General features: G+C 57.8%; 102 protein-coding genes, 1 tRNA gene, 1 other RNA gene and 4 pseudogenes (2 of these 108 only partly in view). 50 read left to right on the top strand and 58 right to left on the bottom strand.

Annotation, left to right across the window (positions count from 1 at the left end; genetic code table 11):
* The 5 genes from malF to WG78_RS14605 all read right to left on the bottom strand — a co-directional run.
* On the bottom strand, positions 1-687 hold the 5' portion of the coding sequence (gene malF / locus WG78_RS14625) for a maltose ABC transporter permease MalF (RefSeq protein WP_053938560.1). Its footprint begins 858 nt before the window's first position; only the first 687 of its 1545 coding nucleotides appear in the window; its start codon is at positions 685-687; its stop codon lies off the left edge, out of view.
* A 249-nt stretch (positions 688-936) separates the two neighbouring features.
* The gene (malE, locus tag WG78_RS14620) at positions 937-2142 is read right to left on the bottom strand and encodes a maltose/maltodextrin ABC transporter substrate-binding protein MalE (protein ID WP_053938559.1); all 1206 of its coding nucleotides are present in this window, start codon (positions 2140-2142) and stop codon (positions 937-939) included.
* A gap of 193 nt (positions 2143-2335) precedes the next feature.
* Positions 2336-3439, bottom strand: coding sequence for an ABC transporter ATP-binding protein (locus WG78_RS14615; RefSeq protein ID WP_053938558.1), 1104 nt, complete (start codon positions 3437-3439; stop codon positions 2336-2338).
* 83 nt (positions 3440-3522) lie between these two features.
* The gene (locus WG78_RS14610) at positions 3523-5148 is read right to left on the bottom strand and encodes an alpha-glucosidase family protein (RefSeq protein WP_053938557.1); all 1626 of its coding nucleotides are present in this window, start codon (positions 5146-5148) and stop codon (positions 3523-3525) included.
* Positions 5149-5535: 387 nt separating this feature from the next.
* Positions 5536-6168: a CNP1-like family protein gene (locus WG78_RS14605; protein ID WP_053938556.1), complete on the bottom strand. Its 633-nt coding sequence runs from the start codon at positions 6166-6168 to the stop codon at positions 5536-5538.
* Positions 6169-6327: 159 nt separating this feature from the next.
* Here WG78_RS14605 and WG78_RS14600 point away from each other — a divergent pair, with 159 nt between their 5' ends.
* The 4 genes from WG78_RS14600 to rnpB all read left to right on the top strand — a co-directional run bounded on the left by WG78_RS14600 (position 6328) and on the right by rnpB (position 8498).
* Complete coding sequence (locus WG78_RS14600) at positions 6328-6555, top strand: sulfurtransferase TusA family protein (protein WP_053938555.1); 228 nt, start codon at positions 6328-6330, stop codon at positions 6553-6555.
* Positions 6555-7643: a dihydroorotase gene (gene pyrC, locus WG78_RS14595; protein WP_169788468.1), complete on the top strand. Its 1089-nt coding sequence runs from the start codon at positions 6555-6557 to the stop codon at positions 7641-7643. The genes WG78_RS14600 and pyrC overlap by 1 nt, the downstream gene beginning before the upstream one ends.
* Positions 7640-8113, top strand: a complete 474-nt coding sequence (locus WG78_RS14590; RefSeq protein ID WP_053938553.1) for a hypothetical protein — start codon at positions 7640-7642, stop codon at positions 8111-8113. Before pyrC ends, WG78_RS14590 begins: the two co-directional genes overlap by 4 nt.
* 9 nt (positions 8114-8122) lie before the next feature.
* Positions 8123-8498, top strand: an RNA gene (rnpB, locus tag WG78_RS14635) — RNase P RNA component class A.
* A gap of 320 nt (positions 8499-8818) precedes the next feature.
* Here rnpB and WG78_RS14585 read toward each other — a convergent pair.
* Positions 8819-9544, bottom strand: a complete 726-nt coding sequence (locus WG78_RS14585; RefSeq protein WP_236692043.1) for a pseudouridine synthase — start codon at positions 9542-9544, stop codon at positions 8819-8821.
* An 81-nt stretch (positions 9545-9625) separates the two neighbouring features.
* On the opposite strand from WG78_RS14585, the gene rlmH reads away from it, so the two are divergent.
* Both rlmH and WG78_RS14575 read left to right on the top strand, forming a co-directional pair.
* The gene (gene rlmH / locus WG78_RS14580) at positions 9626-10096 is read left to right on the top strand and encodes a 23S rRNA (pseudouridine(1915)-N(3))-methyltransferase RlmH (RefSeq protein ID WP_053938552.1); all 471 of its coding nucleotides are present in this window, start codon (positions 9626-9628) and stop codon (positions 10094-10096) included.
* 8 nt (positions 10097-10104) lie between these two features.
* On the top strand, positions 10105-10704 hold the full coding sequence (locus WG78_RS14575) for a Maf family protein (protein WP_053938551.1): 600 nt from the start codon (positions 10105-10107) through the stop codon (positions 10702-10704).
* Positions 10705-10897: 193 nt separating this feature from the next.
* Here WG78_RS14575 and WG78_RS14570 read toward each other — a convergent pair whose 3' ends face one another.
* Both WG78_RS14570 and WG78_RS14565 read right to left on the bottom strand, forming a co-directional pair.
* On the bottom strand, positions 10898-12829 hold the full coding sequence (locus WG78_RS14570) for a methyl-accepting chemotaxis protein (RefSeq protein ID WP_053938550.1): 1932 nt from the start codon (positions 12827-12829) through the stop codon (positions 10898-10900).
* 323 nt (positions 12830-13152) lie between these two features.
* A complete protein-coding gene (locus tag WG78_RS14565; RefSeq protein ID WP_083459143.1) occupies positions 13153-14055 on the bottom strand; it encodes a pseudouridine synthase in 903 nt (300 codons plus the stop codon).
* 94 nt (positions 14056-14149) lie between these two features.
* On the opposite strand from WG78_RS14565, the gene nudC reads away from it, so the two are divergent.
* From nudC to WG78_RS23325, 3 genes are all read left to right on the top strand, one after another.
* A complete protein-coding gene (nudC, locus tag WG78_RS14560; RefSeq protein ID WP_083459141.1) occupies positions 14150-15004 on the top strand; it encodes an NAD(+) diphosphatase in 855 nt (284 codons plus the stop codon).
* A 58-nt stretch (positions 15005-15062) separates the two neighbouring features.
* A complete protein-coding gene (locus tag WG78_RS14555; RefSeq protein WP_053938549.1) occupies positions 15063-16205 on the top strand; it encodes a MalY/PatB family protein in 1143 nt (380 codons plus the stop codon).
* A 107-nt stretch (positions 16206-16312) separates the two neighbouring features.
* Positions 16313-16906: a DapH/DapD/GlmU-related protein gene (locus WG78_RS23325; protein ID WP_053938548.1), complete on the top strand. Its 594-nt coding sequence runs from the start codon at positions 16313-16315 to the stop codon at positions 16904-16906.
* A gap of 225 nt (positions 16907-17131) precedes the next feature.
* Here WG78_RS23325 and WG78_RS22950 read toward each other — a convergent pair whose 3' ends face one another.
* Complete coding sequence (locus WG78_RS22950) at positions 17132-18481, bottom strand: DUF4886 domain-containing protein (protein ID WP_201782448.1); 1350 nt, start codon at positions 18479-18481, stop codon at positions 17132-17134.
* A 166-nt stretch (positions 18482-18647) separates the two neighbouring features.
* A complete protein-coding gene (locus WG78_RS14540; protein ID WP_152969217.1) occupies positions 18648-19625 on the bottom strand; it encodes an NmrA family NAD(P)-binding protein in 978 nt (325 codons plus the stop codon).
* Between the two features lie 30 nt (positions 19626-19655).
* Here WG78_RS14540 and WG78_RS14535 point away from each other — a divergent pair, with 30 nt between their 5' ends.
* On the top strand, positions 19656-20567 hold the full coding sequence (locus tag WG78_RS14535; protein ID WP_053938546.1) for a LysR family transcriptional regulator: 912 nt from the start codon (positions 19656-19658) through the stop codon (positions 20565-20567).
* Positions 20568-20711: 144 nt separating this feature from the next.
* Here WG78_RS14535 and WG78_RS14530 read toward each other — a convergent pair whose 3' ends face one another.
* Complete coding sequence (locus WG78_RS14530; protein ID WP_152969216.1) at positions 20712-21242, bottom strand: hypothetical protein; 531 nt, start codon at positions 21240-21242, stop codon at positions 20712-20714.
* Positions 21243-22365: 1123 nt separating this feature from the next.
* Here WG78_RS14530 and WG78_RS14525 point away from each other — a divergent pair.
* The 9 genes and pseudogenes from WG78_RS14525 (at position 22366) to WG78_RS14490 (ending at position 27886) form a co-directional block, all read left to right on the top strand.
* The gene (locus WG78_RS14525; RefSeq protein WP_053938544.1) at positions 22366-23253 is read left to right on the top strand and encodes a manganese catalase family protein; all 888 of its coding nucleotides are present in this window, start codon (positions 22366-22368) and stop codon (positions 23251-23253) included.
* Positions 23254-23341: 88 nt separating this feature from the next.
* Positions 23342-23827 (top strand): annotated as a pseudogene (locus tag WG78_RS14520) (ferritin-like domain-containing protein); the annotation flags it as partial.
* Between the two features lie 47 nt (positions 23828-23874).
* On the top strand, positions 23875-24360 hold the full coding sequence (locus tag WG78_RS14515; protein ID WP_053938542.1) for a YciE/YciF ferroxidase family protein: 486 nt from the start codon (positions 23875-23877) through the stop codon (positions 24358-24360).
* A gap of 149 nt (positions 24361-24509) precedes the next feature.
* On the top strand, positions 24510-25025 hold the full coding sequence (locus tag WG78_RS14510) for a DUF421 domain-containing protein (RefSeq protein ID WP_053938541.1): 516 nt from the start codon (positions 24510-24512) through the stop codon (positions 25023-25025).
* A 29-nt stretch (positions 25026-25054) separates the two neighbouring features.
* Positions 25055-25531, top strand: a complete 477-nt coding sequence (locus tag WG78_RS14505) for a DUF421 domain-containing protein (RefSeq protein ID WP_053938540.1) — start codon at positions 25055-25057, stop codon at positions 25529-25531.
* Between the two features lie 123 nt (positions 25532-25654).
* On the top strand, positions 25655-25831 hold the full coding sequence (locus WG78_RS22735) for a hypothetical protein (protein ID WP_161805128.1): 177 nt from the start codon (positions 25655-25657) through the stop codon (positions 25829-25831).
* Positions 25832-26109: 278 nt separating this feature from the next.
* Positions 26110-26412 (top strand): STAS domain-containing protein, encoded by a 303-nt coding sequence (locus WG78_RS14500; protein ID WP_053938539.1) that lies wholly within the window; start codon positions 26110-26112, stop codon positions 26410-26412.
* A gap of 60 nt (positions 26413-26472) precedes the next feature.
* A complete protein-coding gene (locus WG78_RS22195; RefSeq protein WP_083459134.1) occupies positions 26473-27126 on the top strand; it encodes a cysteine hydrolase family protein in 654 nt (217 codons plus the stop codon).
* Positions 27127-27562: 436 nt separating this feature from the next.
* Positions 27563-27886, top strand: a complete 324-nt coding sequence (locus tag WG78_RS14490) for a hypothetical protein (RefSeq protein ID WP_053938537.1) — start codon at positions 27563-27565, stop codon at positions 27884-27886.
* A 561-nt stretch (positions 27887-28447) separates the two neighbouring features.
* On the opposite strand, the gene WG78_RS14485 is transcribed toward WG78_RS14490, so the two are convergent.
* Positions 28448-30712 (bottom strand): putative bifunctional diguanylate cyclase/phosphodiesterase, encoded by a 2265-nt coding sequence (locus tag WG78_RS14485; protein WP_053938536.1) that lies wholly within the window; start codon positions 30710-30712, stop codon positions 28448-28450.
* 412 nt (positions 30713-31124) lie between these two features.
* Here WG78_RS14485 and WG78_RS14480 point away from each other — a divergent pair, with 412 nt between their 5' ends.
* On the top strand, positions 31125-32438 hold the full coding sequence (locus WG78_RS14480; RefSeq protein ID WP_053938535.1) for a methyl-accepting chemotaxis protein: 1314 nt from the start codon (positions 31125-31127) through the stop codon (positions 32436-32438).
* A gap of 74 nt (positions 32439-32512) precedes the next feature.
* Here WG78_RS14480 and WG78_RS14475 read toward each other — a convergent pair whose 3' ends face one another.
* The 6 genes and pseudogenes from WG78_RS14475 to WG78_RS22940 form a co-directional block, all read right to left on the bottom strand.
* Positions 32513-36058 carry a PAS domain-containing hybrid sensor histidine kinase/response regulator gene (locus WG78_RS14475; protein ID WP_373278988.1) on the bottom strand — a complete coding sequence of 1182 codons (3546 nt, stop codon included), beginning with the start codon at positions 36056-36058 and terminating at the stop codon, positions 32513-32515.
* 267 nt (positions 36059-36325) lie between these two features.
* Positions 36326-37024 (bottom strand): annotated as a pseudogene (locus tag WG78_RS23415) (CHASE domain-containing protein); the annotation flags it as partial.
* A 1357-nt stretch (positions 37025-38381) separates the two neighbouring features.
* Positions 38382-38615, bottom strand: a complete 234-nt coding sequence (locus tag WG78_RS22505) for a hypothetical protein (protein WP_152969215.1) — start codon at positions 38613-38615, stop codon at positions 38382-38384.
* 403 nt (positions 38616-39018) lie between these two features.
* Positions 39019-39393 (bottom strand): annotated as a pseudogene (locus tag WG78_RS23410) (replication initiation protein); the annotation flags it as partial.
* Between the two features lie 911 nt (positions 39394-40304).
* Positions 40305-40496 (bottom strand): CBS domain-containing protein, encoded by a 192-nt coding sequence (locus WG78_RS23405; RefSeq protein ID WP_373278987.1) that lies wholly within the window; start codon positions 40494-40496, stop codon positions 40305-40307.
* Between the two features lie 132 nt (positions 40497-40628).
* Positions 40629-41255, bottom strand: coding sequence for a chloride channel protein (locus WG78_RS22940; protein WP_201782447.1), 627 nt, complete (start codon positions 41253-41255; stop codon positions 40629-40631).
* 19 nt (positions 41256-41274) lie between these two features.
* On the opposite strand from WG78_RS22940, the gene WG78_RS22935 reads away from it, so the two are divergent.
* The 3 genes from WG78_RS22935 to WG78_RS23270 are packed head-to-tail and all read left to right on the top strand — an operon-like array spanning position 41275 to position 42282.
* A complete protein-coding gene (locus WG78_RS22935) occupies positions 41275-41520 on the top strand; it encodes a (2Fe-2S)-binding protein (protein WP_236692050.1) in 246 nt (81 codons plus the stop codon).
* Positions 41521-41539: 19 nt separating this feature from the next.
* The gene (locus WG78_RS23275) at positions 41540-41881 is read left to right on the top strand and encodes a uroporphyrinogen-III C-methyltransferase (RefSeq protein WP_269082672.1); all 342 of its coding nucleotides are present in this window, start codon (positions 41540-41542) and stop codon (positions 41879-41881) included.
* Between the two features lie 41 nt (positions 41882-41922).
* On the top strand, positions 41923-42282 hold the full coding sequence (locus WG78_RS23270) for a uroporphyrinogen-III C-methyltransferase (RefSeq protein ID WP_269082671.1): 360 nt from the start codon (positions 41923-41925) through the stop codon (positions 42280-42282).
* 200 nt (positions 42283-42482) lie between these two features.
* Here the strand turns inward: WG78_RS23270 and WG78_RS14435 are convergent, their stop codons facing one another.
* Entirely contained in the window at positions 42483-42809 is a 327-nt protein-coding gene (locus WG78_RS14435) for a hypothetical protein (protein WP_053938527.1), read from the bottom strand.
* A 140-nt stretch (positions 42810-42949) separates the two neighbouring features.
* Positions 42950-43276 (bottom strand): hypothetical protein, encoded by a 327-nt coding sequence (locus tag WG78_RS14430; protein ID WP_152969214.1) that lies wholly within the window; start codon positions 43274-43276, stop codon positions 42950-42952.
* An 808-nt stretch (positions 43277-44084) separates the two neighbouring features.
* On the opposite strand from WG78_RS14430, the gene WG78_RS14420 reads away from it, so the two are divergent.
* A complete protein-coding gene (locus WG78_RS14420) occupies positions 44085-44417 on the top strand; it encodes a hypothetical protein (RefSeq protein WP_152969212.1) in 333 nt (110 codons plus the stop codon).
* A 348-nt stretch (positions 44418-44765) separates the two neighbouring features.
* Here WG78_RS14420 and WG78_RS22180 read toward each other — a convergent pair whose 3' ends face one another.
* The 5 genes from WG78_RS22180 to WG78_RS14395 form a co-directional block, all read right to left on the bottom strand.
* A complete protein-coding gene (locus WG78_RS22180) occupies positions 44766-46064 on the bottom strand; it encodes a TniQ family protein (RefSeq protein ID WP_083459129.1) in 1299 nt (432 codons plus the stop codon).
* The gene (locus WG78_RS22175; protein ID WP_083459128.1) at positions 46061-46984 is read right to left on the bottom strand and encodes a TniB family NTP-binding protein; all 924 of its coding nucleotides are present in this window, start codon (positions 46982-46984) and stop codon (positions 46061-46063) included. Before WG78_RS22175 ends, WG78_RS22180 begins: the two co-directional genes overlap by 4 nt.
* Before the next feature lie 15 nt (positions 46985-46999).
* Positions 47000-48910, bottom strand: coding sequence for a TnsB C-terminal domain-containing protein (locus tag WG78_RS14405; RefSeq protein ID WP_161805125.1), 1911 nt, complete (start codon positions 48908-48910; stop codon positions 47000-47002).
* A complete protein-coding gene (locus WG78_RS22495) occupies positions 48907-49545 on the bottom strand; it encodes a TnsA endonuclease N-terminal domain-containing protein (protein WP_161805124.1) in 639 nt (212 codons plus the stop codon). The genes WG78_RS14405 and WG78_RS22495 overlap by 4 nt, the downstream gene beginning before the upstream one ends.
* A gap of 343 nt (positions 49546-49888) precedes the next feature.
* Positions 49889-50245 carry a helix-turn-helix transcriptional regulator gene (locus WG78_RS14395; RefSeq protein WP_053938519.1) on the bottom strand — a complete coding sequence of 119 codons (357 nt, stop codon included), beginning with the start codon at positions 50243-50245 and terminating at the stop codon, positions 49889-49891.
* A 337-nt stretch (positions 50246-50582) separates the two neighbouring features.
* On the opposite strand from WG78_RS14395, the gene WG78_RS14390 reads away from it, so the two are divergent.
* Entirely contained in the window at positions 50583-52628 is a 2046-nt protein-coding gene (locus tag WG78_RS14390; protein ID WP_053938518.1) for a hypothetical protein, read from the top strand.
* Positions 52629-52839: 211 nt separating this feature from the next.
* Here the strand turns inward: WG78_RS14390 and WG78_RS14385 are convergent, their stop codons facing one another.
* Positions 52840-53157, bottom strand: a complete 318-nt coding sequence (locus WG78_RS14385) for a hypothetical protein (protein WP_053938517.1) — start codon at positions 53155-53157, stop codon at positions 52840-52842.
* Positions 53158-53515: 358 nt separating this feature from the next.
* Between WG78_RS14385 and WG78_RS14380 the strand changes: the two genes are divergently transcribed.
* From WG78_RS14380 to WG78_RS14355, 6 genes and pseudogenes are all read left to right on the top strand, one after another.
* The gene (locus WG78_RS14380; protein WP_053938516.1) at positions 53516-54022 is read left to right on the top strand and encodes a 3'-5' exoribonuclease; all 507 of its coding nucleotides are present in this window, start codon (positions 53516-53518) and stop codon (positions 54020-54022) included.
* Positions 54023-54292: 270 nt separating this feature from the next.
* The gene (folD, locus tag WG78_RS14375) at positions 54293-55138 is read left to right on the top strand and encodes a bifunctional methylenetetrahydrofolate dehydrogenase/methenyltetrahydrofolate cyclohydrolase FolD (protein WP_053938515.1); all 846 of its coding nucleotides are present in this window, start codon (positions 54293-54295) and stop codon (positions 55136-55138) included.
* Positions 55139-56366: 1228 nt separating this feature from the next.
* Entirely contained in the window at positions 56367-56801 is a 435-nt protein-coding gene (locus tag WG78_RS14370) for a GNAT family N-acetyltransferase (protein WP_201782445.1), read from the top strand.
* A gap of 911 nt (positions 56802-57712) precedes the next feature.
* Positions 57713-59668 (top strand): annotated as a pseudogene (locus WG78_RS14365) (ribonucleoside triphosphate reductase).
* Positions 59669-59678: 10 nt separating this feature from the next.
* Positions 59679-60392 carry an anaerobic ribonucleoside-triphosphate reductase activating protein gene (locus WG78_RS14360; RefSeq protein ID WP_053938514.1) on the top strand — a complete coding sequence of 238 codons (714 nt, stop codon included), beginning with the start codon at positions 59679-59681 and terminating at the stop codon, positions 60390-60392.
* A 114-nt stretch (positions 60393-60506) separates the two neighbouring features.
* The gene (locus WG78_RS14355) at positions 60507-61667 is read left to right on the top strand and encodes an NAD(P)H-dependent flavin oxidoreductase (protein ID WP_201782452.1); all 1161 of its coding nucleotides are present in this window, start codon (positions 60507-60509) and stop codon (positions 61665-61667) included.
* Between the two features lie 277 nt (positions 61668-61944).
* Here WG78_RS14355 and WG78_RS14350 read toward each other — a convergent pair.
* Positions 61945-62020 (bottom strand) — tRNA-Thr (locus tag WG78_RS14350).
* 144 nt (positions 62021-62164) lie between these two features.
* Here WG78_RS14350 and WG78_RS14345 point away from each other — a divergent pair.
* The 10 genes from WG78_RS14345 (at position 62165) to WG78_RS14300 (ending at position 72764) form a co-directional block, all read left to right on the top strand.
* A complete protein-coding gene (locus WG78_RS14345; protein WP_053938512.1) occupies positions 62165-62659 on the top strand; it encodes a pilin in 495 nt (164 codons plus the stop codon).
* A 136-nt stretch (positions 62660-62795) separates the two neighbouring features.
* Positions 62796-64742, top strand: coding sequence for a hypothetical protein (locus tag WG78_RS14340; RefSeq protein ID WP_152969211.1), 1947 nt, complete (start codon positions 62796-62798; stop codon positions 64740-64742).
* Positions 64739-65197, top strand: coding sequence for a GtrA family protein (locus WG78_RS14335; RefSeq protein WP_053938510.1), 459 nt, complete (start codon positions 64739-64741; stop codon positions 65195-65197). Before WG78_RS14340 ends, WG78_RS14335 begins: the two co-directional genes overlap by 4 nt.
* Positions 65194-66774 (top strand): NAD(P)/FAD-dependent oxidoreductase, encoded by a 1581-nt coding sequence (locus WG78_RS14330; protein WP_053938509.1) that lies wholly within the window; start codon positions 65194-65196, stop codon positions 66772-66774. Before WG78_RS14335 ends, WG78_RS14330 begins: the two co-directional genes overlap by 4 nt.
* A complete protein-coding gene (locus WG78_RS14325; protein ID WP_053938508.1) occupies positions 66771-68276 on the top strand; it encodes a hypothetical protein in 1506 nt (501 codons plus the stop codon). Before WG78_RS14330 ends, WG78_RS14325 begins: the two co-directional genes overlap by 4 nt.
* Positions 68273-69040 (top strand): glucose-1-phosphate cytidylyltransferase, encoded by a 768-nt coding sequence (rfbF, locus tag WG78_RS14320; RefSeq protein WP_053938507.1) that lies wholly within the window; start codon positions 68273-68275, stop codon positions 69038-69040. The genes WG78_RS14325 and rfbF overlap by 4 nt, the downstream gene beginning before the upstream one ends.
* Positions 69041-69084: 44 nt before the next feature.
* Positions 69085-70428, top strand: coding sequence for a lipopolysaccharide biosynthesis protein RfbH (rfbH, locus tag WG78_RS14315; RefSeq protein ID WP_053938588.1), 1344 nt, complete (start codon positions 69085-69087; stop codon positions 70426-70428).
* A gap of 2 nt (positions 70429-70430) precedes the next feature.
* Positions 70431-71408 (top strand): NAD-dependent epimerase/dehydratase family protein, encoded by a 978-nt coding sequence (locus tag WG78_RS14310; RefSeq protein ID WP_053938506.1) that lies wholly within the window; start codon positions 70431-70433, stop codon positions 71406-71408.
* Positions 71401-71805, top strand: a complete 405-nt coding sequence (locus WG78_RS14305) for a GtrA family protein (protein WP_053938505.1) — start codon at positions 71401-71403, stop codon at positions 71803-71805. The genes WG78_RS14310 and WG78_RS14305 overlap by 8 nt, the downstream gene beginning before the upstream one ends.
* Positions 71806-71819: 14 nt before the next feature.
* Complete coding sequence (locus WG78_RS14300; RefSeq protein ID WP_053938504.1) at positions 71820-72764, top strand: glycosyltransferase family 2 protein; 945 nt, start codon at positions 71820-71822, stop codon at positions 72762-72764.
* A 23-nt stretch (positions 72765-72787) separates the two neighbouring features.
* Here WG78_RS14300 and WG78_RS14295 read toward each other — a convergent pair whose 3' ends face one another.
* The 13 genes from WG78_RS14295 to WG78_RS14235 form a co-directional block, all read right to left on the bottom strand.
* Positions 72788-73918, bottom strand: a complete 1131-nt coding sequence (locus WG78_RS14295) for an FkbM family methyltransferase (RefSeq protein ID WP_152969210.1) — start codon at positions 73916-73918, stop codon at positions 72788-72790.
* A gap of 12 nt (positions 73919-73930) precedes the next feature.
* Entirely contained in the window at positions 73931-75739 is a 1809-nt protein-coding gene (locus tag WG78_RS14290; RefSeq protein ID WP_053938502.1) for a thiamine pyrophosphate-binding protein, read from the bottom strand.
* Positions 75739-76848, bottom strand: a complete 1110-nt coding sequence (locus WG78_RS14285; protein ID WP_053938501.1) for an N-acetylneuraminate synthase family protein — start codon at positions 76846-76848, stop codon at positions 75739-75741. The genes WG78_RS14290 and WG78_RS14285 overlap by 1 nt, the downstream gene beginning before the upstream one ends.
* Before the next feature lie 238 nt (positions 76849-77086).
* Entirely contained in the window at positions 77087-78538 is a 1452-nt protein-coding gene (gene cysN / locus WG78_RS14280; protein WP_053938500.1) for a sulfate adenylyltransferase subunit CysN, read from the bottom strand.
* A gap of 68 nt (positions 78539-78606) precedes the next feature.
* A complete protein-coding gene (cysD, locus tag WG78_RS14275) occupies positions 78607-79533 on the bottom strand; it encodes a sulfate adenylyltransferase subunit CysD (protein ID WP_053938499.1) in 927 nt (308 codons plus the stop codon).
* 206 nt (positions 79534-79739) lie between these two features.
* Positions 79740-80111 carry a ribosome silencing factor gene (gene rsfS, locus WG78_RS14270; protein ID WP_053938498.1) on the bottom strand — a complete coding sequence of 124 codons (372 nt, stop codon included), beginning with the start codon at positions 80109-80111 and terminating at the stop codon, positions 79740-79742.
* Positions 80112-80184: 73 nt separating this feature from the next.
* Positions 80185-80829, bottom strand: coding sequence for a nicotinate-nucleotide adenylyltransferase (nadD, locus tag WG78_RS14265; protein WP_053938497.1), 645 nt, complete (start codon positions 80827-80829; stop codon positions 80185-80187).
* Positions 80826-82082: a glutamate-5-semialdehyde dehydrogenase gene (locus WG78_RS14260; RefSeq protein WP_053938496.1), complete on the bottom strand. Its 1257-nt coding sequence runs from the start codon at positions 82080-82082 to the stop codon at positions 80826-80828. The genes nadD and WG78_RS14260 overlap by 4 nt, the downstream gene beginning before the upstream one ends.
* A 63-nt stretch (positions 82083-82145) precedes the next feature.
* Positions 82146-82940, bottom strand: a complete 795-nt coding sequence (locus tag WG78_RS14255) for a trypsin-like serine peptidase (RefSeq protein ID WP_053938495.1) — start codon at positions 82938-82940, stop codon at positions 82146-82148.
* Between the two features lie 145 nt (positions 82941-83085).
* Entirely contained in the window at positions 83086-84021 is a 936-nt protein-coding gene (locus WG78_RS14250; protein WP_053938494.1) for a hypothetical protein, read from the bottom strand.
* A 219-nt stretch (positions 84022-84240) separates the two neighbouring features.
* Positions 84241-85542 (bottom strand): ATP-binding protein, encoded by a 1302-nt coding sequence (locus WG78_RS14245; protein WP_053938493.1) that lies wholly within the window; start codon positions 85540-85542, stop codon positions 84241-84243.
* 113 nt (positions 85543-85655) lie between these two features.
* Complete coding sequence (gene rstA / locus WG78_RS14240; protein WP_053938492.1) at positions 85656-86378, bottom strand: two-component system response regulator RstA; 723 nt, start codon at positions 86376-86378, stop codon at positions 85656-85658.
* Positions 86379-86438: 60 nt separating this feature from the next.
* The gene (locus WG78_RS14235; RefSeq protein WP_053938491.1) at positions 86439-87092 is read right to left on the bottom strand and encodes a HugZ family pyridoxamine 5'-phosphate oxidase; all 654 of its coding nucleotides are present in this window, start codon (positions 87090-87092) and stop codon (positions 86439-86441) included.
* A gap of 181 nt (positions 87093-87273) precedes the next feature.
* Here WG78_RS14235 and def point away from each other — a divergent pair, with 181 nt between their 5' ends.
* Positions 87274-87807 carry a peptide deformylase gene (def, locus tag WG78_RS14230; RefSeq protein ID WP_053938490.1) on the top strand — a complete coding sequence of 178 codons (534 nt, stop codon included), beginning with the start codon at positions 87274-87276 and terminating at the stop codon, positions 87805-87807.
* Positions 87808-87909: 102 nt separating this feature from the next.
* Here the strand turns inward: def and WG78_RS14225 are convergent, their stop codons facing one another.
* On the bottom strand, positions 87910-88113 hold the full coding sequence (locus tag WG78_RS14225; RefSeq protein WP_152969209.1) for a hypothetical protein: 204 nt from the start codon (positions 88111-88113) through the stop codon (positions 87910-87912).
* A 352-nt stretch (positions 88114-88465) separates the two neighbouring features.
* A complete protein-coding gene (cspE, locus tag WG78_RS14220) occupies positions 88466-88675 on the bottom strand; it encodes a transcription antiterminator/RNA stability regulator CspE (RefSeq protein WP_053938488.1) in 210 nt (69 codons plus the stop codon).
* Between the two features lie 440 nt (positions 88676-89115).
* Between cspE and WG78_RS14215 the strand changes: the two genes are divergently transcribed.
* The 5 genes from WG78_RS14215 to WG78_RS14195 all read left to right on the top strand — a co-directional run bounded on the left by WG78_RS14215 (position 89116) and on the right by WG78_RS14195 (position 93971).
* Positions 89116-90423, top strand: a complete 1308-nt coding sequence (locus WG78_RS14215; RefSeq protein WP_083459116.1) for an NAD(P)/FAD-dependent oxidoreductase — start codon at positions 89116-89118, stop codon at positions 90421-90423.
* A 683-nt stretch (positions 90424-91106) separates the two neighbouring features.
* Positions 91107-91592 (top strand): 5-(carboxyamino)imidazole ribonucleotide mutase, encoded by a 486-nt coding sequence (purE, locus tag WG78_RS14210; protein WP_053938486.1) that lies wholly within the window; start codon positions 91107-91109, stop codon positions 91590-91592.
* Positions 91589-91855, top strand: a complete 267-nt coding sequence (locus WG78_RS14205; RefSeq protein ID WP_053938485.1) for a hypothetical protein — start codon at positions 91589-91591, stop codon at positions 91853-91855. Before purE ends, WG78_RS14205 begins: the two co-directional genes overlap by 4 nt.
* 5 nt (positions 91856-91860) lie before the next feature.
* A complete protein-coding gene (locus WG78_RS14200) occupies positions 91861-93000 on the top strand; it encodes a 5-(carboxyamino)imidazole ribonucleotide synthase (RefSeq protein WP_053938484.1) in 1140 nt (379 codons plus the stop codon).
* An 89-nt stretch (positions 93001-93089) separates the two neighbouring features.
* Positions 93090-93971, top strand: coding sequence for a phosphoribosylaminoimidazolesuccinocarboxamide synthase (locus WG78_RS14195; protein ID WP_152969208.1), 882 nt, complete (start codon positions 93090-93092; stop codon positions 93969-93971).
* A 581-nt stretch (positions 93972-94552) separates the two neighbouring features.
* Here WG78_RS14195 and WG78_RS14190 read toward each other — a convergent pair.
* Both WG78_RS14190 and glnK read right to left on the bottom strand, forming a co-directional pair.
* Positions 94553-96007 carry an ammonium transporter gene (locus WG78_RS14190; RefSeq protein ID WP_053938483.1) on the bottom strand — a complete coding sequence of 485 codons (1455 nt, stop codon included), beginning with the start codon at positions 96005-96007 and terminating at the stop codon, positions 94553-94555.
* A 27-nt stretch (positions 96008-96034) separates the two neighbouring features.
* Positions 96035-96373, bottom strand: a complete 339-nt coding sequence (gene glnK / locus WG78_RS14185) for a P-II family nitrogen regulator (RefSeq protein WP_053938482.1) — start codon at positions 96371-96373, stop codon at positions 96035-96037.
* Between the two features lie 270 nt (positions 96374-96643).
* Here glnK and WG78_RS14180 point away from each other — a divergent pair, with 270 nt between their 5' ends.
* Complete coding sequence (locus tag WG78_RS14180; protein ID WP_053938481.1) at positions 96644-96904, top strand: accessory factor UbiK family protein; 261 nt, start codon at positions 96644-96646, stop codon at positions 96902-96904.
* A gap of 491 nt (positions 96905-97395) precedes the next feature.
* On the opposite strand, the gene hslU is transcribed toward WG78_RS14180, so the two are convergent.
* Entirely contained in the window at positions 97396-98724 is a 1329-nt protein-coding gene (gene hslU / locus WG78_RS14175) for an ATP-dependent protease ATPase subunit HslU (protein WP_053938480.1), read from the bottom strand.
* A 148-nt stretch (positions 98725-98872) separates the two neighbouring features.
* Between hslU and yedA the strand changes: the two genes are divergently transcribed.
* Complete coding sequence (gene yedA, locus WG78_RS14170) at positions 98873-99763, top strand: drug/metabolite exporter YedA (protein ID WP_201782443.1); 891 nt, start codon at positions 98873-98875, stop codon at positions 99761-99763.
* A gap of 73 nt (positions 99764-99836) precedes the next feature.
* Positions 99837-101399, top strand: a complete 1563-nt coding sequence (locus WG78_RS14165) for a response regulator (protein WP_053938479.1) — start codon at positions 99837-99839, stop codon at positions 101397-101399.
* A gap of 175 nt (positions 101400-101574) precedes the next feature.
* On the opposite strand, the gene WG78_RS14160 is transcribed toward WG78_RS14165, so the two are convergent.
* From WG78_RS14160 to WG78_RS14100, 13 genes are all read right to left on the bottom strand, one after another.
* A complete protein-coding gene (locus tag WG78_RS14160) occupies positions 101575-101763 on the bottom strand; it encodes a hypothetical protein (RefSeq protein ID WP_053938478.1) in 189 nt (62 codons plus the stop codon).
* Positions 101764-101769: 6 nt separating this feature from the next.
* Positions 101770-102684: a UDP-3-O-acyl-N-acetylglucosamine deacetylase gene (gene lpxC / locus WG78_RS14155; RefSeq protein WP_053938477.1), complete on the bottom strand. Its 915-nt coding sequence runs from the start codon at positions 102682-102684 to the stop codon at positions 101770-101772.
* Between the two features lie 246 nt (positions 102685-102930).
* Entirely contained in the window at positions 102931-104115 is a 1185-nt protein-coding gene (gene ftsZ / locus WG78_RS14150) for a cell division protein FtsZ (protein ID WP_053938476.1), read from the bottom strand.
* 156 nt (positions 104116-104271) lie between these two features.
* Positions 104272-105504 (bottom strand): cell division protein FtsA, encoded by a 1233-nt coding sequence (ftsA, locus tag WG78_RS14145; RefSeq protein ID WP_201782442.1) that lies wholly within the window; start codon positions 105502-105504, stop codon positions 104272-104274.
* Positions 105505-105590: 86 nt separating this feature from the next.
* Positions 105591-106337, bottom strand: coding sequence for a cell division protein FtsQ/DivIB (locus WG78_RS14140; RefSeq protein WP_053938474.1), 747 nt, complete (start codon positions 106335-106337; stop codon positions 105591-105593).
* A 2-nt stretch (positions 106338-106339) separates the two neighbouring features.
* Positions 106340-107257 carry a D-alanine--D-alanine ligase gene (locus WG78_RS14135; RefSeq protein ID WP_053938473.1) on the bottom strand — a complete coding sequence of 306 codons (918 nt, stop codon included), beginning with the start codon at positions 107255-107257 and terminating at the stop codon, positions 106340-106342.
* 10 nt (positions 107258-107267) lie between these two features.
* Positions 107268-108674, bottom strand: coding sequence for a UDP-N-acetylmuramate--L-alanine ligase (murC, locus tag WG78_RS14130; RefSeq protein WP_053938472.1), 1407 nt, complete (start codon positions 108672-108674; stop codon positions 107268-107270).
* On the bottom strand, positions 108671-109744 hold the full coding sequence (gene murG, locus WG78_RS14125) for an undecaprenyldiphospho-muramoylpentapeptide beta-N-acetylglucosaminyltransferase (protein WP_201782441.1): 1074 nt from the start codon (positions 109742-109744) through the stop codon (positions 108671-108673). The genes murC and murG overlap by 4 nt, the downstream gene beginning before the upstream one ends.
* Positions 109737-110927, bottom strand: coding sequence for a putative lipid II flippase FtsW (gene ftsW / locus WG78_RS14120; protein ID WP_236692042.1), 1191 nt, complete (start codon positions 110925-110927; stop codon positions 109737-109739). Before ftsW ends, murG begins: the two co-directional genes overlap by 8 nt.
* On the bottom strand, positions 110924-112348 hold the full coding sequence (murD, locus tag WG78_RS14115; RefSeq protein ID WP_053938469.1) for a UDP-N-acetylmuramoyl-L-alanine--D-glutamate ligase: 1425 nt from the start codon (positions 112346-112348) through the stop codon (positions 110924-110926). Before murD ends, ftsW begins: the two co-directional genes overlap by 4 nt.
* Positions 112349-112361: 13 nt before the next feature.
* Positions 112362-113435 carry a phospho-N-acetylmuramoyl-pentapeptide-transferase gene (gene mraY / locus WG78_RS14110; RefSeq protein WP_444541704.1) on the bottom strand — a complete coding sequence of 358 codons (1074 nt, stop codon included), beginning with the start codon at positions 113433-113435 and terminating at the stop codon, positions 112362-112364.
* 14 nt (positions 113436-113449) lie between these two features.
* Positions 113450-114856 carry a UDP-N-acetylmuramoyl-tripeptide--D-alanyl-D-alanine ligase gene (locus WG78_RS14105; protein ID WP_152969207.1) on the bottom strand — a complete coding sequence of 469 codons (1407 nt, stop codon included), beginning with the start codon at positions 114854-114856 and terminating at the stop codon, positions 113450-113452.
* Positions 114853-115343: the final stretch of a UDP-N-acetylmuramoyl-L-alanyl-D-glutamate--2,6-diaminopimelate ligase gene (locus WG78_RS14100; RefSeq protein ID WP_053938467.1), read on the bottom strand. It continues 991 nt past the right edge of the window; only the last 491 of its 1482 coding nucleotides appear in the window; its start codon lies beyond the right edge, outside the window; it ends in the stop codon at positions 114853-114855. Before WG78_RS14100 ends, WG78_RS14105 begins: the two co-directional genes overlap by 4 nt.

The raw sequence follows: 115343 nt of genomic DNA, 5'->3' as shown, positions 1-115343 counted from the left end.
TTCGCCAGATTGCAGATTCTTCAGCGTGCCTTTATCCAGCTGCTGGAATAACGGGGCGGCCGGCGCGGCCCGCGAAAAGCCCGCCATCTGATATACGCCCGCATGCTCGGGCACTTTCATATGCAGTTCTTTTAGCGCGCCTTGCATCGCGATCAAATCGCGGATTTGTGCTTTGGCGCCCGCTGGCGCTTGTGCTGTGGCTTTGAGTTCCACATCGCGCGCTTTGCCGGTGGGCTTGTCGATATCCAGCGCATCGGATTGCCAGCCGTGGCCCGCGTCATCGCTTAAATAAACGCGCTTTTTGCCGCCATCGGGATACACGCCCATCGCCAGCGAATCACCGCCGCTATCGCCCGCGCCAGAATAAGTCTGGTCGAGAAAATATTTAGTTGCCCGTTCAAACGTCAGCAGGTTGGTGGAGCTGTAATTGGTAAAACCAATGCTCACCGTATACGCCGCCGGAAATACTACGAATAACAAGGCGGCAAACACGCCCGGATATAAATAGCGCCACGGGTACAGTTTGGGATGGCTTAACAGCCAAGTGGACGCGCCCAGTATCACCAGGAACAGCACCGCGATCAGCGGATGGCCGGCGGTATAGACGGCGAAGATCAGCCAGAGTGCGGCCAGTATCAGCAGCAGGCCAAGTGCGGGGCCAGCCCAGCGAGCCAGTTTGCGTTGCATGCCAGGTTTTCCTTAGCCGGATACGCGTCAACTGCGCCCGGAACATCCAATCTATATGTTTTAAGTGAGATGCCACAACCCGAGCGGACGGCGGCGGTGTTGCCAATCAAGTAATTGCATAGGGCCAGATGCCGGAACATCTGGACTGGATACCGGCAAGTGGCAGCTTGCCGATATCCACAAGATCATCCAGCGCTCACGTCATCGCGCGGACAACGCGAGCGCCTTGCAACTTCAGACCATCAAGGCTTATTTGGCCTTGATCTTGGCCGCAGCCGCGTCCAGACCTTCCTTCACGCTTTGACGACCTTGCGTGATGTTCTGCAGGGCCGGTTGCATGGTCGACCAGAACTTGCCCATTTCGGGGTTGTTCGGCATCGGGTGACCGGCTTGCGCGCTCTTCATGGTGGCGGCGATGTTCGGGTCAGACTTCAGCTGGTTGTAGAACGCCTTGTTGGCAGGCACGCCCAGCGGCACGTCGTCGTTCATCGACTTCAGGCCTTCTTCTTTCAGCAGATAGTTCTCAAGGAACTCCACCGCCAGATCTTTGTTGGGGCTGGCTTGCGTCACCATCGCGCCCAGCACGCCCACAAACGGCGCGGACGGTTTGCCGTCCACGGTCGGGATCGGCGCGACGCCAAAGTTGATCTTGCTCTTGCGCAGGTTTTCCCAGGCCCACGGGCCGGTAATCATCATGGCAACCTTGCCCTGGTTAACCCCGGCTTCCATTTCGGCGTACGACGACGACTTCGGCATCGCGCCCGAGCTGATCAGCTTCATCAGGGTTTCAGCACCCTTCACCGCGCCGGCGTTGTTTACGCCCACGTCGTTGGCATCATAGGTGCCATCGGCCTTGGCCTTGAACGGGTAACCGCCATTGGCAGCCAGCAGCGGCCAGGTAAAGTAGGTGTTGGTGTAATCCCACAGAATGGCTTTCTTGCCTTGGCCAGACAGTTTTTTGTCCAGCGCGATCACGTCGTCAAACGACTTGGGCGGCGTCGGCACCAGGTCTTTGTTGTAGACCAGGCCTACCGCTTCGATGGCGATCGGGTAGCCCCAGACCTTGCCACCGGCCGTCCAGGCTCTCCAGCCCAGCGGATCGATTTCGTTCTTGACCTTGGCGCTCGGGTTAACCGGCGACAGCAGGCCGGCGGTGGCCCATTCGCCCATGCGGTCATGCGGCCAGATCCAGATGTCCGGGCCCTTGCCTGCGGCAGCGGCTTGCTGGAACTTGTTGGCGGCGTCTTCCGGACGCTCCACCACCACTTGCACGCCGGTGGCCTTGGTGAAGGCTTCACCGACCTTGATCAGGCCTTTGTACGATTTGTCGCCGTTAATCCAGATCAACAGCTTGCCCGGTTCGGCCGCGTACGAAGACGCAGCACCCAAGCCCATGACGGCCACTGTGACCGACGACAGCACGAGACGACCCAAACGACTACGCGAGATATCCATTCTGACTCTCCATCTAGTGTTTTCATGTTTTGAAACGTGCCTGCAAAAGGCCGCTTCTGTATGTTCCCTAACCGGTTTGACCGCAGGAAAAACCTAAGCACCATATGCCTGGCGGCACACTCGGGGTATACGGTCCAATACGTACTTTACGGGCCATTCCGCCGAGCGGTAGTGCGCAGATTTTGACTACAGATTATTCAGCGAGGGGGTCCAGCCGGCGGAAGGCTTTGCCGTCCGCGTTAAACAGATAACCGTGCGCGGGCTTGAAGCCCAGCGGCACGCGTTGGCCGATATCCACATGGCGCAACGCGGGCATGCGCACCGACATCGGCACCTTGGCGGCGGCGTTGTCGAGATACAGCACCGACGAATCACCCAGGCGTTCCAGCACCACTGCATTGCCGGTGAGGACATTGCTGGTCAGATCGACATGCAGATGCTCCGGGCGCACGCCCACGGTAACGGCATCGCCCACCTTGGCGCCCGCCGCATCCACCAGCACGGTCACATTCTGGTTGCCGGTTAGCGCTACTTGCACGCCGTCCGCGCCGATGCTGCTAATGGTGCCGCTAAGGAAGTTCATGCCCGGCGAACCCAGAAAGCCCGCCACAAACAGGTTGATCGGCTCGTGGTACAGCTCGGTCGGCGTGCCAACCTGTTCCAGCTGACCCGCACGGAACACCACGATGCGGTCGGCCAGCGTCATGGCCTCTACCTGATCGTGCGTCACATAAATCATGGTCGCGCCCAGCTCGCGGTGCAGGCGCGCAATTTCGATGCGCATCTGCACGCGCAACGACGCATCCAGGTTGGAGAGCGGCTCATCAAACAAGAACACTTCAGGCTTCTGCACGATGGCGCGGCCGATGGCCACACGCTGACGCTGGCCCCCCGACAATTCTTTGGGCTTGCGCTCCAGCAGATGGTCCAACTGCAGCACCTTGGCCACTTGCTGCACGATCGGCGTGTAATCCTTTTTGCTCATGCCCGCCAGGCGCAAACCAAACGCCATGTTTTCGAACACGCTCATATGCGGATACAAGGCGTAGCTCTGGAACACCATGGCGATGCCGCGCTTGACCGGCGGCAGTTCGTTCATGCGTACGCCGCCAATCTGCAGCTCGCCTTCGCTGATGTCTTCCAGGCCCGAGATCGTGCGCAGCAGCGTGGTCTTGCCGCAGCCCGACGGGCCGACAAACACGACAAACTCGCCGTCGTTGATCTCCAGATCGATGCCGTGCAGCGTGGTGACATCGCCAAAGCGTTTCTTGATGTTCTTGAGGCTAACCGTGGCCATTGCGTCTCTGAGTCCTGAGCGGTAACCGCCCGCAGCGTAGCGGGCGGCGGATGTCGGTGGTCCGACCTGTTTTGCAAACCGGTTTATTGCGCGGTGCCGTACCAGCCCGCCCACGCATCCAGCTGCAGGGTAACGCCGGTGCGGGTGGCGCCTTCCAGGCCATGGCCGGCCAGATCATCCACGGCAAACGGCAGCGTAAAGGTCTGCGGCTGTTCGCTGAGGTTGAACACCGCCACCAGCGTCTGGCCCGCGTGTTTACGCGTAAACGCCAGCACCGGTTCGTCGGCCTGCAAGAAGGAGATATCGCCCAACAGCAAGGTCGGCTGGGTTTTGCGCCAGTGCAGAATGCGGCGGTAGGCGGCCAGCGTCGAAGTGTCTTTGCCTTCTTGCGCATCCACCGCCAGCGGCACGTGCGTGCTGGCCACCGGCAACCACGGCTCGGTCGGGCTAAAGCCGGCATTCAGCTGGTCTTTGTGCCACGGCATCGGCGTGCGGCAGCCGTCGCGGCCTTTAAATTCGGGCCACATCGCAATGCCGTACGGATCTTGCAGTTGTTCAAAGGTCAGTTGCGCTTCGGGCAGGCCCAGTTCTTCGCCCTGATACAGGCAGCTGGAACCGCGCAACGACACCAGCATCGCCAGGATGGTGGGCGCAAAACGCGGATGTTGCGTGTCTTTGCCCCAGCGGCTGACCACGCGCACCGAATCATGGTTGCCGGTGGTCCAGCAGCCCCAGCCGTCGTTAAGCTGGCTTTCCAGATCTTCGACTTGCTTGCGGATATGCGCAGCGGAGAAATCGGCGGTCAGCAGGTTAAAGCTGTAGGCCATATTCAGCTTGTCGTTGCCGCCGGTGTATTGCGCCATCAGGCTGATACTTTCGTCGTCGCCCACTTCGCCGACGCTCATCGCCGCGCCGTACTGGTCGAGCAACTTGCGGATGCGCTGCAGAAACGCCAGGTTTTCCGGCTGCGATTTATCGTATTTGTGTTGCTGATAACCGTAGGGGTTTTCCGCGCTCACCGACGCTGTGTCGCGCTTGGTGGCGGGCGGATTGTTGCGCAGTTGGCGATCGTGGAAATGGTAATTGCAGGCGTCAAAGCGAAAGCCATCCACGCCGCGCTTTAGCCAGAATTCGATTTCGCCCAGCACCGCATCTTGTACTTCCGGGTTGTGGAAGTTGACGTCAGGCTGGTTGTACAAAAAGTTATGCAGATAGTACTGGCAGCGACGGGTGTCCCAGCGCCAGGACGGGCCGCCAAACACGCTCAGCCAGTTGTTGGGCGCGGAGCCATCGGCTTGCGGATCAGCCCACACATACCAGTCGGCCTTGGGATTGGTCTTGCTTTGACGGCTTTCCTTGAACCAGGCGTGCTGGTCGGACGTGTGCGACAACACCTGGTCAATGATCACCTTGAGGCCCAGCGCATGCGCCTTGGCCAACATACGGTCAAAGTCGTCCAGATTGCCAAACAGCGGATCGACATCGCGGTAATCCGAGACATCGTAGCCAAAGTCTTTCATCGGCGATTTGAAGAACGGGCTCACCCAGATGGCGTCCACGCCCAAGCTGGCCACGTAATCCAGATGGGCCGAGATGCCGTTCAGATCGCCCACGCCATCGGCGTTGCTATCGGCAAAGCTGCGCGGGTAGATCTGATAAATGACGGCGCCACGCCACCATTGCACATTCGGGTTTGCTGCCTGTTCCATGCTGTCTTCTTCTGGTTTCGTTGATCACGGGCCGGATACGGCCGAACCTATCTGTTATAGGCGATGCCGGCTTGCGCATCTATCGAGTCAAACCGGTTTGAATTGCGTTTGAACGCATCATAACGCCTGTAGTCGGCGAGATGAAACTACGGTGTTTTACTTACGAAACCGCAGAAAGCCGCGCGAACACACGGCCCGAAGAACATCCAAAGGCGACGAACGGCATAGGGTGGGTCTCGACCCACCACTCAAAGCCATCGCCAGGCACCCGCGCGCCACGCATACCACCCCGGATCGCTCAGTTGCCCAGCCATACCCAAAGCCATCACCAGGCACTGCTGCCTTGGCATGCCACTTGGGTTGGTGGGTCATGACCCACCCTATGGGTTATTGGTTGCCGCCGCCATTGCTATGGCAGCCGGGGCAGGACGGAAACGCGATCTTGCTACCCAGCGCATCTTTCATATCCTTGATCGGCAGCGGATCACGCGCGCTGCACAGCATTTCGTACAGCGGCGCTTGCAGGGCGTTGTAGCCTTCCACCTTGATCTTGTCCCACGGCCGGTTCATCTCGGACCACTTGCCGTCCGCACCGGCAAACGCATAGGTGCGGAACTGCCCGGTATCGCAATCGATGCCTTCATACACGTGGTTAAACGTCTTGCCATCGCGCAGCGGAATGGCCGCGGCATAACGCACGATGGCGTCCTTGCCCACGCTCAGGCTGTCCTCGGACACCAGAAACTTTTCGTTGCCCCAGGCCTTGTTGTTACGAAACTGCACCCAGTTGCCCAGCGTGGACAATTCGGGCTTGGTAAACGGCTGTTCTTGCGGCGTGGGCAGGGTGTTTTTCAGCAGATTGCTAAAGCTGAAATCGCGATCTTTATCTCCATCCGTGCTGGCGCCACGGTTATTGCCATTGCGCGGATTATCAGGGCTCTGGCCGACGTTATCGGCATATACGAAGACGCTGCTCAGCAGGCAGACAGTGGCCAGCGTCAGCGGGATCAGGCGTTTCAAGGTCTCTACTCCAGTGTTGCGGCGGCGAAAAACCCGCTGATGATACGCCTGGCGCATGCCTTGCGTCTTGCCGCGACGGTAACCTGGCGTAGCGGCGCGGGCAGGACCGGCGCGGCCGCGTTAAAATGCGCTTCTTTTGCCCGATACCGAGCCCGCTGCATGAACGCCGACCTCGCCATAGACCTGACGGGCCTTAATTGCCCTCTGCCCATCCTGCGTACCAAAAAGGCCTTGGCTGGCCTGCAAAGCGGTCAGGCCGTGCACGTTACGTGCACGGATCCCGCCACCGTCAAAGACTTTGCCGACTTCTGCAAACTGACGCAGAACCCCTTGCTAAGCAGCGAGACGGTCGACGGCAAATTTGTGTTCGTGATCCAGAAACGCTGATCGCGCCGCACCCTCGATATCCGAACCCCGATTTCTTACAAGATACCCGCGCCATGACCCAAACCCTGACGATTACCCGCCCTGATGATTGGCATCTGCATCTGCGCGACAACGAGCTGATGGCCGCCGTGCTGCCCCACACCGCGCGTGAATTTGCCCGCGCGATTGTCATGCCCAACCTGAAGCCTCCGGTGACCACCGTGGCGCTGGCCGATGCCTATCGCCAACGTATTCTGGCGGCGCTGCCTGCGGGCATGACGTTTGAACCGCTGATGACGCTGTACCTCACCGACCGCACCTCGCCCGACGACATCGTCGCGGCGCGCGCCAGCGGCTTTGTGCATGGCGTCAAACTGTATCCGGCCGGGGCCACTACCAATTCGGATAGCGGCGTGACGTCGCTGGATAAGGTAATGCCGGCGCTGGAAAAAATGGCTGAAGTCGGTTTGCCGTTGCTGGTGCATGGCGAAGTGACCGACCACAGCGTGGATGTGTTTGATCGCGAAGCGGTGTTTATCGATACGCTGCTGGCCCCGCTGATGCAAAAGCTGCCGACGCTGCGCGTGGTGCTGGAACACATCACCACCAGCCACGCCGCCGATTTCGTCAGCACCGGCCCAGCCAACCTGGCCGCCACGGTGACGGCACACCACTTGCTGATGAACCGCAACGCCATGTTTACCGGCGGCATCCGCCCGCATCACTATTGCCTGCCGGTGCTGAAGCGGGAAACCCATCGCCAGGCGCTGGTGCGTGCGGTAACCGGCTCCTCCAATCGCTTTTTCCTCGGCACCGACAGCGCGCCGCATGCGCGCCATACCAAAGAAACCTCGTGTGGCTGTGCCGGCATGTACACCGCGCACGCGGCCTTGCCGCTGTATGCCGAAGTGTTTGAGCAGGCCAACGCGCTGGACAAGCTCGAAGCGTTTGCCAGCTTTAACGGCCCCGATTTTTACCAGCTGCCACGTAATAGCGGCACCGTCACGCTGACCAAACAAGCGTGGCAAGTGCCGGATGAATATCCGTTTGGCGCGAATACCGTGGTGCCTTTGCGCGCCGGTGAAAGCATCGCCTGGACGCTGGCGTGATCGTCCACCGCAATGCCGGGCGCGTGGTGTGGTGGCTGGTGGGCGTGGTGTTGGTGATCGCGGCCATATGGGGTTGGCCGCTGATCACCACGCCGACGCTGGAACATCATTTCTACGGCCTGTTCTGGTACACCATGCTGGGCCTGGGCGCGGCGTTCTGGATGTTTCCGGCCGAGCAAACACTGGCCGGCCGCCACTTGCGCCGTCGCACCATGCTGCTGGGTTTGCTGCCGGTGTATACGCGCGAAATCGATCTGGCCGCGTTTGACCGGGTGACGCTGGAACAGGATCGCAGCACCATCGGCGCCGATAGCCTGTGGGTGCTGTTTGCGGGCCCCGACGACCAGCGTTTTGTGTTTGCGCACTACCGCGCCACGCGCCGTGGCCAAGCCGCCGCCACCGCACTGGCGGGCCGGTTGGCGCAGCAATCGGGATTAGCGTTTGCCCAATTGGCCCCGGACAACGGATAATGGCGCCGCGAAGCGGGTCGGGTAACCGCCGCTCACCGTAAGGTGGGGGGAGGAAAGTCCGGGCTCCACAGGGCAGGATGCTGGCTAACGGCCAGGCGCCGTGAGGCGACGGAAAGTGCAACAGAGAGTAGACCGCCGATGGCCGCAGGGTGTGCAAACGCTCTGCGGATCAGGTAAGGGTGAAACGGTGCGGTAAGAGCGCACCAGCGTTCCGGGCAACCGGGCGGCTCGGTAAACCCCATCCGGAGCAAGACCAAGCAGCAGGCGTTGAGACGGCCCGTCGAGCCTGCGGGTAGGTTGCTTGAGCGTGTCAGTAATGGCTCGCCTAGAGGAATGGTTACCGCCAGAAATGGAACAGAACCCGGCTTAAAGACCCACTTCGCACTTACAACTGTTGGCTACTGCGCGGACGCATCTTGCGTCCCGGCGGTGCTCGGAATGCTCATGGCCCAACTGGCCACTCCGCTTCCTCCGCTCCGGCGGTACGCAACCTGCGACCGCGGCGACGACCAAAGGGAGTCCCTGTGGGACGCCCGATACATTGCGGCTGACACCGCGAGGCGCTTCGCTGTCGCGGGGCCACACCCACTGCGGTGGCCAATGCCGCGATGCTTCATAGGGTGGGTCTAGACCCACCAGCCAAAGCCGCCACCACGAGCCACTCCAGTAGGGTGCGTTACCCCATTGGGGCAACGCACATTTCGGTTATGCCCCCGGCGCAGTTCCGGGCCACTTGATATCCCACGGCGCCAGCAAATCCGCTCGCATCAGCTCGGGCCACTCTGCGGGCCAATGCTCACCCGCCTGCGGCAAACAGATATACCGATGCATTTGGCCGTCCCACTCAAACTCCAACGCATACGCATGCAAATAGCCGCGATCGGCCGGTGCGCCGCCGTATCGTTCATCGCCCAGAATCGGCACGCCCAAGCTCTTTAGCGCCACGCGCAACTGGTGGGTGCGGCCGGTGCGGGGTCTGAGCAAATACGCGCGCAAGCCGCTGCCCAAGCCGTAGCTAAAGAACTGCGTGACGGCGTGGTTTTGCGTATCGCGTGTCAGTTTCCAGTTGCCGCCCCGGCCCGCCTGCATGCCGCCCGCGATCGTGCCTTGTTTCTTGCCCGGTTTGCCGTGGGCCAGCGCCAGGTAGAATTTATTCATGTCGCGGCCGCTAAACAACTCGCCAAAGCGGCGCGCGGCGCTGCTGGAGCGCGCAAACAGAATCAGCCCGCTGGTGATGCGATCCAGCCGGTGCACCGCGTGCAGGTCGCCGGCGATCTGTTCGCGCAAGGCGCTGATCACGCCGCTTTCCTCGCCCTCGGCATGGAAGTTCATGCCCGGTGGTTTGTACACCAGGACGAAATCGGCTTCAGTAGCCAGCACCGTCAGCGCGGTGGGGTCGGCGACGGTCAGCGGCTGGATGGGGTGGTCCAATTCGGGTACTCGGATAACAGTGTTAAAGTGCGGTGCGGCCCGGGTCGGGCTGCGTTTCGATGTCTTATACCTGATCACTCCATGAAACTCATCATCATTGCGCTGGGCCACAAGATGCCGGCGTGGATCGAGCAAGGCTTTACCGAATACGTAAAGCGCATGCCGCGCGAATTTGCGATTCAGCTGGTGGAATTAAAGCCGGACAAGCGTTCAGGCGGGCGCACGCCGCAGCAAGTGATGGCGGAAGAAGCCGAGCGCATCATGGCCGCCATTCCCAATGGCGCACGCGTGTTGGCGCTGGACGAGCGCGGCGCCAACTGGACCACCATGAAACTGGCCGAGCAAATGAAAAGCTGGCATGTCGACGGCCGCGATGTGGTGTTTATCATCGGCGGCACCGACGGGCTGGACCCCAGCGTCAAGCAGCGCGCCGATCAGCTATTACAACTGTCCGCCCTGACCATGCCGCATGGCATGGTGCGCGTGCTGCTGGCTGAGCAGCTATATCGCGCCTGGTCGATCCTGCATAACCATCCGTACCACCGCGAATAAGCGAACCCATGAATTCTGATCTCGATCTCTACCTGGCCTCGGGCAGCCCGCGCCGGCGCGAACTGCTGGCGCAAATTGGCGTGCGCTTTATGCGCATCGATGCGCCCGTTGACGAAACCCCGTTGCCCAACGAACCAGCGCGCGACTATGTGCTGCGCCTGGCGCACGCCAAGGCGGCCAGCGGTTGGGCGGCGATGCAGACACAAGGCTTGCCGACCCGGCCGGTGCTGGCGGCCGATACTACCGTGGCGCTGGATGGGCTGATTCTGGGCAAGCCGGAAGACGCCGCCGACGCCGCGCGCATGTTGCGGACGCTGTCAGGCTCCACGCACCAGGTGTTGACCAGCCTGGGGCTGCACACCACGAGCGGGATTGAAGTCGTGCTATCGACCAGCAATGTACGCTTTGCCGAACTGAGCGATGCGCAAATCGCCGCTTATGTGGCCAGCGGCGAACCGATGGATAAGGCGGGCGCGTATGGCATCCAGGGTCTGGGCGGATTGTTTGTGGCGCATCTGGAAGGCAGCTACACCGGCGTGATGGGCCTGCCGCTGCACGACACCGCCGCGCTGCTGGCCCGCCACGGCCTCGGGGCGCTGGCGAAATGACATAGGGTGGGTCAAGACCCACCATTCAAAGCCGTCGAAGTGAAACGCATACGCTTGCGTTCTCGCTAATGCCTTTGAATGGTGGGTCTCGACCCACTATTCAAAGCCGTCGAAGTGAAACGCATACTCTTGCGTTCTCGCTGATGCCTTTGAGTGGTGGGTCAGACGGGGACGCCGAGTCCCACCCTATGCCTCACAACTTGAACCGCCCCAGGATGCTGTTCAGATGCCCCGCCACCGCGTTCATCTCGTCGGCCTGGTGGGCAGTCTGGCGTGATGCCGCTTCGTTCTGCGCAATCGCGCTGGCCACGCGGTTTACGCTATCCGAAATCCTCGCGCTGGCCGTGTCTTGTTGATGCAGCAGCGTGTTGATCTCCGCCGTGGTCTGCAGCACCTGGTTGGCCATTTCTTCGATGCGGCCAATCGCCGTGCCGGCTTTTTCGGCCAGTTGCACGCCGGTGGTCACTTTCTGCTGCGTTAACGTCATCGCCTCGTTGGAATCACGCGCGCCGTTCTGGATGGCGGCGACGATTTCGTTGATTTCCTGCGTGGATTGCTTGGTGCGCTCGGCCAGTTTGCGTACTTCGTCAGCCACCACAGCAAAACCGCGCCCATGTTCACCAGCGCGCGCCGCTTCAATCGCGGCATTCAGCGCCAGCAGATTGGTCTGCTCGGCCAGTTCCTTGATCACGCCCATCACCACCGACACATCGCGGCTCTTGTCAGTCAGCGTGGCGATATCAGTGGACGAGCGCGCCACGTGGTCGGCCACGGTGCGAATTTCATTGGCCGCGTCGGCAATCACCGCCTCACCCTCGCGCGATGCGGTGGCGCTGTCTTGCGTAAGCGTTACCGCGCTGTCAGCGTGCAACGACACCTGGCGTATGCCGCCAATCAAGCCATCCAGCGCATTGACCATGCTGGTGGTGGCTTCGCCCTGATGCGCCGCGCTCTGATGCAATTGCTGCGCGGTATTGCCAAACTGGCGCGCCACGTCTTGCACGTGGCTGGCCTCGTTACGGATTTCGCCGAGCATGTCGCGCAATGCGGTTTGCATTGCCGCCATCGCCACCATCAGGCTGTCCGGCGCCGCACCGCGGGTATGGATGGGATGCGACAAATCGCCGCTGGCCACCGCGCGCGCCACGGCCACGGCAGCAGCGGGTTCACCGCCCAGCGGGCGCAAGACCTGGCTGCCGATCAGCACATAGATCAGCGCCAGCAGCACGATGATCAGCAGGGCGGCCACGCCGATGATGGTCAGCGCATCGCTGCGCACCATGTCGCTAACGTCGCTGCGCGGGTAAGCCGCAATCACGCGGAACGACCAGGCGGGCCAGGCTTTTTCCACCTTCACCCATTGGTCATCGGGGCTGGCCAGCGCTTTGGTGATCGCGTCATCGTCGTAATTGCTGGAGTGAAACCGCACTTTGCCTTTGGCGTCGACGATGGCGACAAAACCATGATCCAGCACGCGCGCATGGCTGACCGAATCCTGCAGCGATTGCAGATTGACCTTGTAGCCCACGTACCAGACGCCCACCGGCTGATGCGCGCTGTCAAAAATCGGCTCGTAACCGGTGACGTACGGCGCGCCCAGGATATCGACTTCGCCATAAAACGGCTGGCCTTGTTTGAGCGCGGCATAGGCTTTGCCATTGGGGTCGAGCGGCGTGCCGATGGCGCGCGCGCCGTCTTTCATCACATTGGTGGAGACGCGCACAAAGCTGTCGCCCGCGCGGGTAAACAGCGTGGCGGTGCCGCCCAGGGTGTCGGTAACACCATCCACCAACGCAAACTGGTTGGCCTGCGCATTGCCGCCCAACAGCAAATCGGGCACGGACTGGCTTTTAACGCTGACTTGCGGGCCCGCCGTGGGCGCACCCAGCGCCTGGCCGCGCTGCTGCAGCAACTTCATCGCGCCTTGCACGCGCTCGGTGAGCGCGCTATCGGCCACGCTAAGCGTATCGACCACGCCGCCCAGCAGCGCGTCGATTTGTTGATTGACTTGTTGTTGCGTGCGGCTGGCTTGCGCGCTGGCAAACAGCCACACGCCGATGACGACGGTAACCACCAGCACAGCGGCCACCGCGCCCAGAAGGCGTGCCTTGAGCGTATTAAACATGAGCTTCCCTGCCTCGCCTGTTTGGGGGCGATTGTTCTACGAGTGATTGATTTGTTTTTTAGTATGGAACTGCGTGTTATGCCGGTGGAATATACAGGGGAACCCTTACAGCGGGAATTGAGGTTATCCCCTGGGGTTTTGTGCGGCAACACGATGATTAAGCGAGACTATTTAGCCGGATGGCCAAGCGGGCAGGGTGGGGCGATGCGGGCGGCGCACAAGAAAAAAGGCACCTGTTTACACAGGTGCCCGGAAGGCTCGTGCCCATAAGGCAACGGAGCGTTGTCAACCGCACACGGGTCACTCGCGCAACCCGCACCGTCTTAACGTCTGGATTTTTGCGGCGGTTGACACGCCGTTGCAGAAATTTTTTCGACTTCTTGCGCCGTCAAATGCCGCCACTGACCTTTGGCCAGATCACCCAACTGCACACCGCCGATGGCCACGCGCAATAAACGCAGCGTATCGATGCCCTGCGCGGCCAGCAGACGACGAATATGCCGGTTGCGGCCTTCGTCCAGCGTAATCGCCAGCCAGCTGTTTTTTTCGCCATGGCGTAACAGCGTGACCGCTTTGGCGCGCAGCGGCTCGCCCTCATCCACCACGCCTTCGCGCAACCGCGCCAGCAAGGCGTCGTCGGCCAGTGCATCGATCTGCACGTGGTAGCACTTGTCCACGTGCGTGGCGGGGTCGGTCAGGCGCGCGGCCCAGGTGGTGTCGTTGGTTAACAGCAGCAAGCCTTCGCTGGCTTTATCCAGCCGGCCCACCGGCCCCAGCCACGGCAAGCCCGCATCGGCGATGCAATCGTAGATGGTGGCGCGGCCTTTTTCGTCATCCGCCGTGGTGACCAGGCCGCGCGGCTTGTTCAGCATCAAATAGACTTTGGCCACCGCTCTAACCGCCACGCCCGCGACCGTCAGTGGGTCGGCGTTCAGATCAACCCGCCGCGCCAGATCACGCACCACACGCCCGCCCACGCTCACCTGGCCTGCCAGCACCAGCGCCTCGGCCTGGCTGCGCGAGCAATAACCCAGGCGCGACAACGCGCGCGCAATGCTGAGGATTTCCGCGGGTTTGCCTGCCGCAACCCTGGGCTGGGCGCGCCCGGATTGGCGCCCCTCGGCCGCAGGCTTGCCGTTGCGGCTACCCGCGCCAGCTGCGGCCGCGCGCGGCGTGCCGCTGGCCTTGGGCGAAGTACGACGGGCAGAAGCAGGCGGGCGCGACATAGGCAGGCGATGACCAGAGAACAGGAACGAAGCGCGCCAGTTTACCGTGTCCGCTGACGCCACGCAGCGGCCATCCCGCGCTATGATGTCAGCCATGCTGCCGACCGACTTCTCCCCCCGCTTTGCCGCCACCTGCACCGATGCCGCCGCCCGCTGTTATGCGTGGATAGGCGAAAATATCCTGCTTCCCGCATTGCCGGAGCATGCCGCATCGCCGCAGCCCGCCACCCCCTCGTTCAGCCTGCCGCAGGCCGATGCGTTGATCAGTGCCTTGGGCCAACCCGAGGCCGATTATCTGATCGGCGATCGCGCGGGCCAGGCGTGCCGCCTGCTGTTCTGGCCGCAAGGCGATGCGCCCGATGGCTATGCGTTGCATAACTTGCGCGCCGTGCATGGTTCGCTGGATGAAGGCGATTTCTGGATTGCCGCCCGCGCGCGCCAGTTGGTGAGCTGGGATCGCGAACACCGCTTTTGCGGCTATTGCGGCACCGCCACCTTCCCGGCGCCAAATGAAGTGGCCCGCGTCTGCCCCAATTGCCATCAACGCCATTACGCGCGCGTGTCGCCCGCCATCATGGTGCTGATCAAACGCGGTCGCCAGCTGTTGCTGGCGCGCTCGCCGCACTTTAAAGCCGGCATGTACAGCGCGCTGGCGGGTTTTGTCGAACCCGGCGAAGCCTGCGAAGGCACCGTGCACCGCGAGGTGATGGAAGAGGTCAATCTGCGCGTTAAAAACCTGCGCTGGTTTGATAGCCAGAGTTGGCCGTTTCCGCATTCGTTGATGCTGGCGTTTATTGCCGATTACGACGGCGGCGATATCGTCTGCCAGCCCGAAGAAATTGAGGACGCGCAGTGGTTTGATATCGACGCCTTGCCCGACCTGCCCACGCGCGCCAGCATTGCGCGGCGTTTGATTGAACATGTAGTTAGTGAAATGCGCGCCGCCTGATCCCGGCCCGTAACGCTGACTTCGCCCTCATCCACCTTATAGATCCGGTACACCCGCCATGTTTGATTTTGATACCCCCATCGATCGCAGCCAGAGCGACAGCAGCAAATGGCAGCTTTATGCCGGCCAGGATGTGTTGCCGATGTGGGTGGCGGATATGGACTTTGCCGCGCCCCCTGCCGTGACGGCGGCGGTGGTGGAACGCGCCACCCATGGCGTTTTTGGTTATGGCGACGCCACGCCCGGCGCGATCAAAGCGGTGGTGGATGCGCTGCAGCGCGATTACGGCTGGCCGATTGCGCCGGAATGGCTGGTTTGGCTGCCCGGCCTGGTGGTCGGGCTGAACGTGGCGTGTCGGGCCACGGGCGGCGAGCAAGACCCGGTGCTGACGGCCACGCCGATCTATCCGCCATTCATGAGCGCGCCACAACTGTCCAATCGGCCGCTTAACAAGATGCCGCTGCGACATGACCATGGCGAATGGCATTGGGACTTTGATGCGCTGCAAGCCGCGCTGGAAGCGGGCAGCAAGACCTTGATGCTGTGCAATCCGCATAACCCGGTGGGCCGCGTGTGGCGACGCGATGAGCTGGAACGGCTGGCGCATTTTGCCGAAGCGCACGATATCACCGTCATCAGCGATGAAATCCATTGCGATCTGATCCTGGATGACGACACCCCCTTTATCCCGTTTGCCAGCCTGCCCGGCATGGCCGCGCGCACCATCACGCTGATGGCGCCGTCCAAAACCTATAACGTGCCGGGCCTGGGCGCGGCCTTTGCCGTGATCCCGGACGCCGCTTTGCGCCAGCGCTTTGAGCGCGTTAAAGCGGGCATCGTGCCGCATATCAACCTGTTTGGTTATGTCGCCTGCGAAGCGGCCTATCGCGATGGCGCACCGTGGCGCGCCGAGTTGCTGCAGGTGCTGCGACGCAACCGCGATCTGGTGGTGAAGGCGCTGGATGGCGTGGATGGCGTGCGCGTGACGCACCCGCAAGCCACTTACCTGGCATGGATCGATTGCCGCGCCGCTGGTATCGAAAACCCCAAAGCATTCTTTGAAGCGGCTGGGGTGGGTTTGTCGGATGGCGCGGCGTTTGGCGCACCGGGCTTTGTGCGGCTTAACTTTGGTTGCCCGCTGCCTACGCTGCAAGAAGCGCTGCGCCGTATGCGCGATGCGCTGGTGGCGCGCGCCGGATAACGCCACATCATCAGCCCATCGTTCGTTAGCCCGGCTTGTCGCATCGCGACGGTGCGGCCGGGCGCTGCGGTATGCTGGCGGTTCCGCCCGTAGACCGAGTTTGTGCCATGTCGGATGACCTGATCCGCTATCGCTTTGAAGACATCAAACCCAGCCCCGAACGCGCCCGCGCCTGGGCTGCGGTGCAACGTTTTAACGACAACGCCACCCCGCCCGAAGAACGCCGCGCGCTGATCCAGCAATTGTTTGTCTGCGCCGACGACAGCGCCAACGTGACCGCGCCCCTTAATTACGGCGGCGGCCATCCGGTGAAACTGGGGCGCAAAGTGTTTATCAACGCCGGCCTGACACTGGGCGCAGCAGCGCCAGTGGAAATTGGCGACTACACGCTGATCGGCCCGCACGTGCAAATCTACACCGCTACCCACCCGGTCGACCCGATGGAACGCCAGCGCTGGGCCTTCTGGGGCCAACCGGTGCGCATCGGGCAGAACGTGTGGATCGGCGCGGGCGCCATCATCTGCCCGGGCGTTAGCATCGGTGACCACAGCGTGGTGGCGGCGGGCAGCGTGGTGGTGGCCGATGTGCCCGCTTGCACGCTGGTGGGCGGCAATCCGGCGCGGTTTATCCGGCAACTGGATGCGCCGGATATGGATACGCTGTATGCGTTGCGGGAAGATCCGCCTCAGGGCAGCGCATAAGCAAGGCCCCGGGCGCCGTGGTGCGCGGCTGCCGTCGCAGCAATTCCGGCATCGGATTCAGGGGGCGTCGGCCGCGCCGTTGCCATCGACAAACCAGCTGGCGCGTATTTATTAAGGGCTAAAGACGGCCCGCTTTGGCAAACATCGCCCGCGTCCGCAAAAACACGGTTGGCATGGACCAGCCACAGGCCGCTGTGGCTGGCATCCATCGATTGCAAGTCGCGCTCAACCGCCGACTGCAAGCGTATCGAAGGCAATCTGTTGCAAGGCGCTGGCCTGATCTGGCGCAATGCCCAGCTCGGCGGCGCTGCCTTCCCCCGAACCTAAAGTGCGTGGATCCTGGCCGGTAATCTGACCGAACAGCACCAGCGCGGCCAGGTAATAGCCGTAACTGCTGCCGTGGTAGTAATCCCAGCCCCACAGGCTGACCTGGTTGAAACTGATGCCGTCATACGGGTTGGTATCCGCCAGCGTATTAAAAGCACGGTTCCAGGCTTGGCCTACCGGAATCACCGCCGCAACCGAAGGCGTGGCGGCTTTGGCCTGGTCATAGCCGGCACGCAAATCCAGCGCCATCTGCGTGATCGGCTTGCCGTACCAGTGGCCACCTTGCTGATAGGTTTCGTCGGCGCGAGACCAGGTCGATTCCAGATAAATCGTCACCTTGGGATTCTGCGCGGTGAGCGCGCTGGCCAGTTTGCCGGTGTAGGTGATCAGGCTGGCCGGGTTGCCGGGATCATTGCCGTCCAGCAGCGAATGGCTTTGCAGCACCACAACATCCCACGGTTTGGCGATCAGGCTGAGCTTGTTGTTGTAGTGGTAATCCAGCCCCTGGCCCGCTGCGGTCTCCATGCTGACGGCGTAGTTCAAACCGGCCTCACGGGTGAAGTTCTTGAAAATACCTGGCACGCCGCCGTCGCCGCCGTTGTTCAGGTCAGTCACCGTGCTGGCGCGGTAATGAAAGGTAGAAGATTTATCGCCGAAGGTGAAGCTGTTACCCACGAACAGGATGGTTCTGGCGCCAGCCGCTGGAGCGGGCGTTGGTGTCGGACTTGGTGTCGGACTTGGTGTCGGCGTTGGCGCCGGAGTGGGGATCGGGGTCGGAGCGGGCGTGGGCGTGGGCGTGGGCGTGGGCGTGGGCGCGGGCGTGGGGGTTGGGGCGGGCGTGGGCGTGGTGGCTCCCGCGCCGCTATACACCACGCTAGCGGTCGCGGTATCCCGCGCGGACCCATTGGCTGCACCGATGGTGAACGAGTAGCTCACGGTCGCCCCGGCGGGGATTTTGCTCACGGTGAACGTGTTGTTATTGCTGGTTGCGTCGTGCTTCATTGATACATTCATGGGCCCACCGTTGCCCACGGTGAAATGCAGATTGGCCCAAGCGGCGTCGTTCACATAAAACTGGATCTGGCCACCGGCCAGCTGGATGAAGCCCGGCGTGCCCGTCGCTGCCTGCACGGAGGCGGCCAGCGCGAAAGTGGCAACGCCCGCAGCGGGAATCGCGGCGGCGGCCAGCGCGCGCAATAGCGCGGCGGCCAACACATTGCGGGATGAGGCAGGGGTTAGTTTCAACATTGCTTATCTCTCCGGAAGTGCTTGTGGTAAGTAAAACCAGCCGCGAACGCGTTACTGGCAGGGGCTACTTTGATGACGCAAGTTGCGCATGCGCATCCCGGCCGACGCCACACACGACAAAACGCCACGAGCTCAAGCCTGTGGCGTTCTGACGGGTTTGCTGGGTCTAGCCTTGGGCCGCTAGCCTGCGGGCAAGGAAGTCAGGGAATTTTGTAAGCTGAATATCCGGGTAGCGGTTGTTTTGCAGGTGGGTCAGCGCGGTCTGGCCGTTCAACATATACAGCTGATAAGCCAGCATGATGGCTTGCATCGGGTCTGTATTTGCCGCCTTGGCCATAGCGGCGCGCAAGTCTGCTTCTGAGCCCAGCCAGCGTCGCTCAAAGCTGCGGCCTGTTTTGGCCGCGGCGAGCTCTGCCGCCTCCAGGAAAGAAACGTAATCGCCTGCGAAAGCAAACTTCCCTGAAGGTACGGTGCGGTCCAGGGCGACGCGGGCGGTCATGCGCGCGGTGTCTTCCACGCTAGTGATTTCGACAGGCTGAGTGCCGTCGCCCCAGAACTGCACCACGCCCTTGTCGTAATCCAGCAAGGGCGAGCCCGGCCCGAACAAATCCATAAAGCCGCCCTGAAGAATATGAATATGTTCCATGCCCAGCTGAGCAATCACGTCGTCAGCGCGGGCGCGCCAGTTAAATGCGGCGTGTTCACCTTGCGTGGCTTTGAACAGGTCCAGCCCGAAATCGGAAGGAAGAATGCGGCGCACGCCATTGCGTTTGCCCGCTTCTGCCAGCGCGAGCTGGCCATCAATAATGACGTCCGGGCCGCCTTGTACGGCAGAAACAATCATATCAATACCCTGCGTCGCGCGGTCCAGCGCCACGGTGTCGCCTAGATCGCCTTCGATCAACTCTGCGCCAGCGTTCAGTAGCGGTGCCAATGCGGCCTGCTTTTTACTGCTGCCGCCGCCGCGCACTAACAGGCGAACCTTGGCGTCTGGCTGCGCAAGCAGGTGATGTGCGATGCGGCCGCCGAGCATGCCGGTGGCGCCTGCAAGAAGAACTGTTTGTGTCATGAGGTGGGGCTCCATTGCGTTAAGGCCCCCAATATACGCGTTCCAGAAAATATGATTAGCTAGCAGATATTGCACACGGCGTTCCCGATCTGGAACGATAAACTCATGCTTGATTTCTTTAATCTGACCGCGTTTTCGCGCATTGCCGACCTAGGCAGTATCTCGGCAGCCGCGCGCGCGTTGCAGCTGCCCAAATCCTCGGTAAGCCGCGCGCTGATGCGGTTGGAAGAATCCGTCGGCGCGGTGTTGGTCGAGCGTTCCACGCGCCACTTGCGGCTAACCGACGCGGGCTTGCTGTTACAGCGGCACGCCCGCCGGATTCTGGATGATGTTGGTGAAGCCGAAAATGCGATTAATGGCCTGGTGGGCAAACCCAGTGGCGACTTGCGCATCAACGCGCCGTTTACGTTCGCGGCAGGCCCGCTTGCTGCCATGCTGCCGGGCTTTCTGGCTCAATATCCCGACGTGCGCGTGGTGCTGTCGGTCGATAACACCATGGTGGACCTGCTGATTGAAAAGGTGGATATCGCCATCCGCATCGGGCCGCTGCGTGATTCCGGCCTGATTGCGCGCCGCCTTACCACGCTCAGATTATGGCCGTGCGCCAGTCCGGCTTATCTGGCGCAGCACCCGCCGATTAATAGCCCGGCGGACTTGCTTCAGCACAAGCTGATCGCCCATACCGATCGACGCGAAACCTGGCAGTTTCGTGCCGCCACGGGCGTGACCGAAGAAATCGAGCTACCGCCCACCACCGTCATCCCCGAGCCCGACGTCGTTAAAACCATGCTGATCGCGGGTGCCGGCGTGGGCGTTTTGCCAGACTTCCATGCGAGCGATGCGCTCGCTGCTGGCCGCCTGGTGCGCGTGCTACCTGACTACGCGGGCCCGAGCGTTGATGCGCATGCGCTTTACCCCAGCCATCGCAGCTTGTCCGCCAAGGTGAGAGTGTTCATCGCCGCGCTGGTCGCGCATTTACAGCACGACGACCTGGCCGCGCCAGGTACAGATGGGTGACGGCGGGGTGTTTTACGCTGGTGCGCTGGCGGCGTTCAGCAAGGCGTCTTTTCTATAGCGCCCGTGCGCGGGTTACCAAAACCGATAAGGCGATGCGCCTACGACAAGTCGGCATGACCGCGGCGCGGTCAGGAGGTCAGGAGGTCAGGAGGTCAGGAAAAAGCTCACCATAAAGCCCACCCCCGCGCTGCCCCAGATCAACGCAGCCAGGATCTCGAAGGTATTTCTCAATTCGGGATGTCGGATGGCCAGAACGGGCAGGAGCGCGGCACGTACACCGCATATGGCCGACATCAACAGCAAACCGGTGCGTTGTAATGGCGGGCGCCGAACCACGCCAAGCGCTGACGCAGCGTAGTACGCACAGGTACCCATCAATCCGGCAATCACGAGGCAGCTTGCTGGCGCCAGCCAGGTCCCCGCTTCGTAAGATGACAGCACGCTTTGCGGCGCATTGAAAAACCGGAGCCACGACAATCCCGCGAAAATTGCACCGATATGGATGACCACGCCACACAAAGAAATTAAAACGGCGAGGGCGATCAAGAGTCTGCCCGCTTTTCTGGTATCCAAATGAAACTCCATCAGTAAGCACAACTTTGTTTTGACGCTCGCGCAGGACGTTTCTGCCGCTTCCGGCTCGTGATCGGCGTTGCCATCGATATGCGATGGCACTGGACGCCCGCAGCACCGATGACTGCGGTCATCTTAGCCTGGCCGGCACGCGACGTGCAGCGCGGGGCGTGGTGCCTTTATGTGGGTTTTAAAAGCGCTGCATTCTTCTTGATGTCAACCGTTGGCGCTCCGATTTCGATCTCTGGTCGTGGGAATTCAACCCTTAGTTTGACGAACATCAAGTGTGCGCTAACTCAAAGGATGAAATCGTGTAGCCATTAAAATAAAACGCACTGGGCTGATGTTGGTTGAAAAGATTGAAATCCATTGCACCCAAAGAGTGAAATCGAGGAAATTGTAAGCCTATGATTGAAATCAGGGTCAATAGCACTTCTCAACTTTTGGTCGACTCGGCTTACGCAGATGCCCGGCCAAGCGCTCATCGTTGCAGCGGAGAAGAAGCGAAAAAGTAGTGGTGGCGCCATGTATCCGGTACGCCAATGGCTCGGGCGAGGCGGGTGTCCGGTTCCCGGCGCGTCAACCATCTCGATACTCCGTGCCGGGTCGACGAATTCGCAGCGGTGCAGCCGTTCCCACTAATTCCTTGTCAGGCTCAGCAGCAAAGCGGTCAGAGCCGTTCAGGTCGCGGTTGATCAGTAAACACGACCTCCTTGCTGTGCATTCGCCCCTGCGGGTAGCCAACGGCGCTGGTCGCATCCACCGCCAATATAAAGGCCGCTTTCAAGATCGCGCTGCCAGATACGATTGCGTGGCAGGACCACACGAAGTCTAGGGCCGGATGCAACTCAATCGTCTAGCTCTCACTTACGGAGGTGTGCCTAGGGATCCGCTGCTAGCGCAGCACGGTGCATGAGCTCGACGGACTTGGGTTAATCGATCACCAAGAAGCTCGCTACGTGCCCGCGCCGCGCTTCGCCGAACGGTAGCCCTTACCAGCACAAGGAGCGAGCCCTGTAGGCATTTTCCCTCAGAACGAGGTTGCGACAATTTCGACTAATCTGACAGCCAGAGGCCCCCAAAATCGAGATGCATGCTGACAAGATATTGCGGCTGCTCCGGCATAAAGGGAACCTACGCACCGGCATTCATTTTGGCAGCACTCAAGAAGTATGAGGCACGGTAACAAATCATCCCTGTCACACTCCATCCACAAGGAGCTGCCATGTTCATCCACAATAAACGCCTGCAATACACTGTCCGTGTCGCCGCGCCCAACCCTGGTCTTGCAAACCTCCTGCTAGAGCAATTTGGCGGGCCACAGGGTGAGTTGGCTGCGGCCATGCGCTATTTCACCCAAGCGGTTAGCGAGGATGATCCAGGCCGCAAAGACATGCTTCTGGATATTGCGACCGAGGAGCTGAGCCACCTTGAAATCATCGGTTCCATTATCGCGATGTTGAACAAGGGAGCAAAAGGCGACCTTGCAGAGGCGACTCAAACCCAGGCGGATCTGTATCGCGCGATCAATGGTGCCGGCAATGACAGCCACGTCACACAGGTGCTGTACGGAGGCGGACCCGCCTTGGTCAACTCCGCGGGCGTGCCATGGACCGCTGCCTATGTCGACTCAATCGGCGAGCCTACCGCAGATCTTCGTTCCAATATCGCGGCAGAAGCCCGGGCCAAAATTGTGTACGAACGCCTGATCAACGTGACTGAGGACCCCGGCATCCGTGACGCCCTTGGCTTTCTCATGACCCGCGAAGTGGCCCACCAGAAGTCGTTTGAAAAAGCACTGTATTCGATTCAGCCCAATTTCCCGCCGGGCAAAGCTCCGGTGGTTCCGCCTTATCAAGATCTGTATTTCAAGATGTCTCAAGGTGCCGAGCCCGAGCTGGGGCCTTGGAATCAGGGCAAGGGCCTCGAACTCGTGCTTGACCCTCAACCTGCGGTTGACGGCGGGGATGGCAATGCGGCAGTGCAATTGGGCGCAGAGCAGATCGCCAACCTGAAGACGTTGGCGCGTCGTACTCAGTCTGATCCTTCGGTCGACCCCGTAACTGGCGCCGAATTGGGCCAAGGGGTCTCCACCGATGAGCCCGACCTGTAAATGAACCGACAGAGAGGCTCAGCACTGGTAGCCCCTCTCATTCAATCCGGAGGCACGACTTATGACGACCTAGCGCAAAGAGAATCTCCTCGACTGGCTGCGCGACGCCCATGCCATGGAACAGCAGGCGGAAGCCATGTTGAAGGCCCAAGCATCGCGTCTGGAACATTATCCAGATCTCAAAGCGAGGATAGAACAGCATCTTCAGGAAACGCTGGGACAACAACAATTGCTGGAGCGATGCATTGAACGTCTGGGGGGCTCCCCCTCCGTCATGAAGGATTTCGGCGGGAAGCTGATGGCTTTCGGTCAGGCCGTGGGCGGCATGACGATGAGCGATGAAGTGGTGAAGGGCTCTATCAGTGGCTACGTATTTGAGAACATTGAAATCGCCACCTATACAGTGCTGATCGAAGCCGCGCGGGCCACTGGCGACGTTGAAACCCAGAAGGCTTGCGAGGAAATCCTGCCGCAGGAAATCGCAATGGCGCAATGGATACTGGAACACCTGCCAGCGACGACCTATGAATTTCTGGTACGCGCCGAAACGCCGGGCCTGACCGCCAAACGCTGATCAACCCATTACTGGCGTACGTGCTGTATGCCATCAGGAGAATTGTTATGGCACGCAAGACAATGGAAGACCTTTTCGTCCACGCCCTGTCGGACATTTACAGCGCCGAGAAGCAGCTTACCAAAGCACTGCCCAAACTGGCGCGTGCGTCGACCAACACCGCACTGGCCGCGGCATTCACGACCCACCTTGAAGAGACGCAAGGGCAGATTGAGCGCATCGACCAGATTGTCGAGATCACCGGTCTGAAGCTCAAACGCATGAAATGTGTGGCCATGGAAGGCCTGGTCGAGGAAGGAAACGAAGTCATTGAGGAAATCGAGAAAGGCCCCGTGCTCGACGCCGCCCTAATTGGCGCAGCGCAAAAGGTGGAGCATTACGAAATTGCGAGCTATGGAACGCTTGCCGCAATGGCCACGAAGCTCGGCATGACTGAAGCGGCCCAGCTTCTGGTGGAAACACTGGAAGAAGAGAAGTCGACAGATCAGAAGCTGACGCTCCTCGCTGAAGAACATAGCGCTGGCCAAGCGTAAGTCCACAGGTTGGGGGGCAGGGGGTCTGCAAAGCAGCCCCCTGATTGTCTGGACCCATAAGACAGGCGAACGAGTCCGAGGCTTGGTATCAAACAACGTGACGCGTCGCTAAGCACGTTTCGCGATGTAGGGAAGGGAGGCAGGTCTGCGTGCCGCAAATCAGTGAACTGATCGATTTCGTATTTGGTAGCGGCCATGAAATCAACGCTGGCCAGATGGCTGCCCGTGCGGTCGGATTCTTTTTCATTACGCTTGTGCTGATCCGTATCGCCGGCCGCCGCTCGTTTGGCCAGCGCTCGGCATTTGATGCCGGTCTTTCCATTCTGCTGGGGGCCATTCTGAGCCGTGCCGTCGTGGCGGCTACGCCGGTGGTCCCCACCATCTGCGCATGTGCTGCGCTGGCGCTGACGCATCGCGCGATGGCCTGGTTGTCAGTGCGCTATCCATGGGTGGGCGGCGTAATGGACGGCGACACGCGGCGGTTGGTCAATGACGGTGAGCTGGACAAGCAAGAGATGCGCCGCGGCTTGCTGTCTCAGGAAGATCTGGCTGAGGCAATGCGCCAGCAAGGTGATCCCCTTGGGGGACCTCTGAAAGAGGCCTGGCTCGAACGTAGCGGAAAGATCAGCATCCGCCAGAGTTCCACGCGCGATGCCCGGGAATGAGTTTTCGAAGCGCAGCCTGGGGGGCCCTGATGCTTGATGACCTGTTTGCTCTGAACCAGCCAGTGCTGGGAAGCATCATTCGCGCCACGGCCATTTTCTGGGCCATGTTTTTTATCTTCCGCTTCGCCCTCCGGCGCGACCCCGGCTCGTTAAGCGTCACCGACATCCTGTTCGTGGTCATCATTTCCGAAGCCATACAGAACCCGATGGCAGGTAAGGCGGAATCACTTAGCGATGGGTTGGTGCTGGTTGGGACTCTTGTTTTCTGGAACATGGCTACGGATGCGGTCGCCTTTTACTGGCCCCCAAGCCGACGCTTTCTTGAAGCGCCCGCGCGTGTCCTTGTGCGCCATGGAAGGATTAACGTCCGCGCGTTACGGGCCGAATGGCTGACTCGTGGTGAATTGATGGCCAAGCTCAGGGAACAGGGCGTCGAGCATCTGGAGGAGGTCAAACTGGCCATGCTGGAGGCGGACGGTTCCGTTAGCGTCGTCCGGAGCGAGTAACGCCAGGACGTAGGCACTTTCCGCCCGAGTGGACGCTCAAGACCGACCGCAACAAGCGCTACGGAACGATACAGCGCAGCGTAATTCCGGCTCAGACTATTATCGGTCCCAAAGGAAACGTCTATGCCCATTCAACTAAGCCCAGAACACATCCGCCTGTTGGTGCGCGCACTTGACGAAGCCTCGTCGATTGCCTTGCCAAACGAGGTATTTGATTCCAAGGACCGCGAGGCGCTTTCAAGGCTCGCCGTCCTATTCCGCGACCTGATTCCGGACTATTACATGCTGGATTCTGAGTAAGCACGAAAATCCCTGCGCTCTACCTATTGCTGTTGGATAAGGGCGATCCTCCGCGGGTAGTCGATCTAGCTCTGGCAAGCGCTCCTTACGGCTGTGCGAGTCGCGGCCCATACTTGCATCAGGTCTAATTCATGCGCGACGCGCCTCCCTAACCTTGAACTTTGAGCTCCCGGCGAGCTTCGACAACCGCGCCAAGATGGGGAGAATCCCCACGGAAGGCGTAGACGTTTATAGGATTCAGACTCCAACGTCAGCCCGCTTCTACGAAGGAGGTACTTATGAATGTCATCGCGAGAAATGCGGCCAACGGTGCCACCGTCTTCATGATCAAAGGGCCGTTTACCCAAGATGCTTATCGCGAGTTCAGGACCCAGACCTCGTCCTTTCTGGCGGACCATAGCCCCTCCCGGATCGTTGTTGACTTTAGCGAAGCTGACTACGTCGACTCGGCAGGTTTAGGAATGCTGTTGTCATTACGCGATCGCGCTGCGGGTGTTCCTATTACGTTACAGGCCGCGAACCCCGCCATCAGCAAGGTCTTCGAGATCGCCAACCTCAAAAAGCTGTTCCATATAAATTAGCCGCATACATTGAAGAATGTCGGATTTAATTGCCTGCCCGATTCTTATGCGTCGGGGAATATGAAGCATGTGTTGCGAGAGCAAGCATCGGCAGAAAGAGGAGCATCGCTCATGGCCCACCCGCCATTGGATCGTATCGGTCCTCACACCGCGCATTTATGCATAGACATGCAGAACATGTACCTTCCGGGTTCGCCATGGCACGCCCCCTGGATAGAACGCGTATTACCTAATGTGTTGCGACTCGCACAGCACCACCCCAGCTGCAATGTATTCACCCGATTCATACCGCCCCACCGCTCGACGGAGCGCTCCGGCCGCTGGAAAAAGTATTTCGATCAGTGGCATGCGCTGACGCAGGCGGAAGCGCCGCCGCACTACATTGAGCTGATAGATCCATTGCGGGCTTTAGCATCCACCGGTAGCGTGGTCGACAAACCAGCCTACTGCCCATTTTATGGTACCGGGCTAGCTGCGCTATTGCAGGAGCGTCATATCGATACTGTCATCCTGAGCGGCACCGAAACCGATGTGTGTGTTGCCTCAGCGGTGTTTGCGTGTATCGACCACGGCTGGCGAACTATCGTTGCCGCTGATGCGGTATGCAGCTCAGCCGATGAAACGCACGACAAGCAACTGCGTCTGTATCGTTCGCGCTTCAGCCTGCAGCTGGAAGTGGCAGGGATCGACGACATTTTCCAAGCTTGGCGTTAATTTTAATCTTAGCGGGTCACCGCCACCAAGTTGGTGGGACCCTGCAGCTAAGGAGCGCCTTGTTCCGAAGTGATACCAATCAATCGGAGGAAGAAATCCGCTCCTGCACACACGGTTAGACACGGGTCGATCGAAATTGGAGCAACCCGTGCGTATCGCGCTGCCAGTGCCGCCGAATACACTTCTTAGGCACAGTCTGTATCAGCGACCGCGCCCAGAATATTCTGCAGCTTCGGGTCTAGTAGCAAGACGGTGACAAACAAAGCGGAGATCTTTGCCGCCCGTCGTCTGGCCCAGGATGATCGTGGGTGAGCGCACAGCGTTGTGAACGCTCGACGAGGAATTCGCCAAAGCTTCACTGTCATCGCGGGAACCCTTTTTCATAGCAATCCGCTCATGTACGCGCCGACCAGACGGCATTGCTCGGATGAATCGAATGGCAAAAGATAAATCGCTCACAATCGAACCACAGCGTTTGACGATAACAGACGCGCAACATACGGATCTGGAACGCCCTACCACCAATGCCGAACGAGTACGGCGCTATAAGCGGGCGAAGGCGGCCCGGGCCGCCAGCGATCCCTCATACACACCGGCAATGATCCAGATGAATGTTTGGGTACGCCCCGCAAGTCGCCAAAAGCTCCGCGCTATTGCCCGGCAGCGCGGCATATCCGTGGGCAAATTAATAGACGCTTTGGCGGACTCACTTTATAAAGAGCTGGCCAGCGCAGAGATCGAAGCCGAAGATGGCAAATGAGACGTTAGATTGCGTTTGTAACAGACCTGCAAAAGCAGGAATGCTTCATATAGTAAAATCATCATACGGAGTTTAGCCGTTTACGCCCCCAAAAGAATGAGCTCCGCTGGCGGCTTTATTTCAAGTGATAATGGCCGGATCTTGCCCCGAGACTAATGCGCCGCTTTGCTTATCAGCAGCTGCAACCGTTGGAGCGCTAGCGTCTGCCAAGCAGTAATTGGAGGAGAAAAGATGCAAGTCGTTCCGATCACTGCGCCTTTAATAGACGGCCCAAATACGGGGCATTGAGATTCGCCGTAATAGCGGTTGGACGCCCACACAATCCCGACACCTCGGCTTTTGCATTCCAAGATCACCTGACGTGCAGATTTGAAGACATCGCATGTGTGCTGAGAAACCTAAGTCTATTTCCACGTATAGCAATAACCGTGCTGCGCTTATCGCGATATCAGGACCGTTTACTCAAGAAATCCATGGCGAGTTCCGCCAGAGAGCCTACCCCTATCGGTGCCGAAACTCATCGGCAAAGCCAGACAAGTCGGCCAGCATGCTGGCCGCCATTCAGGCAGCGTGACGTCCTTGAGCACGAGCGGTCAATCGCAGTGACTTGCGCACTTCGGAGGGTGCAAGTGGCTTAGCGAAGAAATAGCCTTGGTAATCCGTGCACTCCAGCTCCGAAAGATGGGCCAGTTGTCCACTCGTCTCCACACCTTCTGCGGTTACCTCAATATTCAGACTTTGCGCCAGCGCGACGATTGCGGAAGCTATCGCGGCATCTTCGCGATTGATATCAATGTCGCGCACGAAGCTTTTGTCTATTTTGATGCGGGAAGCTGGAAAGCTTTTGAGATAGCTCAAGCTTGAATAACCGGTACCAAAGTCATCAATCGCCAGTCCGATACCAAGTTGGCGGAGATCCTTCATTACGGTAACGGCCGTATCTGGATTGCTGGCTAACATACTTTCAGTAAGTTCCAGTTCTAGCTCCGAAGCCTTCATTCCCGTTTCAACCAGAATAGCCTGGATTCGCTGGACCAGATCTGCTTGGCGAAATTGGACACCTGAGATGTTGACCGCCATGATCCCAGGATCCATGCCCTCTGCTCGCCAGCTGCCGTGCTGCATGCAGGCTTGGCGAAGGACCCACTCACCAATCTCGACAATCTGGCCGGTATGCTCTGCCGCTGGAATGAACTCGGAGGGCGGAACAAGGCCGAGCTCGGGATGGTTCCATCGAAGCAATGCCTCCATGCCTGTGGGCAGACCATCAGTAGCAGATATCCGCATCTGATAAACCACACTGAATTCGTGGCGATCAATTGCGTGGTGCAGGCCGCGTTCAATCTCTAGCCGGCTTTGTGCGGCCTTTGCCGTATGCTGAGAGTGCAGCGCAAAGCGGCCTCGGCCCGCGGATTTTGCTTCATACATGGCGAGATCAGCATGCTTCATCAGGGATGCGGCATCCTCGCTGTCTTTAGGATAAAAGGCGACACCTATACTACTCGACAAGAAAAGCTCTTTGCCTTCGACTTGGAAAGGCGCAGCAAATGCCTCTACGATATTCGCGGCAACATCCTTCGCCGCCTGCTCGTCGACGACGTCTTCAAGAATGACTGTGAATTCGTCGCCGCCGATACGTGAAACCACGTCGGATCCACGCAGCGTCCCGCTGAGGCGCTGAGCGGACTGTTTCAGAATCTGATCACCCACGCCGTGACCAAGCGAGTCGTTGATAGACTTAAAGCGATCCAGATCTATGAACATGAGCACCGTCTGGGAGTTGTTACGCAAGGCACGTTTGGTCGCGACTTCCAAGCAGGTCTGAAACATAGCTCTGTTAGGAAGGCCGGTTAGCGAATCAAAGCGCGCAAGCTGTTCAAGCTGCTGAGACATCGCCTGTCCGTTAGCTAATTCGATTTCCAGCTGCCTGTTAACTGTCTGTAACGTCTCCGTGCGCTCGGCTACCCGCTCTTCGAGGTGAAGGTTAGCCGCTTCGAGTGCAGTTTGCGCGTAACTACGCGCAAGTACTTCACCCTCAAGCGCTTCGATAGTGGTAGCGAGCTTTGCTGCCATACTGTTAAACGCTTCAGAGAGTGCTCCAAGCTCGTCGTCGGAGCGAAGGTTAACGGGCCGGACAGGTTTTCCCGAAGCTAGCGCACGCGTAGCACCATAAAGCGTTGCTATAGCGGCAAGGATCGGCCGGATCGACAACATGGCGAGCAACCCGATTGCCAGAAAACCGATCAAACCGAATCCGACTAATAGCCAGAGGGTCCGGCGAGCTTTACTGCCCAACTGGTCAGCAATATGCGTGTAATCCATTACGATTCCGCCGACGCAGACACCGGCGCGATTCTTGAGAGGCACCATGGATTGCAAACGCGAATATCCTGTCTCGGCGGCTTCAACAAAAAATTGCGCTTGGCCGCTTCGGAGCATCTGTGCGGCTAAAAGTGCCTGATACGCGGGGAGCGCATGGCCGACGTCCGCCTTATCTGTGTCTGCGATCATCATCAAACGAGTGTTGAATACAGAAACATCGCGGCCTCGATCTTTACGCATATAGTCCAGAGTTCGCTGGATGTTGTAGCGTTCGAAGGGTGGCAACGGCTCAAGATCATCGTGCTCACCCATTTGCGATGCAACCTGGATTCCTACGCTTTCGACAGCTTGTGTGGCAAGAACGCGTGACGCGTTCTGAGCGTCGCGATATACCATCCAACAGGCGAGGGCCGCGAGAAAGACGGAATAGCCTATAGACACGGCCACTAGCGCAAACAACTTAGAACCGACGGTGCGGGGAACGAACATATCGATGTGCAGCATGTGAGCCCGGTCTTAATGATTCTTGAGTATCATCCGCGCGAAGCACACAAGTTCACAGTACGGACTGCTACTAGGCCAGGACACTCGGTTCGACGTTTTGAGCTATAAAATGGCCATCGCAGCACGCAGGCAAGGCAGATATTCCGCAGCCGGCTAGACGGAGAGCGAAGTCATGCCCGAATGCGACTCGTTTTTGTCTACGGCATGCCCCGTCTGAAATTCGGGCCTTCGATCGAAATGCGCCATCTTGAGAAGAGTTTCCATCACCGCGCTAGCTTTCGTAGTGATCGCAGCTTAACCAGGAGTTGCCCCGGTATCCCTCTTTGAACTCCAGTAGCTACCATACCGATCCGGTGAAAGATGTATCCCAGACCGGGCATTACGCTGCTCACGCCTCACCTATGGAGTTCCCATGTTTTGCAAAACTTTCAAGAACGAGCTTGACACCGTTAAAGATCAGCTTCGGACCGCTCTTGCCAAACTGGAAGCGGTAGACGCCAATCTTGCCCGAGTCGAATTTGATCTCGACGGCCGTATTCTGGGCTACAACGATATCTTTGCTCGCTCAATGGGAATTCAGGGTTCGCCCGAGCTCGTGCATGCCCAGCTATGCAGTGTCGAACTCGTGAACAGCGCGCAGTATCGTGAGTTTTGGGCCAAGCTGCGGAGCGGCACTCCTTTCTCAGGCGTAGTCGAGCGCCGATCCTTGGATGGACGAATCGTCTGGCTGGAAGCCTCTTACAGCCCTATTCTTGATGCGGGCAAAAAAGTCACCGGCGTTATCAAACTCGCTACGGATGTCACCCAGCGCATCAATGAAGCAGCTCGCAATCAATCGCTAATTGAGGCTATCAATCGGGTGATGGCGGTGATTGAATTTACTCCAGAAGGCAAAATAAAAGATGTCAACCGCAATTTTCTTACAACCATGATGTACGAGGAAGGCGCACTAAAGGGAAAACATCATCAGATTTTTTGCGAGCCAGAGCTCGTTCGAAGTCCGGCATACAGGACGCTGTGGGACGACTTGCGTGCAGGTAAGGCGTTCGCATCGGAAATCAAGCGAGTAGCTGCCGACGGCAGTATCAGGTGGTTGCAGGCCAGCTACAATCCTATCTTCGACCAAAGCGGTCGGGTGGCCAGCGTGATCAAATTCGCGACCGATATAACCGAAAGGTACGAGTCGAATCTGATGGAGCGGGAAGGTACTTTGCTTGCCATGACGGCAAGCCAGCAAACTGTTGCGTGGGCAGAAGAAGGTTTGCAGAATGTCACGAGCGGAGTTCGTCTTATTGAAGAGATGTCTGTGGCGATCGGCGCGGCAGCGACGGAAGTAACAATGCTTGGCCAGGAGTCTGACCGGATTGGCGGTATTGTCAAAAGTATTAAGGCGATTGCGGACCAAACCAATTTGCTTGCGCTGAATGCCGCAATCGAAGCTGCACGCGCAGGCGAAACGGGACGGGGCTTTGCAGTCGTTGCGGACGAGGTAAGGAAACTGGCAGAACGGACGGCAGCTTCCACTGAAGAAATTACAGGGATGGTAGATCAGATACAAACGTCTACTGCGGTAGCCGTTGCAGGTATGGCCGGGGTTCGCGAACAGGCTGCAGAAGGCGTAAGAATGACTCAGGGGCTGGGCTCAAGTATCAGCCAGATTCACGATAGCGCGGAATCGGTCCTTTCCGCGGTAGGTCGTTTATCCAGTCTCATGGAAATAAACTAGCGCGGTCATGTTGTGTAGCTCCGAGGGTGAGCAGTGTTCCGCGAGCAAGACGCAACAGTGAGCAGGCCCATTACTTAAAGCTCGGCGGCATATCTTAATAAATGGTCTGCTGTCTCAGCAGCGAGTGCGCGCAACCCTGCAACGTCGGTTGCATCGAGACCGGTGCGGCGCACTTGCCCCTCAAACCGCTTCGCCACAGCCGCCAATTTAAGAGCACCCATTGTCCCTGCCATACCCTTAAGAGCGTGAAAGGTTGCTGCCTGATGGTCCGGCTCGGTCGCGTGTTCGAGGCTATCCAGCAAACGAAAGCACTCCGGACCAAACGCATGAGCTCCTGCCTTTAAAACCTCACTGCGTCCCGCAAAACGATTCAGAAGGACCCCCACAGGCTCGGCTATCGGTGCCTCCTCTTCGCTGGTTGCCATGTTCTGGCCAACCTCTACCTTTGTCACCCGCCGCACTGCGCCAACGAGTTCATCCATATCGATGGGCTTTCCGATATGGCCGTCCATGCCAGCGTCGAGACATTTGCGGATATCCTCTTCCGACACGTTGGCAGTCATCGCCATGATCGGCACTCCCTTCGTCGCTTCGTTTGCGCGAATGCGCCTCGTGGCCTCGAGCCCGTCAATATCCGGCATCTGAACGTCCATCAGAATGACGTCATATAACGCTGGATTGGCAGTCGCATGTTCGACGCCTGAAAGCCCTCCTTCCGCAAGGTAGACGATTGCGCCTTCGAGGCGTAACAACTCACTGGCCACCAAGCGATTCAGTTCATTATCTTCAACGACCAGAATGTGGACACCTGCCAAGCGCTCCGGTGTGATGTCAACAACGCCCGGCCCCGCCCCGGCCTCACCGCGGACGTTTTCGCCGGCTGCTTTGTGGATAGCCTCGATCAACTGACCTGGTGTAACGGGCTTGCTCAGCACTTCTACCATGGGGGCATTGGGCTCTTCCAAAGCAGCCGCCAGTTCTTCTCGACCGTAGGCACTGACAATAATGACAGCAGGCGCTTGAGCGGATTGGGAGCGAATGTAGCGAGCTGTTGAAAGACCATCCAGTTCCGGCATGCGCCAATCCATAACCACAACGTCGTAAGCCTTACCGAGCTGTTCCGCCCTGTACAGGGCATCCATTGCCGTGAAAGGGCTATCGACATAGTCGACATGCCATCCTGTCCCATTCAGCGCTGCTTCAAGTATCTCCCCAGACTCATGGCGGTCGTCAACGATCAGGATGTTCAGGGACTGAAGAACAAAAGGCTTACCGAGTAGGGCATTGCGCTTCGAAATGCCAAACCTAACGTTGAAGGAAAACGTGCTTCCCCTACCGAGTTCGCTGCTTAACTGCAGATTTCCGCCCATCAAACGAACAAGCCGGCGCGAAATCGCTAATCCCAGCCCGGTGCCGCCAAATCGTCTTGAGGTCGATGCTTCGGCCTGTGTGAAACCCTCGAATATTCGTTCAATATTTTCCCTGGCAATGCCTATACCAGTATCCTCAATACTGAAACAAACATGCGCGGTCAGCGCGGTCACTTCAATCGCGCGTAACCGAATTATGATATGACCGCGCTCAGTAAACTTGAGCGCATTCCCGCCTATGTTCAGCAACACCTGCTTAAGCCGCACGCGGTCGCCAATAAGGATCGGCGGAACGGAGCCGTCGATTTCAAACAGGATTTCCACCGGCTTGCTGCCCTGATTGCCGGAAAGGATGGTACCGAGCTCACGGAATAATTGCTCGACCTCGAAGCTTCCAAGGTCGAGTTCAAGCTTTCCTGCTTCAATCTTTGCAAAGTCCAGAATATCGTTTAGCAATTCCAGAAGGGAGAGCGCCGCGCCATGTGCCTTTACGACGTGGTCGCGCTGTCGTTCGTCGACGACGGCTTGCATTAATAGCTGTAGCAAGCCAATGACTGCGTTCAGAGGCGTGCGTATTTCGTGGCTCATGTTTGCCATAAATCTGCTTTTTGCGACGCTTGCTTCTTCTGCGGCATTTCGAGCCTGTATCAGTTTTCGCTCGAACGCTCGCTGAGCTCTTATATCAACGCCTACTGCAAGGTAGCCCTGTATGCTGCCGCTCTCGGAGTCGACAATAGAACTCATCGTCACGGAGACTGGCACTTGGCCTCCGCTTGCGTCAACGTAGGTCCAGTCATGGGTCTGGCTGCCTTTTGTGTCGACGCCATGTATGAGACATTCAAATTCGGTCAGAGAGATGCCTTCTGAGGCCTCAATTTCCAAAGCATGATGCTCCAGCTCGCCAGCAGCATGAAATGACGCGATGCTACGCCTACCCAGAACATCCTCGGCGGCGCACCCCAACAGCCGGCAAGCTCCTTCGTTAAACATCTGGATTACGCCGTCACGGTCGGTCGCAATAATTGATATGCCTGAAGCAGCTCGCAGGACATTCTGCAGCATAACGCCAAGCCGCGATGCTTCGCGGCTGGCTTCGTGCGCTTTAGTCACGTCGACGCCTACAGCCACATATTGCTGGTCCCCACCGCCCTGTCCTGCATCTGCAGCGATAACAGTCTCAATCCAGATCTTTCCCCCCTTTCTGCTGAAAGCGCTAATTTCCCCCCGCCACACGCGTCTCCCGAGGAGCTCACCGATAATGGTTCGCCAGCGTCCGCGGGATTCATCGCTCCACGGCAATGCACGAAAGTTAACGCCCAACAGCTCTTGGCTGGCGTAGCCAGTGGCTTCGCAAAACTTTTCATTTACCTCGGTGATATTTCCCTTTGAATCAGTGACCAGGTACAACAAGTGAGTATTAATCGTTTCCAGCAGCAATTGCCGTTCGGCAAGCGCTGCAGCGAGGCGGTTCCGGTTATCAGCCAGTTCGGAAACGTCAGTAGCCAACACGTAGAAACCAACGGTACTGCCGTCGAGGGTGTCCGGAAGATACTGAACCAGCAGCCGGCGAACGCCCTTGCTATCATGAAAAACGTCCAGCTCGAACGACTGGAGGTTGCCGCAGAGCGCCGCTTCAATCCTTGGCCGGTACTGTTCGAAGCGCGCAGGACCGAGGATATCAGGCAGGGCTCGCCCTTCCATATATCCGTCGGGCATTCCATACCATTCATGGTATGCACGATTGGCCACGCGATTGACCAGGTGTGCATCCCAGTACCCGATCATTGATGGAACAGCATCAAGTACCGTGCGCCACGCTCGCTGCGTGCTTTCCAACTCTGCCGTACGTTGCTCGACCTCGGCTTCCAGTCGTGTATTGAATCGTCGAATCTGGGATTCGGCCGACTTCTGTGCCGTAATATCGCGTACGGTTTTAGATGCGCCGACTATCGCCCCGCCTTCATTGCGTATAGGGGAAACCGTCACGGAAACATCGATCATCTCGCCGTCCTTGCGATAGCGACGGGTATCGAAGTGGGGGACATGTTCCCCGCGTGTCACTCGCGCCAGCACTTCCGCCTCTTCGTGCCAAAGGTCCGGGGGAATAATTAGTTCGGTGAGTGGTTTTCCGATAGCTTCTTCTGCCAGGTATCCAAAAATTTGGGTAGCGCCACGGTTCCAGCTGAGAACGACACCGCCAAGAGTCTTGGCAATAATTCCGTCTTCCGAATCTTCAATAATGGCCGACATTCGCGCGCGCTCAACCGCCAAGAGATGACGGCGGGCTAGGCCTATTGAGAGACTAAGTACTAACGCTGACAGTAAAACGGACAGGCCAAGACCGCCTAGTAAGACCAGCTCCGGATCTGGAAGATGAAGGCGCGCCGCAAACTCGGGGGTTGCAAAAAGTCCGATTCGCCAGTGGCGCCCATAGAAAGACCTCTCCACCCAGCAGTGGAGTGGCAACAATTCACCGGCCGCCCGGTTATCAAAGAACGGAAGAGATTTAGGGGTCTCCGTCGCGTCCTGGATAACCATCCGCAAATCTGCAAGGTTATGTCCCACTCCTGAAAGCAATGGCCCCCTAGACAACGCCGCGAAAGTCCAGCCGGTCAGCTGTTCTTCTCTCTCCTTCAATGTGGAGGGGGTGATGCCAGAGACGGTTCGATAGACAGGGAGCAAAAGCAGGAATGATTGACCCTTGTCACGTTGCTTTTGTACCAGGCTAAGGGGGCCTGTCATAGTGGCATTGCCCGTGCGCATTGCCACCTCTGCAGCAATACGGCGCTCCACTTCCGAAGCGAGATCAACGCCTATAGCAGCCGCGTTCTCCCTTTCCGGTTGCACAAATAAAACGACATAATGTGGGGGGGAGCTTGGACCCAGTTCCTTTATCGTAAAAGGCGTAATGCCGTCGAGTCGCATTCGCTCCTGAAGTGAAGCAAACCCTGATGTTGAAAAACGTTCCGCGTATCCAATCCCCTCCGAATCCGGAAAGGCGCGGGTCATGTCGAGAGATTGGCTGAAATGACTGAAAGCGGAACGACTAATCTCTCCACTTCCGATTGCAAGTATTGCGCCCCGTGCGCTTCGCAGACCGTCCTCATACTTCAGTAGCCGCTCTTGGATTGCATTTGACGTGTCGAGGGCCACCTCCTCCAGATCCTGTCGTATTCGTTGCTGGTTCTGCAAATAGATGTAGCGGCTTAACCCCATACTCGCAATGGCCAGCGTCGCAAAAAGGATAGCGGCAAGAATAATGTGGCTCTTGGACAGCATTGTCAGGGATTCTCCATGCAATCGGTTCAGCATAGTCCGGCAATAGAGACTCGTCGCATTAGCGACGATAGGACGCATTCTTGACTGCGGCAACATTTTGGAGCTTAATCGCCAAGACGATCAAACTAGGACCTGAGATTCAGAGGAAGTATGGATCCGGGATATAGAGCTGAACAAATAACCCTCGTGGCATTAACGAGTGAAGCGTTGGCAAGCTGGGAACGCTGCTCGGCTCGTCTTTGTTTGGCACTGCGTTCCGCCGGCACAGGACATTCGGTGGCTAACGCTGCGCTAGACCTCAAGGCGGCTGTGGTGGCCTATGCGCATCTCGCCAGGCTACTCTCTCTGGCCTCGGCGGATGAATCCAAAAGCACCGAGAAGAACGGGCGCCGCGATGAAATCCTTTAAGTGGGTCCATTTGGGCCTGCACCATTGAGCGAGTCAGCGGCCAAAAGCTGTGCCCATCGCATTCGTGCCGCCTCGTGAACAATCAACAACCGTTCACACTCTTGTGGCGAAACTTCAGGATTTTTGAGTGCCCGCCCATAGGCCTCAGCTGCGGCGAGGTATTCTAGGTGTGCTTCCTCAGCAGCCTTCATGTTAGTCCGTGTCATAACGCGTCCCTACATCGCCAGAGGTATGATCGGCATCGGCGATCCTGGATAAATTTGCCAGAATTTTAGTTTTAAATCCGTTTAAACATAAAATCATGCAAACGCTAAATACAGATGCTGCCATAGAAGAGGCAATCGAATGTTTTTTGTAAACTTCGGGAACCACAGGCTCTTGGAAGCATCGACCTTTCTCCTCGCGTCCTTATTCGCCAGTAAGGACGTATATGCGGAGCCTGTCCCAATCGCTTTCGCAAGGGACGTTGTCGTAATGGGGTATATAGAGACCGCGACTTTTGGAGAATACGACTCTTTACTCACGGGCTGGCACCAAGCAGGACTAGTTTCGTTTGCTCGGAACCGGGTCAGTTTTGCAGACTGCCGGAAAGCATCGGGAGTCCTCGAAGAGTTTGACGACTTGAACAGTCAATGGAAAACCGTGTCTCTGTGGTCCGCGACTGGGTTGACTGTCGCTGACGGAGTGGCAATACGGATTTGTCTCTTGGGGGAGCTAGCTCGCGCGAAGGCCACAAGTGCGAACAAGGAACCACCTTCGGTAAATGACTATAAGCGCTTTCTCGAAGAAGCGGGGCTACCGCCCTACTGACTTTATTTTAGCCAGCAGGCAGCCAACAAACCTCCTTGTAGCAGAGATAATCAACCTTTATAAACAGCGCCTGAGCTCATACGCCGAGAGCTTCATAGGTGGCTCTTTCCCGTCCCTTAGAAACCCACGTCGCGGTTGGATAATCCCACACCTGCTCCAATCTTAGTCCGGGGCGGTCATTGTTCGCGTCAGGATCCGGAAAACTGACAATAACTTGCGGCTCCTCTCCATTATCAATGTGTTTTTGAGCCGCTGCCTTTGCTTCGGTCTCCGAACGATATTGGACGACATAAGTAATGATTGGTTTCATATTCGATTCCAGCTACGGCAACCATTGCATACTGAAATCTCGACACTGCCCCGGCAAGCATGGACAGCCCGTCGCCAATGCCCCTTTGGGAGCGTCTGTTCAGACCGCTCGGGCAGTTTCTTATCCGGATGGCTTCGCACGTTCAAAAAATTCTCGGGGATGAGCAAATCACTCTTTAAAGCGCGCGCCCATAGGCCCAGTGGTTGTCCCAGCTGGCGCTCGCGCTCGAAATTCGTATCGTTCTTCATCCGATTCAGCTTTTAACCAGCACGGTACCTGTTCGCGGAAAATAGTGTACGCGACACGCATGTCGGTCGACTAATCTTCTACCGCCAAGGAAACCCGGCGCGAGCCAGCTAGGCGCGTGCAAATTATGCGTTCTGCGAGCCGATATCGGCGTGCGTCAAATGCAGCAAATGTAGTGCTGCAGTTGCTCGAAGAGGATGCAATGCCGCGAGTGGCTTACCTTCTCGACGTGAGGCCTCTTCCCCCACGAGCTGGACCAATCCAAGTCCACGTAGTCCGCCAACCCCCAAAGCTCGTAAATATGGGCGTGTAGCTCGTGAGTTCGCCACCAAGGATGGCCAAGCGTTTTGACCATGGGGCCACTGTGAAAGGCGGAGTCTGCTTTGAGGCGGGCAGCGAAAGCCTCGTAGATGGCATTCATGTACGCGATGGGCTTGCTGCGGGCAGCGGGAGTCGTACAAACAGGGGGAATCGCGTAGTAGAGATGGCTGTGGCCGCTTTGGCGGTTACGGACGATCAGGTTGGGGGCAGGAAGGCCCGTATCAGTAGGGCTACGTCGCTCCGTTAATCCAGTCGTCGGTCAGCTACTCTGTTAACGGGCTCTCGTTAACAGGGGTCGGCTCAGGTAATGTCACGCTAAGTGGCGGCAAAAACGCGGTAGTAACGGGTAACGCGGGTAATGATCAGTTGGTTTCGCTGAACAATGCGTTCCTCTTTCGCCTGTGCGAATGTTCTTCATAGCACCCACCCGGAATTGAAAACATTCGAAATGGTGGCTGCGGTTATCTTGGGGTAGCGCGGGGGCGGGCTTTATAGCAGGCTTTTTCATAATTTATGATAGTCGGCGCGGTCACTGACCTGAACGCGCTAGATCGCCAGAAATCTGGTTGAGGTATTTCGCTCATGCCCAATTTTCATCGATCCATGCCACGGCGACCGCATGCGCTCTTGCAAGCGCAACCCCGCCCTTGGTCAGCTCGCCGGGACAACTGATTACGCGTGTTGCTCCCCCGGATCCACCCGGATGTTTGCGGCTGACTGTAATCGCCGTCCGAAACCCACCCTTATCCGTCTCATGCAGGCTGACAGCGATGCGGCAGCCTCTGTATTCCAGTACCTCTATGGCTTTCTCCACAGTCATTCCGCAATCTCCCATTGTCACGAACGACATCACGCCGCGCGTACTTTGTCGAACCCGCTGAAGCGCATGAGCTTATTGGCGAGACAGGACTCTTGCCAACCTAAAAAGCATGAGGAAAGCGGATAACGCTCCATCTGCGCAACTATTGCGCTGACAGGCGTGTCATAGACAGGGCGGACGCAGCTGCGATATTCCCTGAAATGGAGCGCTCACTTAGTGACTCTCTCTGCTGCTACCCTTACGCCCCATGCCCAAGGTCGGCGGGTCTGAAAAGAAGTACGGCGTGCCGCAGAAGAATAAGGTCACATTCGCCTTTCGAGGGCCGTTTCTTCGCGGTGTTGTGCTAGTTGCGGGCCTAGCACGTCTCTCAGCGTAATCACCCCGATCAGTTGGTGAGCGGCGTTTAGCACTGGCAAGACAGACACCTTCTGTTCGATCATCTGGGCTGCGGCCGTTCTGGCTTTAGCCTCTGCGCCCAGCCAGTGCGCTACCATTCCCGGCGTAAACATATTGCCACATGCTTCGTGACTTTGCTCATGACCGCGCAGGGTGTCCCGGTCCAGCATGCCCACCAACTCAGTGCCCCGCAACACCGGATAGCTTCGATGGCCGCCTCGTTGAGCACATTACTGGCGGTACGCGATGGCGCAAGGCGTTGCCGCGTCGATGCTGATCACTGCTTTGGTCATCAGATCGGCCACGTGGTGTGTTTCTAGCGGGTCCACACTGTATTCACGATAGATATGCAGGCCGCGACGGGCAATTTTCTCGGTCATGATCGACCGGCGCAGGCAGATGGTCGACACCCCATAGGCGCAAGCAACCGTCAACAACAGGGGCAAAAGTGCGTCGGCGGCGTGGGTCAAACCCAGCGCAAATACAATGGCGGTGACCGGTGCCCCAAGCACGCTGGCCAGCACGCCAGCCATGCAGACCAAAGCCCATAAAGCGGGCGAACCCCCGGGCAACCACGGCGACAGCACCAAGCCCAGGCCCGCACCCAGCATCAGCAACGGTGCCAGTACCCCGCCTGATGTGCCGGACCCCAAGGCCGCAATCCACATCACCATTTTGGCTGCCAGCAAGGCCAGCACCACGCCAATGGCGAGGCGATGGCTCAGGAGATCGCCAATCACGTCATAGCCCACGCCCAGCGCCCGCGGTTGCAGGTACCCACCAACACCCACCACCAAACCGCCCAGCGCGGGCCACCACATCCAGTGCAATTTGAGGTGCGTGTGGGCCGGGGACACCTCGGGCGCGGCCGCCTTGGTGCAACAACTGGTGGACGCCCAGCCGTGGCAAGGCCCACGCATCAAAGTGTTCAACAGCCTGGCCGGTACGGTACCAGATCGTGTGGTGTGCAACTGCAAACAGGTTAAAGAATCGGCCATCCGCGCGCGCGTTACCCAAGGCGACGGGCTGGATACGCTGAAAGCCAAGCTGGGCTGCGGCACGGTGTGCGGCTCTTGCGTACCAGAAATCAAACGGATGTGCGCCAGCGTGGCGCTGGTCTGACCAGAACAAAGGAAACCTGATGAAACAGGGCAAAGTGATCTTGTTAGGCGCGGGGCCTGGTGATCTGGACTTGCTGACGCTAAAGGCCGCCCCCGCGTTGGCGATGGCGGACATCTTGTTGCTGGATGACCTGGCTAATCCCGACATCGTTAGCCTTGCACCGCAAGCACGGGTGATCCGTGTGGGTAAGCGCGGCGGCTGTAAATCGACGCCGCAAGATTTTATCCAGCGTTTGATGAAGCGTTATGCGCTGCAGGGCCATACCGTGGTGCGTGCCAAAGGCGGCGAGGTGTTGCTGTTTGGCCGCGCGGGGGAGGAGATGGCATTTCTTAAAGCGGCCGGGGTGGAGGTTGAAGGGTGAACGGCATATCGTCCGGGCTCGCTGCAGCTGCAAGCCTGGGTATGTCTTTGACGCATAGACAACATTGCCAAGGCGTGACCTTTGTGACCGCGCACGCGCAAGACCACACGGAGCCCGACTGGGGCACCTTGGCCGCCACCGGCACCACGCTGGTCATTTATATGGGCATGAGCCGTATCGACAGCCTCACCGCCGCCCTGTTGCGCCACTTGCCCACCCACACGCCTGCCGCCATTGTGCAATGGGCCAGCACCCCGCAGGAGCGACGTCTTGTTTCTACTCTGGCAAAGCTGGCTGGCACCAGTAGGGCTCCCGGCTTTGGCAGCCCCGGCATTATCCTGGTCGGTGATGCAGTGGCAGAGGCAGAGGTGCCGCCCATTGAGACGCGCATCAGGGCATAGGCGTAAGCAGGTGGCGGGGTTTGAAACAGCGGTTACAACCGTCGGTCAACAAAGTGGTGCGCTTTTGCCAGCTCAGAGATCCGTCCATTTGATGTGGCACAGGCACTTGCGGATGCGTCTGTGCCACGTAGCATCTGCATCGCCAGGGGCTGCACAACATTACCGAATTCTGGACCCTAAGATTGAGCTGCACGGCACGGCTAACGCAGGTCTTCTAACTCATATTCCAGCAAGATGGGCCTGTCTTGGGCTTTCGGGGTAATGATGTCGCTACCTACTTCGTGTTTAACCAGTGAAGCCAATCGAGTTCCCATGGCGGCTCGAAGTTCATCGTTGCCTGCCTCTAAAACACGTGCGGCCCAGAAGCCAATCGAAATTACATAGCTTCTGGATCGCTTATTAGGACGCCCCTTGCGAAGGTTAGCGATGCTGAACTCAAGTCGACCGGTATTCAAGACCGCACGGACGTCAAAACCGCGAAACATAGATGCAAGGTGCATTTGGCCCCATGCCTCAAAGTCGAACATATTGCCTCCGGTATTTGGAAGTCCAGATGCATTGACGTCTACGGGCTGTAGCTTAATCCGGGTTAACCTGCCAGGCCAACTGCTGGTCAGCAGGGCCGTGCTGACTATAAGCGGACGAACGAGGTCTCAGTCTCTTTGTATCATTCACTCAAAGGGCCCGTCGTTATCCTCTCAAGTACCATCTCTTCAAATAGTGTTTCCGCCAGAGCCTCAACCAGCTTGCCCATTGACATGCTGTGGTGTCGCGCGACTGCACGAAGCTTTTCGCGGCTTTCGGGCCGTATCCAGATATTCATCTGAATCATGGGCGGTGAGTGCGCCGGATCTGTGGCCGCCCTTACCGCCTTGGCCTGCTTGTAACGCCGCACGCGCTCGGCATTGGTCAACGGTCGTTCACCGTTTACGTATTGCCGTTGTACCTTTTGCTTTAACTCTTTCGCGTCTTGTCCCATTTCGTCTTTTCGCATAACGCCTCATCAGCTAGTTGGTCTGCGCCCACACGGCATCGCGGTGACGTTAATCAATCCTGGCTTCGTCAAAACCCCGTTCACGGCGCGCAATCGGTTGGGGATGCCTCCGATGGTCCCCGCCGACTAGGCGGCCAGTTCGATTTTGCGGGGTCTGGCGCAGGGTCGCTTTGAAATCAGTTTTCCGCGGCGCTTTGCCGCTCTCACTCAGATCATGGATAAATCATCACGTCCGCTTCTAACCCCGCTTTGCGAAGATTGCTGGCCTAGTGTGCCAGGCTGGATCAGCAAATGCTGCTGCAATGCAAGCTGTATTACAGCGCGAACGCGCACGTCAAAGATCCGTTTAATGACGTGGTCCGGCTCGATGCCATCCAGAAGATCTTCGTGCATATGTTTGGAAACCGCCACGAATCCGCGCTTTGTGATCCGGGATGTGCTCGCCGATGCAGAACGGGCCTTTGTGACGCGGGATTTTGAATTTGCGTTAAAAGGCGCGCCCTATGTAGTGCATGGCGCCTCACGCTTTGTATTTAACCCTCATGGTGAAGTCACAGACCACCGGGATTACTGGGATCCGGCGGCAGAACTATGGGGAAAACTCCCCCTGATCGATCCACCCGTCACATGGCTACGCCGGCGGTTTGCTGCATAGGTGCGAAGCGTGCTGCCGAATCAGGATCGGTTTTTAGCCACCTTGCGAGCATGCCGCGGTGGGCGTCGAGAGGGTAAGGAATATGGAATATTTCCTACAGATAACGAACCGCAAATCTGAAACAATTATTCTCCTGTAACAGGGGGTCTCAGGATGGATCGACCGGCTCCGTACGAGTTTTCATTTCTTACACAAAATCTGGTGCGCTCATCCGAACAATTTTTAGAGGCGGCATCAAAAGTCTGGACTTTGCTGCAGCAAAGTCCCTCGTCTGGCGTGGACGAAGAAATCATGTCCGCAATTGAAGAGATGCAAGCAGCGGTAACTGAATATCAGGCGGCAGCCGACGAGGCGGGCTTACTGTTCTGCGAAGAGCGACACATCATGCTCCGAGACGGACCTGCATTAGTCAGCCAACAACCGAAGTTTTTTGAATCGCGCGTCTTACGCGATGGTGATTGTACGGCTCCCCAGCAAATCTGTTAGCCCCCCTGAGTGGCCGACAGCCGTACCGGATCGCACCGTAGTGGATTCCACATCATGCACATAGCAGTCCATTTCAACCGTCCTGTAAGGAATGGCAATATGACGTATCCAACGTCCAGGCTGCAATTCGGCCGCATCCTCATTTTCTCTTCATGAAAGAGAGTCCTAATCCTCGTTAGGTCACACCCGACAGCACATGGGAGCCCCACATTCCTCCAGCAAGCCTCCCGCGCATCGCCCCTGCCATTCATCTCCCTAATCTGGTGCTATCAAGTCGGCAGGTTCAGGAGCGCGACTGGACAGTCGGCTACATTCTCAGTTTTCGCGCTATCTTCTGACAAACACCGGCTATCCCATTAAGCGCTCCGGCAGTATCCGATATCTCGATTTCGCAGTTTTCAAAGAAGGCAAGCCCAACTTCGCATCAAACCTGCAGGGGACTATCTCTCCATTCATGACCCCTACGACGAGATCGTTGTTGTGCCGAAAAGCCAAAGTCGCCGAGGAATAGCTGTCATAGGGCTGTAGCTGAGGATTTAACGATGTCTCTATCTTTGCGATAAGTTGCTCAATCGATTCAGTACAAATACGAATTACGATTCCAGGACTATGCGAGTCGTCTATGGGTTTGCGCAATACGCCTAATTGCACAAGTTCGATCAGATTTTGTTGGGAGATATTTAGTATCGTGCAGGCATATGGCGCTTCCAGCTCTGAGGGTGGCCCACTTGTGCCATCGTCGTCGTCCAATGGCTGAGCCGTTGTCGACAGTAGTGCGAACCATTCTTCCGCGATTGCCGTTAAAAGCCCTCGACCGCCAAAGTCGGCTCTCTCTTCAGCCAAGAGCGCCGCTGCGGCATAACGGGGTCCAAGTCGCGGATACCTTTTCAGTTTCGCGCTCATGGCGTCAAACAGCGACTGTTTCAAGTCCTGCCCTTCAGCCATGAAACCAAGTGCCGGATCAACGCGTTGCCGGATCTCATCAAACGAGTACTGGCGGATCGAAGTCACGACTTTTTTAACGTGGAGAGAGTGTCCCCAGATAGTCGTGAGTAAAAGCAGTTGGACTATTCTGTCTGCTGAATAAGCGATCTGTTCCCATCCCGCATATGGTACGGGGACGGTCCTTGCATCGCTAAGTGCCGCGCCGCAATGACAGGAATTAACCCGAGAATTTCGCCAGCTGACATGCTTTCCACAGCGACCGCATGAATGTGCCAGCGACCTGAGATGCAAGTCGCAGCTTGTAACAAATGAGAATTCCCAGATCTCCAGCGCAATGCCTGTGGAGCAGAGACATTCCGGGCACCACGCTCGGTCACTGAAACGAAGCAGGCTTCGAGGCCATAGTCGCCCTAAATATTCGATAACTCCGTCGCGATATGATCTGGTGCGCAGCCATCGCGGTTCGGGCACAAGCGAGGCTACGTCGGTGTGCAAGGCTTCAGCCATCCGATCAAGGTCTTGAATATCAAAATCGCTAAGGCGGAGATGATTCGGATTGCGCTTTCCCTTTGTCTGCCCGAGCAATGGGGCCAGCTTCGCCACGGATGTCAGGCAGTGAGCCTCAGCCAAGCGCAGCAAATAACCATTCATACTTTCGCGCCTTTGCCGACGTGGCCAGAACAATAGCTTGTCTGAGTTCATTTGCTTCTCAACTTCGCGATTCTGCTTAAAACCTGCTCAGCAGAAATCTTGAAAGGGTTCTCGCCGCCCTTCGCCAAGGGCGCTCCGTATAATGCATACGCGTCCACAAAATGCACCTTCTCCAGTCTGGCACTACCCGCTAACAAGCAGAACCGACTTGCCTCCTGAATTAAAAAGGCCAAATGACCGAAGACGCCTTTTGATGCGAGAAACAGCCTGGGTGCGAGATCCGGGTCTGCCAAGCCGCTAATCCTGGCAAAAGGAAGCTGCTCATCAAAATGCTCTAATAGCTTCATGAACTCAGAAGGCTCTCGCACAAAATCGAATGGCTTGATCTCGCGCCTCATCGGAAATCGCCGGGCAAGTTGCGGACTGTGTTCAAGAACAGCCATAGCGGTGGGAACCCCGACCAACACAATCGGGATATTAGTTTCGTTAATTAATGATTTAATCCAGTCCGCGACATTGCCTATCTTGATGTCACTTCCTCTTTCCACCAAATGTTGAAATTCGTCAATAATGACAAGCTTTACGCCACACCCAGTCATTAATGACACCAAATTAGATCGTCGTTTGGACAAAGTTCCTGTATTGGCGAAATCAGCCGAGAGCGCTTCTAACATGGCTGTTATCAAAGCGCTTATCGTAGCTGGCAATGGCACCTCAATTTTGAGGACTGGCATTACCCGTCCGTCAATCGATTTTCCACTGGGGTTCATTTTTATATATTGAGCTATCAAGCTGGATTTACCTACACCAGTTTCGCCTGTTATTAACATACAACGCGGTGTACGAGTCGCATGCGATTCCTCTTGAATACGCTGAATCTCGAACAAAATCCTCTGGAAACGCGGATAAGCAATATAAATTTTATTTATTTGGATTATTTTGGCTAATTGTTCTGAATCTAGCAAATGCATCGTGTAATTCCCTCCTCAGAAAGTGCCGGTTCCCCAAAGGGTCTCGTCTGCCGACATATCCGAAGCACAACTTTCGTCCGCGCGGCGTTCTAAGCCTTCTATCGCAATGTCCTCCTTCAGATTGGAATTTCTTTTAGGCGTTTTTTTGTATGTTGCTTTTTTTTCGGCAGTCTTATGCAGGTAATCCAATTCGAGAATGAGGCCAAGTTTTGCCTTTCGCAAAACTTCGCTTTCCACGGATGAAGACCATTTCGTCCTTCGGTCTTTGTTTCTTTTTATGAAGTCGGACCAACTAAGCCCCGGCTCAACATCTGGATTAATACAATCGGCCTTCAAGAGGATTTTTTCGGTAGGGTCATAGACATACGCTTCAGTCATGTCGTCTGGATTGATGCGAAGCGTAACTTCGTCTTTCCAACGCTGCTCAATATGAATCAGGCGCGGATGCGAATAAGCCGCGTTCTTTTTCCTGACCTTTCCTCCTCGAACGAGCACCTTAAACACGATTCCCGTGGCCAATTCAAGTTCAAGTCCCGGCTGTAACGAAGGGACCGGCATCTCCCTTACCAGCTCCTCCCAGCATTCGAGAGGAGTCTGGCCAAGCTCTCGGTGCCGACGATTGTGATATTCAACAACCACCCATTTCCAGACAAGTTTCTGAACTTCGCTCAAACTTAACATTGCGAGCTTCTCGGAAGGGTATCTGGCGCGTGCCTTAGGGTTGGATTGGGTGTTCCCTGGTAACCCATGGATCAATCCGGTCGCCAAGGAACCCAAAAAACGTTCAATGCATCCTTTATATTCCGGGCTACCTGGCGGGCAATACTGAATATCCATGCCAAATGCGCTTGCAGCTGCTTTTACACTGAATCCATGGAATTCCGGACCGTTATCAACAACCACAAGTCGAGGTAAACCTTCGACCGGCCACGTCAAATTCGAGTGGCCAATCTCAGCAAGGATCGCAGCTTTGCTATGCGCCCCCTGCTTGAGGCACTGAACTACCCCGAGGGTTGCGGGGGGATCGAGAGATACATAAATCCCGAAAATCATGCGTGTCCTGCGGCAGATGGCCGCTGTACACGTCGGCCTGCCCAGCAGCTCGCCGGTCTCGGGGTTAACCACCAAAATATCGAGAACCGTGTGATCAAATTCGACGCGTTCAAGCGCGAACTGTGCCGAGGGCCCCATTCCCCGTCTGCGGAAGTGGTTGTCTGCGAAGGATCGTCCTTCGCGTCGGATGAGAGCGATATAAGGATCAATCCTCGCCTTGAGCCATTTACACATTGACTGGTACGTCGGTATCCGGAATCTCTTACCCTTTGCGGTTGCGTCAATAAGTCGGTCAGTAAGAATTGCGTGCAAATCAATCCGTTTCATCCGCCTTCGTGTCAGGTAAAACTCGTCGGCCACATCGTCGAAGATCGCCAGTACTTCAGGGTCAACTTGTCCCTTTCTCCGACCACAGTTTGCTGTACGTGGAGTGAGGACCATGGCGTCCTGGCCATTGTCCTGATATCGCTTGCACCATCGCCAGATTGTTATATTACTTGGTGGCTTGGCATCGCCAATATTGCGCGCCACCGCACTCACAATGGGCCGCACGGCCGCCTCCCGCGACCATTCCGATGTTTGCGCGATAACAGCGCGAACATAGGCAAGACGCCGTTTCAGTTCGGCCTGACCGTCGGGCGCCAGAAGGGATGGAATAGGCGGAAGACCGTCGTCGCGTCGCAAGATATCTTGTATCGGGTCGAGCTTGATGTCGCCCGTGGCAAGCATTGCCTCTACAGCCTGCCAGGAAAGCTTTCGACTCAGGTTTGATCGGTCACCATATAGCAACACTGGACGATCGGGATCCGCTTCCAAGACACGGTAGGAATGGCCGCCAATTGTTACCCGAATGCCAACAAAGAGACTGTTCATCGGGATGCCTCTTCCGGCGTCCAAACCACGGTGCCACTCGACAGACGCTCGTGATGCAAAAATCTCAGCGCGCCGTCGAGGATGAGTCGATAAATCGTCTCTGGCGAAAGATGCGGACACCGGGCGGCAAGCCCGCTGATCGAGCAGCCGTTCCGGGCGAGGCCCTGCGCCGATATACGCTGCTTGAGGGAGACTTGGACTCCGGCATACATGCGGAGCGCTTTCGCATTCCATAGATGCGGCTCTTGCCTGATCTGAGACTCAGTAATTACGTCAAAGTCCCATCCATCTTTATCCACCGTTTCGCGGATTGAGCCAAAGTATTCTTGCCACCCGGGTTCGAGCGCCACCCGGTCGGGTTTGACTTCTTGCAGGGTCGGGCGCCGTGATGGGTCGACCCATTCGACGAGCACGTCAGGGGTATACAGACGGCGTTTATCGTCGTGCCAGATATCAAATTTTCGTGGCTGTGCGGTTATGGCACGGACGCGCGAATCGACTTCGAGCCGAAGCAGCCAGTCTCGCTCGAGCGTGCTTTCCCAAGTGAGAAGTCCCTCCATTTTATAGGAGTAGCTGTGTCCGATAACCTTCCGAGAGTTACGGTTGTGGATTCTGCGCACCGAAGGGATCAGCATGGCCGTCCCCCTGGGGCACGCGAGCTCGCGGACGCGTTTCCGCCGTAATACCGCAGGTACATCGTGCATGATTTCATTTCTTGGCTCCTTTCGTCCTGGCTATCGTGGTGTCGATATTCAAGACATGCGCAAAGGCCCTAGCCCCGGGTCAGCTTGACACGAGACAATTGAAACGCCAGAATGAAATCGACTGCTCCCAAGTGGTCGATTTCATTACGGAACCCCTGATAATTTCTTGCCGGAAATTTCAGGGGTTTTTCGTTTGCGAATATGTGGGGATTTGCAAGTTCAATGTCGATGCCAGCTGTTGGCTAGCATCTCTCTCTTGTTCAAGCATTCTGTCTTATATCTTTTCAATAAATCCATTTCCCTTATCAACGTTAACGCTGGTTTCAGCCTTAATCCTGCACTCGATCCACGCATTGACGTCCTCAACGCGCCATCGGCGAACACGTCCGAATCGAAGAAATGGCGGAGCTTCCCCGGCCGCAATCAAGCTGTCCAGTGTTTTGCCACTGCATAACAACATTTTGGCAACCGTTTTGGCATCTATTAACTGAGTCTGCATCACGTTCTCCCGGTACTCGGTACTTATCTCGCGTTTATTACCGTAATAGCAAAGTATTACCGCTGTCAATGATCTTTTACGGTCGAATCTATTTGCCAGAAAGTCAACTCCTGAGGAGATATCCAAAATCATTTTTCTAAATCGATTTTTTTTAATTAATGGATGATTTCAGCCTGACAAAATTTAAAATCCGGCCATCCAAATGCTCGTGCTTTACAGCCAGAAAATTTTCTCAAGCCATAATGCCGGACTGCATAATTATTGAACCCGCTTAAAACCTCCCAATCTGTAGGGTTTTTCGAAGGTATGCACGCGTCAGTGAAGTGCAACAGGATGGAGTGCGCCATACCCTCTTTCGGGTAGCGCAAATATCAGTGCACTGTCCAACAAACAACATTCGATCTTCAAGAGATCTTCATTCCAAGCAACGATAAGCGCTCTTCCGGTCACCTCCACAACGAGCCCCCGAATGTCGTACGACGAACAATTTCCCCAAAACTGGCCTGCACATTTGCAGGCCGATGCCGAAATCGCGCCATATACATCGACCCCTCCCCTGAATGCGGTTGTTCCTCTGTACGAAGACATGCACTCCCATACATTTGAGCAAATGTGTTGGTGGATTTTGCAGAAGGAGTACCGACTGTTGGGATGCACCCGGTTGGGAAAAAAGGGGGTTAAGCAATATGGGATCGATCTTTTTGGCCAGAGCGCGCTCCGTCCTGGCAAGCTGATCGTGTTTGAATGCAAGTGTTGGAGAGACTTCACCCCCAAACGCCTCCGTGATGCAGTTAGCGCTTTTCTGAGGAGCGATTGGGCCAGCAAGACCTACATGTTTGTCATCATCATGGCTCAGCACAAGATCAGCGGGAACTTGGGGTTAAGGTGGATAGAGCAGCAAGCTCGTCTGAAAGAACAGGGGATTGAAAGCGAGTTATGGACGGCGGAACACCTCACAGAGCGCCTTCAAGAACACCCAGACGTCCTGTCCAAATTCTTTCCGGCTTTTGATATCGCTACCTTTGGCAATATCTGGATGAAGCGGGTTGGCTTCTACCACAAACTAGATAAGCTGTTAAGCCATCCGGATGCGATGATTGCTGAAGAAGCCCGGGCCCACCTACTTGGTCCTCCAATCGAGGTTAACGACCGGACACAAAATGCTGATTTTTACATTGATGGCGAAATCAGAACCGTTTGCAAGGGTCGAGAATTTTGGTCGTTCAAAGGACCTTGGTTTACGCTGAGCGTACGGATGCCTAATACCAGCAACGTCTTTGTGTCCGTCGTTCTCGACTGGAAGAAGCACGACCTGGCTGGCTTTACGACAGTGCTGTCCCATACCTGGCTGTTAAAGAACTTTCTTTTCGCTGAGGGAGCCCCACTGGATGGCCGATACAGAGGCTTCATCGTGAAAGGGGACGTGCGCAGGAATGAAGGTCGCCATCTCATAGACTTTCCAAACTGCCGATTTTCGCTTCCTGCAGACGCTGTCAGAGAACTGGCAAATGCAGCCGACTATCTATCGGGAGAGATCCGCCAAGCTTTGGCGGGGATTGAGCGGCGTTGGGGCTGCAAAAATTTTCCAGTCACTCAACATGTCGGGCAGCGGGTCATTCTCGCGACGATGCAGTCTACGGCCTGGGAGTGGCTGCTTCGATTTGCGCAAGAACATCAGATGGAAAAAGGTGATAGTTCATGGCATATCTTTGAATGCCACCTTTCTTCACTCATGCCCTGCAGCAGAAAGAACGGCGAACAAGGAAGCCGTGAATGGTATGGCATATTCTCAGGCATGAAAATAAATGGTCTCACCGGTGATCGCGAAGTAGCAATCCTCTGGTCTCCTGAAAATGACGCACGGGGTAGAGAAAATGAATCGAACAATTGGTGGACTTGCGAACAGGCTTTACGCTGGTTTCAGGAAGAACTGGCCCCTGCAGCTAAGCGCTGGCTCTTAAAAAAGAAATTCAGTTCCCCGCTCTCACGACTATTCCAAAAACGCCGACTTGCAGAAACTGCGAGGCAGCTGGATTCGATGTTTGACATTCGCGCTGCAAGCCGCACGCCCCTGCTGGATGGCGCAGACTGGACTGCGGAACCATTGGCCGCTGCAACCGCGCTGCAGTTCTTTTTCTCATGCGAACTACGCGACCCCGTGGCCTATATCCAGCCTGTTTGGGTAACCAACCTCTATCGAGCCGCGGTCGCTCTGACCAAAGCTGAGCGGGGTTATGTCAGGTATGCAGCGGCTAACCTTTGTCTGGAGGAACGAATTAGCAGCCACCAAGAACTAGCCAATGCGCTGAACAAACGGATTGAGGATGAACAAACACATACCAATCCTGGAGCCATGGACCACATTTTGCGCGGAATTCTGGAGCTGATCGGGGATAGTACAGAGGGCCTGCCGGCGCAAACCATTTCGCTATTGCTTGAAGCCTTTGAGCCGCTGGCTAAACTTGCTGACACAAATGCGCTCAGGGAACGTTACACGGAATACGTGCGTTTTTAGGTGGCGGCAATGCCAATTACGGGCTCGTGCTGGCGATGATGCCGAAATTATCCTGTTTTTTGATTTTGAAGGCGTCCCGCACCATGATGCCGCGTATCTCAGAAAAGTACACCTGTTGTGCCAGCCCCAGGCACCATAATTATGTCGGCAGCTACCAGGAAGAAACTTCCGCCACACGCTCAGATGCCGGTCAGCCGCGCAACCACCTCGCTCATTTCAGCAACCAGTGCCAAATCCCACTCCCTACCGCGATAAGCGCGGCAAGGACAAAAATCAGAAAGCCCAGAGCAACAATGTACTTGCGGTAGACGTAACCCGCCGAGAACATGATGAGTCCAACAGACACTTCGATCAGCTTGGTTGTCGTCGTGTGTTGCACAAAAAAAGCCGCCCTCGATAGCCAGCTATCCAGAAAATAGACACCCACAGCGCATATAAGTCCGGGCACCAATATGTCTAACCAGTGAGCCGTGCGCGCATGCATTTCGGCGTCGGACAGATACGACCGACCCACACGATGAAAAGCCATTTTGTCCTCAATAAAAAAAGCGAAGCTGGCTCAATAATATCCTGTTTTGGGATAATATTGGGCCGGTGATTCTATGGTGGAGTGAAATCCATCCATGATCCCCGCTACGTCTCATTCATCCGCAAGCTGGTAGACGCTCGCCTAGCCGCCGGGGTGACTCAAGTGGAACTGGCGCGGCGTTTGGGAAGGCCCCAGTCATACGTCGCAAAAGTGGAAGGACTTGATAGACGCCTCGACTTGGTTGAACTGGATGACTGGTTACATTCGCTAGCGTTATCTCCGGTCGAATTTCTTCGGGCCTTTGAGTGGCGCGGAAAGAACTGACGGATCTGCTAACGTCGTTTACCAAGGCTCTCGTATGCTGGTCTTTCTCGATACCGAATTCACAGACTTCAGTGACAGTCAGTTGATCAGCATTGGACTGGTAAGTGAGGACGGCCAACATGAGCTTTATCTTGAAGTTCAGGATTTTGACCGGGCAATCTGTAACTCGTTTGTGCAGGCGGAGGTATGGAGGCATTTAGGTCTCCTGCCGAACGCGATCACTCGGGAAGCTGATATACAGACGAGACTACGTGCTTGGTTTGCCACACTTCCGAGAAGCGTAACTCTCGCTTGTGACTCCCAGCATGACCGAGATCTGCTGGCTGATACATTCGAAGGTGAATGGCCAGTTAATTTTGTTGGCTGGTTAGATCTGAGGCCAATGATCGATTCAGGTATTTTTGATAAAGCGGTCGCCGCCTACCACTCCAAGGATAGCCCTTGGCACCATGCGCTCTATGACGCAAGAGCGCACCGGGCTGGCTGGCTGGCATGGATGGATGCCAATAAAACATGGAAACGTTGCTCGACAGGTGCTTAGCGTGCGAAGTTGCCACACGCAGCAGGCGTTTTCCATGACGAACAAGATTTCCATCAAAAGCAAGATCACCGGATTTCCCAGATCTTATTGCACTAAATATTGCGAATGTGCGGAAGGTCTGCTCGGTGCAATCGACGTCGTGGGCCCGATTCTCGCCTTGAAACTGCTAGCAAGCGTTGAACAGTGCCAGTCATAGTCTTCCTGGCTCCCTTGGTACCTCTCGAATTCAGGCGATGTGCAATAATCCACGATCTTTACACGGGGCCGATCATGACTGTAGTTGTACTGGATGGCAAAGCCACTGCAATACAGCGCGAGCTCGACTTGGGCGCGCGGGTTGCAAATTTTAAAAGAGTAACAGGCGGTCGGATCCCGATTCTAGCGACAATCCTGGTGGGCGATGACCCTGCATCCGCGACCTACGTCAAGATGAAAGCCAATGCATGCGCGCGCGTGGGGATGGATTCTCTCCGGATTGAGCTGCCTGCATCGACGACTACGGAAGATTTGCTCGACCAAATCCATTCGCTCAATGGCAATCCGGATGTGCATGGCATCTTGTTGCAACACCCTGTGCCAAAACATGTTGACGAGCGCCTCTGCTTTGATGCCATAGCCCGAAACAAAGATGTCGACGGTGTAACCTGCCTCGGATTTGGCCGGATGACGATGGGTGAATGCGCATACAGTAGCGCAACGCCGGGAGGCATCATGCAACTATTGTCTGCCTACGGGATTGAACTGCGTGGTAAGCATGCGGTGGTCGTGGGCCGGAGCCCTATTTTGGGTAAACCCATGGCAATGATGCTGTTGAACGCCGACTGTACAGTGACCATCTGCCACTCCCATACCGCGAATTTGCCAGACTTGGTCAGACAGGCTGACGTGGTAGTGGGCGCCGTGGGTAAACCTGCCTTCATCAAGGCCAAGTGGATTAAAGATGGCGCAGTCGTAGTTGATGCCGGTTATCACCCTGACGGCGTTGGGGATATTGAACTGAAACCCTTGGCATCCCGCGTGGCCGCATATACGCCAGTACCTGGTGGTGTCGGGCCGATGACCATCAGCACGTTGATTGCGAACTGCGTGAGTTCCGCTGAGGCCACCTTGGGATAACCCTCAAGATGGACATGCTTGCTTTACAATCTATCCTAATTACAACTATACCGCCTCAATCGGTCCAGTTTCCGAACGGCAAACGTCCCTTGGTCGCAGCGCCTCCAAACAGTAGGTCAACGCGCGACCTCGTGTCGTTCGTGACAATGGGTGATTGCGGAATGACTATGGAAAAAGCTATAGAGACACTGGATACAAAGGCAGCCGCATCGCCGTCAGCCTGAATGAAACGGGCAAAGAGGGGGGTCGGACGACGATTACAGTTAGCCACAAACGTCGGGTGGATGCGGTGGAGCAACACGCGTAATCAATTGTCACGGCGACTGGCCAAGAGAGGGATCGCGCTTGCAAGAGCGCCTGCGGCAGCCGTGGCATGGATCGATGTAAATTGGGTATGAGCGAAACACCTCAAACCGGATTTCTGGCGATCTGTGCATCCAGGTCAGTGACCGCGCCGACTATCATAAGCTATGAAAAAACCCGCTATAAAGCCCACTCCCGCGCTACCCCAGATAATCGCAGCCACAATCTCGATAGTATTTCTTAATTCCGGGTGTCTGGTCACCAGAACGGGTAGAAGAGCGGTGCGAATGACACATACGGTCGCTATTACCAGCAATCCCGATTGCTGCAGCACAGGGCGCGCCGAACGATTCCAGGCGCGGATGCAGCGTAGTAGGCACAAATGCCCATTAATCCAGCGATCAGGAGGCAGCTTGCTGTCGCAAGCCGGGTTCCCGCTTCATATGAAGCGATCATTTTTTGCGGCGCATTGAAAAACCGGAGTCACGGCAATCCCGCGAAAATTGCACCGACATGGATGACTACTCCACACAACGAAATCAACACGGCGAGGGCGGCCAGGCAGTTCCCGGGTTTCCTGATATCCAAAAACAAGCTCCCTGGTAAGCACAACCTCGGTCGCTAGCCGTTTTTTCGGGATCTCATCCCTTCGGCCGCGCAACGATGATACGCATTATCGCTGCCGGATTTATCGCACGCATGCGGCCACAATGCGCTTGCCGTTTTGCTCGGCGCGGGGCGACTCCTGGCTCTCTTGCTACACTTTGAGGTCAGCCTCTTCCCATTTTCGGACGAGACCGGCTGCAGCGAGCGCAGTTCTATTCCGGTTCAGACCGTTGCCGCAAGCGCAGCTGTCCGCTTGAATACGTCGGAGTCATGTGCGCCCGTCCCCCACTCTTAATGCATTACCCACTCGAGCTATTCGATGCCTATGCAAGTGTTTCTGTTTTCAACCGGACCGCAAGAATCGTTGGTTGACGCGCTCTGCGAATTGCATGGTCATTACCACCAAGGCGCGCTGCCTGAACGATCAAGCGTGCAAACGCATTTGCGCGACAATCTGCGGGCTCCCGATTCTCCATTGCGGCTGGTCGTCGCCATTGACGAGGCGGACCATGTGCTGGGTTTTGCTGCAGTGGCGCTGACTTGGTCACTCGTAGAATCCTCGCCCGGCCAAAGCCGCCAGCTGCAACTGAAAGAACTGTACGTGCGCAGCGATCAGCGCGGCCGCGGCGTCGGCCACGCCTTGATGAGCTGGGTTACGCAATACGCCGCCGATCATGGTTGTTGCCGCGTGGATTGGCCCGTCAAGGCGTTCAATCCGCGGCATTGCGTTTTGTCAGGCCTTGGGGGCGCATAGGGTTGCGGATCGGCTCAGTTACCGGCTGGTACTGCCACCCCGCTGACCCCTTGCGACGACGTCCGGAGACCGGACGCGGCCGGGATCAGGGCGACGAGCTGGTCGCCGACGTAGCAGCCGGGACGGCGGGCATCCACCTGCAAAAGCGGGGTTTCGCTCGATTGCAAAGTTAGCGGCCGATCCCGCGTGGCTGGGTTATGCGGGTTCGTTGCCCTGCTACCGCCGGGGAATCGTCATCGCACTAGGCTAGCGCCGGCCCGCTGCAGTGCAAGGCGGACATTTATCCGGCCGGTGGTTAGCCCCACCAACAAAAGCTTCCCACCCTTCCCCTCCCCGTGATGGGAGGGGGCTTCGCCCAGCCTTGTCCGTCACCAGGGATTCCCTCTCTCCTTTTCCCGAAGCCGCACCTTTGCCTGGAGTGTGATTGCAGCCGAACCGCTCAGAGGGTCAAGCCCACGCTACGCTTTCCAGGGGGCCGGGCTCATTGCAATCACCGAAAAGGTGATCATCGCTCCGGCGGAGAGATGGGCAAACAAAAATGCGAGGAAACAGATATGACAGAATTGATCGAAACCACCAACACTGTCTAGGCGGCTCTTGAGTCAGCTGAAATAACCCACGTGCCGTTGCGCCCTCTGACGGCTTCCGTTTACAACGTGCGCCGCACAGCGCCACCGAAGGTCGCCGAGCTGGCCGCAGGCAAACGTCTAGCTCCTTAAATACTTGGCCTTTACAAATGCCGTATGCGTCGATTTCAGCCTTTGGCTATTTAGGATTTCATTCTTTGATTGTAGGATTTCAACCTTTAATTTGACGAACATCAAGTTTGCGCGGCTTGTGAGTTTCGTCCGCCTCAAACACAAGATATGGTATCGGTCAGCCAAACAAACACCATATCTTGAGGCCCGCCGATGTCTGCTCCTGTTAGCCGCACCCCGCTTCCTACCTTGCGCAGCGCGGCCGCCACGCTGGTTGATCCCATAGCCACGCTTAATGAATATCTTGATCGCTCCGACTGGCGCGTTAACGCCAATGCCAATCAGGGCTGGAGCCTGGGCGGGCTGATTCTTAACACCAGCGGCAAGGTCATCGCCAATTACTGGCTGGATGCGGTTTATCCGCCCGAGGTTAGCGAGGCGCATCGCAGTGGTGCAATGCATATTCATGATCTGGATATGTTATGCGGCTATTGCGCCGGTTGGTCTTTAAGGCGGCTATTACATGAAGGCTTTAACGGCGTGCCCGGCAAGATTGATGCGCGGCCGCCTAAACATCTTTCCAGTGCAATCGGGCAGATCGTCAATTTTCTTGGCACTCTGCAAAACGAATGGGCGGGCGCGCAGGCGTTTTCGTCATTCGATACCTATCTGGCGCCGTTGGTGCGGGTGGATCAGCTCAGTTATGACGCGGTCAAACAATGCATTCAGGAACTGATCTTTAATCTGAATGTGCCCAGCCGCTGGGGCACGCAAACGCCGTTTACCAATCTGACGTTTGACTGGATTTGCCCGGCGGATTTGCGCGAGCAGATTCCGTATGTGGGTGGCCAGGAAATGCCGTTTACCTATGGTGAATTGCAGGCCGAAATGGATATGCTTAATCGCGCTTATATCGAGGTGATGACCGAAGGCGATGCGCGCGGGCGCGTGTTTACCTTTCCAATTCCCACTTACAACATCACGCGTGATTTTCCGTGGGACCATCCCAATACCCGTCCTTTGTTTGAAATGACGGCGCGCTATGGCTTGCCCTACTTCCAGAACTTTTTGAATAGCGATCTGGAACCGCACATGGTGCGTTCGATGTGCTGCCGTTTGCAGCTTGATTTGCGTGAATTGCTCAAGCGCGGCAATGGGCTGTTTGGCTCAGCCGAACAAACCGGCAGTCTGGGCGTGGTAACGCTGAATTGCGCACGGCTGGGCTTTGAATATCAGGGTGACGAAGCCGGTTTACTGGCGCGCGTTGATGCGCTGATGGATCTGGCGCGCGACAGTCTGGAAATCAAACGCGAATTGATTCAGCGCTTTATGGATGGCGGTTTGTATCCGTATACGCAGCGTTATCTGGGCACCCTGCGCAATCATTTCAGCACCGTGGGCGTGAATGGCGTTAACGAGATGATCCGCAATTTCAGCGCGGGCGCGGACGATATCACCAGCGCCAGCGGCAAAGCTTTGGCCTTGCGTTTAATGACGCATATCCGTGCGCGCATTACTCAATTTCAGGAGCAAACCGGCCATTTATATAACCTGGAGGCCACGCCCGCTGAAGGCACCACGTATCGTTTTGCCAAAGCCGATCAACGCTGTTGTCCCGGCATTTTGCAAGCGGGTACGCCGTCGCAGCCGTATTACACCAATTCCACCCAATTGCCGGTGGGCTATACCGATGACCCCTTCCACGCGCTGGAACAACAAGAAGAACTGCAGCGCCAATACACCGGCGGCACGGTGCTGCATTTATATATGAATGAAGCGATGGTTTCGGCCGATGCCTGCCGCGCGTTGGTACAACGCGCACTCACGCAATTCCGCCTGCCGTATATCACCATTTCTCCCACGTTTTCGATCTGTCCCAAGCATGGCTATTTAAGCGGCCAGCACGAGTTCTGCCCGCGCTGCGATGCCGAATTGCTGGGCCAACCTGACCTCGTCGCCTGATCCACTTATTTTATTAACAAGGAATACGCCACCATGAACGCACCCATCCGCCCTGAAATGCTGCAACAACAAGCCACCCAACTTGATCCGTCCTTGCGTACACGTTGCGAAATCTGGACCCGCGTAATGGGTTATCACCGTCCGGTTTCGGCCTTTAATATCGGCAAACAAGCCGAATTTGCCGAACGCCAATTCTTTAAACAATAAGGCAACCGCAATGACGCTCACCGCGCAAACCAGACAGCCTGTTATCGGCGGCTTGATCCCTTTTTCCAGCGTGGATTACCCGGGACAACTGGCGTGCGTGGTGTTTCTGGCGGGCTGCCCATGGCGCTGCAGTTATTGCCACAATCCGCATCTGCTTAGCCGCAAGCCGCATGCGGGGGCGCCCGCCTGGTCCGATACGCTGGCGTGGCTGCAAACCCGGCGCCATTTGCTGGACGCCGCGGTGTTCTCCGGCGGCGAGCCGCTGAGCGAGCCATTGCTGCCGCGCATGCTGGCCGATGTAAAAGCGCTGGGCATGAAGACCGCGCTGCATACCGGCGGCGCGTGGCCAGAGCGCCTGGCGCGCTGCCTGCCGCTACTCGACTGGGTGGGCTTTGATATCAAAGCGCCATTTGCGGATTACGCGCAGATCACCACCAGGCTTAAAAGTGGCGCGCAGGCGCGCACGTCGCTGCAACACTTGCTGGCCAGCGGCGTGGCCTATGAATGCCGCACCACGCTGCATCCCGCCTTATTAGATACGGCGCAACTACGCCGCCTGGCCGCCACGCTGGCCGTGCAAGGCGTTCAACATTATGTGTTGCAACCTTACCGCGCTGCGGGTTGCGACCAGGCGTTGCCGATCGCCCAGGGCTGGCCGGACGCCGCGCTTTTAAGCGAAATGGGCGCTCTGTTTGCCCATTTCAGCGTGCGCGGAATAACGTGAATATTTTTGACAGCATCATCTCCACTGAAACGTTTTGACTCAGATCAAGAAATGGGCGCGGCGAAACCGGCAGACTCGCGAATCTTAATTCTCTCGCCAAAGGCTCCGTCCATGCTGAATCATCGCTTCAATCCCCTGCAGATCAAGGGCAAAACACTGCTCCCGGTCGTCCAGGGTGGCATGGGCGTCGGTGTTTCCGCCCACAAGCTGGCTGGCGCGGTCGCTGCACTCGGCGCCGTAGGCACGGTGGCTTCCGTCGATCTGCGCCACCATCACCCCGACCTGCTGGCGCAAAGCAAAGACATCAAAGACCAGGCAGGCCTGGACACGCTCAACTACATCGCGCTGGATCGTGAAATCAAACTGGCGCAGCACACCGCATCCGGTAATGGCATGGTGGCCGTTAACGTGATGAAAGCAGTGGCTTCGAATGTGGGGTATGTGCGCCAGGCTTGCGAATCGGGCGCGGACGCCATCGTGATGGGTGCAGGGCTGCCACTGGACCTGCCTGAAGTAACGGCCAGCTTTCCGCATATCGCGCTGATTCCGATTTTGTCAGACAGCCGCGGCATCGCGGTCATTCTTAAAAAGTGGATCAAAAAGAATCGCCTGCCTGACGCCATCGTGATCGAACACCCGGCGCATGCGGGCGGCCACCTGGGCGCAACGCGGCTGGACGATATCAATAATCCAAAGTTTGAATTCGACCGCGTGCTGGCCGAAACCCACGACGTCTTCCGCGAGCTGCAACTGGGCGAACGCCAGGTGCCGCTGATCGTGGCCGGTGGCATCAACCAGCACGAGCAAGTAGCGCACTATCTGGCCAATGGCGCCAGCGCCGTGCAATTGGGCACCGCCTTCGCCGTCACGCAGGAAGGCGACGCGCACGAGAACTTCAAGCAAATACTGGCCAACGCAGGCCCCGACGACATTGTCGAGTTTATGAGCGTGGCCGGCCTGCCCGCGCGCGCGGTACTGACGCCATGGTTGAAGAACTACATCAACCGCGAAGCGCGACTGCAATCCAACGCCAAGGCCGACCCCGCACGCTGCACCCAAGGCATGAACTGCCTGTCAGTCTGCGGCTTGCGCGACGGCCTGGCCAAGGTGGGCCAGTTCTGCATCGACCTGAAACTGGCCGCCGCCATGCGCGGTGAAGTTGCACGCGGCTTGTTCTTCCGCGGCGCCGACCCCCTACCGTTTGGCGCGGCAATCCGCCCGGTGCGCGAGCTGATCGACTATCTGTTAACCGGTACACGACCCGCTTTGGCGTAATGCCATCAGCTCTTTCTGACAATTTTCGAATTTAGCGGGTGACGAAAATCGTCACTTGAGTCGCAAAAAGGCCAGCTTGCATACGCAACTGGCCTTTTTTATCGAAAGCTTACGCCGCCTTTAGTCAGCGACGGGCGTAACGCTTTGGTGACGAATGCCAACGCCATTACGCCCGCCCCACACCCACTTCAAACCGCCACCCGCAGCACGCCGCGTGCCCCAAGCCGCAAAACAAAAGGGGCCAGACCGAAGTCTGACCCCTTTTGTTTACTAGCTTTGGTGCCGTTGAAGTGAATCGAACACTCGACCTACTGATTACGAATCAGTTGCTCTACCAACTGAGCTACAACGGCAAGAGCCGCGATTATACGTAATCTTGTGCAAAGCGCAAACCTGCGTCTGGCAGCGCCAGGCGTACCGCTGGGCGTGGCACAGGTTTTGCTAATATTTGGCTGCGCGGTGCTACCGCACACCACCAATATTTGGAGAGTTATAAAATGAAACGCATGCAAAAGGGTTTTACCCTGATTGAATTGATGATCGTGGTTGCGATCATCGGTATCCTGGCTGCCGTGGCTATCCCGGCTTACCAGAACTACATCATCCGCGCCAAGGTTACTGAAGGTCTGGGTCTGGGCGATGCGGCCAAGACTGTGGTTGCTGACAATGCCGCCAACGGCAATGCACTGACCCTGGGCTTCGCTGTTCCGGCTTCCACCAACAACGTAGGCAGCGTGTCGATCTTCTCGACCGGCGTGATCGGTATCTATTACACCAGCACCGCAGGTAGCGGCAATCTGTTCCTGAACCCGTACTACCTGAGCGGTGGCACGTCCGCCACTCCGGGCACCACCATCTCCGCTCTGGCAGTTGGCGTCATTCCGACCGACGCAGTGCAGTGGGACTGCTCGGCTGAAGGCCACAGCAACAAGGGCAGCATTGGTTCGCAAGGTACCCTGCCGGCCAAGTACGCTCCGGCAAACTGCCGCTAAGGCGATGCCTTATCTGATCAGGACCGTTGTCGCAGTCTGATCAGGGACACCCGCCCGTCTTCGGGCGGGTGTTTTAGTTTTTGACCTCTGTGTCTTCCTGCTTTAACGCCGCGTGATCACTCCGGATTCCCATTTGATGTCCAGCGTTCTTCCCCACGACTCGATGACAGCGCCTGCATGGCGTACGCGCTTTATCGCGTTCATAACGCAGAATCCCAAAACGACGGCCTGCTTTTTGTTGTTAAGCTGGATCTTGTGTCATCCCTGGTTTGGCTTCTGGCACGATGGCCTGCTCTACCTTGGGCAAGCGCTGCACCAGCTGTACCCCCAGAATTACGCGCATGAAATGTATTTCATGCATGGCTCGCAGGATGACTACACGCTGTTTACACGCGTGTTTGCTGCGCTGATCCATCTGATCGGCGCATCGCCCGCAGGCCAGATTCTGATGTTGATCGCCAATGCGATGTGGTTCAGCCTTATCTATCTGATTTTTAACCGTATGCTGGCTGATTCCCGGCTTGCGGTGGTGGCATGCCTGGCCGCCATGATCCTGCCCGCCTTTTACGGCGGACAAAACATCTTCTGGTTTAACGAACCGTTTCTGACCTCGCGCAGCTATTCAGAACTGGCCGCGCTTGCCGGTATTTATTGCCTGCTGGGCCGCCGTACCTTTAGCGCACTGGGCTGGATGCTGTTTGCCACGCTACTACACCCGCTGATGGGCCTCGGCGGGTTGCTGGTCTGGTACGTGCATTTGATACTGCGCCCGACTTTCATCCACGCCCGCACCTGGGCCATCTCGGCGGCCGTTTTGCTATTGATCGCTGTCGCGGTGATGGCTTTCAAGCACGTAGGCCCGTTTGCGCGCCTGACGCTGACTTACGATCAACCCTGGTGGACTCTGGTGCTCGGCTTTAATGCCGACGTGTTGCTGCGTATCTGGAGCACCGACGACTGGATGCTCAAAGGTGGTCCGCTGATTCTGTACGTGCTTTATCTCAGGCTGGCGGGCCCTGGCCGTAATCGCACCCTGCTGCATGCCTTGGTGATTACCGCTGTATTGGTGGCATTGGTGAGCGCAATGGGTGGCGACTGGTTGCGCAATGTACTGGTGCTGTCCGTGCAGTCGTGGCGCGCATTCTGGCTGTTCCAGGCCATCCTGCCCGGCTTTACGCTGGCATGGTTGATGGGGCATTCCCGGCAGTTACCATTGCCTGCCAAGTGGGCCGCCACGCTGGCCGTACTGGCTACCTTGATGCGGCATTATGACGTTTGTCTCGCGTTCGCGGCGCTGGGTCTGGCGCTGACTTTCGTGCGCGACATCCCAGTCCGCCCCCAATTAGCCCGCATCCTGAACATTGCGCTTGGCCTGATCGTGCTAATGGCAGTCATCACCAGTACGCTGGAAGCGTCCGTCTTTATCTCAATCCAGTTCACGAATACCCGCCTGCAATTGCTCGACGCGCATATGGTCGCTGCAGCAATTTTCATCGTTTTGATTGCGCTGTGTGCCTGGGTTTCGCGGCCCGCCTTTACCTACGGCTTGCTGCTGGTCTTTGCGGTTTCAACGCTGGCCACATGGGACCGTCGTTCGCCACAAGAAGCGTTATTTGAATCCGCCGCGGCCACCAATCCGTTTTCGCCATTGATTCCGCCACAAGATATCGTGCTGTGGAACCAGTTCAAGCCCATGCCATGGCTCGTGCTCAATCGCAGCACGTACGCTAACCCGATGCAAGGTTCGGCCGTGCTGTTCAACCGCGATTTCGCGGCCGACTTCATCACGCGGATGACCGTCTTGTTCCGGCATTACGAGACAAAACAATGTGACCGCAAGCTGTGGGCCACCTCAGGCTGCGACGACAGCGCGCGGACCATCACGCCCGCACTGTGTCATGTTGACCATCGCATTAACTGGATTGTGTCGGGCTTTAAAGCGCCCTACCCGGTAGCGGCCCATTGGGACATCAAAACGGCGGATTTTCCCAACGGTCTCAATCTCTACAGCTGTAAAACCTGGCTTGCGCTGCCGTACGCCCCGCCAGCACAAGCACCAGCGCCCGCCAAGGCCAGCCAATGACCCGCCTCCCCATCCCCGTCGGCTTGCTGCGCCAGTTTGCCGGTTACGTCGGCATTGGCGGCATTGCCTTCGTCTGCGACTTTGCCATGCTCACGCTGGTGGTCAAAGCGCTGCATGGCGGCGTTTTGTGGGGCGCGACGGCGGGCTTTATTGTTGGTGCGATCGTCAATTACGCGTTGTGCGTCAAGCTGGTGTTCAACAATCACACGCTGCAGTCGCGCTGGCTGGAATTCGCGATTTTTGTGGCGATCGGCCTGGTCGGTCTCGCCATCAACGATCTGGTGATGGTGGCGTGTATCAAATACGCTGGTCTGCAATTCCAGATTGCCAAACTCATCGCTGCGGCGGTGGTGTTGGTGTTTAATTTTGCCGGGCGGCGCACTGTGTTGTTCAGCCAGGCCCGTTCCCACCCTGGCCTCGTGGCCACCACGCGGTTGCATCAAGAATCGGTATGAGCACGTCTAATCGTAAAATCGTCATTATTGGCGCGGGCCCGGCAGGCCTGACCGCTGCGCTCGAACTATTGCGCGCTGAACCCGGCATTCATGTCACGGTGCTGGAATCCTCCGGCGATATTGGTGGTATTTCCAAAACCATCAATTACCAGGGCAACCGCATGGATATCGGCGGCCATCGTTTCTTCTCCAAATCAGATTGGGTGATGAATTGGTGGCAGCAGATTCTGCCCGCCAAAGGCGATGGCGATCAGGCGGTTATTTCTTATCAGAACAAAACGCGCAGCATTCCTACGCAAGGCGGTGCCGATGCTGAGCGCCATATGCTGCTGCGCCCGCGTTTGTCGCGTATCTATTTTTTGCGCAGCTTTTTTGACTACCCGGTCAAAATGAATCTGAACACCGTGCGCAATCTGGGCCCGGTGCGGATTGCGCGAATTCTGGCCAGCTATGCCAAAGCGCGCCTCGCCCCGATCAAGCACGAGAAAAGCCTAGAAGATTTCATTATCAACCGCTTTGGTCGCGAGCTTTATCTGACATTTTTCAAGGATTACACCGAGAAAGTCTGGGGCGTACCGTGCCAGGAAATCAGCTCGGAATGGGGTGCACAGCGTATTAAAGGGCTGTCGATTACCGAGGCGATCAAACACGCGGCCAATCAGATTCGTAAAAACCTGTTTGGCGGCGGCCAGCAACAGGCGGTTAAAACCAGTCTGATCGAACAATTTTTATATCCGCGTCTGGGTCCTGGCCAGATGTGGGAAGTGGTGGCCGAGCAAGTGCGCCAATTGGGTGGCACGCTGCATTTCCACCACAAGGTTTGGGGCTTGCAACGCGACGGCGACAAAATCACCGCCGTGCAGGCGCATGATGCCCAAGCCAATCAAAACATCGATTTTGCGGCGGATGAAGTCATTTCCACGATGCCGATGCGCGAACTGGTGGCCGGCATTCAGCCACCGCTTAACGCCGAAGCGCAACGCATTGCCGCAGGCCTGCAATATCGCGATTTCATTACAGTGGGCGTGCTGGTGCGCAAATTGCGTCACAGCAAACACAGCCTGCCCGATACCGCCAACAATCTGTTGCCTGATAACTGGATCTACATTCAGGAACGCGACGTCAAACTGGGCCGTTTGCAGATCTTTAATAACTGGAGCCCGTACCTGGTCGCCGATGAGGCCAATACCGTGTGGCTGGGCCTTGAATATTTTTGTTCCGAGGGCGATGCGCTGTGGCAAATGCCCAGCGATCAATTCTTCGCCTTTGCCCAGGACGAATTGGTCAAGATTGGCCTGATTGATAAAGCCGATGTACTGGATGGCACGGTGGTTAAAGTCGAAAAGGCTTATCCGGCTTATTTTGGCAGCTACAACGAATTCGATACGCTGCGCGAGCAAGTCGACCAGTTGCGCAATCTGTATCTGGTGGGCCGCAATGGCATGCACCGCTATAACAATCAGGATCATTCCATGCTGACGGCCAAACTGGCGGTCGAAAACATCCTGCGTGGCAATAGCGATAAAGCCGCGATCTGGGCCATCAATATCGACGACGAGTACCACGAAGAGAAATGACCGCTTCTTACGCTCCGGACCGCCTTTGCCCCTGGCTGACTCGTGCCGCCGCGCTGTACCTGGCGGCGCCGGTATGGGTGTTTTTGCTGACGTGGTTCCAGCCGCAATATGGCGTGCCGTTGGCGTTGATGTTGGCGGCGGGCGCTGTGCTGACATTGCACGCTCCGTTGCTGCACACGGGCAACAAGCCGGGCTGGCGCGGTCCGCAACCATTGCAATGGTTGCTGCTGATTGCCGTCGTGCTGTTGTGGTCGGCGCTGGGTGGCGCGGGCCATCTGTTTTACGCCAACGCCTTCGACTGGCATGTGCGCGACGCGCTGTTGCTGGATCTGTCGCGCATTACCGGCCCGCTGGCAGTGCAAACTTTGCCGTCGCATGAATCGTGGCTGCTGCGCTGTCCGCTCGGTTATTACCTGGTGCCCGCGCTGTTTGGCCGCTTTGTTGGCCTGCCCATGGCGCAGTTCGGGCTGCTGCTGTGGACTGCGCTCGGTGTTTTTCTGGTGATGGCGCAATTGGCGCTGGTGCGGCAAGGCTGGAAATTTCTCGGACTGTTGCTCTTGCTGCTGCCACTGTACAGCGGCATGGACTGGCTGGGCGGCCTGGTATTGTTTAATCCGCAACCCTTGTTTTCCACCGTGCACATCCAGTGGTGGGCGTATGTGTTCCAGTACTCGGCCAACTCCACCTTGTTGTTCTGGGTGCCCAATCACACGCTGCCGGGCTGGTTGTTTGCGGTATTTATCTACACACGCTGGCACGATCCGCGCGGCCTGCGCATGTTGCCGCTGTGGCTGACGGTGCTGCCATTGTGGTCGCCGCTCACCACCATCGGCACGCTGCCGTTCATGCTGGTGTATGCGCTCAAACATTTGCGCCAGCGCCAGGACGTCATCACAACGCTCAAACTGGCGCCGCTGTTCATCCCCGCCGCCGCCTTGTGCGCCTATTACCTGGTGCTGGATTCTGCCAGCGTGGCCGCCATGTCGCAGCCCGCCCAGCCGTTGCTGGCGCGCATCATCCTGTATGTCGCTTTTGTGGTGTTCGAATTTGTCATTCTGTGGGCGCTGTTGCTGCGCCAACGCCGCGATGGCTTGCTGCTGACGACGGGCGCCATCCTGCTGATCCTGCCGCTGTTTCACCTTGGCCCCAACAACGATCTGGTGATGCGCGCCTCGATCGCGCCGCTGCTGGTGTTGTGCATTGCCAGCATCGATTATCTGGCGCAGGTGCGTTGGTCCGTGATCCGCGAACGTATGGCCGCCGTGGGGGTGTGCACCGTGCTGGCCATCGGTAGCATTACGGCATTGCACGAAATCGCGCGCGCCGTGTTGTGGCCACGCTGGGATTCGCCGCTCACCTTGAATACCTTTACCGAAACGCAAGGCGCCGCGCACTACTTTGCCCACGTCCGCGCGCCCTGGTTTGTAAACATGCTGGCCCCGATCAATCTGCAGTTTGTGGATAACCACGGCCGACCTTTGCCAGCGGGAGCAAAACCATGAAAGCAGTCATTCTGGCCGGCGGCCTCGGTACGCGCATTTCCGAAGAAAGCGCATTGCGCCCCAAGCCCATGATCGAAATCGGCGGCAAGCCGATTTTGTGGCACATCCTTAAAATGTATTCGGCGCATGGTATTCACGACTTTGTCATTTGCTGCGGCTATCGCGGTTACATGATCAAGGAATACTTTGCCAATTACAGTCTGCATATGTCCGATCTGACCATCGATATGCAGGGTGATCAGGTCAAGGTGCATCAAAAGAAAGCCGAGCCCTGGCGCATTACGCTGGTGGATACCGGCGAACTGACCAAAACTGGCGGGCGTCTCAAGCGCATTGCCGATCATATTGATGGCCCGTTCTGCATGACGTATGGCGACGGCGTGGGCTCGGTGGATATCAGCGCGTCGCTACAATTCCATCAGCAACACGGCAAACTGGCGACCATGACTGCAGTGCGCCCGCCCGCGCGCTTTGGCGCATTGCAACTGGATGGCACCACCGTCACGTCTTTTCTGGAAAAACCGGTGGGCGATGGCAGCTGGATTAATGGCGGCTTTTTTGTACTGCAACCGCAAGTGCTGGATCTGATTGGCCCGGACGATGTGATGTGGGAAGACGGCCCATTGCAAACGCTGGCCGAACAAGATCAATTGCAGGCGTTTTTTCATGCCGGTTTCTGGCAACCGATGGACACGCTGCGCGACAAGAATCATCTGGAAGAACTGTGGGCCAGCCAGCAGGCGCCCTGGAAAGTCTGGGCCTGACCGGGCCGATCAAAGCGGCAGCCCGCGTATTTAGAGATTACGAAATGACCACAAGCAAAATCGATGCGGCCTTTGCCGCCAAAGACAAATTGCGCAAACAGATTGCCGCATTGGTCGATGAATATGCGGCGCTGGAATACGCCGAGCGCGGCTTTGTGCCCGGCAGCTCGGCCGTGCCGCCGTCCGGCAAGGTCATCGGCGCGCCCGAACTGAAAAATATGGTCGATGCCTCGCTGGATGGCTGGCTCACCACGGGCCGCTTTAACGACGCCTTTGAAAAACGCCTGGCCGATTATCTGGGCGTTAAATATCTGATGACCGTCAACTCGGGTTCATCGGCCAACTTGCTGGCATTTTCTGCGCTGACTTCGCCCCGCCTGGGTGAACGCGCCATTGTGCCGGGTGACGAAGTGATCGGCGTAGCGGCGGGCTTTCCTACCACCGTCAATCCCATTCTGCAATTTGGCGCGGTCCCAGTGTTTGTTGATGTCGACCTCGGCACCTACAACATCGACGTTACCCAGCTCGAAGCCGCTGTATCGCCGCGCACCAAGGCCGTCATGCTGGCGCATACCTTGGGCAATCCATTTAATCTGGCCGCCATTCGCGCGTTCTGCGATCGCCACAATTTGTGGCTGATTGAAGATTGCTGCGACGCGCTGGGTTCCACCTATAACGGCCAATTGGTCGGCACCTTTGGCGATATCGGCACGCTCAGTTTTTATCCGGCGCATCACATCACCATGGGTGAAGGCGGCGCGGTATTTACCAATAACCGCGAGCTGAAACTGATTGCGGAATCCTTCCGCGATTGGGGTCGTGATTGTTATTGCGCCCCGGGCAAAGACAACACCTGTGGCAAGCGGTTTGACTGGCAACTGGGCGATTTGCCGCAAGGTTACGACCACAAATACACGTATTCGCATCTGGGCTACAACCTGAAGATCAGCGATATGCAAGCCGCCTGCGCCCTGGCGCAACTGGATCGGCTGGACGGGTTTATCGAGGCGCGTAAACGCAATTTCGCTTATCTGAGCGAGCGGCTGCAAAGCTGCGCCGAATTTTTGATCCTGCCGCAGGCCACGCCGGATTCCGATCCATCCTGGTTTGGTTTTCCGATGACGCTGAAAGCCGAAGCGGGCACCACGCGCGTTGATCTGATCAATTATCTGGATCAAAACAAGATTGGCACGCGTTTGCTGTTTGCCGGCAATTTAACGCGACAACCGTATATGCAAGGCCACAATTTCCGGGTGGTGGGCCAGTTGACCAACACCGATGAAATCATGAACCACACGTTCTGGATCGGCTTGTACCCCGGGCTGACCCAACAGCACCTGGATTTCGTGATCGAGAAGATCGAGACTTTCCTCGGCGTTAATTTCTGATCATGACTGCGGCAACGCCAGCGCTTGCATCGCGCACTTTGCTGGTCATCGGCGGCACTGGCTTTTTTGGCAAATCGATACTGGATGCCTTTATTGATGGCGCGCTAACGCCTTGGCAAATCGGCCGCGTTATCGTGCTGGCGCGCCATGCCAGCGCTTTACCCATGCAGTTTCCCGAATTCGCGACCCCTGGCATTGAGTATATCGATGCCGATATCGCCCGCAGCGATGCCTTGCCAGCCGCCGATATCGTCATCCACGCGGCGGCTTCGACCGACGCGCGTGATTACCTGACGCGGCCGGTCACCGAGCGTCAGAACATCCTGGCGGGCACGCTGAACTACTGCCGCCTGGCGCCGATATTCCATGCGCACAGCCAGATTGTTTATGCCAGTTCCGGCGCTGTGTACGGGCCGCTGGAAGCACTGATTCCGGTTAGGGAAGACGCGCCAATGCGAGATATTGACGCAATGCCGGAAGGCAAACGCCCTTACGCGGCAGCAAAGCGCGATGCCGAGCAGGCCATCAAAGCGCTTGGCCAGGCCGGCTTGCGGGTCAGCATTGCGCGTTGCTTTGCCTTTATCGGGCGCTGGCTACCGCGCGACCAGCACTTTGCCATCGGCAATTTTATTCAAAATGGCCTCGATGGCACCCCCATCGTGGTAAAAGCCACCCACCCGGTTTATCGCAGCTATATGCATGCCGATGATCTGGTCACCTGGCTATTGCACATTGCCGCCGCAAGCGCGGCCGACTGCCCCACATTTAATGTCGGCTCCGATCAATCACTGACCATGGCGCAAATTGCCGGGCACGTGGCGCAGCATTTTAAGGTGCCGTTGCAAATCGCCGTGCCCACCTCGGCCACCATCGACTGGTATGTGCCTTCGATCGACAAAGCGCAGCAGCAATTAGGTGTTGCGTTACGGTTTGATCTCGCCCAAGCGATCGCCGCCACTACGGGGCAACGCCGTGCTTGATTGGCTACGCCAAAAAAACGCCACGCAAATCCGCTTTTTGATTGCGGGCACATTTAATACTGCCTTTGGCTACGGTTGCGGCGTTGCCTTGTATTATTTATTGACCGGTCATTTAAACGTGATCAGTATCGCCATCATTGCCAATATCGTGGCCATCAGCGTGGCGTTTCTGGTGTACAAGCTGTATGTATTCCGTACCAAAGGCAACTGGCTGCACGAATATCTGCGCTGCTATCTGGTTTACGGTGTTGGCGCATTATGCTCAATTGCCTTGTTCTGGTTCACCATTGATCGAATGCAGCTGCCGGTCTGGTTAGCGCAGGGCGTGACGATTGTCATCGTTGCTTTAATATCGTATATCGGCAATGCCCGATTCACATTCCGCCATCGTCATTAAAGGCGCTTTTAATCATGACCGATAAAAAAATCATCAGCATTATTTCGCCGTGCTACAACGAGCAAGACAATGTGCACGAACTATACACGCGCGTGTGCTGGGTCATGGATCAATATCCCGATTATGATTTTGAATATGTCTTTATCGACAATGCATCTACCGATAATACGGTAGCCCTGCTTAAAGAAATTGCCGCACATGACCCGCGGGTGAAGATCATTGTTAATACCCGAAACTTTGGGCATATCCGCTCGCCGTATTGGGGGTTTATTCAGACGACAGGCGACGCCACGGTTTATCTGGCATCGGATTTGCAAGATCCTCCCGAGGTGATACCCGAATTTATCAAGGGCTGGGAAGAAGGCTATAAGGTAGTCATGGCCACCAAACCGGTTAGCCAGAGTAATCCCGTCGTGCATACGTTGCGCAAAACCTACTATCGCCTGCTGGACCGGATGTCTGACGTACGCATGGTGCCAGACGCAACCGGCTTCGGTTTATACGACAAAGCAGTGCTGGATCAGGTGCGCGCTGTAAATGACCCCTATCCGTATCTACGCGGCATGATTTGTGAACTTGGGTTTGAAATCAAGACGATTCCGTTTAATCAGCCGCGCCGTTTACGTGGCATTTCAAAAAACAATTTTTATACGCTATATGATATTGCCATGCTGGGCATTATCAGCCATTCATTGATTCCGATCCGGCTGGCCTCGCTATTTGGCTTTTTACTCGGCGGCGGCAGCATTCTGGTAGCATTGCTGTTCTTGATTTTAAAGCTGATTTTCTGGCAAACATTCCCGATCGGAATTGCTCCGATTGTTATCGGGATGTTCTTTATGTTTGGTATCCTGCTATTATTTATCGGGATATTAGGCGAATATATCGGTTCGATTCATGTCTACGTACAAAAGCGCCCGATAGTAGTAGAAAAGGAGCGGATCAACTTTACCGAATAGACGCTCGCCCTGTGCCAGTCCGGTTACCGCTTTGATGGTATTGCGTAAAACACGCAATCGAAAGAGTTAAAAAAATGCTGACGGATATAAAAATCATATTCGTCACACAATTCAAACAGCAATTCCGGCAACTCCCAGATATCCTGGGGGTTGTGATACAGCGACAGCGCCAACACCGGGCGGCAGCGGGCAATCAAACGGCGTGCGCCACGCAAGACCTGCGCCTCGGCGCCTTCCACATCCAGTTTGACCAGATCAACGTGGCCTTGCGGCAGCAATTGATCCAACGCCGTTGCGGCAATATGTTGATCGCCGGTCGCGCTGATTGAGCCGCCTTCACCCTGCCCCGAATTAAACGACAAAATCGTATATTGCTCCGCCGCAGCCAGCGGCAAACACACTGCCTCCGGATATTGCTCTGCCATATTGCGCACCAGCGCGGCGTAATTGGCTGGATCGGGTTCCAGCAATAGCGCCTGGTGGCATTGAACACCGTCCTGGCGCGCCAGGTCGATGTAGGTATCGCCGTTATAGGCGCCGCAATCCACATAAGTGATGGCGCGGCCGCGCAATGCGGGCAAAGTCAGTTCATTAAAATATTGCGGCTCGGCTGATTGGACGCTGGCGAAATCCAGATCAACACCCAGACGAAACGCCATTAAACGCAGCAACACATCGCGGCTATTGTCATCGCCCAATCGCGCCAATACATCGCGCATTCGCGGCAGATTGGCATGCAAAAACGCGCGTGTGCTTAACCAGAAACGCCAGCCTAGATCGGCGCCAAACTGGTCGTAGCTATCCCATGGCATCACGACCGCATCAAAACCGACGGCCGTGGCCAGTTCAATCAATTGGTCAAAAGCAGTGGCGCGATTAAGAATGCCCAGCACCAATTGCGCCTGGCGATCTTGCGCAGTTAATTGGCTCCAGCTTTTGATCGGCAAATTGAGCGCCGTATTTGCACGCGGCGTGGTTTCGATAAAGCCCGCCACCGATACGCCATTTTTTTGCATCGCACGGCATAAATCCTGGCCGAAATTACCCGCGCCAAAAATCCAGACGGGTTGATCGACACGCACGTGCCGCGCCGGTTGCGCTGCGGCATGCAATAGCTGATCAAGATTTAACGGCATCCGGTGAGGGGCAGTCACAGCAAGCTCCGTTTATTGCCCAATGGCTTTGATTGCGGCTGCTTCAGCGCGTACCGCTTCGACGACCGATTGTTCGAGGAACGGGTGCATATCGTCGAGTTCTGGCGTAAAGAACTTGCCGTTTTCGTCCACACGCGATTTGATGCGCGGCGCGAATTCCTGGCGTGGATCAACGTGCAGATCAATCAATAGCGGGCCATCTTGCAACAGCAATTCGTCCAGTTGGGGTAAATCTGCTTCGCGCCAGATTGACGCGGCTTTCAGGCCGTAGGCGCGCGCAACCGCGCAAAAATCCGGAAATTCGACGCCAGTGGCGGGTGTCGCGCCGATGACGCGACCAAAGAAGTTTTCATGCGTTTGCCAGATCGACAGATAGCCCGCGTTATTCAACACCACGATGACCACATTGGCGCCCAGGGTTTTCAGCGTCTGCAACTCCTGAATATTCATCTGGATGCTGCCATCGCCCGCAAAGCAGATTACGCGGCGCGGCTGGTCAAACGTCGCCGTCGACGCGCCCAGGGCTGCCGGCAAATCGTGGCCCATCGAGGCCGAACCCGAGTTGCTGAACAAGCGCTGGCCCTTCTGCAGCGTGCCCACCTGAAACGGCAAAATGCACGCGGACGCATTGCCGGACACCACAATATCGTCCGGCCGCATCGCCTTGAAAATGCGATCAACCATCACGTAGGGATTGAGCGGTGCGCCTGGTTTTTGCACGTGTTCGTTGGCCGCGTTATAGGTCTGGCCAATCTTGTGGCACCAATCGGCCCACGGCTGGTAGCTGGGCAGTTGCACGCTGGCCCGCTCTTGTTCGAGCACGTCAAGGAAAACACCAAGGTCCGCTGCTACGCCCAGATCAACCTGGACCGTGGGCTTGCGTAATTCGGCCGCATCGATATCGACTTGCGCCACCCACGCATTGCGGGCAAAGGTGCTCCAGTTATAACTGGTCTGGCGAATATTCAGACGCGAACCCAGTACCAGCACAAAGTCGGCGTTTTGCAGGCAGAAATTGCCCGCGCGCGTGCCGATGGTGCCGGGGCGGCCCGCAAACAAGGGGTGATCGGAGGCGATCAGATCATGGGTCCACGCAGTCGCCAGCGGGATGCCCAGCTTTTCGATCAACGCCAGCACGCGCGCTTCGGTTTTCGACAGGCGCACGCCGGTGCCACCGAGTACCAGCGGCCGGTGCGCCGCACGCAGCTTCTGGATGATCGTATGGCAGTCGGCACGTAGCGCGTCATTGACGGGCTGAGCGGGCCACACGGGCGCCGGAATATTGATTTGCTGCGTCGATTGCTGGATATCGAGCGGGATATCCAGCCACACCGGGCCGGGTCGGCCGGACACCGCTTGCACAAACGCCGCGGGCAACATGGTTTCGAGATCTTGTTCTGAGCGCACCAGTTGTGCGTATTTGCACACCGGGCTGGCCATCGCAATCGTCGGGCCTTCCTGATCGCCCAGCTGGCGCAGCTCAGGCAGGTCATAAAACGAGAGGCAGGTTTCGCGCTTGGCCTGACCCGAAATCACGATCATCGGAATCGAATCGGTAAACGCGCCATACACGCCATTCAGGGCATTGATGGAACCCGGGCCGGTGGTCAACATCACCACCGCGGGTTTGCCGCTGATGCGCGCATAGCCTTCAGCCGCCATGGCGCACGCTTGTTCGTGGTGCATGAACACGGTGCGCAGTTGGCTATGGCCGCCGATGGCCTGGTTCAGAAACATGGCGCCACCACCGGTGACGGTAAAAACCTGTTCCACGCCGTGCTCAACCAGCCAGTCGGCGATTTGCTCAGAGATACGTTTCATTAGAGTCCGCGATTCATGATCAGGCTTTGCAGCGCCGGGTTTTCGCTATATGGGCCGTCGATAATATCAATGGTGAGCCGGTCATTGGCTTTGATGGGTTGCAGCAGTTTCTCGCCATTCATCACTTCGCGGCAGGACAATTGCCCCTTATGCAGCGGAATCGCCAGATAGAAGTCTTTTTCAAAGGCTTCTTTGCTAAAGACATAGCCCGCTTCCAGATCGCGCTTGGCATAGGCGCCACGCACCAAGGCATCCAGATATTCTTTTTCGCGCTTCGAAATCACGCGCCGGCTTTGGCCCACACCGCCGCACATTTCCTTGGCTTTATGGAAGGCCTTGAACCAGGTATCGCAGTTCTCGGGCAATGAGCAATACGGTGAGACGGCCACGTCTTCGTAATTGATATCGATATGGCGTTCCCAGCTGCGCGCGCCTTTGCCATAAGAAATCAGCATCGACGAGAACCAGTCATGATATTCGTGCGTGGAATAGCCAATGATATGGTTGGGATATCGGCGTTTCAGATAATCGATCTGATCCAGACCCAATTCGCTGTCTTCGCTGGGGTACAGCGACACGCAATGGTTGATGGCCAGCGGAATATCACGCTTTTCATAAAAGCTGACCAGATCATCAAGGTCTTTTTCAGACGCGCCACCCGTAGAAACAATCGTGGGACGACGCGTAGAGGCGATTTTTTCGATCAAGACCCAGTCATTCATGTCGGAGCTGGCGATCTTGATAATCGGCATATCGAAATCAACGCACAAATCCACCGACGGTTCGTCGAATGGCGTAGCCATTGGAATGCAGCCCACATTCTTGATTTCTTCAACCATCCGGGTGAAATCGGCGCGGCTGAGCTTGGTGTCTTCCGTTTTTTTAACGTAGCGCAGCTCTTGATTGCCTTTGAATTCGGGATGAATGAATTCGTCCATATCCCGGAATTGCAGCTTGATCGCTGCCTTAACATTATTAAAGCGCACGATGGTGCCGTGGTCACGGATGATCTTGATCCCGCGATCCAGACTGCCCCAATGATTATTGGCCAGTTCCAGAACAAACAGGTTTTCAAAGATATCTCTATCGCGTTGGCTGACCGAACTCATTGCCTCTCCAGGTATTTCGGAATTGATGCGGCGCCAGTTGCTGCAGGCAACCGGCGCGCCGGATTCAAGAGCACGATGATAGCATTGCCGCGCTTTGCCGCCGTTCAATCCCGACCTTCGCCCAACCAGGTGTTGGATACGCATGCGTGCAAAGCGGCCCACTGCGCACAGCGATTCACAGGACAAAAAAATGCCCGCGACCAGAGCGCGGGCATTTGATCCGGCCGTCTGGCAGCCATCAATCGCGGCTCGAAATATCCTTGGCGCCCCAATGCGGAAAATACTTGCGCACCAGCCCGTTCATTTCCACTTCAAATGCGCGCAGGCGTTCCAGTTCGCTCATGGCGGCGATATCGGCAGCGGCTGTGGTCTGCGCCGAGCCTGTCGCCGGCGCCAGCACCATACCCGCTCCGGCGGTGGCATTGCTCAGGCGATCAATAATGATGAAGTTACCAGTGCCGCGGCACTGGCTGTACGCGTCAAACACCACCGGCGCGGTCACGTCGATGGTGACGCGGGCGATTTCGTTGAGCGCCAGTTGCTCGGCGGGCACATGTTGCAGCGTGTTGACATCGATGCGGTGCTCAATGGCGCGCACGCGGCCGTAGATGGCTTTGCCGCCCAGCTTGAACTGATATTCCTTGCCCGGCTGCAGCGGTGCTTCGTTCATCCACACCACGTGCGCATCAAACGCTTGCGCTACGTGCGGCGGCGCGTCGCTGGCGCGCACGATCAGATCGCCGCGGCTGATGTCGATTTCGTCTTCCAGCGTCAGCGTGACGGCCTGGCCGGTGAAGGCCGTGGGCTGGTCGCCTTCGAAGGTGACGATGGCCTTTACCTTGCTGCGTTTGCCCGACGGCAGCGCCACGATTTCATCGCCCGGATGCACGCGCCCCGCCGCGACGGTACCGCAGAAGCCGCGGAAGTCGAGATTGGGGCGGTTAACGTATTGCACCGGAAAACGGAAGGCTTCGAGGCGCGCATCGCGGGATACTTCCACCGATTCCAGCAAGCTCATCAGCGTGCCGCCGTCGTACCAGGGCGTGCGTTCGCTGGCGGTGACCACGTTATCGCCGCGCAGCGCCGAAATCGGCACAAAGCGGATATCTTCGATGCTCAGTTGCTTGGCAAATTCGAGGTATTGCGCTTTGATTTCGTCAAAGCGTGCCTGGCCAAATTCGACCAGATCCATTTTATTGACCGCCACCACCACGTGTTTAATGCCGAGCAACGACACGATATAGCTATGGCGGCGCGTTTGCGTCTGCACGCCATAACGCGCGTCGATCAGGATAATGGCCAGATCACAGGTGGACGCACCGGTGGCCATATTGCGTGTGTATTGCTCGTGGCCCGGACAATCGGCAATGATGAATTTGCGTTTATCGGTGCTGAAATAGCGATATGCGACATCGATGGTAATGCCTTGCTCGCGTTCGGCTTGCAGGCCATCAACCAGTAAGGCCAGGTCGATTTCTTCATCGGTGGTGTTGTACTTCTTGCTGTCTTTGGCGATAGCGGCCAATTGATCTTCAAAGATCAGCTTGGAATCGTGCAGCAAACGGCCAATCAGCGTGGATTTGCCATCGTCCACGTTGCCACAGGTAATAAAGCGCAGCAGATCCTTGTTCTCGTGTTGTTTGAGATAAGCAAGGATATCGCTGGCGATCAGATCAGACTGGTGAGACATGAAGGAATTTCCGTATCGAAGCGCGCGGCCGTGTATGAATTGAAAATGGGGCGATCTAAACGCCGGGCTTAGAAATAGCCTTCCATTTTTTTCTTTTCCATTGAGCCACTGGAATCATGGTCAATCACGCGGCCCTGGCGTTCGCTGGTTTTGGTCAGCAACATTTCCTGGATCACGTCAGCCAGCGTGGCGGCTTTGGATTCAACCGCGCCGGTCAGCGGATAACAGCCCAGCGTACGGAAGCGCACCCATTTGGTTTCGATGCTGGCTTTTTGCTCGGGCGTCAGATATTGCAGGATGCGATCGTCGTCGATCATCACCAGCGTGCCATTCAGATCTACGACCGGGCGTTCCGCAGCAAAGTACAGCGGCACAATCTCGATATTTTCCAGAAAGATGTATTGCCAGATATCGAGTTCCGTCCAGTTGGACAGCGGAAATACGCGGATCGATTCGCCTTTGTCGATGCGCGAGTTATACAGATTCCACAATTCCGGGCGCTGGTTTTTTGGGTCCCAACGATGGTTTTTATCGCGGAACGAATACACGCGTTCTTTGGCGCGTGATTTTTCTTCATCGCGCCGCGCGCCACCAAAAGCGGCATCAAAACCGTATTTATCCAGCGCTTGTTTCAGGCCCTGGGTTTTCATCACGTCGGTATGTTTGGCACTACCGGCAGTAAATGGATTGATACCGGCTTTAACGCCGTCTTCATTCACGTAGGTAATCAGGTTCCAGCCTTCGGCCCGCTGTTTTTCACGCAGTTTGTACATTTCCTGGAATTTCCAGGTGGTGTCGACGTGCATTAGCGGAAACGGCGGCTTACCCGGAAAAAACGCCTTGCGCGCCAGGTGCAGCATCACGGCGGAGTCTTTACCGATCGAATACAGCATGACCGGGTTTTCAAATTCGGCCGCGACTTCGCGGATGATATGGATCGACTCGGCTTCCAGTTGCTTGAGGTGAGTCAGCCTCGCTTCGCTAATGCCTGTCATTGCTGCTTCAGTACCTGATTGCGCGGCGCAGTGGGGCGCCGGGGTGACACTTTGCGGGCGCAAAGCGGAAACAAACGAATCTACCTCAACGGGTTAGCCGTTTAAAGATTCAATCGTTATATCGTTATGGTGTCGATTGACGATGCGCGGCTGCGGCGGCGCGCAAAAATAAAAACCGGCCTCGCAAGACCGGTTTTCAGCAACGCTCAGACTGCGGTCCAGGACCGGCCCAGCGGCGCGAAGGTGGGCTTCTGCCCGCCCCACAGCTGTTCCAGATCATAGTAATCGCGCACCGGCGGCAGCATCACATGCACCACCAGCGAACCTGCATCGACCAGAACCCATTCACCGGATTCTTCGCCTTCGGTACTGACGATCTCAAAGCCTTTGGCCTTGAGTTCTACCGCGACGTTGTTAGCCAGGGCGCGCACCTGGCGGTTGGAATCGCCGCTGGCGACAATCATGCAATCAAACAGGTCGGTCAACTGGGTGGTGTCCAGCACCAGGATGTCTTTGCCTTTGATATCTTCCAGCGCCAGCACGGCGGTATCGCGCATCTGTTGGGTGTGTTCGTCCATTCATCCATATCCTGCGGGGCCAGCGCCCGGTCGGCCATTGCCGTATTGCTTGCCGGGTCGCGGCGGGGCCGCGTCAAGTTTCATAAAGCCCGGATTGCCGCACTTCGGCGGCAACCGGAGTCAGGCCACTGACATCAGCACCATGCGCGAGTTTGTCGCGTAATTCGGTGGATGAAAATGGCATGAGCGGGGTGGGCAGAAGGCTGATTCTGCCCTTGTGCAACGCATCGGGGTGCGCTGCTACTTTGCGGGTGTCCAGCACCCGCATCAGTTCTTCTGGCAGTTTAGACCAATCGTAGCCAGGTCGAGCCGCGACCACCATGTGGCCCAGCTCCAGCAGATCAGTCCAGCGATGCCATTGCTGTAAATGATGAAACGAGTCGCCGCCAATCAACCACACCAACAGCGTATCGGGCTGTTCGGCCTGCAACTCCTCGAGCGTGTCTACCGTATAACAGAAGCCCTGGCGGCGCACTTCCCGGTCGTCGGCTTGCAAACCGGGCTCGCCCGCCACCGCATGCCGCACCCACGTCAGACGTTGTTGCGGACTGGCGACCGGCGCATTGCGGTGTTGCGGCAGGCCGGTGGGGATCAGGCTGACCGACGGCAGCGCGAACGTATCGCGCAAGGCACGGGCCAGCATCAGATGGCCCTCGTGGATCGGGTCGAACGTGCCGCCAAAAATGCCCAGGGCTTTGGGCGGCGCAGACTGACTCAAACGCGGATTTCTCCGTTACCCAGCACCACCCATTTCTCGCTGGTCAGGCCTTCCAGACCCACCGGACCACGCGCGTGGATCTTGTCGGTGGAAATACCGATCTCGGCGCCCAGGCCGTACTCGAACCCGTCGGCAAAGCGGGTGCTGGCATTGACCATCACCGAAGCCGAATCCACCTCGCGCAGAAAGCGGCGCGCCTTGCTGTAGTTCTCGGTGATGATGGCGTCGGTGTGGTGCGAGCCGTAGGTATTGATATGGTCGATGGCTGCGTCCAGATCGTCTACTAGCTTGATCGACAGGATCGGCGCCAGGTATTCGGTGCGCCAGTCTTCTTCGGTGGCGGGGATCGCTTCGGGCAGGATGTCGCGCGTGGCGGCACAACCGCGCAGCTCAACACCCTTTTGTTCATAGATGGCGGCTAACGGCGGCAGGATCAGATCGGCCACGTTGCTGTGCACCAGCAGCGTTTCCATGGTGTTGCACGGTGCGTAACGCTGGGTTTTGGCGTTGTCGGCGATACGGATGGCTTTTTCGGGATCGGCTTCTTCGTCGATATAGACGTGGCAGATGCCATCCAGATGCTTGATGACCGGCACGCGTGCATCTTGCGCGATGCGGGCGATCAGGCTTTTGCCCCCGCGCGGCACGATGACATCGACAAATTCGGTCATGGTGATCAGCTCGCCCACGGCGGCGCGATCGGGCGTTTCGATAATCTGGACCGCGGTGGCAGGCAGGCCGGCGGTGGCCAAGCCTTCTTTGACCAGCGCGGCAATCGCCTGATTGCAATGAAACGCTTCGCGGCCACCGCGCAGGATGGTGGCATTGCCGGATTTGATGCACAGGCCGGCGGCATCGGCGGTGACGTTGGGGCGGGCTTCATAAATGATGCCGATCACGCCCAAGGGCACGCGCATCTTGCCCACCTGAATGCCGGAAGGGCGGAATTTGAAATCACCCATCTCGCCCACCGGATCGGGCAGCGCGGCAATCTGGCGCAGGCCTTCAGCCATAGTGGCGATGGTTTTGTCAGTCAGTTGCAGACGATCGAGCAGGGCAGGTTCCAGGCCGTCGGCGCGTGCTTGCTCCATATCGCGCGCGTTGGCGGCGATCAGCGTGGCGGCATCGCGCACGATGGCGTCGGCGATGGCCAGCAAGGCGGCGTTTTTGGTGCCGGCATCGGCACGGGCCATGGCGCGGCTGGCCAGTCTTGCCTGGCGGCCGACCTGCTGCATATAGGCCTGAATGTCCATTATCTGCTCAAAGAATCAACGTGATAGCGCGCTATTGTAGCCAAATGGCCGCACGCTGTCCCGCTAGCGTTGGGGGCTGGGCGCTTCGGGGCGCTGCAATACGGTGACGGCGATGTTATCCACCTGCTTGCGCATCTGGTACGGCGGGGCCGAACTTTGCACCGCAATCAGCAGCGGGCCGTTGGCGGTATCAATCCAGACGGGCGCGCCGCTGTCGCCTTCCAGCGTGTCGCACTGATGGAACACCGTGTTGTCGGGGCTGAGCGCGGTGATCTTGCAGCCGCGATGCGCGGCGAGCACGTCTTCCAGATCCTCGGGATAACCGGCCTGGCTGACCTTGTATCCCGCGGTTTTTAGCAATTGCTGCAATTGCTGGCGGTTGCCTTTAAATGCGGGCATCGGCGTGGGCGGGGTGCCGTCGACCAGTTCAACTTTGAGCACAGCGATATCGTAAGGGCGCGCGCCGCTATCGATATAAACGCCGTCTTTGCGCCGATCCAGCCCTTGCTGAAAGCGCTGGTTAAACGTCTGAGTCAGCACGCGGTAGTGCGCGGTATAGCGGCCGTTGTCATACGCGGTTTTAAACCACTTGGCGTGGTCGCGATTTTTGCCTGCCATCCAGAAGCAATGCGCCGCGGTCAGCGCCGTGTCCGGTGTGATCAGCGTGGCGGTGCAGTCGTAGCCATTCTGCGTGCGCATGACGCCGATGGCGGCATAGGGGCCGGTAAAGGGCGTATGGATGATGACGCGGTCATCGTGGCCGTAGAACATGATCTTGTTTTGTTGCTCCACGCTGGGTTCGCGCGCGAAGGCAACGCTGGCGCACAAGGCCAGGCACAGAAGAAACAGCCGCTTCATGATGGGCAATAACCGGTAGGTCAAAACAGAAGATAAGACGTGGACGCGTGCGCGGCGCGCATGTTCCGCCTTGCGCAAACAAAAACGGGGACCGAAGTCCCCGTTCTTGTTGATGCTTGAGTCTGTGTGCCCGAAGGCGCAAGACTTAGGCAGCGGAAGCAGCAGAAGCTTTAGCAGCGGAAGCCTTGTGATGCTTCTTGGCTTGGGCTTTCTGAGCAGCAGAAGCAGCGGAAGCCTTCACTTTCTTGGCTTCAGCCTTTTGAGCGGCCGAAGCAGCGGAAGCCTTGTGCTTTTTAGCGGTGGCTTTCTGAGCAGCGGAAGCAGCAGAAGCCTTCACTTTTTTAGCTTGAGCTTTTTGAGCGGTCGAAGCAGCGGAAGCCTTGTGCTTTTTAGCTTGGGCTTTTTGCGCAGCGGAAGCAGCGGAAGCCTTCACTTTCTTGGCTTGAGCTTGTTGAGCGGCCGAAGCAGCGGAAGCCTTGTGCTTTTTAGCGGTGGCTTTCTGAGCAGCGGAAGCAGCAGAAGCCTTCACTTTTTTAGCTTGAGCTTTTTGAGCGGCCGAAGCAGCGGAAGCCTTGTGCTTTTTAGCTTGGGCTTTTTGCGCAGCAGAAGCAGCAGAAGCCTTCACTTTTTTAGCTTGAGCTTGTTGAGCGGCCGAAGCAGCGGAAGCCTTGTGCTTTTTAGCTTGGGCTTTTTGAGCAGCGGAAGCAGCAGAAGCCTTCACTTTCTTGGCTTGAGCCTTTTGTGCAGCCGAAGCAGCGGAAGCCTTCACTTTCTTGGCTTCAGCTTTTTGAGCGGCGGATGCAGCGGAAGCCTTGTGCTTTTTAGCGGTAGCTTTTTGTGCAGCGGAAGCAGCGGAAGCCTTTTCTTTCTTGGCTTGTGCTTTTTGCGCAGCCGAAGCAGTCGAAGCGACTACTTTCTTGGCTTGTGCTTTCTGAGCAGCGGAAGCAGCCGAAGCTTTCTTGTGAGCGTGCTTTTCAACCTTCACCGATTTAACGGTGGAAGCCGGAGCGTCAGCTGCAACGCTGAATGCAGCGGAACCAGCAAACAGGGCAGCAACGAGCGTAGCGACCAACTTGTTCATGAGAATTCTCCAAAAAGACAAATGTGCGGAAGACACGTTTATGTCGTGTTGGAGCGGATTATTGGGAAAACTCTCAAGCTGGTCAGTGCGGGGATGGTTGCGCGTTGTAACCGAATGTACGTGACACCTGTAACAATCAACCGGATTGATCTGGATCAACGAGCAAATCAGCCAGTCGGCGCACCCGACTCCCACACGCCAATGTGCCACCCACGCTCTCTAAATACGGTTGGCGTCTTTCAAACTGGTGGGCCAGTGCAAAGCGATGCGTGCGCCGCCGAGCGGGGAATCCTCAATGCGGATATCGCCGCCATGCCCGCGCATCACCATCGCCACGATCGCCAGGCCCAGCCCATAGCCACCAGTGCTGCGATTGCGACTGCCCTCCAGCCGCTCAAACGGTTGCAACAGGCGCTCGCGTTCGGATTCCGGAATGCCAGGGCCGTTGTCGTCGACGTTAAGCGTGGCCACGCCGTCGTGCCAACCCAGGCTGACTTCAATACGGCCGCCACCATATCGTTTGGCATTGCTGATGGTGTTGGACAGCACGCGCGACAAGTAATAGCTATCGGCTTCCATCAAGGGCGCGCGCAGACCGGTGGCGTTCTCCAGCGGAATTGCCACGCCGCCCACCGCCAGCTCGCCCAGTTGCCGCTCCAGCCACGGCTGCATTTCCATCGGTTGTAATTCGAGTTTGAATTGCGAGCGTTCCAGCTTGCGCAACGTCAGCCATTCCTCCACCAACTGGTCGATGGCTTCCAGATCGCGCTCCATGCCTGCGGTTTGCGCCTCGGCCGGTGCGCCGGCCTTCAACGCTTCCAGGCGATAACGCATGCGCGCCAGCGGCGTGCGCAAATCGTGCGAGATGGCGTCGATCATCTGCTGGCGACTGGCCGTCAGTTCTTCCACATCGTGCGCCATACGATTAAAGGTGGAGCCCAGCGGTGATAGCGCCGAGTTTTCCGAGAGCACCGCGCGCACGGCAAAGTCGCCATTGCCCATCTTGCGGCTTTGCCGGATCAGCGCCAGCAGATCGCGCCAGAACGGCCGCATCCACAGCCAGGTGGGAATGCCCAGCGCTGCACACATCAACACCAGGCCCACAATATCGGGCCACGAAATATTATCCAGCCGGTTTAGATACGGCACCGGCCCCAGCACCACCATCAAGTTGGTCTCGGGAATGCGATGCAGATAGATGTCTTCGTCTTCAACCAGAATGATGTCGCCGTCGGCCAGCGCGGTGCGGTTGCCTGGGCTGAGGGTATAGGCGTCCAGCTGTTCGATTTCGACGGGCACCGGCAGCTTGCCGCGCAGGCGGCTGATTTCGCTATGCCAGATTGACTGCGGCAAATCGCCTAGTTCTTCTTCCACGATGCTGATCGTGGTCTGGAAAATATCGGTCAGGTAATGCTGGTTGATGCGCTCGATCATGTGCTTGTACAAGCCACCAATAATCAACGCCGACGCCAGAAAACACACCACCACCGTCAGATAGAACCGCAAGAAAAGCTGGCGCATAGGCAACCCGGAAAATTAAGCCCTTGGGGCGACAGCGTAGCGCAATGCTCGCCCAACAAAAAACACCGTCCGGAGGGGCAGACGGTGTTTTGGTGCAACGTGTGCGAGGCGCTTTACTCTTGCCACCAGATATCTGTGGCAAACAGATAACCCTTGTGGCGGATGGTCTTGATCTTGCGCGGCTCGTTCGGGTCGTCCTGCAGCTTTTTGCGCAAACGCGAAATCGCCACATCCACGCTGCGATCCAGGCCGTCATATTCAATGCCGCGCAAGCGCTTGAGCAGATGATCGCGCGACAGGATCTCGCCGGCGTGGCTGGCCAGTTCCCACAGCAAATCAAAGTCGCCAGTGGATAAATGCAGCGGCTCGTTGCGGTAGGTGGCGGTGCGGTTGCGCGAATCAATCACCAGATGGCCAAAGTTGGTGGTGGTGCGCTGGTCTTTGGCGGCGCTGGCCGTGGGCGTCACCGTGCCACTGGACTGGCGCAGATGCGCCTTGATGCGCGCCATCAGCACCGCAGGGGGCGTGGTCTTGACCACGTAATCGGTGGCGCCGATTTCCAGCGCCATAATCTGGTTCATGTCGCTGTTGAGCGAAGTCAGGATGATGATCGGGCCGGTGTAGAACTCGCGTAGCTCCCGGCACAGCGTCATGCCGTCCTTGCCCGGCAGCATTACATCCAGCAACACCAGCGTGGGCGGGTTGTTGCGCACATGTTCGACCACGTGGTGACCATCAGGCAGATGGTCGACTTCAAATTCAAAACTCTTCAGAAAACCGCCGATCAGATCGGCCAGTTCCAGGTCGTCCTCAACGAAAAGAATACGTTGGGCCATAAGAGACTCCAGAAAGCACAGCTGTTGGTATCAGTGCCCGGATAAGCCGGGTCTGCGGGACTACGCCGTCACGGCCTGGCGCGCGGCTGCGGCCAGCGCGGCGAGGTCATGCGGTCTTTCTTTAAAGTCATAACGATGCAACTGGCCTTGTCGGCGGACATCGCAACCGTAAAAATCGAGCCCTACCCATTCAGCGCCGTCCAGCGCGGGCAAGTCGTGCAGCAAGTGCACCTCGTCTTGCAGCGCCAGTTGCGGCGCGGCCTGCCATTGCGTTTGATCACCGACGCCCATGCGGCCGAAGCCGGCGATATAGCGCACGGCGGTCAGTTGCAATTGCCACCAGGCAAAGTCCCCCAGTTGCAGGTATTGCGCGGATTCTGGCTGATAACGCAACAAACGCGCTTCTAACAAGGGCGACGGCGTAGCCGGTTGTGCTGTGCCGACCAGCGTAACGCGCGCGGGCGCGGCGCTGGTATTGGCGTCTTCCACGATCAACAGGCTGGCGTGGGCATCGGTGCGCAGATTGCGCGTGTGCTCGGCCAGGCCACTGATGCAGAACCAGGGCTGGCCCGCCTCATCGCTGCTGAACATCAGCCACGATGCGTATGGCGTGCGGGGCCAGGCCAGCGATTGCGTGGCCAGTGCGCCGTTGCGCGCGTGGCGCAGCAGCTGGAGCGCGGGTGTAACCCATTCAGACGAAGGCGTGTTTTGCATAAGGCGCTTACATGACAAGCAGAGCTTGATTTGGGAAGATGGGCCGCAATACCTTACCCGAGAGCGATTGGATCTAAGCGGCCCGCCAGTTATGCCATCTGACTGCAATGATTGTAGTGGCATACGCTATCAGCCGCCTGATTGTTATCGACCGAACTAAAGATCGACAGGAGCCCGCCTTATGGCCGTACGTACAGTCATCAAAATGGGAACGCCCAGCTTGCTGGAGCGTTCGGAGCCGGTAGACAGGTTTAATACGCCTGAGTTGCATGCGCTGATCGCCGATCTGTTCGACACCATGCACGCGTACAGCGGCGTGGGCATTGCCGCGCCGCAGATTGGCGTCAATTTGCAGGTGGTGATCTTTGGTTTTGACGCCAGCGACCGTTACCCGGACGCCGCGCCAGTGCCGCGCACGATATTGATCAACCCGGTGATTACGCCGCTGGATGACGTGCAGGAGGACGGTTGGGAAGGGTGCTTGTCGGTACCTGGGCTGCGCGGTGAAGTGCCGCGCTATACCAGGATCCGCTATCAGGGCTTTGATCCGGAAGGCAATGTCATCGATCGCATCGCTGAGGGCTTTCATGCGCGTGTGGTGCAACATGAATGCGACCATCTGTGGGGCGTGCTCTACCCGCAGCGCATCAAGGACATGACCCGCTTTGGTTATGTGGACGTGCTGTTTCCGGGCCGCGAAGACAAAGACGATTGAGCGTTGATCCCCGTTATGGCGGGGCATTGCCGAACACTGGACGAAAAAAAGCCTGCATCGTGGTGATGCAGGCTTTTTCTATTAATCCGGGATCAGTCGCAATTATTCGACGATCAGAACCAGATCAGAAACCGATTCGACGCTTTGCTTGCCCGGACCCCAGCAAACTTTAGCCTTGCTGCCCTTTTGATAAACCACCAGGCCGTCAACTGCTTCTTCGCGGCCAATGCCGGCGGGGCGGTTAACGCGGTCGTTACGGGCAAATTGTTGTTCAGTCTTACCGAAGAAAGGGATGCTGATTGCCATGATTTGATACTCCAATGAGTTCGTGAATGTTTTCGTCTTTGAGTGATGCCAGTATACCGCATACGTACCATTACTACGTAGTATTTTTACGTGTAACGATGAGCGGCAACTACGAAAACGAACGGTATGGATTGGGCAGAATGGCCCTGCAAGCCGCATTAATTGGCGGTAAATCGCGTAGTAATGGACAATGACAACTACATATTGCGTAGTAAATTTGCAATATAAAATGTAGTTTTCAGCCAGAATCGCAAAACTACAGTGCAATGCGCTGGCGCCAGCACCCCATCGCAGGCGCAAAAAAACCGCAGCGGATGGCTGCGGTTTCGATGTGGCGCTGATCAGGCAGTGATCAGATAGCGCGGATGGCGCTGGCCTGCAGACCCTTGGGGCCTTGCTTGACTTCAAATTCAACGCGCTGTTGTTCTTTCAGCGTTTTGAAACCTTGACCGGTGATTTCGGAGAAGTGCGCGAACAGATCAGCGCCGCCGTTATCGGGGGTGATAAAGCCGAAGCCCTTGGTGTCGTTGAACCACTTGACGGTGCCGGTAGTAGTAGACATTGCTACATTCCTTTAAAACAAAAACTAAAAACGATAGAGATAATCCGGGCGGCCGCATTGAAAGCGGAAATGCCCGTTTGCTGCTGCATAAGACGACCAGGAAAAGTACCGGAAACCAACGAGATACCACGCCAGGCGCGGTCAGGGGAAAACCGAGGACATACTGAATCGAAACTGCGGTTTGCGACGATACACAGGTTTGTCTGCAGTGTCGATGACCGGCGGGTATCCGGATATGCGGCGGCGGGGGCGGAATGGCGCAGGCATTGTTGGCCGCAAACGGCTATATATAAGCCCGCAACGTCGCGCAACATGTAGGCAAGTGATTGTATCCTACGTAATTATTTTGTTTTCAAAGCAGGGTGGGCCTGGGCATCCTCTCTTGAAACCAAGATGGGCGGATTACGCCTATAAAAAAGATCACATTCCTGGGAATCATTATGAATACAGCATCAGCGCACCGCATCGTTATCGTGGGGGGCGGCGCGGGCGGTCTGGAACTGGCGACGCGCCTTGGTCATACGCTAGGACGTAGCGGCAAAGCGCGTGTCACGCTGGTTGACGGCTCTCCGACGCATATCTGGAAGCCGCTTCTGCATGAAGTGGCCACCGGCGCTTTGAACACCGGCGAAGACGAAGTCAACTACTTTGCGCATGCCCACCAGCATGGTTACGAATTCGAGTACGGCTATATGAAAGCGCTCGATCGTGACGCCAAAACCCTCCAGATTGATGACGTGATCGACCAGGACGGCACTGTTTTACGTAGTGCCCGCACTTTGGGCTACGACACTTTGGTGCTGGCGGTGGGTGCGGTTGCCAATGATTTCGGCACACCGGGCGTGCAGGAATACTGTATGCAACTGAATACGCGCGACGACGCAGACCGCCTGCGCCGCGCCATTCTGTCGCAATCATTTATGGCCAGCGCCGACGACCAACCGCGCCGCGAGCTGCGCATCGGCATCATTGGCGCAGGCGCAACCGGCGTCGAGCTGGCTGCTGAAATCCATCATGCGATCACCGAAATCCATAATTACGGTTCGCATATGTCGCCGGACCAATTGCGCATCAGCATCGTCGAAGCCGCACCGCGCATTCTGGCGGGTGCGCCGCAAGCATTGTCCGATTACGCGACCGAAGCACTGCAACGCCGCAATATCGCCGTGCTGGTCAACAGCAAAGTGGCTGCCATCCACCCCAAACACATCGAATTGTCGGATGGCCAACAAGTGCCCGCCGATATCCTGGTGTGGGCCGCAGGCGTTAAGGCCGCGCCGTGGTTATCACAACTGGGCTTGCTGACCAACCGTAACGGTCAGATTGAAGTGACGTCCGTACTGCAAACCGTCAGCGATAAACACATTTTTGCGATTGGCGACTGCGCCTTTGCCCGCGACGGCGAAGGCGGCCCGCCGCTGCTGGCCACCGCGCAAGTGGCGCACCAGCAAGCGCGCTGGCTGGCCAATATGCTGGAAAACTACTTCGCTGGCCGCGAAGTGCAGCCGTTCCGCTTCAAGCCGCAAGGCATCATGGTGTCGCTGGGCAAACACACTGCAGTCGGCAGCCTGGCCGCCGTGGTCGGCCCCAAGCGCGACTATTACGTGGAAGGCCGCGGCGCCAAGCTGATCTACGCCTCGCTCTACCGCATGCACCAGGCCGCGGTCCACGGCTGGCCCATGGCCATGCTGCTGTATCTTGGCGACAAACTGCGCCGCATCGCGCAACCCGCGTTGAAGTTGCATTAAGCGATCGGTAAAAGGCAGGGCGCGTTATCCAGACGGAAACGCGCCCGAATTTTTGGGTGCGGTAGGCGTGGTGATGGCTTTGGGTGGTGGGTCTTGACCCGCCCTATGCAACAGCGCAGCGCATTGCTGATACCGGAAAGAATGTGGCCGCCAGCAAACAGTGGTTAATCCAACTGCAGCGTCGGGCATCCCACGGGGACTTCCTTCGGTCGTTCCACGGGGACTTCCTTCGGTCGTTCCACAGGGACGTCCTTCGGTCGTCCCACAGGGACTTCCTTCGGTCGTAGCGAGCGGGGTGAGACTGGATTGCGCGGGCGCGCAGGAAGTGAAGTGGGCTCAATGCCCATGAGTATTTCGAGGGGGATGGCATCCGCCACCGCCGCGATTCAATATCGCGATGTGCAGTAACCACCGGTGCAAAAAAAAACGCCGGCCTGGCAGGTCGGCGCGTAAACAGAGGATGGAAACGAAACCGCGCGGCAAAGTGCCGCGCAACCTGCATCCTCGGCGACGGCCTACCGCCCGTCATTAACACGATCCAAGTATTGACAGCGACCGCGCAACGCGTATAGCGCGCGGGCGTGGTTTTTATGTGTAGGTTTTCCGGCTGATCGGCAGGCCACGGCTGGCCCGGGTTCGTCGTTTACAGCTAGTATTCAGCGTTTTGGGTAAAGGACTCTGGCATGGCGCAGGTGGGCGTAGTAATGGGCAGCAACAGTGATTGGGAAGTCATGCGGCACGCTGCTGACCAACTGGCTGCGTTCGGGATCGAGTTTGAAGCGCGCGTCGTCTCGGCGCATCGCACGCCCGATCTGATGTTCGAATACGCCGAAAGCGCGCGCGAACGCGGCATCCAGGTCATCATCGCCGGCGCCGGTGGCGCTGCGCATCTGCCCGGTATGATCGCCGCCAAAACCACGGTGCCCGTGCTGGGCGTGCCGGTGCCGTCGCGCTATCTGCGCGGCGAAGACTCGTTGTTGTCGATTGTGCAGATGCCCAAAGGCGTGCCGGTGGCCACGTTTGCGATCGGCGAAGCGGGCGCCGCTAACGCCGCGCTGTTTGCCATTGCCATGCTGGCCAACAACCAGCCCACACTGGCCGACGCACTGGCGGCATTCCGCCAGAAGCAGACGCAAACCGTGCTGGATATGGCCCTGCCGCTGGAATGATTCCGGACGAGTTAACCCGCTGGCAACGCGTGATTGACGGCGGGTGGTGGCGTTGCGTGCTGTGGAACGGGGTGGTGTGCTGGGGCGTGCCGCTGACGGTCTTGTTGTCTGCAGTGCGCACGCTAACTGGTATTAGTGGAAGTATTATTTCAGAGCTATTACGCACGTTTCCCTTTGGTTTGGCGGCCGGTTTCGTCTACGGACTGGCCTTATGGGGCTACGCGCAGTTGCAGATTGTTAAAGCTAGACACAAAAAGGACTGATTTTGATGGTCAACAAGCCGATTTTGCCACCCGCCATGCTGGGTATTCTGGGGGGCGGGCAACTTGGCCGCATGTTTACGGTCGCCGCCAAGACGATGGGTTACCAGGTGACCGTGCTCGATCCCGATCCCAACGCACCCGCGGCGGACTTCGCCGACGTGCATCTGGCGCAACCGTACACCGATGCCCACGCGCTGGCTACGCTAGCGCAAACCTGTGCGGCCATCACCACGGAATTCGAAAACGTCAATGCCGACAGCATGCGCTGGCTGGCGCAACAAGGCATTCCGGTCAGCCCGTCGGGCGAGTGCGTGGCCATTGCGCAAGACCGCATCGCCGAAAAGACCTTTATCCGCAATAGCGGCCTGGATACCGCACCGTTTCTGGCCATCCGCAATTCGGGTGATCTGGATGTCGATTTAAGCCCATATCTGCCTGGCATTCTTAAAACAGCGCGTCTGGGTTACGACGGCAAAGGCCAGGTGCGCGTGCAAACGCTGGAAGAAGCCCGTCTGGCGCTGTCCAACATGAAGCATCAGGCTTGCGTGCTGGAGAAAATGCTGCCGCTGGTGGCGGAAGTCTCGGCCATCGTCACGCGCACCCGCGCGGGCGAAGCCACGTGTTTTCCGGTGGCGGAAAACCAGCACAAGAACGGCATTCTGGATGTCTCGATCGTGCCCGCGCGCATCAGCCCCGAACTGCTGGACCAGGCGCGCAGCATGGCGCTGCAGCTGGCCGAAAAGCTCGATTACATCGGCGTGCTGGCGGTGGAATTCTTTGTGCTGGAAGGCGACCGCCTGGTCATCAACGAAATGGCGCCGCGCCCGCATAACTCCGGCCACTACACGCTGGACGCCACGCTGACCAGCCAGTTTGAACAGCAAGTGCGCGCCATGTGCGGCCTGTACCCGGGCAAGACGGATCTGCTGCGGCCCACCGTGATGGTGAACCTGCTGGGCGATACCTGGGGCGAAAACAACGCCGCGCCGCATTGGGAAGTGCTGATGACGGCGCCCAACACCAAGCTGCATCTGTACGGCAAAAAGGAAGCACGCATCGGCCGCAAGATGGGTCACTTCAACGTGCTGGCCGACACGGTGGACGCCGCACTTGAGCAAGCCGAAGCCATCAAAGACACGCTCTAACGCCTGTGGCTGGCTGCACACCCGCAGCCAGCCCTGCATGCATCAGGCATAATTACCCCTCTTTTTGCCCCCTCTCGGAGAACGGCGCCATGTCTGCTGGCCTGACCACCACCAACCTCACCAGTCTGAAAAAAATCTACTCGGGCAAGGTGCGCGATCTGTACGAAATCGATGGCCAGCGCATGCTGATGATTGCCACCGACCGCCTCTCGGCGTTCGACGTCATCCTGGCCGAGCCGATTCCCGAAAAAGGCAAGATCCTGACCGCGATTTCCAATTTCTGGTTTGAGAAACTGCGCGATCTGGTGCCCAGCCACTTTACCGGCGAGCAACCGGAAGACGTGGTCGACCCGATCGACCTGCCGCAAGTGGAAGGCCGCGCCGTGGTGGTTAAACGCCTGCAAGCCGTGCCGGTGGAAGCCGTGGTGCGCGGCTATATCGTTGGCGGTGGTTGGAAAGACTATCAGGCCACCGGCATTGTCAGCGGCATCAAATTGCCCGCAGGCCTGGTCGAAGCCGACAAACTGCCCGAACCGATCTTTACGCCGTCGACCAAAGCCGCCGTGGGCGACCACGACGAGCCGATCTCGTTTGAACAATGCGCCGAGCTGATCGGCGCAGAACTGGCCGCCAAGGTGCGCGATACCGCCATCAAGCTGTACAAGGCGGCATCGGAATACGCGGCCACGCGCGGCATTATCATCGCCGACACCAAGTTTGAATTCGGTCTGGATGAAGACGGCACGCTGTGCCTGATGGACGAAGCGCTAACGCCCGACTCCAGCCGCTTCTGGCCCGCCGACCAATACCAACCCGGCAAAAACCCGCCCAGCTACGACAAGCAGTTCGTGCGCGACTGGCTGGAAACCACCGGCTGGAACAAAACGCCACCCGCCCCGGCCTTGCCCGAAGACGTCGCGCTGCGCACCGCCGCCAAATACCGCGAAGCGCTGGACAAGCTGACCGCATAAATCAGCGCCAGCGGCGCGAGCGCGTTGATCCGGCTGCCCGGCAGCGCGACTAGCAGCATCCTTGCCAGCCAAAATGTGCGTTGCCCTTCGGGTAACGCACCCTACGCATCATTTTTGCGCACGCCAGCAGAACCGGCCGCTTGCGCGCATCCTCTGCACTCTTCTCTGGGGCTTTGAGTGGTGGGTCCAGACCCACCCTATGCAACCCCGTCCCCCCAGCGAAGCGCATCGCCCCAGGGCGAAGCCGCAGCCGAGCCCTCCGCCTCGCAACAGCGCAGCGCATTGCGTACCCGCAAAGACGCATCGGGTCGATTATGGCGCAGGCAGTTTGCAGACCGCCGGAGCGCAGGAAGCGTAAACGTACGTGTTTGTACGTGCGCATTCCGAGCACCGCCGGGCTGCAAAATGCCTCGCCAGAATCGACCAACAGCTAAAAAAAAACCCGCCTTGCGGCGGGTGAAGGTACGACTCTGCTCTTTGGGGATAAACCCACCTGCATATATTTACTAACCAGCTAACACGCGTCGCATACCACAGCGGACCCCGGCAACCGAATTTGCCGCAATCCGCCGCGCTACGACTTACTCCACGCGCTCGCCATGCAGGGTTACATCCAGACCCTCGCGTTCTTCTTCTTCCGTTACGCGCAGGCCCATCACAACATCAATAATCTTCAGCAGGACGAAGGTCAGCACGCCGCTGTAGATCAGGGTGCACAGCACGCCCTTGATCTGCAGAACCACGTTGCCATCCACACCGCCAATGTCTTTGACCGCAAACACACCCGTCAGTACGGCACCCAGGATACCGCCCACGCCGTGCACACCGAATGCATCCAGCGAGTCATCGTAGCCCAGTTTGTGTTTCAGCCACGTTGCCGACCAGAAACAAACGACACCCGCCAGCAAACCGATGATCAACGCACCGCCCACGCCCACAAAACCAGCGGCGGGGGTGATGGCGACCAGACCCGCAACGGCGCCAGAGATGATGCCCAGTACCGAAGGCTTGCCCTTGGCGATCCACTCGGCAAACATCCATGCCAGTGCGGCCATGGCGGTTGCAACTTGCGTGGTCATCATGGCAAAGCCGGCGCGGCCATCAGCAGCCAGTGCGGAGCCGGCGTTAAAGCCGAACCAACCCACCCACAGCATCGAAGCACCGATCAGCGACAGCACCAGATTGTGCGGTGCCATGGCTTCCTTGCCATAGCCGACGCGCTTGCCCAGTACCAAAGCACAAACCAGGCCAGCTACACCGGCGTTGATGTGTACGACCGTACCACCAGCAAAATCAAGGATGCCAGCGGTGGCCAGCCAACCCGTCGGTTCCCACACCATGTGCGCAATCGGTGCATACACGATGATCGACCACACGCCCATGAACACCAACATGGCAGAGAACTTCATGCGATCAGCAAACGCACCGCAGATCAGCGCCGGGGTGATGATGGCAAAGGTCATCTGATAGACCATGTACACCGATTCCGGGATGGACTGCGCCAGGTGGCTGACGGTCAGCGTGGTGGCCGACGCGCCCTTCACATAGGCCATGCCAGACAACATGACGCGGGAGAAGCCGCCGATAAAGCTATTGCCCGGTGTAAACGCCAGCGAATAACCAATCACGACCCAGATCACGGTGATCAGCGCGGTGATGGCAAAGCTTTGCATCACGGTGGCCAGCACGTTCTTTTTGCGCACCATGCCGGCGTAAAACAGCGCCAGGCCCGGGATGGTCATGAACAGCACCAGCGCGGTGGAGGTCAGCATCCATGCAGTGTCGCCACCGCTGATCTTGGACGAATCAACCGAGAACGGTGCAGTCGGCGCCGGTGCGGCAGCAGGCGCCGCAGCGGCTGCAGAGGCATCGGAAGCAACAACGGCAGCCGCAGGCGCCGGTGCAGCGGCGGATGCGTCGGACGCAACCGCGGCCGCAGCATCAGACGCAGCAGGCGCTGAAGCGTCGTCGGCGAAGCCTGGGGCGGCCACAAACATGGCGCCCAGCAACGCGACCATTGCAAATAGTTTTTTCATCGGGGCATCTCCTTCCCTTATTTTTGCTTAAATCGCAGATTCGCCGGTTTCGCCAGTGCGGATACGCACCACGGATTCCAGTTCAAATACAAAAATCTTGCCGTCGCCAATCTTGCCGGTGTTTGCCGCTTTCTCGATGGCCTCGACGGTTTGATCCAGCAAATCGTCAGCAATAGCCACTTCGAGCTTTACCTTGGGCAGAAAATCAACCACGTATTCCGCACCACGGTACAACTCGGTATGGCCCTTCTGACGGCCAAAACCCTTTACTTCGGTTACGGTCAACCCGGCAACACCAATTGCTGACAGGGCTTCACGAACCTCATCAAGCTTGAATGGCTTGATGATGGCGGTTACAAATTTCATGGGTTTGCTCCTCATGTCCCGGTAACGACACTGCAACATGAGCAACAAGCATGCCAAGCGCCGCAAAGCCCGGAAAATACCGGCTTGTCGGAGAAAAACCGACACGCCGCACCAGAACCGCGCGCCGCGAACCAACCTGGAAAACGGCGCGGCACAGTTTCGGTGCGGACGGCTCTGTCAGAAACATAGTGCACATCGCGTCAGCCCGCCATCAGCCCGGGCGGGTCTGCTACACTGCAAAAAATCCAGCAAAAACCCGGAGAAACCATCATGTTGAAAGACAAGTTTTTTGACGACATTGCCAGCCGTATTTCGGATGCCATTGCCAATAGCCCGGCCAAAGACGTAGAGAAGAACGTGCGCGCCATGATGAGCACGGCGTTTAACAAAATGGATCTGGTGACGCGTGAAGAATTCGATATCCAGCAAGAAGTGCTGGCCCGCAGCCGCGAAAAACTGGCTGCGCTGGAAGCCCGTATTCTGGAACTGGAACAACGCGTGACTGGCGGTAACCCGCAAGACAGCCTGTAAGGCTGTTTCTTAAGCACAAATTCGGCGCAGGGCGGGGTGCGCGGTTGATCATCTGGACGGTCAGTCGCGTAATGCCCTGAAGTGGCGCTTCGATAAAAAAGGCGATGCCGTGATGGCATCGCCTTTTTTGCGCGGGGTTGGCACGCTGCAGCCCGTGGATGTGACCCGCAATCCTTGGCGTTCTGATTGCTGGCTTTGGTGGGTGGGTCATGACCCACCCTATGCATCGCAGCTCACGCTGGAAAAATTTGATGGCATAGGGTGGGTCTAGACCCACCATCCAAAGCCATGGACGAGGCCCACTGCCGTCGGCGTTCTGATCATTGGCTTTGGTGGGTGGGTCATGACCCACCCTATGCATCGCAGCTCACGCTGGAAAAATTGGTGGCATAGGGTGGGTCTAGACCCACCGTCAAAGCCGCTGAAAGATCTGCCATTGCGTGCTTCTTCGACGGCTTTGGAAGGTGGGTCTCGACCCACCCTATGGCGCATCACAACATAAACCGCGCCAGATCCTCGTTGCCCACCAGTGGGCCCAGCTTGGCGCTGACGGCGGCGGCGTCCAGCGTCACTTCGCCGGTTCTGGCCTCGTACGACAAATCTTCCAGCAGCTTTTCCAGCACCGTCGACAAGCGCCGGGCGCCGATATTTTCGGTGCGCTCGTTCACCTGCCACGCAATCTCGGCGATGCGATGGATGGCGTCTTCGCTAAATGTCAGCGTCACGCCCTCGGTTTGCATCAGCGCCTGATATTGCTTGACCAGGCAGGCGTCCGTTTGCGTCAGGATGCGTTTGAAATCATCCACAGACAGCGATTCCAGCTCAACGCGGATCGGAAAGCGGCCTTGCAGTTCGGGGATCAGATCAGACGGTCGGGCTAGATGGAAGGCGCCGGACGCAATAAACAGAATGTGATCGGTGTTGACCATGCCGTACTTGGTGCTGACGCTGGTGCCTTCCACCAGCGGCAGCAAATCGCGCTGCACGCCCTGACGGCTGACTTCCCCGGCGCTGCCTTCGGCGCGGCTGGTCACCTTGTCGATCTCATCGATAAACACAATGCCGTTCTGCTCCACCGAGCGCAGCGCTTCGGCGCGGGCATCTTCTTCGTTCACCAGTTTGGCCGCTTCTTCATCGGTCAGCCGCTTCATCGCTTCGCTGATCTTCAGCTTCTGCTTTTGCGTCTTGCCCGCCATGGCGCCCTTGAACATGTCTTGCAACTGGCTGGTGAAATCTTCCATGCCCGGTGGGCCCATCACGTCCATGGTGGGCGCGGCGGCGGCCACTTCGATTTCGATTTCCTTATCGTTCAGCTCGCCTTCACGCAGCTTTTTACGAAATTTCTGCCGTGTTTCGCGGCCCGCTTCGTCTTGCTGCGGGTTGGGCGCAAACGGGCCCTTGGGGGGCCCGGGCACCAGCACATCCAGGATGCGGTCTTCGGCGGCGTCTTCAGCGCGCACGCGATTACGCTGCATGGCGCGTTCGCGCGCACCTTTAACCGCCACTTCGATCAGATCGCGGATGATGCTGTCGACGTCTTTGCCGACATAACCCACTTCAGTAAATTTGGTGGCTTCCACCTTGATAAACGGCGCATCGGCCAGCCGCGCCAGGCGGCGTGCGATCTCGGTTTTGCCCACGCCGGTGGGCCCGATCATCAGGATGTTCTTGGGGGTAATCTCGTGGCGCAGCGGTTCGGCCACTTGCTGGCGACGCCAGCGATTGCGCAAAGCGATTGCCACGGCCTTCTTGGCGTCGTGCTGGCCCACAATGTGTTTATCCAGCTCGTGGACAATCTCGTGCGGCGTCATGGTGGTCATCAGTATTTCCAGGCAGTTTTGGCTGCAGATGATGCAGCGATAGCCTTCAAGGTTCAGGCTGTGACGGCGATTTTCAAGGTGGGCTGTGGCGTGCGTGGCGCGCGCCAGGCTGGCATGATGGTCAGCCCCTCGCCTGATTGTTGCCGCCGTGTCCGATACCCGCCCCGCTGTTAATCCCACCGTGTTGTTGCTGTGCCTGGCCATTGTTTACGTGGTGTGGGGCTCTACCTATCTGGGCATCCGCATCGGGCTGGAAGGCATTCCGCCGCTGTTGTTGTCGGCCGTGCGCAATCTGAGTGCAGGCGCGATCCTGCTGGCGTGGCTGCGTTGGCGCGGTGCACCCTGGCCCACGCTGCGGCAGTGGCGTAATGGCGTCATCATCGGTTTTATGATGATGAGTGTGGGCAACGGCTTTGTGTGCGTGGCCGAGCAATCCGTGCCGTCCGGCATCGCCGCGCTGGTGGTAGCCAGCGGGCCCATCTTTGCCATTTTGTTTGGCTGGCTGTTTGGCACCCGCCCGCGGGTGATCGAGTGGATTGGCGTTGGCCTGGGTTTCACGGGCGTAGCCTTGCTCAACCTTGATCTGCGCGCTGCGGCCAACCCGGTGGGCGTCATCATCGTGGTGATCGCCGCCGCCAGTTGGTCGTTTGCCACCATCCTGCAACGGCGGCTGGATATGCCAGTCGGCACCTCGGCGGCCGTGCAAATGCTGGGCGGCGGCTTGTGTCTGATTCCGATGGCAGCCTTCCACGGCGAGCACTGGCCTGCGCAGATTCCCACCCAAAGCTGGCTGGCGCTGCTGTATCTGATCGTGTTTGGCTCCATCATTACCTACAGCGCGTTTGTTTACGTCATCACGCACTCACGCCCCGCGCTGGCCACCAGCTATGCCTATGTGAATCCGGTGGTGGCCGTGGGCCTCGGCGCTGTGTTTGCGGGCGAGCAAGTCAGCCTGCCCCTGGTGCTCGGCATGCTGGTCATTCTGGCGGGTGTGGCGCTGATTGTGCTGGGCCAGCGTAAGCCCGCTGGCAACAAGTAAGCGCCCCTGCCGCATGGCGCTTGTTTTCTGACTGCTGTTTCTATCTATACTCCTGTCATAACGAGGGGGCAGCATGTCACAAGAAGATGACTGGTTAATCGACGACGACGAAGCAGCGCCCGATGCGCCTGCGGTTGAGCCCTGGAATGTGCTGATCGTCGACGACGAGCCCGACATCCATCACGTCACCCGGCTGGCGCTGGCCAATATCAATTTTCTGGGCCGCCCGCTCAATCTGCTGTCTTGTTATTCCGGGTCCGAAGCGCTGGATTTTCTGCGCACGCGCGACGATATCGCGCTGGTGCTGCTCGATGTGGTGATGGAAAGCGAAGACGCCGGCCTGCGCGTGGCGCGCGCGATCCGCGAAGACCTGCGCAACCGGCATATCCGCATCATCTTGCGCACTGGGCAACCCGGTGTCGCGCCCGAGCGCCAGGTCATCGAAAGCTACGACATCAACGATTACAAAGCCAAAACCGAGCTGACGCGTGACAAGTTGTTTACCGCGGTGCTCGGCACGCTGCGTTCGTACAACGACATCATGTTGATCGAGCAGCAAAAACGCATGCTCGAAGCCAATCGGCGCGGCTTGCTGAAAGTGATTGATGCGTCGAGCACGATCTTTCAGCAGCAATCGATTGTGCAATTTGCCCAAGGCGTGCTGGAGCAGCTGCAATCGCTGCTGTTCTTTGAGCAAGAAGCATTGTTTGTGGTGGTGCACGGCGGCATGGCGGCGCTGTCGACCGACGACGATGTGCGCGTCATTTACGCCACCGGCGGCTACGAACAATATCGCGGCCAGACGCTCTCCACGGTCGAGCATGACCGCTTTGGCAACAGCATCCGTGCGGCCATCACCACCGAGCAAAGCGTGTTTGCGCCCGATCATTTCATCGGTTTTTTCAAATCGCAGCACGGGCCAGTCAATCTGCTAATCATCGATGGGCCGGTGGCGTTGTCGCACGCGGATCGCGATCTGGTCGAGCTGTTCTGCCGCAATGTCAGCATCGCCTATGAAAATCTGATGCTGTCCGCCGAAATCGAAAACACGCAGCGCGACATTATTTATCAGCTGTCCGAAGTGGTGGAAACGCGCTCGCAAGATACCGGCAACCATATCCGGCGCATGGCGCAGTACGCGGGTTTACTGGCGCTGGAGATGGGGCTGAGCGAGCAGGACGCCGAGATCATCCGCGCTGCCACGCCGTTGCACGATATTGGCAAGGTGGGCATACCGGACGCCATCCTGCACAAACCTGGGCCGCTGGATGCGGAAGAACGCAAGGTGATGGATACGCATTCGGCACTGGGCTACGCCATGCTGCGCGACGCGCGGCCGCGGATCTTGCAGACGGCTGCGATCATTGCGCACCAGCATCATGAACGTTGGGATGGCAGCGGGTATCCGAGCGGGCTGGCGGGCGACAATATCAATATCGCGGCGCGCATTACCGCGCTGGCCGATGTCTACGACGCGCTGACGCAAACCCGCGTGTACAAACAACCCTGGCCGCGCGCGCAAGTGCTGGACACCATCCGCGCTGGCAGCGGCACCCAGTTTGATCCGGCCGTGGTCGACGCCTTCTTCCGGCTGCTGCCGCAATTTGAATCACTGCAAAAAGAGGTTGGGGCATAGGGTGGGTCTAGACCCACCCCTCAAAGTACCTGGACGCGCCAATGTGGCGCGGCATGCAATCGCGCAATTTTCAGCGGCGTAAGACGTACGTGTCTGGAAGGTGGGTGACGCCAATTGCGATGGTTCGGGCACATCTCTTTGGCGGTGGATCCAGACGGGGACGCCGAGTCCCTCCCTATGGGTAACCCATAGCCCGCTGAATAATCAGCCCACCAAAAAACATCACCAGCAGCGCCAGCACAAAATACAGCACCCACGTGATCACCCGGATCCAGTAGCGATCGCGGGTGCGTTGGTATTTGAAAGCGCCAAAGCCGATCAGTATCACGGCCAGGATAAACAGCAGCCGGATGATGGCAAACATGTGGGCTTAGATCGTCAGCGGCGGCAAGGCGTGGAAAGATGACGGCACCTGGCTGTCATCATCAAACGTCACCAGCTCAAAATTGTCGGGGTCGGCCAGCAGCTCGCGCAGCAGCTTGTTGTTCATGGCATGGCCCGATTTAAAGCCTGAGAACGCCGCAATCAGCGGATGGCCCAGGATATACAGGTCGCCAATCGCATCCAGCAGTTTGTGCCGCACAAACTCGTCATCAAAGCGCAAACCGCCGTCGTTCAGTACACGATATTCGTCGATGACGATGGCGTTATCCATGCTGCCGCCACGCGCCAGGCCGTTCATGCGCATGTATTCCACTTCATGGATAAAGCCGAAAGTACGCGCACGCGCGATTTCGCTGATGTAATTGGTGTTGGCAAAGTCGATGGTGATCGACTGCAAAGATTTCTTGAACGCGGGATGTTTGAAGTCGATGGTCAGCGCGGCTTTATAGCCATCAAACGGCTCCAGCTTCACCCACTTGTCGCCTTCCACCACATGCACCGGCTGCAGCACGCGCACAAAGCGTTTGGGCGCGTTTTGCATGACCACACCGGCGGATTGCAGCAGATAGATAAACGGCGCGGCAGAACCATCCATGATCGGCATTTCGGGCGCGTCGACTTCCACCAGCACGTTATCGATGCCAAAGCCGGCAAACGCCGACATCAGATGCTCGATGGTGCCCACGCGCACGCCATCCTTGACCAGCGTGGACGACAAGCGCGTGTCGTTGACCAGATCAGGGCCCACCTTGAAGCTTTCCGAACCGGGCAAGTCGGAGCGGCGGAACACAATGCCGTGTTCAGCGGGCGCTGGCTTCATCACCAGCGTTACGCGCTCGCCGGAATGCAGACCGACGCCAACGGCGCGAACCGTGGATTTCAAGGTGCGTTGCTGAAACATGGATTACCCCGCCAAATCTGTAATGACAATCGCCAAGAGACGCAATTCTAGCAGCCCCGGGCAATGGGCTGGATTGATCATCCCAATACGGGCGATTGGTGGAATTTATCCATTTTGATAAATCGATAAAGACAACAGCGCGCGCGCCAGCACCAAAACGCTGGAGACGCGCACAGGCGCGGCGCCTTGCGGCCGCCGCGCCTGCCCCGGGTCAGGGGGTAGAGCTTTACAGCGATAGCGGAATAATCAGTCTGCCTGACGACGCAGGAAGGCCGGGATATCCATATCGATGTTGTTCAGCGCCGGGCGAGCGGCCGGGGCATCGGCGCTCTCGCTGGCACCGCCGCCGCGACGCGTACGCCAGATGGCGGGCGTGTCGTAGTCTTCGGCGTTAAAGCCCATGTTGTCAGTACCGGTGCGTTGTTGCTGACCACCTTGCACCACTTTCAGCTTGTTGCTGTTCGATTCGCGTGCGCCAAGGCCGGTGGCGATCAGCGTAATGCGGATCTGGTCGCCCAGGCTTTCGTCGTACACCACGCCATGCTTGACCTGGGCATCGTCGGCCACGTGGGCGTTGATGATTTCCAGCGACTGGCGGATTTCGCTCTTCTTCAGCGTAGTACGGCTGGCGCTGAAGTTCACCAGCACGCCGCGCGCGCCGTTGAAGTTGATGTTGTCCAGCAGCGGGCTGCGGATGGCTTCCTCAGTCGCAACCACGGCACGATCCGCACCGCTGGCGGTGGCCGAACCCATCATGGCCATGCCCATTTCGCGCATCACCGTTTTCACGTCGGCAAAGTCGACGTTGATCAGGCCCGGGTAGTTGATGATTTCAACAATCGAACCCACGGCGCTGCGCAGGACGTCATCGGCGGCGCGGAACGCTTCGTCGATGGTGACATCTTCGCCCAGCACTTCTTCCAGCTTCTGGTTCGATACCACGATCAGCGAATCGACAAACTTGGCCAGTTCGTCGATACCAACCTGCGCCACTTTCTGGCGCATGCCTTCGTCGATGCCCGGTTTGGTGACGACGCCCACCGTCAGAATGCCTTTCTCGCGCGCCACTTGTGCGATCACAGGGGCAGCGCCGGTGCCAGTGCCACCGCCCATGCCGGCGGTAATAAACAGCAGATCAGCGCCTTCGATCAGATCGGCGATATGGTCGCGATCTTCTTCGGCGGCCTGACGGCCAATATCCGGGTTGCAACCGGCGCCAAAACCGCGCGTCAGTTCCGCACCCAGTTGCACCACATGATCGGCGCGCGCCAGCTTCAGCACTTGCGCGTCGGTGTTGGCGGAAATGAACTGCACGCCTTGCATGGCGTTGTCGATCATGTTGTTGATGGCGTTACAACCGGCGCCGCCAACCCCAATGACCTTGATGTTAACGAGGTGTGCAACCTCTTGAACTTCAAACGTAAGTGCCATCTGAATATCTCCTCTGACCCTGCATGACTGACCCGGAATTCCAACTGCAAATTACGGAAAAAAAGGTTGATAAATGCCCGTTTTTGCTTCGACTACTTTTATTTTCTTAAGCGTGTACTGCGTGTTCCCTGCCTGGACCAAGCTGCCGTCCTGACATCAGAAATTGTTCTGGAACCACGATTTCATGCGGCCCAACATATCGCCGAACGAGCCATCCTTGGCGCGGCCGACCGGGTTCTTGATGTACTGCTCGCGGGCGATCAACAGCAATCCCACCGCGGTGCTGAAGCGCGGGTTCTTCACCACTTCAGCCAGACCACCGACGTACTTGGGATGCCCCAGGCGCACCGGCATATGGAAAATCTCTTCACCCAGTTCCACCATCCCCGGCATCAACGCCGCACCGCCGGTAATGACGATGCCGCTGGACAAGCGGTCTTCGAAGCCGGCGCGACGCAATTCGGCCTGCACCAGGCTGTACAACTCTTCCACGCGCGGCTCCACCACTTCGGCCAGCGTGTGGCGGCTCATCTGGCGCAAACCGCGTTCGCCCACGCCCGGCACTTCGATCATTTGCTGCGGATCGGTCATATGGCGCAGCGCCACGCCGTATTGCAGCTTGATGGTCTCGGCTTCGCCGGTCGGGGTGCGCAGCGCCATGGCGATGTCGTTGGTGATCTGGTCGCCGGCAATGGGGATAACCGCGGTATGGCGGATGGCGCCATTGATAAACACCGAGATATCCGTGGTGCCGCCGCCGATATCCACCAGACACACGCCCAGTTCTTTTTCGTCTTCGGTTAGCACGGCATAGGCCGACGCCAGCGGCTGCAGCACCACTTCGGCAATTTCCAGGCCGCAGCGACGCACGCACTTGGTGATGTTCTGCACCGCCGAAACCGCCCCGGTGACGATGTGCACGCGCACTTCCAGCCGCACGCCAGACATGCCCAGCGGCTCTTTCACGTCTTCCTGGCCGTCGATGATGTATTCCTGCGCCAGGATGTGCAGCACCTGGTGGTCGGTTGGAATATTCACCGCGCTGGCGGTCTCGATCACGCGGTCCATATCGGCCTGCGTGACTTCCTTGTCCTTGATGGCGACCATGCCGTGCGAGTTGATGCCCTTGATGTGGCTGCCGGCGATGCCGGTGTACACCTCGCGGATTTTGCAGTCCGCCATCAATTCGGCTTCACCCAGCGCCGACTGGATGGCGTTCACCGTTTTCTCGATGTCCACCACCACGCCACGCTTCAGGCCCTTCGACGCAGCCGAACCCAGACCGACCACGTTAAGTGATCCGTCGTCCTGGATTTCGGCCACCACCGCCACCACTTTGCTGGTGCCGATATCGAGGCCCACGATGAGGTTTTTGGTATCCCTGGTCACTGACAACCTCTTTGCAATCTTTGATCCATCACATTCATAAACAGCCGGGCCGGCTCTCTCAAAATCTCACTCGACCCGGTTGTGCCTTACGCCGGTGCTACCTTCGCGCCTTTGGCGGGCGGTGCGGGCTTGTAGCCAGGCAACCGCACGGCAAAGCCGTTGGGATAGCGCAAATCCACATAGGCAAACGGCTGGCTTTCGCCCAACCGCGCCAACGAACCCGGCCATGCGCCGGCGAAGCGCGTAACCCGGTCCATCACTTCATTACGACCCACCTCGACAATCACTTGCCGGTCCAGCTCAAAGCGCCACGCGCGGCGGTCAGACAACCACACATGCGTGGGATGTTTGCCGATGGGCGCCAATGCCTGCTTAAGCTGGCCATAGCCGTCCACCATCAGTTTTTCTGTGCCTTCCGGGCCTTCCAGCACCGGCAGCTGATCATTGCTGGCGGCGTCAAAACGCTCGCCATAACTGTTTAACAACGCCACCGAACCCCAACGCGCGATGGCATGTTGTTCTTCGATATTCACTTCCAGCCGGTCGGGCCAGCGCCGGCGCACGCTGACCTGGCGCACCCAGGGCAGCTTTTCGAATGCCTGCCGCGTCTTGTCCAGGTCCAGCGTAAAGAACGTGCCTTTCAGGTCGTTCTTGATCACGTACTGCAACTGCTCGCGCGTAACGTGAGCCAGGTCGCCATCCACCTTGATGCGCTTCACCGGAAACAACGGCGAATGCACGCCCAGAAACACCAGCGAATAAAACAACAGCAACACCGCCAGCGCCGTCAGCAAGTTGGCAAACCACATCAGCAGTTGCGGCTTATCCCACATGCTTATGCGCTACCTTCCAGCGTGGTCGCCAGGATATCCACCACCAGGTCTTCGTAACTGATGCCGACCTGGCGGGCCGAAATCGGAAACAGGCTGTGGCTGGTCATGCCCGGCGCGGTATTCACTTCCAGCAAATAATGCTGGCCCGCTTCATCCATCAAAAAGTCGACGCGGCTCCAGCCTTTGCAGCCAATCACGTTGAAGGCCGTCAGCACATCGCGGCTGATCCGTGCTTCCTGCTCGGCGCTTAAGCCACACGGGCAGCGATACACCGTGTCGTCGCGGAAATACTTGGCCTGGTAGTCATAAAACTCGGTGGCCGGTTCGATCTTCACAAACGGCAGCACGCGCTGGCCCAACACCGAGGCGGTATATTCGCCGCCGCCGACAAACTGCTCAGCCAGCACCAGGCGGTCGTATTTGCGCGCCTCGGCAAAGGCCGCCGCCAGTTCGCCGGGCTGCTTGACCTTGATCACGCCCACGCTGCTGCCTTCCGACGCCGGTTTTACAAACAGCGGCAGGCCCAGTTTCTTTTCAACCGCAGCAAAGTCGGTCTGCTCGTCGATCAGCTCAAAATCAGGAATCGGCAAGCCCATGGCTTTCCAGATCAGCTTGGTGCGCAGCTTGTCCATGCCGATAGCCGAGCCCATCACGCCGGGGCCGGTATACGGCACGCCCAGCACTTCCAGCGCGCCTTGTACCGTGCCGTCTTCGCCAAACGGGCCATGCAGGATCAGAAAGGCGCGGTCGTAACCTTCGTCTTTCAGCGCCTGCAACGGCTTTTCGGCCGGATCAAACTTGTGCGCGTCCACGCCTTTGCTTTGCAAGGCGGCGAGCACGCCCGTGCCGCTCATCAACGAGACTTCGCGCTCGCTGGAGGTGCCGCCCATTACTACCGCTACTTTTCCGAATTGCTTCATCGTCCGGTTCTCATTGCTGCGCCAGCTTGCCGGGGACCGCCCCGATCGAGCCCGCGCCCATGGTGATTACAACGTCGCCATCCTGCGCCGCCGCCAGAATCGCCTGCGGCATATCAAGGATGTCTTCAACAAATACAGGTTCCACTTTGCCCGCCACGCGCAAAGCGCGGCTCAGGCTGCGGCTGTCGGCGGCCACGATGCGCGGCTCGCCGGCGGCATACACCTCGGCCAGCAACAGACCATCGACGGTCGACAGCACTTTGACGAAATCTTCAAAACAATCACGCGTGCGCGTGTAGCGATGCGGCTGGAACGCCAGCACCAGGCGGCGGCCCGGAAACGCGCCACGCGCCGCGGCCAAGGTAGCGGCCATTTCCACCGGGTGGTGACCGTAGTCGTCCACCAGCGTAATGCTGCCGCGTGCGCTGCCGTCTTCGGCCGCGGGCAGGGTCACTTCGCCATAACGCTGGAAGCGTCGGCCCACGCCGGTAAAACCCGCCAGCGCTTGCTGGATGCTGCATTCGCTGGCGCCCACTTCCAGGCCGATGCCAATTGCGGCCAGTGCGTTGAGCACGTTGTGACGGCCGGGCATGTTCAGCGTGATCGGAATGCGTTTGGTCTCGCCGTTTTCCCACACCGCATCAAACTGCATGCGACCGCCATCGGCGACGATGTTCTCGGCGCGCAATGTGGCATCGGGGCTGGTGCCATAGGTGGTCACCGGGCTGGTGACTTCCGGCAGGATGGCGCGCACATGCGGATCATCAATGCACAGCACGGCGCGGCCGTAGAACGGCAGATGGCGCAGAAAATCCACAAACGCGCCCTTGAGCTTGCCGAAATCATGTTCGTACGTGTCCATGTGATCGGCATCAATGTTGGTCACCACCGAGATCACAGGGTTCAGATATAAAAACGACGCGTCCGATTCATCGGCTTCCGCCACCAGAAAATCCCCCTGGCCCAGACCGGCGTTGCTGCCCGCTGAATGCAGCCGGCCACCGATCACAAAAGTGGGATCAAGCCCGGCCGCTTGCAGCACGCAGGCGGTCAGGCTGGTGGTGGTGGTTTTGCCGTGCGTGCCAGCGATGGCAATGCCCTGCTTCAGCCGCATCAGCTCGGCCAGCATCATGGCGCGCGGCACCACCGGCACCTTGATTTCACGCGCGGCCATCACTTCGGGGTTTTGTTCGTTAACGGCGCTGGAAATGACCACGACGTCCGCGCCTTTGATGTACTCGGCCGCATGGCCTTGATGCACGATCGCACCGGCGTTGGCCAGGCGTTGCGTGGTGGCGTTGCTGCCCAGGTCCGAACCGCTGACCTCAAAACCCAGGTTAAGCAGAACCTCAGCGATGCCGGACATGCCGACGCCACCGATGCCCACAAAATGGATGTGTTTGACTTTGTGTTTCATGCTGCCAGTTCCTCTAACACCCGCACCACCTGTTGGGTAGCGTCAGGACGCGCCAGCGTGCGGGCCACTTCGGCCATACGCAGGCAATCGGCGCGGTTTGTCTGTTGCAACAACGCGGCCAGCCGCGCTGCGGTTAAATCGTTTTGCGCAATCAAGCTGCCAGCGCCGGCATCGCTTAAATAACGCGCGTTGCCGGTCTGGTGGTCATCCACCGCGCTGGGGTATGGCACCAGCACGCTGGCGGCGCCGACGCAGGCCAGCTCGGACACGGTGAGCGCCCCGGCGCGGCAGATCACCAGATCCGCCTCGGCGTAAGCGCTGGCCATATCAGCGATAAATGCGACGCAATCGGCCTGCACACCCGCTGCGGCGTAATTGGCGCGCAACGTTTCAATATTTTTTTCGCCCGCCTGATGGATCACGCGAGGGCGCTGTTCCGGGCTCAGCAAGGCCAGCGCCTGCGGCACTTCGCTGTTGAACACTTGCGCGCCCAGGCTGCCGCCCACCACCAGCACTTTCAGCGGCCCGCTCCGCCCGGCAAAACGCGCGGCCGGTTCCGCCACATCAAGGATCGCGCCACGCACCGGGTTGCCGATACAGGCGCGGTTTGCGCCCGCAGCAAAAGCGCCGGGGAAAGCAAACAACACGCGGTTGGCGATGCGCGCCAGCGTCTTGTTGGTTAAGCCCGCCACCGAGTTCTGTTCGTGGATGACCAAGGGCAGCCACATCAAGCGTGTCGCCACGCCGCCGGCAAAACCGGTAAAGCCGCCAAAGCCGATCGACACATCGGGCCGGAAACGGAAGATGACCACCACCGCCTGCAGCAGCGCACGCAATTGCACCCACGGCTGGATCAGTTTCTTCAGCAGGCCCTTGCCGCGCACGCCCGTGATCTTGAGCGTTTCGAGCGGAATGCCATGCTGCGGCACGATGCGCGTTTCCATGGCGCCACTCGCGCCCAGCCACACCACCTCCCAGCCTTGCTGGCGCACGGCATCCGCCACCGCCAAAGCCGGGAAAATATGGCCGCCCGTGCCACCTGCCATCACTAACAGAGTGCGTTTACTCACGGCGCACCCCACGGATCAGCTGACGGTTTTCAAAGTCGACGCGCAGCAATACGCCCAGCGCCAGCAGATTGGCCACGATGCCGGAGCCGCCAAAGCTCAGCAGCGGCAAGGTCAGACCCTTGGTGGGCATCAGGCCCATATTCACGCCGATATTGATGACCGACTGCACCGCAAACCAGATGCCGATGCCTTGCGCTACCAGCGCTTGATAAGCACGATCGAGCTTGGCCGCCTGCACCCCGATCAAAAACGCGCGCAGCACGAGGAAAGCAAACATCAGCACCACGCTGGCCACGCCGATAAAGCCCAGCTCTTCGGCGATGATGGCCATCAAGAAGTCGGTATGCGCTTCGGGCAGATACGACAGTTTTTCGACGCTGGCACCCAGGCCCACGCCAGTCCATTCGCCGCGGCCAAAGGCAATTAGCGAGTGGCTGAGTTGATAACCTTTGCCGAACGGATCTTTCCACGGATCCAGAAAGCCCAACACGCGCTGCATCCGGTACGGCGAGCTGACCACCAAGCCGACGAAGCCGGCCGCCAGCGCAATGATCAGGCCAGCAAACAGACGCCAGTTAAAGCCGCCGAGGAACAACAAGCCCATGGTGATGGCGGTAATTACGGCAAACGCGCCAAAGTCAGGCTCCAGCAGCAGCAAGCTGCCCACCACCAACATCACCACCAGCATCGGCAACAGGCCGCGCGTAATGCTCTCCACCAGCTTGCCGCCCATAAAGGCGGCTTTGCGTACGGTGTAATCGGCGGCGTACAGCGGCACTACAAACTTCATGATTTCGGACGGCTGCAGGTTGATGACCACGAGGGACAACCAGCGGCGGCTGCCGTTCACTTCGCGGCCGATGCCAGGCACCAGCACCACGGCCAGCAACAACACGCCCAGGATAAATAACGCGGGCGCGTATTGCTGCCAGGTTTTGGTGGAGATATTGAACGCGATAAAGCCGCCCACCAGCCCCACCACCAGAAAGATCACGTGGCGGGTCAGGTAATAGGTGGAGCGAAAGCCGGTGTCTTTATCGACTTCGGCTTGTGCAATCGACGCGGAATACACCATCACCAGGCCAAACGCCAGCAACAGCAGCGTGCACCACAGCAGCGCCTTGTCATAAGACGCCATGCTGGGGCGAACGCGCTTGAGGGCCTGGTAGAAAATCTGTTTCACGCAGATTCTCCGGCACGCGCTTTAACCGCGGCGATAAACACATCGGCGCGGTGTTTGTAATTGCGGAACATATCCAGGCTGGCACAGGCAGGCGACAGCAGGACGGCGTCCCCCGGTTGCGCCAGGTTGGCGGCGATATCGACGGCCATTTCCAGCGTCGGCACTTGCAGCACCGGCAGGAAGGCTTCGTCGTCATCATCCTCGTCATCGCCAATCGCGATATACGGTGAGGACGCATCGTTGAGCACTTGCGCCAGGATCGGCGCATCGCGGCCGATCAGCACCACCGCGCGGCAGACGCGTTCGCAAGCAGGCAGCAAGGGACGGAAATCCTGGCCCTTGCCGTCACCACCCGCGATCAACACCACCGGCTGCGTCATGCCTTTCAGCGCCGCTTCGGTGGCGCCCACATTGGTGCCTTTGGAATCGTCGTAATAGGTCACGCCATCGATCTCGGCGACGAACTCAACACGGTGTGGCAAGCCTTTGAAGGACTTGAGCGCAGCCACCAGCGGGCCAGTCGGCAAACCAATTGCACGGCACAGCGCCACGGCGGCCAGCGCGTTGACGGCATTATGCAAACCGGCCACCGGCAGCTCATCGGCGCGCAGCAATTCGAAATCGCCACAACGCAGGCTGGTGCTTTCGCTGACGTCGACCAGACCGTATTCGCTGCCGTTACGTGGTGCGTCGGCGCCAAACCAGACCACGTTGCGGCCCGCCACGGCCATGCCGCGGCACCAGCCATCTTCCCGGTTCAGCACCATGGTGCCCAGACCGTTAAACACGCGCGCCTTGGTGGCGGCGTAGTCCGGCATGCCGGTGTAGCGGTCCAGATGGTCTTCGGTCACGTTGAGCACGGTGGCGGCATCGGCTTGCAGCGAGAACGTGGTCTCCAGCTGAAAGCTCGACAGCTCCAGTACAAACACGTCGGGCAGGCTGCCCTTGTCTTGCCATTGCGCCAGCGCGTCCAGCACCGGCAAACCGATATTGCCCGCCACCACGGTCTTCAGACCCGCGGCTTCGCACATCTTGCCGACCATAGTGGTGACGGTGGATTTGCCGTTAGAGCCGGTAATGGCAATCACCTTGGCCGGGCTGCCCGCGATGGCCTGGGCAAACACTTCGATATCACCGATCGCGGGTACGCCACGGGCCACGGCGGCGGCTACATTCGGCTCGGCCAGCGGTACCCCAGGGCTGAGGACAAGCACATCGGCGTCGGCAAATGTGGCGGCGCTAAACGCGCCCAGCCGCGTTTGCACAGCGGGCAACGCGGCTTTAAGCGCATCCAGGTTGCGCGGGGCAGTGGCGGTGTCGGCCACGCTGACGCGCGCGCCGTGCGCAGCCAGCCAGCGGGCGGCCGCCAGGCCCGAATCCCCCAATCCCACCACGATGCAGTGTTTACCTTGCCATGCCATGTTCGTCTCTGCCTTAACGCAATTTCAAAGTGGCCAGACCTGCCAGCACCAGCAACAAAGTGATGATCCAGAAGCGGACCACCACCTGCGTTTCTTTCCAGCCTTTCAGTTCGTAGTGGTGATGCAGCGGCGCCATGCGGAACACGCGCTTGCCGGTCATCTTGAAGCTGGCCACCTGGATCATCACCGAGAGCGCTTCCACCACGAACACGCCGCCCATGATCAGCAGCACAATCTCTTGCCGCACAATCACAGCCACTGAACCCAGGCCCGCGCCCAGCGCCAGCGCACCCACGTCGCCCATAAAGACTTCAGCCGGGTAGGCGTTAAACCACAAAAAGCCCAGGCCCGCGCCGGCCATAGCGGCACAGAAAATCACCAGCTCGCCCGCACCCGGCACATGCGGCACGCCCAGATAGCGCGAGAACACAGCGTTACCGGCCACATAGGCAAAAATGCAGAAGCCACTGGCCACAAACACGGTGGGCATGATGGCCAGGCCATCGAGGCCATCAGTCAGGTTGACCGCGTTGGACGTCCCCACAATCACAAAGTACGTGAGCACGCAAAAACCAATCGCGCCAAACGGGTACAGGATTTCTTTGTAAAACGGGATGATGAAACCGGTGTGCGACGGCAACTGGCCGGCATTAACCAGAAACACGCCCGCGCCAATGGCGATGGCAGACTGGCCGATCATCTTGGCTTTGGCGCTAAGACCTTTCGGATTACGCAACGCCACTTTCTTGTAATCGTCGATAAAGCCGATGACACCGGTGGTGAGCGTAACAATCAGCACCAGCCAAACGTATTTGTTGGTCAGCTCGCCCCACAGCAGCGTGGTGATGGCGATGGCCAGCAGAATCAGCGTGCCGCCCATGGTGGGCGTGCCTGCTTTAACCAGGTGAGTTTGCGGGCCATCGGTACGCACGGCCTGGCCGACTTTCATTTCGGTCAGTTTGCGGATTACCCACGGGCCCAGCATCCACGAGATACCGAGCGCGGTAATCATGGCCAGCACCGCGCGCAACGTGATGTAGTTAAACACGTTGAAAGCGCGGATCGATTCGGCGAGCCATTGCGTCAGTAGCAACAACATGATCAGTGGTCCTCTTTATTGTTTTTGTTATCTTGCGCAGCGCCTTGCAGCGCTTTGACCACACGTTCCATCTGCATGAAGCGCGAGCCCTTCACCAGCACCAGCGTGTCGGGCGTGATGGCTGGCGTGACTGCGGCCAGCAGGCTTTCCAGATTGTTGTAATGCGTGCTGCCATACGCGGCAGCAGCCAGGCGCATGCTGTCGCCCAGCGTAAAGAGCTGATCAATGCCTTGTGCTTTAGCGTATTCGCCCACTTCGGTATGCATGGCCGGGCCGTCGTTACCCACTTCGCCCATATCGCCAATAATCAGCAACGACGGTTGGCCGGTGTTTCTGGCCAGCAGCGCCAGCACGTCTATGGCGGCGCGCATCGAATCGGGGTTGGCGTTGTAGGTGTCGTCGATCAGCAAGGCGCCATTGGCGGCGGCTTTGCGTTCCAGCCGCCCTTTAACGCCGGTGTGTGCGGCCAGACCGCTGACGATCTGATCAATGTTCAGCCCCGCGGCATAACACGCGGCCGCAGCGGCCAGCGCGTTGCGCACATTGTGCAAACCAGGCACCGGCATAAACGCCATGCGCTCATCCACCGGCACGCTGAGGATGAATTCCGAACCATCGGCGCGGCTGCTGATTTCGCGCGCGCCGATATCGGCCGCGCCAATGCCAAAGCTCAGCTGACGATGGCCTGCGGCCAGGTTGCTCCACAGCTCGGCATGGGCATCATCGATATTGATCACTGCAGTACCGTGCGGCTTGAGGCCTGAGAAAATCTCGCCCTTGGCGCGCGCCACGCCTTCCACCGAGCCCAAGGCTTCCAGATGCGCGCGCATCGCGTTATTGATCAGCGCGACATCGGGCTTGGCCAGTTGCGTCAGGTGCTCGATTTCGCCGAAATGGTTCATGCCCATTTCGATCACGGCAAAGCGGTGTTCAGGCGTTAGCCGCAACAGCGTCAGCGGCACACCAATGTGGTTGTTCAGATTACCGCGCGTGGCCAGTACGGCCTTTTCGCCATAGGCGGTGATCAGAACGCGCGCGATCAGCTCTTTAACCGTGGTTTTGCCGCTGCTGCCGGTCACGCCAATCAGCGTCAGGTCCATGCGCTCGCGCCATGCGCCCGCCAGATCGGTCAGGCCTTGCAGCGTATCGGGCACCAGCAACTGATTGCCGGCCGCGCCTTCAATCACGTGGTCGACCATCACCGCGGCCGCGCCTTGCGCCAGGGCGGTGGCGGCAAAGTCGTGGCCGTCAAAACGCTCGCCCTTGAGCGCCACAAACAGATCGCCGGGCTGAATATCGCGGCTGTCGGTGGTGACGCGGTCGAACGTTACTTTTTCGAACGAAGCCGCAGCATCACCGTGCAGGGTACCGGTGGTGGCGACGGCGGCTTCGCGCAAGCTGAATATCATGCTTGCTGCTTCCTTTGCAGTGCAGCGCGCGCCTCTTCGACATCGTCGAAGTGATGGCGCACGCCGTTGATTTCTTGATAAGTCTCGTGGCCTTTGCCAGCGATCAACACCACATCGCCTGCTTCGGCCACCGCAATCGCATCACCAATCGCGGTTTTGCGATCGATGCTGACGGTGTAATGGTCGTCGCCGGTACCGGGCACGCCGCCCAGGCCAGCCACAATCTGGTCAACGATGCGCGCCGGATCTTCGGTGCGCGGGTTGTCACTGGTAATCACTACGTTGTCGGCCTGGTCACACGCGATGCGCGCCATCAACGGACGTTTGCCCGGATCACGATCGCCGCCGCAACCAAACACACAGAACAACTTGCCGCCGTCCATGCTGGCGCGCAGCGTGATCAGCGCTTTTTCCAGCGCGTCGGGCGTGTGGGCGTAGTCGACAATCACCAGCGGTTGGTCACCGCCACCCAGACGCTGCATGCGGC

The organism is Amantichitinum ursilacus (assembly GCF_001294205.1).
Classification (GTDB): Bacteria; Pseudomonadota; Gammaproteobacteria; order Burkholderiales; family Chitinibacteraceae; genus Amantichitinum; species Amantichitinum ursilacus.
Note: the sequence above shows the minus strand (reverse complement) of the source record. Positions and strands in the feature narration are given on the sequence as shown.

Coding starts and splice junctions, on each gene's coding strand:
- WG78_RS14140 (WP_053938474.1), bottom strand. CDS start 106,337: ATGTGGGATAAGCCGCAACTGCTGATGTGGTTTGCCAACTTGCTGACG.
- cspE (WP_053938488.1), bottom strand. CDS start 88,675: ATGTCTACTACTACCGGCACCGTCAAGTGGTTCAACGACACCAAGGGC.
- WG78_RS14405 (WP_161805125.1), bottom strand. CDS start 48,910: ATGAACAGTCTCTTTGTTGGCATTCGGGTAACAATTGGCGGCCATTCC.
- WG78_RS14435 (WP_053938527.1), bottom strand. CDS start 42,809: ATGTTCGACTTTGAGGCATGGGGCCAAATGCACCTTGCATCTATGTTT.
- WG78_RS14255 (WP_053938495.1), bottom strand. CDS start 82,940: ATGAAGCGGCTGTTTCTTCTGTGCCTGGCCTTGTGCGCCAGCGTTGCC.
- hslU (WP_053938480.1), bottom strand. CDS start 98,724: ATGACCACCATGACGCCGCACGAGATTGTCCACGAGCTGGATAAACAC.
- WG78_RS22505 (WP_152969215.1), bottom strand. CDS start 38,615: ATGAAACCAATCATTACTTATGTCGTCCAATATCGTTCGGAGACCGAA.
- WG78_RS14525 (WP_053938544.1), top strand. CDS start 22,366: ATGTTCATCCACAATAAACGCCTGCAATACACTGTCCGTGTCGCCGCG.
- WG78_RS14610 (WP_053938557.1), bottom strand. CDS start 5,148: ATGGAACAGGCAGCAAACCCGAATGTGCAATGGTGGCGTGGCGCCGTC.
- WG78_RS14615 (WP_053938558.1), bottom strand. CDS start 3,439: ATGGCCACGGTTAGCCTCAAGAACATCAAGAAACGCTTTGGCGATGTC.
- WG78_RS22175 (WP_083459128.1), bottom strand. CDS start 46,984: ATGCATTTGCTAGATTCAGAACAATTAGCCAAAATAATCCAAATAAAT.
- WG78_RS14200 (WP_053938484.1), top strand. CDS start 91,861: ATGGTCAACAAGCCGATTTTGCCACCCGCCATGCTGGGTATTCTGGGG.
- WG78_RS14165 (WP_053938479.1), top strand. CDS start 99,837: ATGTCACAAGAAGATGACTGGTTAATCGACGACGACGAAGCAGCGCCC.
- WG78_RS14340 (WP_152969211.1), top strand. CDS start 62,796: ATGTCCAGCGTTCTTCCCCACGACTCGATGACAGCGCCTGCATGGCGT.
- WG78_RS14490 (WP_053938537.1), top strand. CDS start 27,563: ATGGCAAAAGATAAATCGCTCACAATCGAACCACAGCGTTTGACGATA.
- WG78_RS14570 (WP_053938550.1), bottom strand. CDS start 12,829: ATGTTTAATACGCTCAAGGCACGCCTTCTGGGCGCGGTGGCCGCTGTG.
- WG78_RS14475 (WP_373278988.1), bottom strand. CDS start 36,058: ATGTCGGCCATTATTGAAGATTCGGAAGACGGAATTATTGCCAAGACT.
- WG78_RS14565 (WP_083459143.1), bottom strand. CDS start 14,055: ATGTCGCGCCCGCCTGCTTCTGCCCGTCGTACTTCGCCCAAGGCCAGC.
- murD (WP_053938469.1), bottom strand. CDS start 112,348: ATGGCATGGCAAGGTAAACACTGCATCGTGGTGGGATTGGGGGATTCG.
- WG78_RS14235 (WP_053938491.1), bottom strand. CDS start 87,092: ATGCAAAACACGCCTTCGTCTGAATGGGTTACACCCGCGCTCCAGCTG.
- WG78_RS14300 (WP_053938504.1), top strand. CDS start 71,820: ATGACCGATAAAAAAATCATCAGCATTATTTCGCCGTGCTACAACGAG.
- WG78_RS14395 (WP_053938519.1), bottom strand. CDS start 50,245: ATGATTTTGGATATCTCCTCAGGAGTTGACTTTCTGGCAAATAGATTC.
- rstA (WP_053938492.1), bottom strand. CDS start 86,378: ATGGCCCAACGTATTCTTTTCGTTGAGGACGACCTGGAACTGGCCGAT.
- WG78_RS14360 (WP_053938514.1), top strand. CDS start 59,679: ATGACGCTCACCGCGCAAACCAGACAGCCTGTTATCGGCGGCTTGATC.
- WG78_RS14535 (WP_053938546.1), top strand. CDS start 19,656: ATGCTTGATTTCTTTAATCTGACCGCGTTTTCGCGCATTGCCGACCTA.
- WG78_RS14285 (WP_053938501.1), bottom strand. CDS start 76,848: ATGAGTTCGGTCAGCCAACGCGATAGAGATATCTTTGAAAACCTGTTT.
- WG78_RS14505 (WP_053938540.1), top strand. CDS start 25,055: ATGCTTGATGACCTGTTTGCTCTGAACCAGCCAGTGCTGGGAAGCATC.
- rlmH (WP_053938552.1), top strand. CDS start 9,626: ATGAAACTCATCATCATTGCGCTGGGCCACAAGATGCCGGCGTGGATC.
- cysD (WP_053938499.1), bottom strand. CDS start 79,533: ATGACAGGCATTAGCGAAGCGAGGCTGACTCACCTCAAGCAACTGGAA.
- malE (WP_053938559.1), bottom strand. CDS start 2,142: ATGGATATCTCGCGTAGTCGTTTGGGTCGTCTCGTGCTGTCGTCGGTC.
- cysN (WP_053938500.1), bottom strand. CDS start 78,538: ATGTCTCACCAGTCTGATCTGATCGCCAGCGATATCCTTGCTTATCTC.
- WG78_RS14290 (WP_053938502.1), bottom strand. CDS start 75,739: ATGAAACGTATCTCTGAGCAAATCGCCGACTGGCTGGTTGAGCACGGC.
- WG78_RS22495 (WP_161805124.1), bottom strand. CDS start 49,545: ATGCTGATCCCTTCGGTGCGCAGAATCCACAACCGTAACTCTCGGAAG.
- WG78_RS14135 (WP_053938473.1), bottom strand. CDS start 107,257: ATGAAGCAATTCGGAAAAGTAGCGGTAGTAATGGGCGGCACCTCCAGC.
- WG78_RS14225 (WP_152969209.1), bottom strand. CDS start 88,113: ATGGCAATCAGCATCCCTTTCTTCGGTAAGACTGAACAACAATTTGCC.
- WG78_RS14430 (WP_152969214.1), bottom strand. CDS start 43,276: ATGCGAAAAGACGAAATGGGACAAGACGCGAAAGAGTTAAAGCAAAAG.
- ftsZ (WP_053938476.1), bottom strand. CDS start 104,115: ATGGCACTTACGTTTGAAGTTCAAGAGGTTGCACACCTCGTTAACATC.
- WG78_RS14390 (WP_053938518.1), top strand. CDS start 50,583: ATGTCGTACGACGAACAATTTCCCCAAAACTGGCCTGCACATTTGCAG.
- WG78_RS14485 (WP_053938536.1), bottom strand. CDS start 30,712: ATGCTGCACATCGATATGTTCGTTCCCCGCACCGTCGGTTCTAAGTTG.
- WG78_RS14420 (WP_152969212.1), top strand. CDS start 44,085: ATGGATCGACCGGCTCCGTACGAGTTTTCATTTCTTACACAAAATCTG.
- glnK (WP_053938482.1), bottom strand. CDS start 96,373: ATGAAATTTGTAACCGCCATCATCAAGCCATTCAAGCTTGATGAGGTT.
- WG78_RS22180 (WP_083459129.1), bottom strand. CDS start 46,064: ATGAACTCAGACAAGCTATTGTTCTGGCCACGTCGGCAAAGGCGCGAA.
- WG78_RS14330 (WP_053938509.1), top strand. CDS start 65,194: ATGAGCACGTCTAATCGTAAAATCGTCATTATTGGCGCGGGCCCGGCA.
- WG78_RS14335 (WP_053938510.1), top strand. CDS start 64,739: ATGACCCGCCTCCCCATCCCCGTCGGCTTGCTGCGCCAGTTTGCCGGT.
- WG78_RS22195 (WP_083459134.1), top strand. CDS start 26,473: ATGAAGCATGTGTTGCGAGAGCAAGCATCGGCAGAAAGAGGAGCATCG.
- WG78_RS14260 (WP_053938496.1), bottom strand. CDS start 82,082: ATGGACATTCAGGCCTATATGCAGCAGGTCGGCCGCCAGGCAAGACTG.
- purE (WP_053938486.1), top strand. CDS start 91,107: ATGGCGCAGGTGGGCGTAGTAATGGGCAGCAACAGTGATTGGGAAGTC.
- WG78_RS14190 (WP_053938483.1), bottom strand. CDS start 96,007: ATGAAAAAACTATTTGCAATGGTCGCGTTGCTGGGCGCCATGTTTGTG.
- WG78_RS23325 (WP_053938548.1), top strand. CDS start 16,313: ATGTCGGATGACCTGATCCGCTATCGCTTTGAAGACATCAAACCCAGC.
- WG78_RS23405 (WP_373278987.1), bottom strand. CDS start 40,496: ATGGTAGCGCACTGGCTGGGCGCAGAGGCTAAAGCCAGAACGGCCGCA.
- WG78_RS14250 (WP_053938494.1), bottom strand. CDS start 84,021: ATGAACAAGTTGGTCGCTACGCTCGTTGCTGCCCTGTTTGCTGGTTCC.
- WG78_RS14195 (WP_152969208.1), top strand. CDS start 93,090: ATGTCTGCTGGCCTGACCACCACCAACCTCACCAGTCTGAAAAAAATC.
- def (WP_053938490.1), top strand. CDS start 87,274: ATGGCCGTACGTACAGTCATCAAAATGGGAACGCCCAGCTTGCTGGAG.
- WG78_RS14180 (WP_053938481.1), top strand. CDS start 96,644: ATGTTGAAAGACAAGTTTTTTGACGACATTGCCAGCCGTATTTCGGAT.
- WG78_RS14160 (WP_053938478.1), bottom strand. CDS start 101,763: ATGTTTGCCATCATCCGGCTGCTGTTTATCCTGGCCGTGATACTGATC.
- WG78_RS14325 (WP_053938508.1), top strand. CDS start 66,771: ATGACCGCTTCTTACGCTCCGGACCGCCTTTGCCCCTGGCTGACTCGT.
- WG78_RS14345 (WP_053938512.1), top strand. CDS start 62,165: ATGAAACGCATGCAAAAGGGTTTTACCCTGATTGAATTGATGATCGTG.
- WG78_RS14480 (WP_053938535.1), top strand. CDS start 31,125: ATGTTTTGCAAAACTTTCAAGAACGAGCTTGACACCGTTAAAGATCAG.
- WG78_RS14385 (WP_053938517.1), bottom strand. CDS start 53,157: ATGGCTTTTCATCGTGTGGGTCGGTCGTATCTGTCCGACGCCGAAATG.
- lpxC (WP_053938477.1), bottom strand. CDS start 102,684: ATGTTTCAGCAACGCACCTTGAAATCCACGGTTCGCGCCGTTGGCGTC.
- WG78_RS14600 (WP_053938555.1), top strand. CDS start 6,328: ATGAACGCCGACCTCGCCATAGACCTGACGGGCCTTAATTGCCCTCTG.
- folD (WP_053938515.1), top strand. CDS start 54,293: ATGACTGTAGTTGTACTGGATGGCAAAGCCACTGCAATACAGCGCGAG.
- WG78_RS14575 (WP_053938551.1), top strand. CDS start 10,105: ATGAATTCTGATCTCGATCTCTACCTGGCCTCGGGCAGCCCGCGCCGG.
- WG78_RS14380 (WP_053938516.1), top strand. CDS start 53,516: ATGCTGGTCTTTCTCGATACCGAATTCACAGACTTCAGTGACAGTCAG.
- WG78_RS14245 (WP_053938493.1), bottom strand. CDS start 85,542: ATGCGCCAGCTTTTCTTGCGGTTCTATCTGACGGTGGTGGTGTGTTTT.
- WG78_RS14515 (WP_053938542.1), top strand. CDS start 23,875: ATGGCACGCAAGACAATGGAAGACCTTTTCGTCCACGCCCTGTCGGAC.
- WG78_RS14555 (WP_053938549.1), top strand. CDS start 15,063: ATGTTTGATTTTGATACCCCCATCGATCGCAGCCAGAGCGACAGCAGC.
- rfbH (WP_053938588.1), top strand. CDS start 69,085: ATGACCACAAGCAAAATCGATGCGGCCTTTGCCGCCAAAGACAAATTG.
- nudC (WP_083459141.1), top strand. CDS start 14,150: ATGCTGCCGACCGACTTCTCCCCCCGCTTTGCCGCCACCTGCACCGAT.
- rsfS (WP_053938498.1), bottom strand. CDS start 80,111: ATGGACGAACACACCCAACAGATGCGCGATACCGCCGTGCTGGCGCTG.
- murC (WP_053938472.1), bottom strand. CDS start 108,674: ATGAAACACAAAGTCAAACACATCCATTTTGTGGGCATCGGTGGCGTC.
- WG78_RS23270 (WP_269082671.1), top strand. CDS start 41,923: ATGTCTTTGACGCATAGACAACATTGCCAAGGCGTGACCTTTGTGACC.
- WG78_RS14310 (WP_053938506.1), top strand. CDS start 70,431: ATGACTGCGGCAACGCCAGCGCTTGCATCGCGCACTTTGCTGGTCATC.
- WG78_RS14370 (WP_201782445.1), top strand. CDS start 56,367: ATGCCTATGCAAGTGTTTCTGTTTTCAACCGGACCGCAAGAATCGTTG.
- rfbF (WP_053938507.1), top strand. CDS start 68,273: ATGAAAGCAGTCATTCTGGCCGGCGGCCTCGGTACGCGCATTTCCGAA.
- WG78_RS22950 (WP_201782448.1), bottom strand. CDS start 18,481: ATGTTGAAACTAACCCCTGCCTCATCCCGCAATGTGTTGGCCGCCGCG.
- WG78_RS14105 (WP_152969207.1), bottom strand. CDS start 114,856: ATGATATTCAGCTTGCGCGAAGCCGCCGTCGCCACCACCGGTACCCTG.
- WG78_RS22735 (WP_161805128.1), top strand. CDS start 25,655: ATGCCCATTCAACTAAGCCCAGAACACATCCGCCTGTTGGTGCGCGCA.
- WG78_RS14500 (WP_053938539.1), top strand. CDS start 26,110: ATGAATGTCATCGCGAGAAATGCGGCCAACGGTGCCACCGTCTTCATG.
- WG78_RS14215 (WP_083459116.1), top strand. CDS start 89,116: ATGAATACAGCATCAGCGCACCGCATCGTTATCGTGGGGGGCGGCGCG.
- WG78_RS23275 (WP_269082672.1), top strand. CDS start 41,540: ATGAAACAGGGCAAAGTGATCTTGTTAGGCGCGGGGCCTGGTGATCTG.
- WG78_RS14205 (WP_053938485.1), top strand. CDS start 91,589: ATGATTCCGGACGAGTTAACCCGCTGGCAACGCGTGATTGACGGCGGG.